The sequence below is a fragment of the Microcoleus sp. A006_D1 genome (genome assembly GCF_036702805.1).
Lineage (GTDB): Bacteria > Cyanobacteriota > Cyanobacteriia > Cyanobacteriales > Microcoleaceae > Microcoleus.
In genome coordinates this window covers 257,389-372,731 of sequence record NZ_JAUBVZ010000004.1, presented here as the reverse complement: position 1 = coordinate 372,731, position 115,343 = coordinate 257,389, and the positions used below count along the sequence as shown (strand labels likewise).

101 protein-coding genes and 1 tRNA gene (1 of these 102 running past the window's edge) are annotated in these 115,343 nt (G+C 45.7%); 56 read left to right on the top strand and 46 right to left on the bottom strand.

The features are described from left to right. Positions 1-2,708 carry the 3' portion of an AAA family ATPase gene (locus QUB68_RS09965; RefSeq protein WP_332991951.1) on the top strand. It extends 2,404 nt beyond the left edge of the window, so 2,708 of the gene's 5,112 nt are visible here — the last part of the coding sequence; its start codon lies off the left edge, out of view; it ends in the stop codon at positions 2,706-2,708. 99 nt (positions 2,709-2,807) lie between these two features. On the opposite strand, the gene QUB68_RS09960 is transcribed toward QUB68_RS09965, so the two are convergent. The 7 genes from QUB68_RS09960 to QUB68_RS09930 all read right to left on the bottom strand — a co-directional run bounded on the left by QUB68_RS09960 (position 2,808) and on the right by QUB68_RS09930 (position 14,076). Next, the gene (locus QUB68_RS09960) at positions 2,808-3,449 is read right to left on the bottom strand and encodes a Uma2 family endonuclease (protein WP_332991756.1); all 642 of its coding nucleotides are present in this window, start codon (positions 3,447-3,449) and stop codon (positions 2,808-2,810) included. A 179-nt stretch (positions 3,450-3,628) separates the two neighbouring features. Continuing rightward, positions 3,629-5,479, bottom strand: coding sequence for a tetratricopeptide repeat protein (locus tag QUB68_RS09955; protein WP_332991754.1), 1,851 nt, complete (start codon positions 5,477-5,479; stop codon positions 3,629-3,631). Beyond that, positions 5,472-9,209: a tetratricopeptide repeat protein gene (locus QUB68_RS09950; protein ID WP_332991752.1), complete on the bottom strand. Its 3,738-nt coding sequence runs from the start codon at positions 9,207-9,209 to the stop codon at positions 5,472-5,474. The genes QUB68_RS09955 and QUB68_RS09950 overlap by 8 nt, the downstream gene beginning before the upstream one ends. 24 nt (positions 9,210-9,233) lie before the next feature. Next, on the bottom strand, positions 9,234-12,062 hold the full coding sequence (locus QUB68_RS09945) for a tetratricopeptide repeat protein (RefSeq protein WP_332991750.1): 2,829 nt from the start codon (positions 12,060-12,062) through the stop codon (positions 9,234-9,236). Positions 12,063-12,500: 438 nt separating this feature from the next. Further along, the gene (locus QUB68_RS09940; protein WP_332991749.1) at positions 12,501-13,358 is read right to left on the bottom strand and encodes a calcium-binding protein; all 858 of its coding nucleotides are present in this window, start codon (positions 13,356-13,358) and stop codon (positions 12,501-12,503) included. Between the two features lie 358 nt (positions 13,359-13,716). Further along, positions 13,717-13,869, bottom strand: a complete 153-nt coding sequence (locus QUB68_RS09935; RefSeq protein WP_332991748.1) for a hypothetical protein — start codon at positions 13,867-13,869, stop codon at positions 13,717-13,719. A gap of 6 nt (positions 13,870-13,875) precedes the next feature. Further along, positions 13,876-14,076: a hypothetical protein gene (locus tag QUB68_RS09930; protein ID WP_332991747.1), complete on the bottom strand. Its 201-nt coding sequence runs from the start codon at positions 14,074-14,076 to the stop codon at positions 13,876-13,878. Between the two features lie 73 nt (positions 14,077-14,149). Here QUB68_RS09930 and QUB68_RS09925 point away from each other — a divergent pair, with 73 nt between their 5' ends. Beyond that, a complete protein-coding gene (locus tag QUB68_RS09925) occupies positions 14,150-14,353 on the top strand; it encodes a hypothetical protein (protein WP_332991745.1) in 204 nt (67 codons plus the stop codon). Between the two features lie 353 nt (positions 14,354-14,706). Here QUB68_RS09925 and QUB68_RS09920 read toward each other — a convergent pair whose 3' ends face one another. Then, entirely contained in the window at positions 14,707-14,895 is a 189-nt protein-coding gene (locus QUB68_RS09920; protein ID WP_332991743.1) for a hypothetical protein, read from the bottom strand. Positions 14,896-15,970: 1,075 nt separating this feature from the next. On the opposite strand from QUB68_RS09920, the gene QUB68_RS09915 reads away from it, so the two are divergent. The 3 genes from QUB68_RS09915 (at position 15,971) to QUB68_RS09905 (ending at position 17,494) form a co-directional block, all read left to right on the top strand. Further along, positions 15,971-16,234, top strand: a complete 264-nt coding sequence (locus QUB68_RS09915; RefSeq protein ID WP_332991741.1) for a hypothetical protein — start codon at positions 15,971-15,973, stop codon at positions 16,232-16,234. Positions 16,235-16,366: 132 nt separating this feature from the next. Beyond that, positions 16,367-16,564 carry a hypothetical protein gene (locus QUB68_RS09910; protein ID WP_332991739.1) on the top strand — a complete coding sequence of 66 codons (198 nt, stop codon included), beginning with the start codon at positions 16,367-16,369 and terminating at the stop codon, positions 16,562-16,564. Between the two features lie 729 nt (positions 16,565-17,293). Then, positions 17,294-17,494 carry a hypothetical protein gene (locus QUB68_RS09905; protein ID WP_332991737.1) on the top strand — a complete coding sequence of 67 codons (201 nt, stop codon included), beginning with the start codon at positions 17,294-17,296 and terminating at the stop codon, positions 17,492-17,494. 149 nt (positions 17,495-17,643) lie between these two features. Here the strand turns inward: QUB68_RS09905 and QUB68_RS09900 are convergent, their stop codons facing one another. Then, positions 17,644-18,393 (bottom strand): pentapeptide repeat-containing protein, encoded by a 750-nt coding sequence (locus tag QUB68_RS09900; RefSeq protein ID WP_332991735.1) that lies wholly within the window; start codon positions 18,391-18,393, stop codon positions 17,644-17,646. A 54-nt stretch (positions 18,394-18,447) separates the two neighbouring features. Between QUB68_RS09900 and QUB68_RS09895 the strand changes: the two genes are divergently transcribed. After that, complete coding sequence (locus QUB68_RS09895; RefSeq protein ID WP_332991733.1) at positions 18,448-18,960, top strand: phosphoribosyltransferase; 513 nt, start codon at positions 18,448-18,450, stop codon at positions 18,958-18,960. Between the two features lie 157 nt (positions 18,961-19,117). On the opposite strand, the gene dxr is transcribed toward QUB68_RS09895, so the two are convergent. Then, positions 19,118-20,308 (bottom strand): 1-deoxy-D-xylulose-5-phosphate reductoisomerase, encoded by a 1,191-nt coding sequence (dxr, locus tag QUB68_RS09890; RefSeq protein ID WP_332991731.1) that lies wholly within the window; start codon positions 20,306-20,308, stop codon positions 19,118-19,120. A 171-nt stretch (positions 20,309-20,479) separates the two neighbouring features. Between dxr and QUB68_RS09885 the strand changes: the two genes are divergently transcribed. The 8 genes from QUB68_RS09885 to QUB68_RS09850 all read left to right on the top strand — a co-directional run bounded on the left by QUB68_RS09885 (position 20,480) and on the right by QUB68_RS09850 (position 30,006). Beyond that, positions 20,480-22,030 carry a DUF2079 domain-containing protein gene (locus tag QUB68_RS09885; protein WP_332991730.1) on the top strand — a complete coding sequence of 517 codons (1,551 nt, stop codon included), beginning with the start codon at positions 20,480-20,482 and terminating at the stop codon, positions 22,028-22,030. Between the two features lie 9 nt (positions 22,031-22,039). Next, the gene (locus tag QUB68_RS09880) at positions 22,040-23,623 is read left to right on the top strand and encodes a DUF2079 domain-containing protein (RefSeq protein ID WP_332991728.1); all 1,584 of its coding nucleotides are present in this window, start codon (positions 22,040-22,042) and stop codon (positions 23,621-23,623) included. After that, positions 23,616-25,088, top strand: coding sequence for a DUF2079 domain-containing protein (locus QUB68_RS09875; RefSeq protein WP_332991727.1), 1,473 nt, complete (start codon positions 23,616-23,618; stop codon positions 25,086-25,088). The genes QUB68_RS09880 and QUB68_RS09875 overlap by 8 nt, the downstream gene beginning before the upstream one ends. A 578-nt stretch (positions 25,089-25,666) precedes the next feature. Further along, positions 25,667-26,029: a ferredoxin thioredoxin reductase catalytic beta subunit gene (locus tag QUB68_RS09870; protein WP_265233595.1), complete on the top strand. Its 363-nt coding sequence runs from the start codon at positions 25,667-25,669 to the stop codon at positions 26,027-26,029. 151 nt (positions 26,030-26,180) lie between these two features. Continuing rightward, positions 26,181-26,588: a DUF309 domain-containing protein gene (locus QUB68_RS09865; RefSeq protein ID WP_332991725.1), complete on the top strand. Its 408-nt coding sequence runs from the start codon at positions 26,181-26,183 to the stop codon at positions 26,586-26,588. Between the two features lie 380 nt (positions 26,589-26,968). Beyond that, entirely contained in the window at positions 26,969-27,481 is a 513-nt protein-coding gene (locus tag QUB68_RS09860; RefSeq protein WP_332991949.1) for an LptA/OstA family protein, read from the top strand. A 448-nt stretch (positions 27,482-27,929) separates the two neighbouring features. Beyond that, on the top strand, positions 27,930-28,658 hold the full coding sequence (gene lptB / locus QUB68_RS09855; protein ID WP_332991947.1) for an LPS export ABC transporter ATP-binding protein: 729 nt from the start codon (positions 27,930-27,932) through the stop codon (positions 28,656-28,658). Positions 28,659-28,839: 181 nt separating this feature from the next. Further along, positions 28,840-30,006, top strand: coding sequence for an LptF/LptG family permease (locus QUB68_RS09850; protein WP_332991723.1), 1,167 nt, complete (start codon positions 28,840-28,842; stop codon positions 30,004-30,006). Between the two features lie 488 nt (positions 30,007-30,494). On the opposite strand, the gene QUB68_RS09845 is transcribed toward QUB68_RS09850, so the two are convergent. Further along, the gene (locus QUB68_RS09845; RefSeq protein WP_332991721.1) at positions 30,495-31,850 is read right to left on the bottom strand and encodes a hypothetical protein; all 1,356 of its coding nucleotides are present in this window, start codon (positions 31,848-31,850) and stop codon (positions 30,495-30,497) included. Positions 31,851-32,274: 424 nt separating this feature from the next. Continuing rightward, positions 32,275-33,435: an IS200/IS605 family element RNA-guided endonuclease TnpB gene (tnpB, locus tag QUB68_RS09840; protein ID WP_332991720.1), complete on the bottom strand. Its 1,161-nt coding sequence runs from the start codon at positions 33,433-33,435 to the stop codon at positions 32,275-32,277. A 98-nt stretch (positions 33,436-33,533) separates the two neighbouring features. Here tnpB and pgl point away from each other — a divergent pair, with 98 nt between their 5' ends. From pgl to QUB68_RS09815, 5 genes are all read left to right on the top strand, one after another. After that, complete coding sequence (gene pgl / locus QUB68_RS09835) at positions 33,534-34,253, top strand: 6-phosphogluconolactonase (protein WP_332991718.1); 720 nt, start codon at positions 33,534-33,536, stop codon at positions 34,251-34,253. Positions 34,254-34,456: 203 nt separating this feature from the next. Beyond that, a complete protein-coding gene (locus tag QUB68_RS09830) occupies positions 34,457-35,248 on the top strand; it encodes an FHA domain-containing protein (RefSeq protein WP_332991716.1) in 792 nt (263 codons plus the stop codon). Positions 35,249-35,330: 82 nt separating this feature from the next. Next, complete coding sequence (locus QUB68_RS09825; RefSeq protein WP_332991714.1) at positions 35,331-35,822, top strand: FHA domain-containing protein; 492 nt, start codon at positions 35,331-35,333, stop codon at positions 35,820-35,822. Positions 35,823-35,878: 56 nt separating this feature from the next. Further along, a complete protein-coding gene (locus QUB68_RS09820) occupies positions 35,879-36,622 on the top strand; it encodes a PRC-barrel domain-containing protein (protein ID WP_332991712.1) in 744 nt (247 codons plus the stop codon). A 389-nt stretch (positions 36,623-37,011) separates the two neighbouring features. Continuing rightward, entirely contained in the window at positions 37,012-37,470 is a 459-nt protein-coding gene (locus QUB68_RS09815) for an FHA domain-containing protein (RefSeq protein WP_332991710.1), read from the top strand. A 141-nt stretch (positions 37,471-37,611) separates the two neighbouring features. Here the strand turns inward: QUB68_RS09815 and QUB68_RS09810 are convergent, their stop codons facing one another. Further along, positions 37,612-38,190, bottom strand: a complete 579-nt coding sequence (locus QUB68_RS09810) for a DUF1997 domain-containing protein (protein ID WP_332991708.1) — start codon at positions 38,188-38,190, stop codon at positions 37,612-37,614. Between the two features lie 212 nt (positions 38,191-38,402). Here QUB68_RS09810 and pheA point away from each other — a divergent pair, with 212 nt between their 5' ends. Further along, a complete protein-coding gene (gene pheA / locus QUB68_RS09805; RefSeq protein ID WP_332991707.1) occupies positions 38,403-39,350 on the top strand; it encodes a prephenate dehydratase in 948 nt (315 codons plus the stop codon). Between the two features lie 29 nt (positions 39,351-39,379). Further along, entirely contained in the window at positions 39,380-40,024 is a 645-nt protein-coding gene (locus tag QUB68_RS09800; protein WP_332991705.1) for a pentapeptide repeat-containing protein, read from the top strand. A gap of 33 nt (positions 40,025-40,057) precedes the next feature. On the opposite strand, the gene QUB68_RS09795 is transcribed toward QUB68_RS09800, so the two are convergent. The 7 genes from QUB68_RS09795 to rpsL all read right to left on the bottom strand — a co-directional run bounded on the left by QUB68_RS09795 (position 40,058) and on the right by rpsL (position 47,699). Next, a complete protein-coding gene (locus tag QUB68_RS09795) occupies positions 40,058-40,996 on the bottom strand; it encodes a PspA/IM30 family protein (RefSeq protein ID WP_332991704.1) in 939 nt (312 codons plus the stop codon). Between the two features lie 217 nt (positions 40,997-41,213). Further along, the gene (locus QUB68_RS09790) at positions 41,214-41,858 is read right to left on the bottom strand and encodes an LON peptidase substrate-binding domain-containing protein (protein ID WP_332991702.1); all 645 of its coding nucleotides are present in this window, start codon (positions 41,856-41,858) and stop codon (positions 41,214-41,216) included. 545 nt (positions 41,859-42,403) lie between these two features. Further along, positions 42,404-42,721, bottom strand: a complete 318-nt coding sequence (rpsJ, locus tag QUB68_RS09785; protein ID WP_442923062.1) for a 30S ribosomal protein S10 — start codon at positions 42,719-42,721, stop codon at positions 42,404-42,406. 266 nt (positions 42,722-42,987) lie between these two features. Beyond that, positions 42,988-44,217 carry an elongation factor Tu gene (gene tuf / locus QUB68_RS09780; RefSeq protein ID WP_332991700.1) on the bottom strand — a complete coding sequence of 410 codons (1,230 nt, stop codon included), beginning with the start codon at positions 44,215-44,217 and terminating at the stop codon, positions 42,988-42,990. A 101-nt stretch (positions 44,218-44,318) separates the two neighbouring features. Then, positions 44,319-46,391, bottom strand: a complete 2,073-nt coding sequence (gene fusA / locus QUB68_RS09775; RefSeq protein ID WP_332991698.1) for an elongation factor G — start codon at positions 46,389-46,391, stop codon at positions 44,319-44,321. 338 nt (positions 46,392-46,729) lie between these two features. Then, positions 46,730-47,200, bottom strand: coding sequence for a 30S ribosomal protein S7 (gene rpsG, locus QUB68_RS09770; protein WP_006632196.1), 471 nt, complete (start codon positions 47,198-47,200; stop codon positions 46,730-46,732). A gap of 118 nt (positions 47,201-47,318) precedes the next feature. Then, positions 47,319-47,699 carry a 30S ribosomal protein S12 gene (gene rpsL, locus QUB68_RS09765; protein WP_006632197.1) on the bottom strand — a complete coding sequence of 127 codons (381 nt, stop codon included), beginning with the start codon at positions 47,697-47,699 and terminating at the stop codon, positions 47,319-47,321. A gap of 443 nt (positions 47,700-48,142) precedes the next feature. On the opposite strand from rpsL, the gene QUB68_RS09760 reads away from it, so the two are divergent. After that, entirely contained in the window at positions 48,143-48,346 is a 204-nt protein-coding gene (locus QUB68_RS09760; RefSeq protein ID WP_332991695.1) for a hypothetical protein, read from the top strand. 162 nt (positions 48,347-48,508) lie between these two features. Next, positions 48,509-49,360 carry an Npun_R2479 family HD domain-containing metalloprotein gene (locus tag QUB68_RS09755; RefSeq protein ID WP_332991693.1) on the top strand — a complete coding sequence of 284 codons (852 nt, stop codon included), beginning with the start codon at positions 48,509-48,511 and terminating at the stop codon, positions 49,358-49,360. 200 nt (positions 49,361-49,560) lie between these two features. On the opposite strand, the gene QUB68_RS09750 is transcribed toward QUB68_RS09755, so the two are convergent. The 7 genes from QUB68_RS09750 to QUB68_RS09720 all read right to left on the bottom strand — a co-directional run bounded on the left by QUB68_RS09750 (position 49,561) and on the right by QUB68_RS09720 (position 55,367). Further along, entirely contained in the window at positions 49,561-50,298 is a 738-nt protein-coding gene (locus QUB68_RS09750; protein WP_332991944.1) for a response regulator transcription factor, read from the bottom strand. 599 nt (positions 50,299-50,897) lie between these two features. Then, the gene (locus tag QUB68_RS09745; RefSeq protein WP_332991943.1) at positions 50,898-51,854 is read right to left on the bottom strand and encodes an FTR1 family iron permease; all 957 of its coding nucleotides are present in this window, start codon (positions 51,852-51,854) and stop codon (positions 50,898-50,900) included. A gap of 153 nt (positions 51,855-52,007) precedes the next feature. Beyond that, the gene (locus QUB68_RS09740) at positions 52,008-52,442 is read right to left on the bottom strand and encodes a ferritin-like domain-containing protein (RefSeq protein WP_332991691.1); all 435 of its coding nucleotides are present in this window, start codon (positions 52,440-52,442) and stop codon (positions 52,008-52,010) included. 220 nt (positions 52,443-52,662) lie between these two features. Next, positions 52,663-53,394, bottom strand: a complete 732-nt coding sequence (locus tag QUB68_RS09735) for a hypothetical protein (RefSeq protein WP_332991690.1) — start codon at positions 53,392-53,394, stop codon at positions 52,663-52,665. A gap of 19 nt (positions 53,395-53,413) precedes the next feature. Further along, positions 53,414-53,887, bottom strand: coding sequence for a hypothetical protein (locus QUB68_RS09730; RefSeq protein ID WP_332991688.1), 474 nt, complete (start codon positions 53,885-53,887; stop codon positions 53,414-53,416). 195 nt (positions 53,888-54,082) lie between these two features. Next, positions 54,083-54,715 carry a hypothetical protein gene (locus QUB68_RS09725; RefSeq protein WP_332991686.1) on the bottom strand — a complete coding sequence of 211 codons (633 nt, stop codon included), beginning with the start codon at positions 54,713-54,715 and terminating at the stop codon, positions 54,083-54,085. 529 nt (positions 54,716-55,244) lie between these two features. Beyond that, the gene (locus QUB68_RS09720; RefSeq protein ID WP_332991685.1) at positions 55,245-55,367 is read right to left on the bottom strand and encodes a hypothetical protein; all 123 of its coding nucleotides are present in this window, start codon (positions 55,365-55,367) and stop codon (positions 55,245-55,247) included. A 2-nt stretch (positions 55,368-55,369) separates the two neighbouring features. Here QUB68_RS09720 and QUB68_RS09715 point away from each other — a divergent pair, with 2 nt between their 5' ends. From QUB68_RS09715 to QUB68_RS09695, 5 genes are all read left to right on the top strand, one after another. Continuing rightward, positions 55,370-56,296, top strand: a complete 927-nt coding sequence (locus QUB68_RS09715) for an energy-coupling factor ABC transporter permease (RefSeq protein ID WP_332991683.1) — start codon at positions 55,370-55,372, stop codon at positions 56,294-56,296. Beyond that, positions 56,289-56,948, top strand: coding sequence for an energy-coupling factor transporter transmembrane component T family protein (locus QUB68_RS09710; protein WP_332991682.1), 660 nt, complete (start codon positions 56,289-56,291; stop codon positions 56,946-56,948). Before QUB68_RS09715 ends, QUB68_RS09710 begins: the two co-directional genes overlap by 8 nt. Before the next feature lie 141 nt (positions 56,949-57,089). Further along, positions 57,090-57,824: an energy-coupling factor ABC transporter ATP-binding protein gene (locus QUB68_RS09705; RefSeq protein WP_332991679.1), complete on the top strand. Its 735-nt coding sequence runs from the start codon at positions 57,090-57,092 to the stop codon at positions 57,822-57,824. A 284-nt stretch (positions 57,825-58,108) separates the two neighbouring features. Further along, positions 58,109-59,116 carry a 2-hydroxyacid dehydrogenase gene (locus QUB68_RS09700; RefSeq protein WP_332991677.1) on the top strand — a complete coding sequence of 336 codons (1,008 nt, stop codon included), beginning with the start codon at positions 58,109-58,111 and terminating at the stop codon, positions 59,114-59,116. 196 nt (positions 59,117-59,312) lie between these two features. Then, positions 59,313-59,750, top strand: a complete 438-nt coding sequence (locus tag QUB68_RS09695; protein ID WP_332991675.1) for a CAAD domain-containing protein — start codon at positions 59,313-59,315, stop codon at positions 59,748-59,750. Between the two features lie 169 nt (positions 59,751-59,919). On the opposite strand, the gene aroA is transcribed toward QUB68_RS09695, so the two are convergent. Next, positions 59,920-61,275, bottom strand: a complete 1,356-nt coding sequence (aroA, locus tag QUB68_RS09690; protein WP_332991673.1) for a 3-phosphoshikimate 1-carboxyvinyltransferase — start codon at positions 61,273-61,275, stop codon at positions 59,920-59,922. A gap of 440 nt (positions 61,276-61,715) precedes the next feature. Here aroA and QUB68_RS09685 point away from each other — a divergent pair, with 440 nt between their 5' ends. Further along, positions 61,716-62,219, top strand: coding sequence for a hypothetical protein (locus tag QUB68_RS09685; protein WP_332991671.1), 504 nt, complete (start codon positions 61,716-61,718; stop codon positions 62,217-62,219). A gap of 153 nt (positions 62,220-62,372) precedes the next feature. Here the strand turns inward: QUB68_RS09685 and QUB68_RS09680 are convergent, their stop codons facing one another. After that, positions 62,373-62,852, bottom strand: coding sequence for a hypothetical protein (locus QUB68_RS09680; protein ID WP_332991669.1), 480 nt, complete (start codon positions 62,850-62,852; stop codon positions 62,373-62,375). 259 nt (positions 62,853-63,111) lie between these two features. Between QUB68_RS09680 and QUB68_RS09675 the strand changes: the two genes are divergently transcribed. From QUB68_RS09675 to QUB68_RS09660, 4 genes are all read left to right on the top strand, one after another. Continuing rightward, complete coding sequence (locus QUB68_RS09675; RefSeq protein WP_332991668.1) at positions 63,112-63,789, top strand: hypothetical protein; 678 nt, start codon at positions 63,112-63,114, stop codon at positions 63,787-63,789. 45 nt (positions 63,790-63,834) lie between these two features. Continuing rightward, the gene (locus QUB68_RS09670; RefSeq protein WP_332991666.1) at positions 63,835-64,056 is read left to right on the top strand and encodes a hypothetical protein; all 222 of its coding nucleotides are present in this window, start codon (positions 63,835-63,837) and stop codon (positions 64,054-64,056) included. A 251-nt stretch (positions 64,057-64,307) separates the two neighbouring features. After that, the gene (locus tag QUB68_RS09665; protein WP_332991664.1) at positions 64,308-64,607 is read left to right on the top strand and encodes a putative quinol monooxygenase; all 300 of its coding nucleotides are present in this window, start codon (positions 64,308-64,310) and stop codon (positions 64,605-64,607) included. A 12-nt stretch (positions 64,608-64,619) separates the two neighbouring features. Continuing rightward, positions 64,620-65,423, top strand: a complete 804-nt coding sequence (locus QUB68_RS09660) for an MOSC domain-containing protein (protein WP_332991662.1) — start codon at positions 64,620-64,622, stop codon at positions 65,421-65,423. Positions 65,424-65,625: 202 nt separating this feature from the next. On the opposite strand, the gene QUB68_RS09655 is transcribed toward QUB68_RS09660, so the two are convergent. Together QUB68_RS09655 and QUB68_RS09650 are read right to left on the bottom strand one after the other, a co-directional pair. Further along, on the bottom strand, positions 65,626-66,498 hold the full coding sequence (locus QUB68_RS09655) for a calcium-binding protein (protein WP_332991660.1): 873 nt from the start codon (positions 66,496-66,498) through the stop codon (positions 65,626-65,628). 230 nt (positions 66,499-66,728) lie between these two features. Then, positions 66,729-68,402: a methyltransferase domain-containing protein gene (locus QUB68_RS09650; protein WP_332991658.1), complete on the bottom strand. Its 1,674-nt coding sequence runs from the start codon at positions 68,400-68,402 to the stop codon at positions 66,729-66,731. A gap of 358 nt (positions 68,403-68,760) precedes the next feature. On the opposite strand from QUB68_RS09650, the gene QUB68_RS09645 reads away from it, so the two are divergent. The 7 genes from QUB68_RS09645 (at position 68,761) to QUB68_RS09615 (ending at position 82,583) form a co-directional block, all read left to right on the top strand. Continuing rightward, positions 68,761-72,684, top strand: a complete 3,924-nt coding sequence (locus QUB68_RS09645; RefSeq protein ID WP_332991656.1) for a glycosyltransferase — start codon at positions 68,761-68,763, stop codon at positions 72,682-72,684. Positions 72,685-72,810: 126 nt separating this feature from the next. Further along, the gene (locus tag QUB68_RS09640) at positions 72,811-73,560 is read left to right on the top strand and encodes a peptidylprolyl isomerase (protein ID WP_332991655.1); all 750 of its coding nucleotides are present in this window, start codon (positions 72,811-72,813) and stop codon (positions 73,558-73,560) included. Beyond that, on the top strand, positions 73,557-76,565 hold the full coding sequence (locus QUB68_RS09635; protein WP_332991652.1) for a peptidase domain-containing ABC transporter: 3,009 nt from the start codon (positions 73,557-73,559) through the stop codon (positions 76,563-76,565). Before QUB68_RS09640 ends, QUB68_RS09635 begins: the two co-directional genes overlap by 4 nt. Before the next feature lie 58 nt (positions 76,566-76,623). Then, complete coding sequence (locus QUB68_RS09630) at positions 76,624-78,624, top strand: chromosome partitioning protein ParA (protein ID WP_332991650.1); 2,001 nt, start codon at positions 76,624-76,626, stop codon at positions 78,622-78,624. 240 nt (positions 78,625-78,864) lie between these two features. Beyond that, on the top strand, positions 78,865-80,661 hold the full coding sequence (locus QUB68_RS09625) for a hypothetical protein (protein ID WP_332991648.1): 1,797 nt from the start codon (positions 78,865-78,867) through the stop codon (positions 80,659-80,661). 3 nt (positions 80,662-80,664) lie between these two features. After that, entirely contained in the window at positions 80,665-81,441 is a 777-nt protein-coding gene (locus tag QUB68_RS09620; protein WP_332991646.1) for a glycosyltransferase family 2 protein, read from the top strand. Positions 81,442-81,518: 77 nt separating this feature from the next. Then, positions 81,519-82,583, top strand: coding sequence for an NAD-dependent epimerase/dehydratase family protein (locus tag QUB68_RS09615; RefSeq protein ID WP_332991644.1), 1,065 nt, complete (start codon positions 81,519-81,521; stop codon positions 82,581-82,583). 101 nt (positions 82,584-82,684) lie between these two features. On the opposite strand, the gene QUB68_RS09610 is transcribed toward QUB68_RS09615, so the two are convergent. Next, complete coding sequence (locus QUB68_RS09610; protein WP_332991642.1) at positions 82,685-83,302, bottom strand: hypothetical protein; 618 nt, start codon at positions 83,300-83,302, stop codon at positions 82,685-82,687. A 26-nt stretch (positions 83,303-83,328) separates the two neighbouring features. Here QUB68_RS09610 and QUB68_RS09605 point away from each other — a divergent pair, with 26 nt between their 5' ends. Continuing rightward, complete coding sequence (locus tag QUB68_RS09605) at positions 83,329-83,469, top strand: hypothetical protein (RefSeq protein WP_332991641.1); 141 nt, start codon at positions 83,329-83,331, stop codon at positions 83,467-83,469. On the opposite strand, the gene QUB68_RS09600 is transcribed toward QUB68_RS09605, so the two are convergent. Then, positions 83,454-83,687: a hypothetical protein gene (locus QUB68_RS09600; protein WP_332991639.1), complete on the bottom strand. Its 234-nt coding sequence runs from the start codon at positions 83,685-83,687 to the stop codon at positions 83,454-83,456. The two genes, QUB68_RS09605 and QUB68_RS09600, sit on opposite strands and share 16 nt — an antisense overlap. Positions 83,688-83,898: 211 nt before the next feature. Between QUB68_RS09600 and QUB68_RS09595 the strand changes: the two genes are divergently transcribed. The 3 genes from QUB68_RS09595 to QUB68_RS09585 all read left to right on the top strand — a co-directional run bounded on the left by QUB68_RS09595 (position 83,899) and on the right by QUB68_RS09585 (position 88,819). Then, on the top strand, positions 83,899-84,051 hold the full coding sequence (locus QUB68_RS09595) for a ribbon-helix-helix domain-containing protein (protein WP_332991637.1): 153 nt from the start codon (positions 83,899-83,901) through the stop codon (positions 84,049-84,051). Positions 84,052-84,362: 311 nt separating this feature from the next. After that, a complete protein-coding gene (locus QUB68_RS09590) occupies positions 84,363-85,610 on the top strand; it encodes a restriction endonuclease (protein ID WP_332991635.1) in 1,248 nt (415 codons plus the stop codon). Further along, positions 85,505-88,819 (top strand): eIF2A-related protein, encoded by a 3,315-nt coding sequence (locus QUB68_RS09585; RefSeq protein WP_442923067.1) that lies wholly within the window; start codon positions 85,505-85,507, stop codon positions 88,817-88,819. Before QUB68_RS09590 ends, QUB68_RS09585 begins: the two co-directional genes overlap by 106 nt. A gap of 323 nt (positions 88,820-89,142) precedes the next feature. Here the strand turns inward: QUB68_RS09585 and QUB68_RS09580 are convergent, their stop codons facing one another. After that, a complete protein-coding gene (locus QUB68_RS09580) occupies positions 89,143-89,760 on the bottom strand; it encodes a hypothetical protein (RefSeq protein ID WP_332991633.1) in 618 nt (205 codons plus the stop codon). A 189-nt stretch (positions 89,761-89,949) separates the two neighbouring features. Between QUB68_RS09580 and QUB68_RS09575 the strand changes: the two genes are divergently transcribed. Together QUB68_RS09575 and QUB68_RS09570 are read left to right on the top strand one after the other, a co-directional pair. Further along, a complete protein-coding gene (locus tag QUB68_RS09575) occupies positions 89,950-90,252 on the top strand; it encodes a DUF433 domain-containing protein (RefSeq protein WP_332991630.1) in 303 nt (100 codons plus the stop codon). Next, on the top strand, positions 90,249-90,617 hold the full coding sequence (locus QUB68_RS09570) for a DUF5615 family PIN-like protein (protein ID WP_332991628.1): 369 nt from the start codon (positions 90,249-90,251) through the stop codon (positions 90,615-90,617). Before QUB68_RS09575 ends, QUB68_RS09570 begins: the two co-directional genes overlap by 4 nt. A 69-nt stretch (positions 90,618-90,686) precedes the next feature. Here the strand turns inward: QUB68_RS09570 and QUB68_RS09565 are convergent, their stop codons facing one another. Then, complete coding sequence (locus QUB68_RS09565; protein ID WP_332991626.1) at positions 90,687-91,355, bottom strand: class I SAM-dependent methyltransferase; 669 nt, start codon at positions 91,353-91,355, stop codon at positions 90,687-90,689. A gap of 49 nt (positions 91,356-91,404) precedes the next feature. On the opposite strand from QUB68_RS09565, the gene rfbC reads away from it, so the two are divergent. From rfbC to QUB68_RS09545, 4 genes are all read left to right on the top strand, one after another. Continuing rightward, positions 91,405-91,950: a dTDP-4-dehydrorhamnose 3,5-epimerase gene (rfbC, locus tag QUB68_RS09560; protein WP_332991625.1), complete on the top strand. Its 546-nt coding sequence runs from the start codon at positions 91,405-91,407 to the stop codon at positions 91,948-91,950. Between the two features lie 2 nt (positions 91,951-91,952). Then, positions 91,953-92,825, top strand: a complete 873-nt coding sequence (gene rfbD / locus QUB68_RS09555; protein WP_332991624.1) for a dTDP-4-dehydrorhamnose reductase — start codon at positions 91,953-91,955, stop codon at positions 92,823-92,825. A gap of 110 nt (positions 92,826-92,935) precedes the next feature. Continuing rightward, the gene (locus QUB68_RS09550) at positions 92,936-94,687 is read left to right on the top strand and encodes a hypothetical protein (protein WP_332991623.1); all 1,752 of its coding nucleotides are present in this window, start codon (positions 92,936-92,938) and stop codon (positions 94,685-94,687) included. 134 nt (positions 94,688-94,821) lie between these two features. Beyond that, positions 94,822-95,796 (top strand): glycosyltransferase family 2 protein, encoded by a 975-nt coding sequence (locus QUB68_RS09545; RefSeq protein ID WP_332991622.1) that lies wholly within the window; start codon positions 94,822-94,824, stop codon positions 95,794-95,796. A gap of 191 nt (positions 95,797-95,987) precedes the next feature. Here the strand turns inward: QUB68_RS09545 and QUB68_RS09540 are convergent, their stop codons facing one another. From QUB68_RS09540 to smc, 7 genes are all read right to left on the bottom strand, one after another. Then, positions 95,988-97,820 carry a DUF6798 domain-containing protein gene (locus QUB68_RS09540; protein WP_332991621.1) on the bottom strand — a complete coding sequence of 611 codons (1,833 nt, stop codon included), beginning with the start codon at positions 97,818-97,820 and terminating at the stop codon, positions 95,988-95,990. Positions 97,821-97,832: 12 nt separating this feature from the next. Then, entirely contained in the window at positions 97,833-100,052 is a 2,220-nt protein-coding gene (locus tag QUB68_RS09535; RefSeq protein WP_332991620.1) for a hypothetical protein, read from the bottom strand. Between the two features lie 139 nt (positions 100,053-100,191). Then, positions 100,192-101,214, bottom strand: coding sequence for an SGNH/GDSL hydrolase family protein (locus QUB68_RS09530; protein ID WP_332991619.1), 1,023 nt, complete (start codon positions 101,212-101,214; stop codon positions 100,192-100,194). 104 nt (positions 101,215-101,318) lie between these two features. Continuing rightward, entirely contained in the window at positions 101,319-101,666 is a 348-nt protein-coding gene (locus QUB68_RS09525) for a DUF5615 family PIN-like protein (protein WP_332991618.1), read from the bottom strand. Further along, complete coding sequence (locus tag QUB68_RS09520; protein WP_293208271.1) at positions 101,663-101,980, bottom strand: DUF433 domain-containing protein; 318 nt, start codon at positions 101,978-101,980, stop codon at positions 101,663-101,665. The genes QUB68_RS09525 and QUB68_RS09520 overlap by 4 nt, the downstream gene beginning before the upstream one ends. Positions 101,981-102,130: 150 nt before the next feature. Further along, positions 102,131-103,147 (bottom strand): PRC-barrel domain-containing protein, encoded by a 1,017-nt coding sequence (locus QUB68_RS09515; protein WP_332991617.1) that lies wholly within the window; start codon positions 103,145-103,147, stop codon positions 102,131-102,133. A gap of 68 nt (positions 103,148-103,215) precedes the next feature. Further along, positions 103,216-107,085: a chromosome segregation protein SMC gene (gene smc, locus QUB68_RS09510; RefSeq protein ID WP_332991616.1), complete on the bottom strand. Its 3,870-nt coding sequence runs from the start codon at positions 107,083-107,085 to the stop codon at positions 103,216-103,218. A 502-nt stretch (positions 107,086-107,587) separates the two neighbouring features. On the opposite strand from smc, the gene murA reads away from it, so the two are divergent. From murA to QUB68_RS09490, 4 genes are all read left to right on the top strand, one after another. Next, positions 107,588-108,979 carry a UDP-N-acetylglucosamine 1-carboxyvinyltransferase gene (gene murA / locus QUB68_RS09505; protein ID WP_332991615.1) on the top strand — a complete coding sequence of 464 codons (1,392 nt, stop codon included), beginning with the start codon at positions 107,588-107,590 and terminating at the stop codon, positions 108,977-108,979. Between the two features lie 152 nt (positions 108,980-109,131). After that, positions 109,132-110,004 carry a M48 family metallopeptidase gene (locus QUB68_RS09500; RefSeq protein WP_332991614.1) on the top strand — a complete coding sequence of 291 codons (873 nt, stop codon included), beginning with the start codon at positions 109,132-109,134 and terminating at the stop codon, positions 110,002-110,004. Next, positions 109,983-110,064: transfer RNA gene (locus QUB68_RS09495), tRNA-Leu, on the top strand. Before QUB68_RS09500 ends, QUB68_RS09495 begins: the two co-directional genes overlap by 22 nt. 410 nt (positions 110,065-110,474) lie before the next feature. After that, positions 110,475-111,350 (top strand): DMT family transporter, encoded by an 876-nt coding sequence (locus tag QUB68_RS09490; RefSeq protein ID WP_332991613.1) that lies wholly within the window; start codon positions 110,475-110,477, stop codon positions 111,348-111,350. A 460-nt stretch (positions 111,351-111,810) separates the two neighbouring features. Here QUB68_RS09490 and QUB68_RS09485 read toward each other — a convergent pair whose 3' ends face one another. The 4 genes from QUB68_RS09485 to QUB68_RS09470 all read right to left on the bottom strand — a co-directional run bounded on the left by QUB68_RS09485 (position 111,811) and on the right by QUB68_RS09470 (position 113,171). Next, on the bottom strand, positions 111,811-112,239 hold the full coding sequence (locus QUB68_RS09485; protein ID WP_332991612.1) for a heavy metal-responsive transcriptional regulator: 429 nt from the start codon (positions 112,237-112,239) through the stop codon (positions 111,811-111,813). A gap of 112 nt (positions 112,240-112,351) precedes the next feature. Continuing rightward, positions 112,352-112,648, bottom strand: coding sequence for a hypothetical protein (locus QUB68_RS09480; protein ID WP_332991611.1), 297 nt, complete (start codon positions 112,646-112,648; stop codon positions 112,352-112,354). Between the two features lie 35 nt (positions 112,649-112,683). Beyond that, positions 112,684-112,848, bottom strand: coding sequence for a hypothetical protein (locus tag QUB68_RS09475; RefSeq protein WP_332991610.1), 165 nt, complete (start codon positions 112,846-112,848; stop codon positions 112,684-112,686). A 152-nt stretch (positions 112,849-113,000) separates the two neighbouring features. Beyond that, positions 113,001-113,171: a hypothetical protein gene (locus QUB68_RS09470; RefSeq protein ID WP_194065476.1), complete on the bottom strand. Its 171-nt coding sequence runs from the start codon at positions 113,169-113,171 to the stop codon at positions 113,001-113,003. 167 nt (positions 113,172-113,338) lie between these two features. Here QUB68_RS09470 and QUB68_RS09465 point away from each other — a divergent pair, with 167 nt between their 5' ends. Both QUB68_RS09465 and QUB68_RS09460 read left to right on the top strand, forming a co-directional pair. Next, positions 113,339-113,932: a DUF3611 family protein gene (locus QUB68_RS09465; RefSeq protein ID WP_332991609.1), complete on the top strand. Its 594-nt coding sequence runs from the start codon at positions 113,339-113,341 to the stop codon at positions 113,930-113,932. 133 nt (positions 113,933-114,065) lie between these two features. Further along, entirely contained in the window at positions 114,066-115,208 is a 1,143-nt protein-coding gene (locus tag QUB68_RS09460; protein WP_332991607.1) for a helix-turn-helix domain-containing protein, read from the top strand. Positions 115,209-115,343: the final 135 nt, after the last annotated feature.

Genomic DNA, 115,343 nt, shown 5'->3' with positions numbered 1-115,343 from the left:
TACTCGGTTTGACAGGGACAAAGTTAGCCTTGTTGAGGAAACGAATTGAGGACTTAATCGACTTACCGGAAATGACTGCACCTGATAAGTTGGCAGCAATTCGTATTCTAGCGATTGTAGGTTCTGCTTCCTATATAGCTGCTCCTAACCTATTACCGCTGGTTATTTTTAAAAGTATCAATATATCGGTCAAATACGGCAATGCTTCCTTCTCAGCAATGATGTATGCAGGTTATGGGTTGATTCTTTGCGGAGTATTAGGAGATATTGAATCCGGCTATAAATTTGGCAACCTAGCCTTAAATCTATTAGAGCAGCTCAATGCTAGGAAAGTAAAAGCGAAAACAGTATCTCTTGTTAATTACTTTATCAGACATTGGAAAGAGCATGGAAGGCAGACATTACAGCCTTTACTGCTTGCATATTCGAGCGGACTAGAAACAGGAGATTTAGAATATGGGACATATTCCATATTGTGGAACTCCTACAATTCCTATTGCACGGGGCAGGAGTTAGCCGTTATTGAGCGGGAGGCAGCCAAATACAGTGATACTATCCAAAAATTAAAGCAAGAGCGAAACTTTCATTACCTTAATCTAAATCGGCAGATGGTTCTGAATTTGATGGGGCAATCGAAAAATCCCTGCCGTTTAATTGGTGATGTTTATGACGAATCGAAAAGACTACCCCTTGATCTTGAGGCGAATGACCAAACCTTACTTTTTCATACATATCTTGCAAAACTGACACTCTGTTACCTATTTGGAGAGTACGAGGAAGCGCTAGATAATGCGGCACTAGCGGAAAAATATATAGATAGTGCAGCAGCGATGCTAACTACTACGTTATTTTACTTTTACGATTCGCTTACAAGAATTGCCGTGTATTCTTCTTTCTCAAAAATCCAGCAAAAACGCCTATCTCGAAAGGTGCAATCTAACCAGAAAAAGTTTAAAAAATGGGCGCATCATGCCCCAATGAATCATTTACATAAATTTTATCTTGTAGAAGCAGAAAGACAGCGAGTTCAAGGCTCAGAGGCTATGGCAATGGACTACTACAAAAAAGCTATTGCTCTTGCTAAAGAACATGAATACATCAATGAAGAAGCACTGGCGCATGAACTAGCTGCCAAGTTTTATCTCGCTTTAGATCAAGATAAAATCGCGCAAGTCTATATGCAAGATGCCCGTTATTGCTATGTCCGCTGGGGTGCAACAGCTAAAGTTAACGATTTAGATAGACGCTACCCGCAATTATTAGCAAAAAAGTCTTCAGATAGGGGAACTCTCAGCACAAGAACATCTACGCCGCCTACCACAACTGGCCATCGCACTTCTTCTGAGCTAGATTTGACCACAGTCATGAAAGCTTCACAAACGCTATCCGAGGAAATTGTGCTAGATAAATTACTGGCGAAATTGATGCGGATTATTATTGAGAATGACGGAGCGCAAAAGGGCTTTTTGATTCTAGAAATTAAGGGCAAATTGCTGATTGAAGCTGAAGGTTCTGTGGATCAAGATGGCGTGACTGTGTTGCAGTCAATCCCCGTCAAGTCGGCGTGGGAACCTGGGGATAAACTTTTAATTTCTCACACAATTGTTAACTATGTGGCTCGCACGCGGGAAAGTGTAGTATTGAGCGATGCTGCAAGTGACCCTAAATTTGCTAATTGCCCCTACATCAAAGCGCATAAGCCTAAATCAATTCTGTGCTTCCCTCTCCAATATCAAGCTAAACTGGTAGGAATTATCTATTTAGAAAATAATCTAACCACAGACGCTTTTACTCCCGATCGCTTGGAAGTTTTAAACCTACTCTCCTCCCAGGCAGCTATTTCTATTGAAAATGCGCGTCTCTACAATAATCTCAGCGAACTTAACCAGGCTTTTGAGCGTTTCGTCCCCCGCCAATTCCTCCAATTCCTGGATAAAGAAAGCATTGTTGATGTTAAATTAGGCGACCAAGTTCAACAGGAAATGTCGGTACTCTTTTCCGATATTCGCGACTTCACAACTTTGTCGGAAAGTATGACTCCGCAAGACAATTTCAACTTTATTAATGCCTATTTGTCACGCCTGGAGCCAGCCATTACTGCAAACGAAGGATTTATTGACAAGTATATTGGCGATGCAATTATGGCCCTCTTTAGCGGCGAGGCAGATAATGCCGTCAAAGCAGGTATTGATATGCTACATCGTCTTGCCGAATATAATCAACATCGCACTGCTTCTGGATACGTGCCGATTAAGATTGGCATTGGCATCAATACAGGTTCTTTAATTCTCGGTACGGTTGGGGGAAAAAACCGGATGGATAGCACGGTGATTAGCGATGCAGTGAATTTGGCCTCGCGGATAGAAAGCTTGACTAAAAAATATGGAGTTTCAATATTAATTAGTCACGAAACTTTTAGATCTTTGCCAGATTCTAACCAGTATGCTATCCGTCTGATCGATCGCGTACAAGTTAAGGGCAAATCAGAAACGGTATCGATTTTTGAAGTTTTCGATGCCGATCCCCCTGAGACTTATGAGGGCAAGGTAGCCACGAGAACAGTGTTTGAAGAAGCTTTGGTACTCTACCATTTGCAAAAGCTTAGAGATGCGGAGCGATTGTTTGCTGAGTGCCTGCGCCGCAATCCCACAGATAAAGCGGCTCAAATTTATCAACAGCGCTGTATTCAACGATCCCGTGAAAAGTAAGATGTATTGGACTCCCGCTCAAGTCCGATCGCCCGACTGATAGGGGTTTGAAACGTTAGTTTCAAAGGGTGTAGGGTAAGTTCCGTTTAAACTTGGTGTTTAGGGCGATCGCAAATTCTGTCTCCATGCCTTTGCTGCGGCTAACGGGTGAGGATTTTTTACACATTCTGTCAACATATCGATATCAATTCCTGGTAGCAATTCGCTGTTTGTGATTAATTCATAACCGCAGTTTGACACAAATTCAACCGGAATCTCTTCTCGCAAACAGTAGATAGAAAATCGGTCATTTCGCCAGAACCAAACCTCTCGCACATTCAACCTTCTATACAGTTCTAGTTTATTGATGCTACCACTCGTAACAATCACTTCAATTACCAAATCGGGAAATTCTTTATCTGTGCCAATACAGTAAGCTTCATCCGGTTCCGTACCGCCACTTTTTTCCTCTTGTCGCAGAGTTGTAGATCCAAAAGGGAAATATTCGATGTCAGCTTCTACAAAGTAAATTTCTAGCAGATTTCCAATGCGAGTTTTGCCATTTTCATGGCGACGAGAAGGTGACATAATTTCTAAAACTCCATCTAAATAAGTAACTCGATATCCGGCAGCATCTCCAATCCGATTTAGCAGTGTTTCGTATTGTTCCCAGTTCGCCCTATCCGTGATGTATCTATCTTCAGGATCTTGGCGTTGGAGTGCTTGTTCTTTAAGTAGCGTATCTAGCTCAGTCGTCAGCATTGGTATTACCTCCTTACAAGTTGTTCTAATTTTAGCAAACGGCGGTTGAAACCGCCAGAAAGTCAAACGATGTCTGCCTCCGCAGACTGAAGAGAATAACCTAATTTTAATTGCCTTTTATTCAACCTGCGGAGGCAGGTTTTGTTTGTATAAACCTGGTTTCAACCGTACGTCCTATCTTATTCCCAATCAAACTTTCTTCCCAAATATTCCTCTAATTCCTGATTGTAAGGTTTAAAATAATCGCTCAATAGTTCACGAATTGACTCATTTACCCGCTGATAAACACCAGGATTAGCATTTTGATACTCAGACAATTGATATTCCGGCAAATCTAAAAATTCTAAAACCTGACTGACAGTCGCCGCCGCACCTGCATACAAATCTTCACTTTTCAAAACTAACAACTGTTCTGGGGGAAAGAAAGCCCGCCAGTTTTTTATAAATTCTATATACCTACCGCGAGCTAAATAATTGCCCGGTTCCTCGCCGATGATGTATTCTGGGTTTTGATTCAACCGTTCAATTTCATCGCTAATTGCCCGATCGATCGATCGCCCTTCCCAATTTAACTCCCTCAAGCGGTAAAAATGAGAAATGGCGCGATCGACCGGATTTCGCAAAAGCACAACCAGTTTCGCCTCTGGACACGCGCTGTAGAGACGTTCCGGCGCTTCCCGAAAGTCAAAATAACTCGGACTTGCTTCACCCGTTACAAACTGCTCTCCCTGCGGTATTGGCGGGAAATGAGCCAAATACCAATCAATCCCCCTCTGAAAGTGCCACGAGAAAAAATCCATTTCCTTTTTAATCGGAGTCAAAATTTGCGGCTGTTGAGCTAAATAAGTGTACAGAGAAGTCGTACCGCACCGCTGAGAACCAATAATTATAAACTTAGGAACTTTGACTGGTTTTAAATTCCAATTTTGTGGAACAGGCATCTTGCCTGTCTCTGTATCTGCTTGTGGAACAGGCATCTTGCCTATTCTCTTACTAAGAATAGATGCCAAAGTTTGTTTGTAACTAACAGTTTGATAACAGCTAATCGCCTCAGCAATTTTGCCTTTTCTCGTCAAAGCTTCCCCCAAATTCAAATAAGGCCAAAAAGCCTCCGGTTGAGCATCAACAACTTTGCGGCAGAAGTTTTCAACTTGATCCAACTTGTTTTGCTCAATCAAAACTTCCCACAAATTGTAATAAAACCACCAAGGAAGATCGGGATTTATTGCTATTGCTTGCAAAAAAGCCGCCGCCGCTTCCTCCCCATATTTTTGGTGGCTCAAAACAGCACCTAAATTGTAATAAGACCAGCAATCATCGGGTTTTTGGGCGACTGTGGCGCGGGCTGAGGCTAATACGCTAACGCACTTTTCCTGCTGTTTCAACAACTGCTCTAATTCCGCTGAGACTACAGCACAATCTGGCAGTCTTGTCAAAATAAAATTGTAAAGAATAATTGCGCTTTTTGGGCGATCGTACTTTGCTAAATTCTTACCTAACTGCAAATAAAACTCTACATTTTTCGGTGTAACTTGCAATTGACATTTTTCTAACACTGACTGTAAATCAGACTCTGTTTGTCCGAGACTATATCCCAACTTATCGTAAATTCCCGGCAAATTTCCATCAATTTCAATAGCTTGTAAATACGCAGCGATAGCTTCACCCGACTTTTTGAGTTTAGTCAAAGCGTCGCCTAAATTGCAGAAAGACCAAGCAAAATCTGAGTTGAGTGCAATCTCGCAGCGGTAAGCAGCGACAGCCTCTTCCCAGCGTTGCAGTTTTAGCAAAGCATCGCCCAAATTATGATAAGACCACGAAAAATCCGGGTTTAACTCAACAGCTTTTTTGTAAGCAGCGACAGCATCCTCCCAGCGTTCGAGTTTCAACAAAACATCGCCCAAACTGTGATGAGACCAAGAAAAATCTGGCTGTAACTCAACAGCTTGTTTGTAAGCAGCAACAGCATCATTAAACTCACCGCTTTCTTGCAGGGAATTCCCCAACTTGTGGTAATCATGACTATTCATGCAAAATACCTGCAATATTCATTAACTTCTCCAGCGAGTTTACATCCACACGCATATCTTTATGTCCCAGGTATTTTTGAGTGGGATTTTCAAACAATTCAGCAATTAAATAATAATGTTCTAAGTCACACAAATTGCTGATAGTCCAAAAGCAACTTGGCACATAAATCGGAGAAAAAATCTCAATTACTTTAGTTCCGGGATTGCAAAAAACTAGATTAGTCAATCCCGCGCCGTGAGGTGCGACAACTACTTTAGCCGCGGCCAAACACAATGCTTGTTCCGCTACCGAAATCGTTTCCAGCTTGACTGTCCGAAACCCAAACTTTTCTAAACAGCCTACAACCTCTTCCTCGTTGACAATTCGCCGATAGGATGCTTTTTGTCGGCTGATATAAATTCGTTCAGAATAATCTGTGTTTAGCGACTGCTGTTCATTTAAAAATATTCGTTTAAGATATTCGCATTTCCATTTCGAGGTTCCCGAACCACCATCGCAAATTGACGGCACTATTAATTTATCGGCTGTAAAGTGCGGCTGGTAGCGACTTTCTAAAAGTTTATCGAGTGGAATTCCTAAAGTATTTAAACTTTCTTTTTCATAAGCCGAATCGCAAGCATTGATAACAAACTTATCAATACTGTCTATCAATCCGCTCCGCTGCAAAAGATGGAACCGCGTAACCACATCAAACATCCAATGAAAATAAGCTGCGCCACCCCAGCGAGCCGACAAAAAAGCCACATTTCCCTCGATATGTTCGGCGGGAGGCAATTTGTCGGAAGTTATTACCAATTCAGGACAACCCATTGAAATATCGACAACAAGTTTATTGTCTGAAGTAATGGCGCAGGTAGTAGCAATATCTGCCCAAGCTCGTCCGTTTGGTAGTACGGCAACAAAAGCTTTTTTTGTATAAAAAATTTCATCTTCCCAACATCTGTTATCGGTGTGGATTGTTTTGGAATCAGATAAATTGATTTGACTTGCAGGATAAATGTCAATGCAAGTAATGCTCGGCTCTGACTCTGCTACAATTGCCAAATTGTCGGTAAATCCACAGTATTTTTTGATAACACTTAACGGCAACATTTTATAGCCAAGTTTTATGATGTCGGCTTCATCTACTTCTCCTTTTTGTTCCAAAGCATCAGCTATATGATAGTAAATTCCCAATAAATCGGGTTTAATTTGCAGTGCTTGAACCAAATTAGTTATTGCCGCTTCCCACTGCTGTTGTGCTATTAAACTCAAACCCAATCCTTCGTAACACCAACAGGATTTTGGATCGACATTTATGCCTTGCTCATAAATTGCGATCGCCCTTTCCAATTCCCCTTGATTCCGCAAAGCATCGCCCAGCCTCTTGTACAACCAACTATGCTGGGGTTCTAGCTCAACAGCACGGCCAAAAGCAACCGCTGCTTCTGGCCAATTTTCTTGTTTTTCCAGAACTTCCGCCAGACTATTGTACAGCCAACAATCGGGATTTAATTCAACAGCTTTGCCGTAAGCCACTGCTGCTTCGTCCCAATTTTCTAGTGCAACCAAAGCCTTACCCAGCCTCTCGTAAGACCAATAAAAATCCGCATTGAGTTCAATAAATTTGCGGTAAGCCGTCGCAGCTTCCTCCCACTCAGAAAGCTCCATCAATACATTGCCTAAACCACTGTAATTCCAGCAAAAATCGGGATTTAACTCAATAGCTTTACGGTAAGCAGCAGCGGCTTCGCCGTATTGCTCGATCTGCTGCAAAGTTTCCCCCAAAAAGTGGTAAGCCCAACTAAAATTAGGATTTAGTGCGATCGCCTGTTGGTAAGCGACCACAGCTTCATTCCACAACTCTTTATCTTGCAGACTTTTACCCAACTTGTGGTAAGTTAAATAATTGCCAGACTTAATTGTAATAGCGGTTTGATAGCAGGCGATCGCCTCATCCAGATAACCCCCATCTGCCGCAATATGCCCCAACTTTTCCCAACCTTGACACAAAACTGCTTGCTCTTCGCCCAAACTTTGATTGCCGATTTTTTTAACAATCAGTTGATAACCTTTGTGGACTACTTCTAACTGACTGCGAAACATCTCCAAGAAAAGATCGATTCCGATTTTAGTATTTTGCTCCGGGTTGTCGGGAAAGGTAAACTCATAATCGTCAAAAATCATCAATCCCCCAACTTTCACCAACCTCCAAGATAAAATCGCATCTTGCAGAGCGCTGGTGGCTTTGTGACACCCGTCAATGTAAGCAACATCGTAAGATTCTGAATCCAAGGTTACTAACACTTTCTGAGAATAACCTTGCAAGGGAATTACTTTGTCGCCCGAGCCAGTTTTAGCAATATTGCCATGAAATTGTTCTTGGAAATACAAATCAATACAAGTAATATTGGCCGTCGGATGAGTTAAAATATTATCCAACAACCAGCAAGCAGACATTCCTTGCAAACTGCCAATTTCCACAACTTGAAAATCCGCAATTCCCGCTAAATGCTGTAAATGCAGTTTCCAAATAGGAATATTGTGAGTAAACCAATCTTGGGTAAATTGATAATTTTTGGCCGCACACTCAGGCCAACCTCTCAATTCACTGGCTTTTTGGTGGAAAACCATCGCTTCTTCCACTTGCCCTAATCGCGGTAACAGATTTCCCAAATCGCTGTAAGGCTTAGAATTCGTCGGATCTATTTCTATTTGGCTACGGTAAGTGGCAACAGCTTCATCCCATAATTTTTGCCGAATTAAGGCAAATCCCAAATTGGAATAAAACACCAGAATATCTGGTTTTAGTTCGAGGGCTTTGCGGTAGCAACTAATAGCTTCTTGCCACATTTGTTTCTGAGCAAAAGATTCCCCTAAATAATTGTGTGCCCAATAGGAATCATTATTGATTTCTAGCACTTGACGGTAACATTGAATAGCCTCATCAAACTCGCGTCTTTGCGCGAAAACATTGCCCAAACCCATAGAAGCACGGGCATAATTCGGATTTATTTCGATGCTTTTCCGGTAACAGGAAATCGCCCGATCGCATTCTCCTCGCTCTGCCCAAGTTTTACCCAAACTGTGGTAAGATTCAAAAGAATCTGGATTGATGGCAATGGCTTGTCGGTAATTGGCGATCGCCTCATCCCACCGCTTCTGGCGAACCAGCATTTCTCCCAAATTGTGATAAGCTGTTGCCAGCTTCGGGTCTAGTTCAATTGCCCGCGAATAACACTCGATCGCGCGATCGAACTTTCCCAATTCAACTAAACTATTTCCCAGAGTGACGTGCTCCTCAGCCGTTGCCCAATTTGGTTCAATCTTGAAAGCTTGATACCAACAGTCTGCCGCCTCTGCTCGCTTTTCCAACTGCGTCCAGATTTTCGCCAACAGCCGATAAGCACCAGCAAAACTCGGTGCTAGGGCGATCGCTTTTTCACAACTTGCGATCGCCTTTTCCCACTGTTTTCCTTGAGAATACAAACTGCCGAGATTAGCATAAACTTCCGGCAAATTGGGATTGCGATCCAGTGCCGCTTCATACCACTGCTTAGCCTGTTCAATTTCACCTCTAACCTGCATCACCTTTCCCAGCGTCTGACAAGCAGCAGCCAAATTCGGTTCAATTTTCAACGCTGACTCGCAAGCAGCAACTGCCTCATTCAACCTGCCTTCAGCTAAACAAACTTCTGCTTGCCGACTCAAATCAACCGCTGCCTTTTCCATCTTCTCAATCAAGGGCATAATTAAACTTACTCCAGACGCTAGTTAACTCAAACCCACCACTTCAAGCATTCTTTTTAGCGAACTCAAGTTCACCAAAATATCCTCAGTCAGCGAATTTTGATACATTAACTGTCTAATAGGATAGCATTCAAAAGCCTCACCCGCTAAAAAGTAATGTTCCAACTTCAAATATTGACTGATTCCCCAGTAATAATGACCGATATAATGAGGCGATACCAACTCAATTACTTGAGTTTCAGACTTACAAAAAATCGTATTTGTCAAGCCGCTGCCGTGGGCTGCAACTATCACCTCAGCATGATAAAAATGAGCAACTTGCTCAGTCAAAGACATCGACTCAGGCATGATAGAAACAAACCCAGATTGCTCCAAAACCTCAACCACATCTTCCTCGTTCAAAACTCGGCGATATCTCGCTTTGCTGCGGCTGATGTAAATGCGTTTTGGATAGTTTGAACCAGGTATAATTACCTTGAGAAACTCCCGCCTCAAAAAATCGATCGCCCACCCGGGCGGCCAGCCCAAATAACCCGCAAAAGAAGGTACAATCAACTCTGTTGCTTGCAGGTGAGGAATGCGATCGCTCTCCAAAACCTTCTCCTCTGGAATGCCCAGAATCCTCAGAGTTTCCCGCTGAAATTCGTGTTGACAACTATTCACCAAAAACCAGTCTATTTCCGCCAAATCCCTACCGCTTTGTCGCAGCAATTCAATCCTCGGCAAAACGTCCACCATCCAGTGAAAATAGACATTTCCCGACAAACCAGAAAGCACCGCCACACTGCCGTCAACTTGCTTTAAAGGTGGAAACGATTCTAAAGTAAAAACGCTGTGTTTTCTCAAATCGTGCTTTTCGCATCCCGGCAACAAACCAGGATAATCTCTCGACACATCAGCCAACAAATAATTATCAGGAGTAATTACAGCAATCGCCTTACAAATCAGCCAATAATTTTGCTGCGGCACAATCCAAACTCGCCCATTCGGAATTGCAGCCACAAAAGTCTTTGGCGAATCCACAGGTAGGGGTTGCGAGTTAGACAAACGGCAAACTCCCCAACCCAAATGCACCGGATCAAACCACTTACCAATTCGGTACAAACACAACCCGCAAGTTAAACCACCACAATCGGAATTTGCCAATTGGGAATGAGCAATTGGCAGTTGAGACTTCGCCAAGTTTTCGATATTGGCTGTCTCGGATTTCCAAACTATTTCCACATAATTGCCAGCATCCAATTTCGCATTAACCAGCCAATCCCAAGTCGATAGATAGATACCTTGAGGAACTTTGGTTGCACTTAGTTCGAGTGAAATATAATTACTTTTCTGGGATAGTTGCGGCTGCGTATAGCCGTGAAATTGCAACTCTAAAACCTTTTGATAATAATCGATCGCCCTTTCCCACCGCCCCTGTTTTTCCAGCAGTTTCGCCAACTCAAAATAAACCTGGGGTAAAGCTGGTTGAATTGCCAAAACCATGTGGTAAACAGCAATTGCCGCATTTAGCTGCTTTTGGTGTACCAAGCAATTTCCCAGCCGCCAATAAAGCTCTGTATTTTTCGGCTGGATTTGCAAAGCTTTTTGATAATAAGCTGCTGCTGATTCATATCCGCCGTACTCTGTTAAAGTATTCCCCAGATGCAGGTAAATTTCTGTTAAATAATCGCATATTTCAGCAATCGGTAATTCCCGATCTGCACTTGACAAATATCTAGCCGCACCATCTTTTTTCTTTACTTTTAAATCCGTTAAATCTGTTAAATCCGTGACATCCGTGACATCCGTTAAATCCCGCACATTGCTCGTTGCCGAACTTCGAGTTAGTGCTGTGAGAAATCGATCGCACGCCGCGATCGCCCTTGACAATTCATCATCATCTACAGCAGCAACTTGCCGCATTTCTCCCAAACGGCAGTAAGCCTCAACAAAATCGGGCCGTACAGCTATCGCCTGCTGAAAATAAGGCATGGCTTCCGCAATTTTGCCCAAAACCATCAAAGAAAATCCGGCATCCGTATAGCCCGAAATATGCGAGGGTTCCAGTTCGAGTACCCGATCGAAACAAGCAACCGCCACCGAATGTTCCCCCTGCAATTGCCAAGCTTTGCCCAAATTGTAATGAGCCAAAACCATCTCCGGCTCCAACTCAATAGCTGTGAGGTAAGATGCGATCGCCCTTTCCGGGCTTTTATCCAGCAACGCTTGCCCCAAATTATTGTGCAGCGTCGCCCAATCCGGTTTAATCTCGATCGCCCGCTGGTAAACTTCGATCGCCTCAGCAGCCCGATCGTCCTTCAGCAGCATCGCCCCCAAATTGCTGTAAGCTTTCACATAATCCGGCTGGAGAGCAATCACCTGTCGGTAGGTATCAATGGCGGCTGCTAGCTGATTATTTTCATCTAAAATCACAGCCAGATTGTAGAAAGCAAGTAGATAATTGGGTTTAAGGGCGATCGCATTTCCGTAACACTCGATCGCCCCCAACAAATTACCCTGCTTGTGAAAAACATTTCCCAAGTTATAATGAATTTCTGGCCAATCTGGCTTCAAATCCAGAGCTTGCTGGTAGTGAAAAACCGCCTCATCCAGCCACGAATACTCGCTGTAAAGTTGACCCAAATAAGCATGAGCCAGCACAAACTTGGGCGAAATCTCCAAAGCTTGCACAAAAGCATCTCTTGCCGCCGTCGGATCTCCGCTCGCTTCGAGGATTTCGCCTAAAGTGGTGTAAGCTAGCGCAGAAAATGGCTGTAGTTCGATCGCCTGATGGCAAAACTCGATCGCCTCTGTTAACTTCCCCTGGTTCAAATAAACTTGGGCTTGCCGGATATATTCTTCAGTGCTCATTGCTCGCGGTGCAGTTGCGGTTGCTTTACCGCTTCAGAAAAACCTAGAAATTCTGATTTTAAAATTTTGTATTTTCCGACTATTTATATTTCAATACAGTTCCTTTAAGCCCGATCCCCCCTAGCCCCCCTTAAAAAGGGGGGGACAATAAATTCCTCAAAGTCCCCCTTGCTTTCGGGGGATTTAGGGGGATCTCCGGGCGATACAAACCGTTAACCCAAGGGTATTGATTTATATTTTGTGCGATCGGGCGATCGACTAATTTTATCAATAACTGTCGAGCGATTTTTTTTTAATTGTTCCTGCTTCAGTTCCTGCCTTGAATATTTCAACCTCACCCCGCTTGTGGCAGAGTGAGGTTGAAATCCTTTAAAACTACCAGCCTTTGTGAGAACAGCCCCAGATAAAATCCGGTGCCGCCCACAAATTCCAGTTGTTTTAGAACAACTCGAAGTTGCTCGGGGCAATCGTCAAGTTAGGCTGCAACTGAGCAACAGTTACCACTCCCCCGACGGCGTTGAAGTACAACACACCGTTTGTTGGGTCGTAGACCAACTTGTTGCTGTTTGCTGCGGTGGTACCAGATCCGGTGAAATTAGAAACAACGATAAACTCGCTAGCTTCAAAGCTCGTGCCCAAACCAGCCAACGCACCGCCTTGCTTCAAGACAATCTTATCTTGGCCTGGGGTAAAGTCAGTGATCGTGTCTACGCCGAAATCGCCGCCAAAACCACTGAAGTAGAACGTATCGCTGCCAGCACCGCCGGTCAGGACATCGCTGCCTCTGTCGCCAAAGATCGAGTCATTGCCAGCGCCGCCATCGACAGTATCATTGCCTTTACCGCCGTACAGCAGGTCGTTGCCGTCGCCGCCGCCGACAAAATCGTTACCTTCGCCGCCAAAGACTGTATCGTTGCCAGCTCCGCCGAGTACGGTGTCGTTGCCTTTGTCTCCAGAAACCAAGTCATTGCCATCACCGCCGTCGATCAGGTCATTGCCTTTACCGCCAAAGATCCTGTCGTCACCGCTGCCGCCAGCGACCACATCGTTGCCCGAACCAGCAAAGACAAGATCATTACCAGCGCCGCCGCCGATACTGTCATTGCCGCCGCCGGAAATAATCAGGTCGTCGCCACCGTTGCCGGCGATGACATCATTGCCCCCAAAAGTCAGGATGACATCGTTTTGAGCGCCTGAACTCAATCTGTTATCGCCTTGAGTACCGATAATGTTAGAGCCACCGCCACTTAAAGTGACTGAAGATACTGGGGTTGTTGGATTAGTTACCTGGGTCATTTACACTCCTCCTAAAAGATGAATCATTTTTCTACAATACACTTTTCCCTCCAAAGGGATTCAATAAATGGAACCGGACATCGGTTGAGACCCTAATTGACCCGGCTGCTATAAGCTGTCATGTAATTTAATTTGTCCGCAGGGAGTCCCAGATCGCGAGTTGAATCCTGTATTCGTTGAGCAGCAAATATCGGTTGTTTCCTGCTTTGGACTCTCGACTCCACCACTCCCTCCTCTAACACGAAAATATTCCAGTTAAACGTTTGCGAGTTTACCATACCGAGCTTGGGTGCGGCTAGTCATTTTTAAAACAATAGCCGGCAAATACACATAAACCATTTTTAATCGGAGTATGCTCTCAAGATTGAGAAATCGCACCGGGGGCTGTTGGCACTGTCGATCGCCGGATAGTTCGATCGCCCGCAATCGGGCTGTAACTGAGTTGGCGATTTTTTATTTGACTCTGGTTTACCAGACTTTTGAGTTCCGCCAAGAGTTCCCAAGAAATCAAAATTTTTTAGCTGTTAACAAAATCTGGCGCACAATCTGGGCCGCATTCAATCAAACCTAGCCCTCGAAAGAGATTCAAGCACCGCTCGCTGCCCTGAGTTTTTTCCTCGCCAGTTACTTTGCCGATCATCGGCAACACACTCCCGGACACAATCTTGAGGCCAAGAGCCTGAATTTTTCCACCAATATCCCTCGCTTTCTTTGGCATGATTTTCGCGCACCCACTTGGTCGATCGACCCAAAATAACTGATTTCTGCAATCAACTGCATCTATCCAGAGAATGCAGTGCTTGTGTTGTGAAGTTGGGATTTGGGTAGTAGGGTCAAGTTCTGACGGTACTCTCAAAGCTGAGAATAAGCTGCTGCGCATCTTCTACCAGTCGATCGACAGAATGCCACAGCAGGCCCGAGATCCCAACCCCGATCGCCATCAATCATCCCCCATCTCAAATCCCCAATCGAAAATCGGATTAATTGTCTGTTAGTTCCAGACACTCCAATCAAACACAGAAATCTTTTAGCAGCCAGGGACTCCCTGAGAGTGACACGCCACCCCGAACCTTCATTCAGTTGACAGTTGACTGCTTGAGTGCGACCTCTACCTAGAAGTCCGAGGATTGGAGTAATGAATAGTCTGATTTTAATTTCTCGCCTTTAAGGGTGGAGGCTTTAAACGAATTCTTTCTGGTAACTTTTGATATAATTAGATTTGACAATTTAATTTAACAAACTTAACTTTTATTTAGTCAAACTTTATTGCTAATTGTTAACTTCTAGCGGCAGATCGACAATTAGCAATTTCCCGGAAATTTGGTTGGGCATTCATAGACAAGCTGTACTATTTAGCCGAGGGGTGTACTTCTAGTTGCGATCTTAACCCGTTAGAATTGCTTTGGCTGTCGTAGCTGTAAATGTGAGCGTCGCTCTGAAAAATGTAATTGATAGAAGTAGCTGCATAGTAACTCAGCGCTAGCAGCGACACTAGATTAAGAATTCGATAAATTGGCTTCTCAGACATTTCGTTCATTTTTTCTCCTACTTTTTGTGTAAATAGCAAAGTTGGATACAGTGACTGCACTTTTATTGAGAAGTTCCCGAACCAGCAGTACAGCTAAAACATCCCAGAGATCGCACTATCGCCTCCTGATGCCCCCTCGCCTCAAACAAGTCCTGCTTGAGATTTGAAAGATTTTTTGTTGCTATTTCATATTGCAGCCTCTACCTTTTATTGTCTATCTAACTGCGGTAAGAGTTAGGCAATTTTGGCCATATCGAACTCTACAATTGCCTGACCAGTAGCGGCTACAGTTTGAACATATTGAGCCGCAATTGCTTACAGGCTAAAGATTGTAGCTGTTTGCAAACAGTAGGCAAGGGTTCTCCCGAATTCCATTAATGGTGCGCAGTGGCCGGAAGCCATAAAAATATTAAGTTGGTCAGCGGAACGCTGAAATATGTCTGAAGTTATACTTGTGCCAGCAACAGACCATGTTATATTGGTTATTGAGTTTGAGATTGGTTCATCTGGCAAATAACTTTTGACTTAAAAAATATTGCGGTTGGTCTCCGACAATCAGGGTATGACAATTTTGACAGCGTGGCAGCGTTAAATCACAATATGACAGCATAAAAGTAGGTGTCAAAAAGCAGAAGGCAGAATTTGACAGTGGTTAAAAAATACTGTTTTGGGATTCCAGATTTTTTATTTGATTCTACCTTTTACCTGCACTTTGTTGTTGCCATAAAAGCAAGATGATTTACTCGCTGCGCTCGGCGATTCACAAGGGATAATTCATGACCAGCTAACCGACTGCGTTTGAGTCAGTTACTTTCCCAGATTATAATTCTTGCTCGTATTTAGCTGTTTGTGCAACCGACTTTTTGCTGGAAATTTGCAAAAGGGATAGGGGCAGAACAACAGGCCAAACCAGAGGGCCAATTACTAAGGCTATCCAAGAGATTAAATCTTTTTTCGAGGTCGCAGTATCGTTCCAAAAACTTTTGAACCAAACAAAAAAAACGATTAAAGCAATCGAAAAGTAGCCAATAATTATCATTTTTTACCTGCCGGCCTGTAGATTGGATAAAAGTATTTATGATTATTGTATCTCAATGTGCGGCTCGCCGATCGCAACTTTCTCCCCTCCGCTGCAAGTGTCCTCAAGCGTAGCTATCCAGTAGGGAATCGCCCAAGCTTTCACAAGTCTCCGAGTCCAGATGCTGCGGTGTCGCCGATCGCACGCACTCAATCACGCAGCAGCGGCGCGCTCAACGTCTTGCGCTCAGGACTTTTCAACCTGCGGTCAAACTTTGAGGCATCGCCCTGCAAAGCAGCAAATGCGATCGAGATCTCTCGTTCTCTGTGATGTTACTCACGTATACTCCCAGACTTCGATCGCAAGTCGAGCTCAGAAAGATCACACAGCTTAGCCGACGGCAATCACCCTACTCTGTTCTCAAATGCTCGATATTAGAGTAGTTGAGTTCAAAGAGATTTCATGGCAGCTCTGACTTTAAAATCCGATCGCGCGATCGCTGAACTGTTCTATCAAGTCAGCCATTCAGGCAATCTGACTCGCACTGAAAGCCACGGACTGCGAGCACTCTGCGAAAACGCTCTGGGCGAAGACGACCGAGATGCCGTCAATCGCCTGCTTCACGCCATCCGTCGCGGATGGGTCAGGATTTCCGATTAGTCCCCTCAAACAAGAAGTTGAGATCGGTATTTCTACTTTCCCTCCTCTAAAGCTGTGCCAGTATTTCGCTCCATTAACCCTCTCAAATAAAATTGCGCTGCGATCCTCGAAACGCTCGAACCCGATTTCTTGAAGAAGTCGGGATTTTTGATCTAAAGCAGTCCGTAGCCTGTAGTCAGCCTTTAGCACTAATTAAGTAGATTCACGGACAAAATTCCCTACTAAGACACCAAATAAATGCAGGCAAAAGCGGATTTCTGAACACCTTCATTCAGTTGACAGTTGACCGCTTGACAGTTGACAGCACTTGACAAAAGAAGGAAGAGGATTTGAGTAATGAATAGTCTGATTTTAATTTCTCGCCTTTAAGGGTGGAGGCTTTAAACCAATTCTTTGGAGTAAAAGTTTGAGGTTTAATTAAGGCGATCGCTTCAGTTAGCAGTCATTAGCGAGCAGTCAGCAAGTAATCTATTATGAGATAAATATTAATTTATTTGTCATATTTTCTTAACAAAGACTACAGATATCGAAGTTGCCAAAAGCGAGGAATCGGGACGGAGTTTGTATTTAGAGTTACTCTCTCGATCGACGAAACCTGCGATCCCCAAATCCGGTTGATACAAATCACGAATCTCGACCGAATCGATCACATTGATTAGCGTATTTGAATCACATAAATATGCAGAAAATCAGTCAATACTGTCAAAAGTGAGTTCAATAAAAAACATCATGATGACCCAAACGTTTTTATCTCAATTTACTATTGCAGAGTTAGTCTTTCAGGTATATCACTCCGGTCTCCTGACCCCCACTCACCGACAACAGCTCAAGACAGCCCTGTTAAATGACTGTCTTACCGAAGAAGATCAAACAGCCATCAACCGCTTGCTCCACGCCGTTCGCCGAGGCTGGCTGAAAATTGCAGATTAAATCGTGACCAATTTTTTTTTGACACTCCTCTTGAAATGCACTGTCACCTGAAGGCAAAATTAAATCTCCTTCATAAATTCAGGAATTAAGCTAAATGTAGGGTGCACCACCAGCACCCTGCGGTTTTAACTTATGTTTTGCCAGCTTATTTACTCAGAAATTTTGCCATCTGGCATCATCGCCTCTCTCAGATTCGCCTCCTTCAAATTTGTCCCGCGCAAATTTGCTTGATGCAAGTTTGCTCCCCGAAGATTTGCTCCCTTAAGGGAAACTCCACTCAAATCTGCTAAATGAAGATTTGCACAGCTCAAGTTAACTCCGCTCAAATCGGCTCCCTTCAAATCCGCTTTTTCGAGATTGGCTTCCGTCAAATTTGCCCAACTCAGATTTGCTTGAGTTAAGTTAGCATGGCTGAGGTCTGCTTGTGTTAAGTTGGCATCGGTTAAATTTGCTTTGCTGAGATTGATTCCGCAAAGTTTTACCTCTGTCAAGTTGGCACCTTGCAAGTTAGCGTTAACTGCATAAACTTGCATCAAAATTGCCCGCTGAAGGTTGGCATCTCTGATGTCTGCACCCCTGAGACTCGCCCCGGTTAAATCGGCCCCGCTGAGCACCGCACTCCGCAAGATGGCTCCACTAAAGTTCGCTCCCATCGCCTCGCATTCGCCGAAATTAGCCGACATGAGGTTGGCTTGAGAGAGGTTGGCTTGGCGGATATCTGCTTGATACAGATTGGCTCTGTAGAGCGTGATGCCGATCGAATTTGCACCTGTTAAATTAGCCCCAGTCAGGTCAATATCGCGCAAATTTATCCTTGACATATTGACACCGGCCAAGTCTACTTTGTGAAAAACCCGTTCTCCGGCTGCATACCGCGTGAGAAGTTCCTCTGCATTCATGTCATTTTCCCCAAAATATTGAATAATGTCTTTGATATTTCAATAATATTAGGCATGAGCGACCTTTACATTTCTTGGTCTGAGTACCATCGCAAAATTGAGGATTTGGCTGTAAAAATTGACGAATCTCAATGGAAATTCGATCGCATTGTCTGTCTGGCGAGGGGAGGGCTGCGCGTCGGCGATACTCTGTCGCGGATTTTCGACAAGCCTCTGGCGATTTTAGCGGCCTCGTCCTATGGTGGGGCTGAGGGAAAAGTCCGGCGGGCGATCGAGTTTGCGCCTAATTTGACAATGGTGGGCGATAATTTGGGCAGCCAGATTCTGCTAGTTGACGATTTGGTAGATTCGGGAATTAGTTTGGAGCAAGGTATCGATTGGCTGAAGAGTCGTTACGGCGAGGATATTCAGGAAATTCGGAGTGCTGTGCTTTGGTACAAGGCTTGTTCTGTTGCGAAACCGGATTATTATGTAGATTATTTGGCGGATAATCCTTGGATTCATCAACCTTTTGAAGTGTACGAAAAGTTGAGTGCGGCTGATTTGGCGGTGCCCATCAAGAATTAGTATTGAATACAAAGTGAAATAGGGCGGGAACCCTCGCCCAAAACTTTGATTTGTCTCTTCCCCATATTTTGTACTTATATCAATCATGAAAAGTAGGGACACGGCAATGCCGTGTCCGGCTTTGGTTCGCTTGCATTCCTCACTACGAACCAAAGAATTAGCGAACCGAAAGAATACGATCGCCCAATTCGACACTTCCAGCCAAAACTTCCTGCCGCGCCCACTGATCCGCCGCCAAAATATCCTCTAAACCAGGACTGGCACAGTTATCAATTTGATGTTTGTCGCAGGCTTTCTCAATCAACTTCGGAATATCCAAAAACGTAATCTTTTCCTCCAAAAATAGCGCTACCGCTTGTTCGTTTGCCGCATTCAGCACCGCAGGCATCGAGCCGCCCGCACGTCCCGCCGCATAAGCCAACTGCATACAAGGATACTTTTCGTGGTCTGGTTCTCGGAAAGTCAAATCCCCAGCTTTTACCAAATCCAGCCGCGGCCAATCTGTATGAATTCGCTCCGGCCAAGACAAAGCGTAAAGCAGCGGCAACCGCATATCTGGCCAGCCCAATTGCGCCAAAATAGACGTATCTTGCAGCTCAATTAACGAGTGAATTATGCTCTGGGGATGGATGACAATATCAATGTCGTCATAATCCATCCCGAACAAGTAATGAGCCTCAATTACTTCTAATCCTTTATTCATCAAAGTAGCAGAATCAATGGTAATTTTCTGCCCCATCGACCAATTCGGATGTTTCAAGGCATCTGCGACTGTTACTCCGGCTAATTGGTCGATCGGCAAATCTCGAAAAGAACCGCCGGAAGCTGTAAGAATAATTCGCCGCAATCCGCCCGCTGGTATGCCTTGCAGGCACTGAAAAATTGCCGAATGTTCCGAATCTGCCGGCAATATTTTAACGCCGTATTTTTCGATTAAGGGGTTGACAACGGGGCCGCCGGCTATTAATGTTTCTTTATTGGCTAAGGCGATATCTTTGCCTGCCTCAATAGCTGCAATTGTTGGCAGCAAACCGGCACAGCCAACTATACCCGTGACGACGGCTTCAGCATCGCCGTATTTGGCAACTTCGACAACGCCTGACTCGCCAGCAAGTAAAATAGGTTGAGGCTCGATATCTGCGATCGCCTCCTGCAATTCCTGTAATTTATCTTCGTCGCAAATCGCAACAATTTCCGGCCGAAACTGTCGAATTTGCTGGGCCAGCAAGGTTACATTTCGTCCTGCGGTTAACCCGACAATCCGAAACTGTTCCGGGTATTGAGCTACAATATCCAGAGTCTGAGTGCCGATGGAGCCTGTGGAGCCGAGAAGAGTTATCGCTTTCACAATTTTTTAAGGTTTTATGGATTATTCTAATATTACGATTACTGGAACTCAAATTAGTAAAAGTTTGCCTGAATAAATTCTAGTCAGCACCTCAAAGCGCACAAACTTTCGTTCGCCTGCGCGGAGTATTGAGTAAATAATATTTAGAATAGTCAGTTACTGTCAGCTTTTATGCAAAACTCCTCTGAAAATCTTACAATCTCCGGCGAGGAAAGTCGCAGCGCACTTGCGGAAAAATTACCCGCTCAATTATTCCCGCCGCCGAGTGTAGTTTGGATGGCGGGGGCGGCGGCTGTGATTTTCTTTTTGTGCAGCAGTTTGCGGCACGCTTTGTTTCAATCAACCGCTTGGGATTTAGGAATTTTTGACCAAGTTATCTATTTAATTAGTCAGGGGAAAGCGCCAATTTCCTCATTTTTAGGCTTTCACATTATGGGCGATCACGCGAGTTTGATTTTCTATATTTTATCATTATTTTATAAAATTTATCCCGATGTTCACTGGCTTTTTGCAGTGCAAGCTGTGGCTTTAGCTGTGGGTGCTTTGCCTGTTTGGAGTTTGGCAAATTTGGCTGGTTTGAATCGAGAAAAATCGGCTGCTATGGCAGCGGTTTACTTACTTTATCCGGTAGTTTTTAACATTAATTTGTTTGATTTTCACCCAGAAATTATTGCTTTACCCGCTATTTTGTGGGCAATTTTGGCGGCGCGTTTGAGTCAGCCTTGGCGGTTTTGTACGGCGGTGATTGTGATTTTGGGCTGCAAGGGTGTTTTGGCTTTGACTGTGGCGGCGATGGGTTTGTGGCTGCTGCTATTTGAGCGGGAAAGTCTATCGGGGCGGGAAAAAAGGGTGAAAAGGGCGATTGCACTTTTTGCTATTATTTCGGGTACAGCTTGGTTTTTGATTGTGACTCAAGCAATTATCCCAGGTTTTAGGGGAACTGAATCCGGCAGCATCGGGCGCTATGCTTATCTGGGAAATTCGGTATTAGAAATTGCGGGAAATTTGCTATTAAAGCCTGGGTTAGTTTTAGGAAAAATCTTGTCATTCGACACTTTTAAATATCTATTCTTATTGATTTTACCTGTAATTTGGGGGCTGTCACCTCGATATTTAACGCCTCTGGTTGGCGCGCTACCGACTTTAGTTTTGAATGTCCTTTCCCAAGAGCCGTTTCAGCGCAGTTTGGCTTATCAGTATTCACTCCCGGTAATTCCATTTTTATTGTTAGCAGTTATATCGAAGGAAGAAGGAAGAAGGAAGAAGGAAGAAGGAGAAGAAGGAGAAAAAACACCGATTACCAATTACCGATTGCCAATTCCCAATTTGAATGCTCCAAAAACAGTTATTATTTGGTCGTTAATAATGTTCTTGTTGTTGGGCGAATCTAAAGATTTCTGGCTGTATCTCAATCGCGCCGACACTGCGCCAGCGTCGCGGGAAGCTGTGAGTCAAATTCAGCCGCAAGCTAGCGTTTTAACCGACAACCGACTGGCTGCTCACTTGGCTCACCGGCCAAAAATTAAGGCACTTTCGCAGATTTCCTCCGAGGCGGATGCGGTGAATTTTGACTCTGTACTGTTGAATTTGCGCCATCCGTGGCCCGATACGAAGCAAATGGGCGATCGCACGGCAAATTACCTCAAACAATCTCCCAACTTTAAATTACAATATCAAAAAGATGATGTTTGGCTATTTCAAAAAATTGGTGAAAATCGATAACAAGTTAAAATGCTCGACTTAAAACAGAAAACAATTCACCCTGTAGCATGGATGGTAGGTGCAGCAACCCTAATCCTGTTTGCCGCCAGCAGCGCGCGCCACGCCTTGTTTCATTCCACTGCATACGACTTAGCCATTTTTGACCAAGCAATTTACTTGATATCTCAAAATCAAACGCCATTTTCATCATTAATGGCTATCAATATTTTAGGCGATCATGCGGCGTTCATTTTCTATCCGCTAGCTTTACTTTACAAAATATATCCCGATGTGCACTGGCTGTTATTCGTGCAAGCTTTTGCCCTAGCTTTAGGTGCTTGGCCTAGCTGGAGTTTAGCACGTCAAGCGGGATTAAATGAACCAAGGGCGATCGCACTTGCGGCCGTATATCTGCTTTATCCCGCAGTATTTAACGTCAATCTGTTCGACTTCCACCCCGAAGTAATTGCCTTACCCGCCATCTTAGCAGCAATTTTAGCCGCCAGACTTGATAAAATCTGGTGGTTTTGTGCCGCCATCCTCTTAATTTTAAGCTGCAAAGCCGTGCTATCTTTGACAGTTGTGATGATGGGTGTTTGGCTATTATTCTTTGAGAAAAACCGCAAGTGCGGACTCATCGCTATATTTCTCGGTGCAGCTTGGTTTTTGATAGCTACTCAAGCAATCGTACCATATTTCAATCAAGGCAAACAACACGCAGGTATCGGGCGATATCAATATTTGGGAAACTCCGTTTTTGAAATTGTGATTAATTTAATTCTGAAACCGCATCTAGTAGCAAGCCGGATTTTTTCGACTGATACTTTGGGATATTTGATTTTGTTATTTTTGCCTGTAATCTGGTGGCTTTCCCCGCGTCACTTATCACCGTTAATTGGGGCTTTTCCCATGCTATTGATGAATATCCTTTCGGATATTGAGGCTCAGCGAGATTTGATTCACCAATATTCCGTGCCGATATTTCCGTTTTTATTAACTGCTGTAATTTCTACCCTAGCAGACAGACAGAAAAGAGGCCAGAATTTTTGGAAAAATGCCCGGAATTATCTATGGAATCACCGCCACTTGATGCCGCGAATTTGGAAGCCAGTATCGCAACGCATTTCTATTAAATCTGTTAAACATATCTGGATTCGCCGCCTTTGGATTCGCCGCAGTTGGAGGTGGGGAAGATTGCTGTTTGCCAATTTGTCAAAAACGTTGATTTTGTGGTCGCTTTTAAGTTTTTTTATTTTGGCAAAGTATGGGTACTTTGGGACTATTTATTTAGAGTCTCTTGATACTTGGCAAGCGACGCAGCAGGCAATTAACAGAGTGCAAACTAAACGTAATGTTTTAACAGATAATTCTCTAGCAACTCATCTCGCTCACCGTTCAACAATTAAATTGCTGCATCAAGTTGCCAACGGACAAAGTTTGAATGAATTTGAGTACGTACTATTAAATATGCGCCATCCTTGGCACGATACTGCTGATACTGCTGTGAGTGTCGCAGCTCAACTTAAAAAATCTCCCGAGTTTAAGATAAGCTATCAGCAAGACGATGTTTTGTTATTTCAGAAGATCCGCCCAAAAATAGGTAGCAATGAATAAATTAAACTATTTTAAACATCTAAAATATTATCCTATAATTTGGTCGTTAGCGAAGCCCTCGAAGAGGATCGCCCTTGTCGCCCTAATATTTTTTCTATGCAGCAGTGCACGCCATACCCTGTTTGAATCCAACGCCTTTGAACTAGGAATTTACGACCAAGTAGCGTACTTAATCAGTCAAGGACAAACGCCGTTTTCCTCATTTCTCGAAATTCACCACATGGGAAATCACGCTGCTGGGGTGATGTATCCTGTGGCTTTGCTTTACAAAATATATCCCGATGTTCATTGGCTGTTGTTAGTGCAAGCAGTAGCCCTAGCATCGGGTGCTTTGCCAGTTTGGAGTTTAGCCAGTCAAGCCGGATTAAATAATAGCATATCTCGGGCGATCGCCTGTATCTACCTTTTCTATCCATTAGTCTTCAATGTCAACCTCTTCGACTTCCACCCAGAAGTAATTGCTTTACCCGCACTGCTAGCCGCAATCCTCGCCGCCAGACTAAATAAAACCCTATGGTTTTGTGCTGCCATCGTCTTAGTTTTGAGCTGCAAAGCCGTGCTATCTTTAACTGTGGCGGCGATGGGATTGTGGCTGTTGTGTTTTGACAAAAAGCGCAATTGTGGGCTGATAGCTCTATTTCTCGGCGTGGGTTGGTTCCTGGTAGTTACTCAAGCTGTGATCCCGTATTTCAATCAAGGAAGAGAACACGCAGGAATCGGGCGTTACGGATATTTAGGTCATTCAGTTTTAGAAATTGCTGCTAATTTAATATTGAAACCAAATCTAATTTTAGGGCGTTTGTTTTCTGCTGATACTTTTGAATATTTAGCGTTACTGGTATTGCCTGTAATTTGGTGGCTTTCACCACGGCATCTGACACCTTTAATTAGTGCGGTACCGATGTTAGCAATGAATATCCTTTCGGATATCCCCGCTCAGCGAGATTTGATTCATCAATATTCTATTCCGATATTGCCGTTTTTGTTGGTTGCCGTAATTTCCAGTTTAGCAGATAGCAACCAGCCCAAGGGAAAGACAATATTTGAGAGATTGCCAATTCCTAAATATCCATTGCCGAGAGTGATTGTAATTTGGTCGTTGATTGGTTTCCTAGCTTTAGCGAAATACGGCTATTTTTGGACTATTTATTTGGATTCCCTCGACACTTTGCCCGCTACCAGAGAAGCAATTGCTCTCGTCAAGACAAAAGGCAGTCTTTTAACAACTTCTCACATTGCTCCGCACTTAACGCACCGCCCTGTCGTACAATTAACTCAGGCTCACGCGCCACCTGCAAATCTCGCAGCATTTGAGTATGTCTTGCTGAATTTGCGCTATCCTGGCTGGATGAGCGATCGAGCTTTTGTGCAAAACCTAGTAACTAAACTCGCCAACAATCCCCAATTTACACTCAAATATCAGCGGGATGACATTTATCTATTTACCCAAAAGGCAAACAAATAAATCATCTTCTGTTCCTTCGCGCCCTTTGCGCCTAAGCGGTTCGTAACATAAATCTCATTCACAAATCAATTTGACATCAATCCTCCGCTTTCAAAACTCTTATTGCAAACTTCACCTAAGTTTTCAGCGTGCAAACCAATAGTTTACTGCGCCTAGAGGTAGCTAGCAGCGTGGGAGGTGGATTTTAACATTAATCTGACCAAAGTACAGTCAGCGAGCAAAATCAGCCGGGAGGGAGGAGATTTTGGTGGCCGGTGGGCTCCGGGGAAATTGCCATCAGATGCTGGTAACAAGGACAGGGCTGTGCTATATTATCTCATTTATATCCGCTTTGGGGGATGATTGATGAGGGCGATCGATCGCCCCAATCTATGGGGCCGACTCCAAAAACCGGGTAACCCGCCAGTTTCCCCAACCGTCCGGGATACAGAAAAATCACTAAAAAACCGACAACCTAAAACTCAATTTTTGTCAAGGTTTTACTCTTTGTAAGTAAAGAGAAATAACAAGTGTTTAAAATCACATTTTGCGGTACAATTGTCAAAAGCTCGTAGCATCCTCAACTCCGATCCTAAACTATGAACACAACAGAAAAATCTAAACTCTCCAACGAAAAAACTTTGGAGGCGATGAAGAATTTCTCCGAAACCTACGCCAAGCGCACCGGAACTTATTTTTGCTCCGAGCCTTCAGTCACTGCTGTTGTTATTGAAGGGCTAGCAAAGCACAAAGACGAACTAGGCGCTCCCCTATGCCCTTGTCGCCATTACGAAGATAAAGAAGCCGAAGTAAAAGCCGCCTACTGGAACTGTCCCTGCATTCCCATGCGCGAGCGCAAAGAGTGTCATTGTATGTTATTTCTGACACCAGATAACGATTTCGCTGGAACTAATCAGGAAATTGGCATGGATCAGCTTCAAGCTGTCAGAGAGACTATGTAATATGTAATCGCTTAAGTAGGCGGTTGTGAACTGGCAGCAGTTTTGAAAAAAGGTCGTTATTTTTCCTGTTTTTAAGACTTAGCTATTTAAAAAAAATATCGCCGCCTACTCAAACACACATCCCATCAAAAAATCCCTAATCTCCAATTGCATGACAGAGGAAATGCCGATCGAGTTTTGGCAAGGTATCGAACAGTTTAACAGCCAAGATTTTTACGCTTGTCACGATACTTTAGAGGCTTTGTGGATGGAATCTGGCGAGCCGAAAAAAAAGTTTTATCAGGGAATCTTGCAAATTGCCGTCGCGCTTTATCACTTAGGAAATGAAAACTGGCGCGGTGCAGCAATTTTGCTGGGAGAAGGCATAAATAAGCTCAGTTATTATCAGCCGAGTTATGCCGGAATTGCCGTTGAAGATTTACTGAGAGAAAGTGCTAAACTATTGAGCGCTTTGCAGCAAGCCGGGCCGGCAAAAGTAGCAGAATTTCTGCCGTTGTTCGCGGGTACAGAAGTTGCAGGCTTGCAATTGCCGCACATTATAAAATTAGAACAAACTTAAACAGCATAAAACTTGATCATAAATTATTGGACACGGTTTTATTTGATTATTTGGTTTGATCGTTCGGACGAAGAGTCCTGATTGACTAAAAGTCACGCCAGAGAGGACTCTTCGTCCTCACGATCAAACGGCAGGCAGAGGACTGAAGTCCTCACTATAAACTGTAAATCAGCCAAACAGGTCGTGAAAATGGCTGTTGTCTTGCTAGGATAAGTGGTTGACGCTCTCGGCCAGGTCGATCGACCTCACGGGACTTTTTCACGGCCGTTAAGATATAATACCTAACCGATCGGGTGTGGTGGAGCTAATCTCCTTAGAGAAAAATCAGGGGTGAGATAATGCCCTTCAGCAATTTCAAAAATTTTGAGGCTTGCCAAGCTATGATGCCCTCCGCTAAACTACTCAACTCCCGCATATTCAAAGGATTATCGCTGCTGTTGTCCCTGACTCTGGCCGGCGCGATCGCGAAACCCACCTACCCGCAAGCCGCGCCGCCCCGCACTCTTTCCGTGCGATCGGACATTCAAGAAGCCGACTCCAAAACCGGCATCGTGACAGCCCGCGGCAACGTCCAAATCAACTATCCAGCCCGCCAAATCCAAGCAACCGCAGCTCAAGCTCAATACTTCAGCCGCGAGCGCCGGATCATTCTCAGCGGCGACGTTTACGTATTGCAGCAGGGCAACAGCCTGCGCGGCGAAACCATCACATACTTGATCGATGAAGGGCGGTTTATTGCCCTGCCAGACAACCCAGGACAGGTAGAATCCGTTTATCTGGTGGCCCCGGAACAAGATTCAGCAGCCCAAAATGCGATCGGCCCCAAACCTGCCCCGGTTAATCCCAATCCTGCTGCTAAACCGCCCACACGTCCCCGAACAGCTCCCAAATAACAACCGCTGGTATCAGCAAAATTTCGCATCGGCAAAAACATACTACTTGGGATAGATGCGAAATTTCGTTGTCTTAAGATTAAAAAGTTTTAGTATGTAGAAGATCGACTTGAGACGCGATCGCACAAGCCTGAATTCTGGAATTTAACTGGCAAGTAAATCCACCTAATTAAACGTAAAATACGGATCGCTCAAAGGCTTGCTGTGTATTTCCTTCTTCCTTCTTCCTGATGACTAATGACTTATGACTCATGACTGATGACTAAGGAATTTTTATGTCTTCTTCCTTCTTCCTGATGACTGATGACTGATGACTAGCCTTCGACTTCGCGAGCGGCTAAAATGACTGATGACTAATGACTGATGTTCGATCGCGGGGACAGCACTAATGACTAATGACTAATGACTAATGACTAATGACTTCTACTTAAAAGTTGCCTTGGCGAGCATGAAAATTGTCCTAGAAAATATTCACAAATCCTACGGAAAACGTAATGTAGTCAGTCGCGTCAACCTTTCGGTAGCCCAAGGAGAAATCGTAGGACTCCTCGGCCCCAACGGTGCCGGCAAAACCACAACATTTTACATAGCCACCGGATTAGAAAAACCCAATCAAGGAACAGTTTGGCTCAACGATTTAGACATCACTAAATTACCGATGCACAAACGAGCCGAGTTGGGAATAGGCTATCTCGCTCAAGAAGCCAGCATTTTCCGCAACATGAGCGTGCGCGACAACATTTTGTTAGTCCTAGAACAAACTCAAGTACCACGCTGGGAATGGAAGGAACGAGTCGATTTCCTGTTGAAAGAATTTCGCTTAGAAAAAATAGCATCCAGTTTGGGAATTCAAATTTCGGGGGGAGAAAGGCGGCGGACTGAGCTAGCGAGAGCCTTAGCCGCTGGGCGAGACGGCCCGATGTTCCTATTTTTAGACGAACCGTTTGCAGGCGTCGATCCGATCGCCGTTGACGAAATTCAAACGATAATTGCCAAACTGCGCGATCGCCAAATCGGCATCCTGATCACCGATCACAACGTCCGAGAAACCCTCGAAATTACCGATCGAGCCTACATCATGCGAGACGGTCAAATTTTAGCATCCGGCGCTGAAGAAGAACTCTACAGCAACCCTTTAGTGAGACAGTATTACTTGGGCGACAACTTCGTGCGATAGTTTTTCTAGCCACCGCCAAAGGAGTTAAGACAGATGCCGTAGGGGCGGGTTCGCCTAAATATAAATATCCCAGCCCAAATATCTATAAACCCGCCCCCCCCACTATAAAAACACAACCCAGAATTTTAGAATTGAAAATTTAAATTTCAGATTAAGGAGCAAACCGCAAAAACGCCAAACTATGAAAATAGCAATCTCCAAATCTTTCAATCCCCTCAACTGGCTGCCGAGAATTTCAGTAATGGACTGGTACATTACCAAAGAACTCATCGGCCCATTTCTGTTTGGCGTCGGACTATTTACCTCAGTCGCCGTCACCGTTGGAGCCTTATTTGAATTAGTCCGCAGAGTAGCAGAATCAGGCCTCTCCTACGGCGCCGCCCTCGAAATTTTTCTACTGCAAATTCCGTACTTCGTAGTATTGGCTTTCCCCATGTCAATGCTGCTAGCAACCTTAATGACATACAGCCGAATGTCCAGCGACAGCGAACTCATCGCCCTCCGCAGTTGCGGAGTTAGCGTTTACCGATTGATCATGCCAGCAGTAATTATGAGCTTAATCGTTGCCGGCTTCACCTTTGGTTTGCAAGAGTTAGTCGTACCCGCCGCCAGCTACAGAGCTACATTAACTTTAGACAGAGCCCTGAAGCGAGAAAAACCCACATTTCAAGATCGAAATATTATCTACACAGAATTTCGCAAACCAGAAAAAGGCGGTGAAGAAACCCTGTCCCGCTTTTTTTATGCAGAACAATTTGACGGCCAGCAAATGAAAGGTTTAACAATTATCGATCGCTCCACCCCAGGCCTCAATCAAATCATTTCTTCAGAATCAGCTACTTGGAATCCCTCAGAAAACACCTGGGATTTTTTCAACGGTACCGCTTATCTAGTAGCTCCAGACGGCTCTTACCGCAATATAGTTAGATTTCAACACCAGCAGTTGCAACTCCCCCGCACGCCCTTAGATTTAGCTGCAAGAGTCCGAGATTTCAAGGAAATGAACATTGCCCAAGCTTTAGAGCGTTTGGAAATCATTAAAAACAGCGGCGACGCACCGCAAATTCGCAAACTCAAGGTGCGAATTCAAGAAAAATATGCTTTTCCTTTCGTGTGCCTAGTATTTGGTTTAGTGGGAGCAGCTTTGGGAACTCAACCGCGCCGCTCCGGCAAAGGCACGAGTTTTGGTATTAGCGTGGTGGTGATTTTCACTTACTATGTATTCTCTTTCATCACCAGTTCGATGGGCGTGAAAGCTGTTTTAACACCGATACTGTCGGCTTGGCTGCCGATCGCATTTGGCTTAGGAATCGGAGGATTGTTGTTGGGACGGGCAGCGTCTAGATAAGTTTAACCAATAAGATTGGGGAATTGTTAATTGGGAATTAACACAACTCAGTCGTAGGGTGCGACGAAGAGCGATAAATCCCTAACTCAATATCGACAATCGAGCTCTTCGTCGCACCTGATACCATTTCTAAAAAGTCTGGCATTGCTGATTTACGGTATGACAGGCTAAATATGCAATTCATAAAAACCAGCGTCTACAAAGCTTCTAGATTTTAAAATTATTTATTTCATACCCTGATTAAGCAATGCCAATATAAAAAGTCTTACCACAAAAAAGTATTAGGTTTGTTTCCTCAACTATAGCGGTTCTCAAGCGTGGTGAGGAGAGCCTCATGCCCTATGCCCATAGCCCTATGCCCTATGCCCACGGAGGCCTATGCCCTATGCCGTTCGCGTACCTCATCTTTCTGAGAAAGGCTATATTTTATCAGGTGCGGATCTGTGAGATTGTCTGTCAAATTTAGGGATTCTCAAAGGTGACGCACCCTACGGATTACCAAAAGTATTGATTTCGCCGCCGCCAAGGTAGCGTCCCGGAGTCAGGGAGCGCGGAGTAGAATAAGGTTCCGGTTGAATTTGTCCAACGCCCTGATTATTTGTGTTTTGAGGAACAACTCCAAAGTTAGGCTGGGCCGGCAAATTAAGCCGACTCGGTTGAGCTTGTTGAAATTGAGAATTCGCTGAATTGGGAGAGAATTGAGGGCTAATTATCTTGCTTTCCCCCGCACTAGGAAAAGAAGATTGACTGACATTGGGCACTAGCAGTATTGGCGCAGGTGTGGCGACGGTGAGTGCAGCCGGTTGAACTACAGGGGCCAACCCCGAGCCGGATAAATTAGTTTGGTAGGGGTTTTTGGGCACAGCCACAGTTGCAGGCGCTGCATTAATTTCCGGCAGGCTCGGTACTCGGGAATTTAACCCGGAAAATGATTCAGGGGCTGTAGCTGCCGGGTTTAAAAATTGTTGAGATTCGTTGATAATTGTATTTGTTTGAGCTGGAAGTTGGGGAAGTGCTGCGGGAACATTCACAGGATTTGCTCTGCCTTGAGCTGTAGCCGTCGTTGGTAGCAAATTTACCGAATTTGCCCCAGTTGCACTCGAAGCCGGTCGATCGAGCAATTTAGCCGAGTTAGCAGTTTTCACAGCCGTCGTTGCCGAAGTGGTAGCAGCGACGTATTTTTTCATTGCTGCTTGCAGCGGACTCAAAGTCAGAGCATTGTCGTTTTGTTTGCCTGAACTCGCACCGCTCGATGCCTGCGGTAATGTTGCTGTCTGCATACCGCCAGACTCGCCGAGCGTTTTGCTGTCGGAAATCAAGCCGCCGTCGCTAGGTGGACTTAAAACTGCTGTCGGGTTTGAACTTGGCAAGCTGGAATTTTCCAAGTTGTTGTTGGCTGTCCCCACCGCAGGATTTTGTAACTTTGCTAAGGACACAAATGTGTTGGTTTTCCCCTGCTGGGGTGTTGAAGAGGCTCTGGGAATTTCACTCCCGCGACGATTTTCCTCGAATAAACCTTTGGCTGTGACGGATGGTGAATTTAATAAGTTCAGTTCAGAATTAGAGCGATTGAACTGACTCACTAGCACCGGCAAGCTGTCGATTTCTGCTGCAATGGCGCTATCTTCAGCAGACAGCCCGGGGATCGTCGCAGCCCGATTGTTTGAGGCTGCTGCTTCTTCGCCATCTATGCTCAACCTTTCGGGATGTACTGAGACTTCCCAGATAAAGAATCCCCCCGCACACAGCACGGCTAGCGGAGCCAAAACCGCCGGTTGCGTCCAGTGGCGCAACCGCGCTATTAGATAGCGGACAGATGTAGGGAATCTCTGAAAATTTGACATAGTTTTGCTTTCATCCGAGCCTGCGGATTTAAAACTATTTTCCTTAGTTTACCACATCAATGTTGATTATTTTTGCGCTCCCGGGGTCAGTGCGATCCTCTTCGTTGATGAGCCTCCCGTAGGGGCGGGCTTTCATAAGAGATCGCTTCGCTAACGCTAACGGACGAGTCGATCGCAACTTGCTACAGATATATCCAACAAGTGAAGCTCTCTCAAGCACTGACAGAAATATGTGTTGCCTAAAAAAAAGCCGGCATAAAAATGATAAAATCTGACGACACGGGGTGTTGAGCGTGCAAGAGTGTAAGCCGATCGACCAAACAACAAAATTTCCCAGCAAAATTGGCAATTGCTGAGAACAACACCCAAGAAAAGTTGAGAGGAATTTGACAACTCCCCAGCCTGAAGGCGTGGGATTCTTCCTTCACCCAACATCGCCTCTAAAAGCAGTGCCTTTAGATGGTCTTACACGTTGTCCAGAAGCAGTAGCGAGATGCCCTCCCGCCAAAATTCGTAAACCTTCATCTCTGATGTTGATAGCCGCGTTGATATCCCTGTCATGCCTCATCTGGCATTTAGGACATTGCCAACTACGGATATCTAAACTCAGAATATCTATTTGATGCAAGCAGTTATTACAAGTTTTTGAACTCGGGAAAAATCGATCTACTTCAATATATATTTTCCCTGACCATTGGGCCTTGTATTTTAACATGGTGCAAAATTTACTCCAGCCAGCGTCAGTAATTGACTTGGCTAGCTTGTGGTTTTTCACCATGTTTTTTACGGCGAGATTCTCTACTACGATGACTTGGTTTTCGTCAACTAATTTACGACTTAGTTTGTGTAAAAAATCTTCTCGGCATCTAGTAATTTTGATGTGGACTATAGCAACTTTAATTCGTGCTTTGTTCCTATTAGCAGAACCCTGATGCTTGCGGCTGAGTTGCTTTTGCTTTTTAGCAAGTCTTACCTCATATTTGCGATTATATTTGGGATTGCCGTGCTTGGTTCCATCTGAAGTAATGGCATAGTGAGTTAATCCCATATCTATGCCTAAAGCTTTACCTTCTGATGTTGACTCTGGCTGGTTTTTACCGTCATCATAGAGACCAGCTCCATAGTATTCCCCAGATGGCGTCAGAGATACAGTCACAGACTTTAATTTCCCGACTGGAAATCGAGATATTTTGCCGTAAACTTTACCTAATTTTGGCAAAGTTAAGTAGCTACCATCTATTTTTATTTTTTGACGGAAACGAATAGATTGCTTTTGTTCCTTCTTCTTAAAATTTGGGTATTTAGCCCTCTTTTCAAAGAAATTTAAGAAGGCAGTAGACAGGTCTAACGCTGCTTGCTGCAAACATTGTGATGGAGGTTCTGTTAACCATTCATGTTCTTTTTTTAAAGATGGTAGTAGGTTAATTATCTGATTACGACTTAAACCTTTACCTGTTGCTTTGTAGGTTTCGTTAGTAAGGTTGAGAGCAAAATTGTAAAACCATCGCGCACAGCCAAACGACTTAGCCAGCAATACCGCTTGCTCGTCGGTTGGATAGATTCTGTACTTATAGGCTTTTAACACATTGCTTACCAAACAACTGATGCTATGGTAAACTGAAACGCAGCTCAATGTAAAGTCCCCCTACAAGGGGGAGGTTTTAAACCCAATTTTTCTGATAAATGCAAAAAATAGTAGAAGTATTAGTAAATCGGGAAGAACTAATAGAGCGATCGCTCCGGGTTGTCCTGTCGAAAATCACCGCAGCCATCTCCGAACGCGGACTTTGTACGATCGCCTTAGCCGGTGGAAGCACACCAGAACCGCTCTACAGAGCGATCGCCACCCAAGACCTACCTTGGGACAAAATTCACGTTTTCTGGGGCGACGAACGGTACGTTTCCCCAGAACACCCGGACAGCAATCAAAAAATGGCGCGCCTGGCTTGGCTCGATCGAGCAAACATCCCCGCCAGCAACATCCACCCCGTGCCCACAGGCTCCGGTGCCCCCGCAGCCGACGCCAAGGCCTACCAAACCGAATTGCAGCAGTTCTTCAAAATATCCGACGGCGAGTTTCCCGCGATCGACATCATTCTATTGGGCATAGGAGACGACGCCCACACAGCCTCTCTATTTCCCGGCACCGCAGCCTTGCAAGTGCGCGACGCCCTAGTAACTGTCGGCAACAAAGACGGTCAACCCCGCATCACCTTTACAGTCCCCTTAATCAACCACGCCCGGTGCGTCATCTTCATGGTGGCCGGAGCCAGCAAACAACCAGCCCTGGCTCAAATTTTTGCCCCCGCAGCCGACCCCATGACCTATCCGGCCAGACTCGTTCAACCTGAGGGCGAACTTTGGTGGCTGCTCGATGCGGCCGCTGGCGAATCAGTAAAATAGCCGACAGAGCGCTTGGGCAAACACATTCAGCACTATCACTAACTCAATCTTTCCCTTCAACCCGAATGTCACGGCGCAAGCTCAGTTGCTAGTATTAGCGAATCAATATGAGAATTGTGGCGGTTAAAGTTAAAATTTGACCATATACACGACTATTTTTATGAGGCTGATTTGAAAAGAAGGCCTTCTTCAAGGAGAAATCGATGATTGTCTGTCCCAATTGCAATCACCAGAACCCCGACGGGGCCAGCCAGTGCGAGGCTTGCTACACGCCTTTACCCGTTACCGCAAGTTGCTCAAACTGCGGTGCTGCGGTTCAGACAGATGCAGCATTTTGCGGTCAGTGCGGCTTTAACTTGCGTCCGGGTTCCACAGTTCCAGAAGTTGAGTTAACTGTACCGTCCGCCTCCACGGTCGGCCCCACAGTGGTATCGCCACCGGTGCAGCAACCCGCACCAACCGAACCCCTGATTGCACTGGAAACTGTAGTTACCCCAACTATCGGGCCGAACTTGGAAAAAACTCCCGACACCATTCCTCCGATTCCAGAACCCCCGCCGTTGCCCTCGGTTCCTGTTACAACTGAATCGGTGACAACAGCAGTAAATACCTCTCCCCCAGTTCCAGACTTACAGCCAGCGGGTGTGGCGAAAACTCAACTGCAACAGCAGTCGGCGCGCCTGATACACGTTCAGACAAATACGCCGATCGAATTGCCTCACAGTCTGTCTGTGGTTCACATCGGCAAGCCCAATGACTTGGTGCCGCCGGATATTGATGTTTCGGGATTTGCTAATTCTGAGATAGTTTCTCGGGTGCACGCAAATCTCCGGGTGGAGGGAGATGCTTGCTACCTAGAAGATGTAGGCAGTTCCAACGGCACTTATGTCAACAATACTCCCCTGCCCAAGGGCAACCGACACCGGTTGCGACCGGGAGACCGCATCTCTCTGGGCAAAGGAGACCTGGTTACATTTCTATTTCAAATCTCTTAGATCGAGTTTGGATTGGGCGATCGAAAGTCTAACATCTAAAATCGCATCTTGAGGCGCTCTACCAAAACTCAATGCTGCCAATGTGATTAAGCTGACCTTGCTACATCCACTCCAGTCTATACCCGTCCGCAGTTGGATCTTTGAAGACGAGCAGGTCGTCCGCATCGGGCGATCGACCGAAAACCACGTCGTTCTTTTTAGCGCTGTGGTTTCTCGTCGCCATATCGAATTGCGGCGCAGCGGCATAACTTGGGAACTGATCAATTTAGGTACCAACGGCACTTACCTCGATGGTAAGCCGATCGCTAAGGTTCCCATTGTGGACGGTCTGATCGTTCACTTAGCTCGCTCTGGGCCGAAAATTCAAATCAACGTCGGCCCGGATCAGTCCTCAGTCCAGTTAGGGCTTCTTAGCGTCAAGCCAAGGGATGAATTGGCAATTAACGCTCCCTCGGGGGGCGCCTCCCTTAGGACGATTCCTATTCGCGACCAAAAAGAAGTTGGCACTTCCAGGGATGAGGAAGAGTTAACTGAGGCAGAAAATACTCGCCATTATTCGGAAGAAGAATATTAAATCGGCATCTTTGAACGATCGACATTTTTCTATCGGCGGCACTCAGGAGTTTATTTATGAGCACATCACAACCACAGATTGTTAAGCGCAGCGAATTGCAAGGCCGCCGCACGATCGACCGCAGAACCGCGGAAGAGGTCGGCAGGGTCGATCGGCTGTGGCTCGATTCTCACTCTCAGCGGGCGATCGGCTTTACTTGCAAGTCGGGACTTTTGGGCAGCAAAAAAACCTGGTTCGCTTGGGCGCAAGTTGATACGGTGGGCGAAAATGTTTTTGTCACCATTAACCCGGAACTGCCCCCATTGGATCAGCCGGAACAAGCTGTCTGTCCGATCGGGCTGGAAGTTCTCACCGACGCCGGAAATAAAGCAGGTACGGTGGTTGACTACCTATTTGATGCCCGCACCGGTTCAGTGCTCAGCTACCTGTTTTCTTCGAGCGGCTGGCGCGGTGTTTTAGACGGGATTTACTTGCTGCCGGTGGCCGCTATTTCGACCCTCGGCAGCAAGCGGGCGATCGTCTCTGAGGCTGCTGTATCGGAACCCGTGCAGTACGCAGAGGGACTTCACAAAAAAGTCGGTCAGGTAGCAGAGTTTTTGCACGAGGATTTCGACAGAACTTTCAAAAATGCGGCCGGCGTCAAGCGCAACGCTCAAAGTCTGGCCCAAAAACTCCAAGATAAAGCTCTAGAAGTCAGGGATGTAGCTCAAGAAAAAGTTGCAGAGTTGAAGCAGCGACAAAGGCATGACTCTGCACCGCCCTCGGCGGCCCCGGAGCCGCCAGAGTCGGATTTGTTCTGAAGTGGGGCCTTGGGAATCGAGAAAGCGACTACTTGCCGATCGCGTTTTTGGGGCGGCACGCTCCTGCAAGGTCGATCGGCGGTATTTTCGGTGCATGAGATTGAGGTTTCTGTGCCAGGCATTCCAGTGCTGCTCAAAGCATTGTATTTTAAAGGTATCGCATCAATAAGGAAAATGTTAGCAACTCAAAAATACCTATGCTGTTTGATACTACCAACTCGTATTTTATCTAGAAACTCCGGCATTAATAATTGGTTAACTTCTGTAGCGCGAGGGAGTAGCGGCGCACTGACAACGCCTTTAATCATCAAATTTTTTGCGGTTTTATCCCCAAAATTTGCTCTTGAATCATCCCTGTTTCTGTATTGCGGGGGAGTGTCAAAATATTCGTGATTACCTTAACTCTGCTACATCCTATCCAGTCTGTCCCGGTTCAAAGTTGGTGTTTTGAATCGGAATCTGTGGTGCGGATCGGTCGATCGAACGACAATGATGTAATTATTTACAGCGCTGTAGTTTCCCGCCACCACGTAGAACTGTGGAATCATGCTTCTGGGTGGGAAATTATTAATTTTGGTGCTAACGGCACTTATGTAGATGATAGACCGATCGCTCAGGTGTCAGTGGCGGACGGGATGACCATTCGCTTGGGCAATTCCGGGCCAAAAATCCGAATTCGGGTGGGCGCGACGAATGTGCAAACGGGCAAAATAACCAGGTCGCCGCAGCGCGAACTCGCCGACCAAAAGGACGAAGTTTCAAAAGACAAATCAACTGCTTGGTCTCTGGCTGGGGGAATCATCGAAGACGACGAAGAGGGAGCGCTGACTCACATCGATCTTGACTGACCGACCCCTATCTAAGCCGGCAGGCTAACTCCAACACAGTTCAGGGTGTACTATTCGATGGCGTGACCGATCGCTGGGCAATTGAGCTGATTTTTGCCCGCATAGGTCTCTAAATTAATTAACAGCTTCTATACTACCAATTTAGCCTTCTAGAGATAAGATTTGGGGGATATCGCTCGATATTACCTCTGTTTCGCTGCTTGCCCAGTGGCGGTAATCTAAAAGCAACTGGTACATCAACCGCTGTTTGACGCTCAGCAGCACGCTTTTGAGCAAACCGTTGCCCGTTGCTTCTAAAATTGGTTTGGGCGTCAGCCAAAACGGCGGCGGTAACTCTACTTGCACTTCCAAATCGGCTTTTCCCTTCAAGTACGTTACCCCGCTGGTTTGGTGTGCCGCAAGCTGTCCTTTGAGATTGAGAGCAAAGCGATCGTTTATATAACCCACACCGAGAATTTCGCAAGCAACAGACTCCAAATTGATCGTGCCGTCCGACTCCGCCCACACCCTCATGTCTACTGTGGGTTGAATGCTCAGCATCATAAATTGTAGCGGGCGCATTTTGAGGCGGAAACAGTCATCGCTTAGCTGAACAGTACGAGTGCGATCGACTAGGGCATTTACCAGTCGCCTCGGCTGGCGCAGATAATGTTGAATGGGAACCCGTTCATCTGGTACGGCGATCTCAACGGATTGGGAAGAATTAAAGCTGATATACATGAGAGGATATCAATATATAGGATTTGTAAGCATATCTTAATAAACTATAACTTTTTTAAGGCGATATCAGTCGCGCCTTAACTCACGCACTCCCGCAATGTCATCCGAGAAATAACGGATAAAACCTTTCTGGACTGAGGCTAATTTTTTCATCATACTTGCTGCCCGATTAGAGTAAAGCAAACATTTGTAACGCAAAATTGCCGATTATTATGAAAATTTCGTTAGCGAAGCCCTCGAAGAGGATCGCACATCTCGGCCCTAGAGGTACTAATGCAGAAACAGCCGCTCTGTCTTATGTCAAGTGGTTAAGCCAAGAAACTAACTCGGAATGCACCCTGTGTCCTTATTCCACCATTTCTCAGGCACTAGAGGCATCTGCCTCTGGGCTGGTTGACTTTTCAATTGTGCCGGTGGAAAATTCGATCGAAGGTAGCGTCACCGTAACGCTCGATACCCTGTGGCGGCTGGATGCACTGCGAATTAAACACGCCTTGGTGTTGCCGATTTCCCACGCGCTGCTGTCAAATGCTCAAAGTTTTAATGAGATTCAAAAAGTTTACTCTCACCCGCAAGCCCTCGCTCAGTGTCAGTTGTGGTTGAGCAAGTTTATCCCAGCGGCTCAATTGATCCCGGCGAATTCAACCACGGAAGCCTTGCAGTACCTGGAAGATAGCAGTATAGCGGCAATCTCTTCCCCCAGAGCCGCCGAACTCTACAAATTGCCGGTGCTAGCGAGCCCGATTAATGATTATCCCGACAATTACACTCGATTTTGGATACTTGGCCCGGATGCAGGAAAACTGGGAAACTCCCCAGAAGCCCACGACTCATCCATTACATCCGCCACTACACCACCTGCTAACTCGTACTCCGACGCAACGCCCGCGAATTGCACTCACACGTCACTGGCTTTTAGCGTACCTGCCAATATGCCGGGAACACTGGTAAAACCTTTACAAGTATTTGCCAGTCGCGGTATTAATTTAAGTCGGATTGAATCTCGACCGACTAAGCGATCGCTCGGAGAATATATTTTCTTTATGGACGTTGAAGCGGATGCTTGTTCTACATTAGTGCGATCGGCACTAGAAGAGTTAAAAAACCACACGGAAACTTTAAAAATCTTTGGTTGCTACAGTGTACTATCAGTAGTATAATTTTAAGTACAACTTAGGAGGCTAGCCAGATGAATGCTGATGAACTTCTGAAGCGATATGCAGCCGGAGAAAGAAATTTTCATGAAATCAATTTGAAACAGGCTTCTTTGCGAGAAGCTTTCCTGATTCATATTAATTTAGCCTGTGCTAATTTGACAGAAATCAATTTAGTTTTGGCAGATTTAAGTTGGGCAAAACTAAATTTTGCAGACCTTAAGAATGCTTGCCTGGTAATGGCAAAACTAAATGCTGCCGATTTGACTGGAGCCAATCTAACTTTTGCCAGATTGACAGGAGCTGACATGGTTGAGGCTAACCTGAAAAACGCCAATTTGAGCGACACAAAAATGATAGGTGTTGATTTTACCGGCGCCTGCTTGTACGGTGCCAACTTAATGGAAGCCAACCTCATTGATGCTTGCTTGGACAAAACAGACCTCAGAGAAGCCAATTTAAGTGAGGCAAAACTCCGGGGAGCGAGTCTCCAACAGGCTAACCTGACAGGAGCATTTTTGTATGAAGCCAATCTTCAGGGCGCCGATTTGAGAGGAGCTGACTTGCGCGGTGCTAATTTAAGCGGAGCCTTTTTATGCGGTGCTAACCTCGAAGGCGCTAAGCGTGATGACGAAACAAATTTAAGTGGGGCGATTCACTTTTGCATTAGACAACTCTGAAATCACGCAATATATACGCGCAGAATTCGACAACTAAGGACGGAAAAATATATTATTCATTTGGCTGAAAGTGCAGTTAATTTGCTCCTGTACCTTAGCAAAGTGAACCTGCATCTTGAGGATCTCTTTCTTAGAATTAGCTTCAGCAATCTTACTTTCCAAAGCTAACAAGTTGCGGTTGAGAGTTTCTACTCGTACAGTTTGTCCGTCTAAATCAATTTTTACTTCTGCCACTTTATCTAACTCGATCTGCTTGCGAACCCAGGCGTGTCGCACCGAGTTTTCATCTCCTTTTTCAAGAGCTAGCAAAGCTCGCTGCTGCCACTGATTGGCTTGAGATTCAGCTTGATTGTACTGCCACTGAATCCGCAGTTGGGCGGAAATCGCGCTGCTAACAGCCTGACGCAGTTGCTTGAGAGGTTCCTGAATTTCTAAGATTAACAAATCCCAAAAATTCATCAGTTCCCTGGTAAATTCTTCCCGTTCTACAGAGGCTACCAATGCTTCTAACAGCAACAAATTTGGCTGCATCTGCTGCATAGTTGTCTCAAATATTAACTGTGCTTCTGACAACTGTCGATCGCTAGTTTTGGCTGAGACTGCACCGGGTGAGTTCTCTAATATTTTTTGAGTTTTGTCTGCCCCAGTTTCGGAATCTAAACTTGCAGGTACAAAGGCCTGTAATCTTTCGCGGGCGATCGCACTCAGCCTGTCTCGCAGCAAATCGCAGGCCGCGCGCTGCACTGGCCCTGTTTCGCTTTGACAAATCTTGATGACTATTTTTATGCCTGCATCGCCGTAATTCAAGGACTCCTTGAGGGCTGCAATTCGATGTTCGCTGACAGAACTAGACAGTCGGTGTTTCACTCCGGCTAGTCCGCCGAGCACGACACCGCCCACAGGAGGTGGCACTTGACCGCCTCTAACTGCATCGTATGGTTTCGGTTGGTCGATATTTTCTAACACAAGCATCTAATTTTGGAACGGGCAAGATGCCCGTTCCACAGAAAAATTTATTTTTGTGGAACGGGCATCTTGCCCGTTCCTAGATATTTTTGTAAAAGGTCTATTAATTCTCAATTATTTAATCTCCAATGCGAAAATCTAAAATCGAAAATAGTATGATTTGTGTGTAAATTTGGCTTCAGTGCAGGCAAAACCGATCGTACTTTTTGCCTGCACCAATTCGCTACTGGAGCGTATCTTTCAATACAGTCCTTGCTGCCAAGTGATTGCGAGTAGAAGTTAAAATTTCGGTTTCGCGTTCCAATCTCGCTGCTGTATCTTGCAATTCTAAAAGAGTTTGCTGTTCAGTCGCTGCACCGTAAAGGTAGCTGGCTACCCAGTAGGACAGTTCTGTGGGCAAACTGGGAATGTCATCCGGTAGGTCGATCGGCTGATCCATCAATTTGCTAGAGAGGCGAACTACATCTCTTAGCAGTTGTTCGACTTCTTTGCCCAAAGATCGGAGGTCTTTTTGGGGCGGTTCGTCTTCAATCCATTCTACTAAACCGACTAAATAGGGTTTTTCCCGAACGGCATCGAGGACTCGGAACCGTTGCTGTCCGAGAGTCATGATTTTCATGCGATCGTCCGGGAGGCGCTGGCAATGAATTACTTCGGCGCAACAGCCAACGGCTGAGACTTTGTTTTGGTTGGGGTCCCACATGAGCACACCGAAACGGCGATCGCCCTCCAGAATCGTATTCATCATAATTCGATAGCGAAACTCGAAGATTTGCAGCGGCAGCGGTCTACCTGGAAATAGAACCACTTCCGGCAACGGAAATAAGGGGAGTTCGCGAACTGCGGAGGAGGAGGAGGAGGATGCCATTGTCGCTCAAAGGTGACGGTACTTGCGCTTCTTTTTCTTACTTTAACTGATTTGAGTAATTCTGGGACGGGGACGATCGGGCTTTTGCGACGCAGATTCGATCTATCGATCGCGATCGCCCATGCTCCCAGCAACCGCTGCCAGCTCTAACAAGCCGTCATGCCTTCAAAATGATAAAAATTATGTTTTTGCTTAAATAACTATTTCAAACGCTATGATACCCACTTTAAAATCAGCGTTTGTTTGATTATCCCTAATTTATAAAAATTTACCTTTAATTGGAGCGATTTACTTACAAACCAATGACTACTGACGAATGACTACTGACTACTGACGAATGACTGCTGACTAATGACTGAGGGCGGGTTTTGCCCTTTTTTTAGTCATTTGTATCATATATCCTTAGCTAAACCCGCCCCTACAAAATGCTAATGACTAATGACTGCTGACTAATGACTAACGACTGCTGTCGATCGCACTTTTAGCAAAAAAGGAACAATGTATTTTTCCATTGTTCCTTCTTTCTGCGTTTGAGATGCGTCAATCTACAGCTTGACTTCGATATCTACGCCGGCTGGCAAATCCAGTTTCATCAAAGCATCAATTGTTTTGGCTGACGGCTGGTGAATGTCGATAATGCGACGGTGCGTGCGGGTTTCAAAGTGTTCGCGAGAATCTTTGTCTACGTGGGGCGATCGCAGCAAGCAATAAATCCGTCGTTTTGTCGGTAGGGGAATCGGGCCGATCGCGGTGGCTGCTGTCCGATTTGCTGTCTCTACAATCTTTTCGCAAGATGCGTCTAAAATTCGGCGATCGAAAGCTTTGAGGCGAATCCGAATTTTTTGCTGTTGAATTGTTGCCATTTTTTTTGTTGAATTTTCTAGGTTCAGTTTATTTTTTGTTGTCTGTTATTTGTTATTTGTTATTTGTTATTTGTTATTTGTTATTTGTTATTTGTTATTTGTTATCGAACATTTTATCAATAACCAATAACCAATAACTACTAACTACTAACCACTAACCAATAACCACTAACCAATAACCACTAACCACTAACTAATGACTAAATAGCAGAAAAGCCACTAAATTTGATTAGGCTTTTCTGCTATTTAAAGCGGAGCGCGGATTCCTACTTGAGGATTTTGGAAACAACGCCGGCGCCGACGGTGCGGCCGCCTTCGCGGATGGCGAAGCGCATTCCTTGTTCGATCGCGATCGGGTGAATCAGCTCCACAGTCATTTTGATCCGGTCACCAGGCATCACCATTTCAGCCTCCGAGCCGTCATCAGCAGTAAACTGCTTGATTGTACCGGTTACGTCAGTTGTGCGGACGTAGAATTGAGGGCGGTAGCCAGAGAAAAAGGGCGTGTGACGGCCGCCTTCTTCCTTTTTGAGGATGTACACTTCAGATTCAAACTGAGTGTGAGGCAAGATGCTCTTCGGCTTGGCAATTACCATGCCTCTTTCAATATCAGCCTTCAAAATACCCCGGAGAAGTAGACCCACGTTGTCGCCGGCCAAGCCTTCTTCCAAGGACTTGGTGAACATTTCCACACCAGTCACCGTAGTGCTGCGAGTGTCCTTAAGACCAATCACTTCGACGGTTTCGCCGACTTTGACTGTGCCGCGCTCAATCCGACCAGTGGCGACAGTACCCCGACCAGTAATCGAGAATACGTCTTCTACAGCCATCAAGAAAGGCTTGTCAATTTCGCGTTCTGGAGTAGGGATGTAAGAATCTACTGCTTGCATCAGCTTGTAAATCTTGTCAACCCACTCATTTTCGCCTTCTTTGGTTTTGGGATTAGCAAGCATCGCTTCGAGAGCTTTCAATCCCGAACCGGTCACGATGGGGATGTCATCGCCAGGAAAATCGTAAGAACTCAAAAGTTCACGAACTTCCAGTTCTACCAATTCCAACAGTTCAGCGTCATCCACCATGTCTTCCTTGTTCAAGAAGACAACCAGGCTGGGAACGCCAACTTGCTTAGCTAGCAGGATGTGTTCGCGAGTTTGAGGCATGGGGCCATCTGCCGCTGACACTACTAGAATGCCACCGTCCATTTGAGCAGCACCGGTGATCATGTTTTTCACATAGTCAGCGTGTCCGGGGCAATCCACGTGGGCGTAGTGACGACCTGTGGTTTCGTATTCTACGTGAGCAGTATTAATCGTAATACCGCGTGCTTTTTCTTCTGGCGCAGCGTCGATGTCGGCGTAGTTCTTACCCTTAGCCTGACCCAATGCTGAAAGAGTCATCGTAATCGCCGCGGTCAAAGTTGTTTTGCCGTGGTCAACGTGACCGATTGTGCCGATGTTTACGTGGGGTTTAGTCCGTTCAAATTTTGCGCGTGCCATTCTCGATCTGTTCCTTGTTTTTTTTAGCGATTTTAGACTTGAGATTTGAAATTTTAGATTTTGGATTCAATCCAAAATCCAAAATCTAAAACCTCAAATCATTAGTTCCCTTTGTTCTTGGCGATAATGGCTTCAGCCACATTTCGCGGCACTTCTTCGTAATGGCTGAATTCCATTGTGAAGATGCCTCGACCTTGGGTTTTCGAGCGGATGTCAGTAGCGTAACCAAACATTTCTGCTAGTGGAACCTTTACAGAAACTTTGGCAATTCCCTGATCCGTCTCTTGACCTTCGATCTGACCCCGACGCGAGTTGAGGTCTCCGATGACGTTCCCGATGTAATCTTCGGGAACTTCAACCTCTACTTTCATCATAGGCTCTAGCAGCACTGGCGACGCCTTCATCACGGCTTCTTTGATCGCCATTGAACCGGCGATCTTAAATGCCATTTCTGAGGAGTCTACGTCGTGGAAAGACCCATCTACCATAGTAGCTTTAAGGTCAATCACGGGATATCCTGCTACAATACCTGATTCGCAGGCTTCTTTCATCCCTTGTCCTGCCGGGCCGATGTACTCTTTCGGTACAGTGCCGCCGACAATTTTGGAGACAAATTCAAAGCCAGTTCCGACTTCGGTGGGTTCTAGTTCGATCACGACGTGACCGTACTGACCTTTACCGCCACTTTGGCGGATAAATTTACCTTCGGCGCGGACTGCTTTGCGAATGGTTTCGCGGTAGGCTACTTGTGGCTGACCCACGTTGGCTTCTACTTTGAATTCCCGCAACATCCTGTCTACCAATATTTCCAGGTGTAGTTCGCCCATGCCGGCGATGACTGTCTGGTTGGTTTCTGGGTCAACGTTGACTCGGAAGGTGGGGTCTTCTTCCGACAGCGACTGGAGGGCTTTGGAGAGCTTCTCCATGTCTTGTTTGGTTTTGGGTTCGACAGCCACGGAGATGACTGGCTCTGGAATAAACAGGGATTCCAGAATCACTGGCGCTGCTTCATCGCAGATGGTATCGCCGGTGAAGGTGTCTTTCAAACCCAAGGCTGCTCCCAAGTCTCCGGCCCGCAGTTCCTCAACTTCTATCCGATCGTCCGCTTTGAGTACAATTAGGCGAGAAACCCGCTCTTTTTTGTCTTTGGTGGAGTTGAGGACGTAGGTTCCTTTTTTGAGGATACCGGAGTATACCCGAACAAAGGTCAGGCGGCCGTAAGGGTCTGCCATAATCTTGAATGCCAGGGCTGACAGGGGAGCGTTGTCGTCTGCTGCTCGCTCTGCTGTGTCGCCGTTGGGCAGTAGTCCTTGAATTGCAGGAACTTCCAAGGGCGACGGCAGGTAGTCTATCACTCCATCCAACAAAAGCTGAACGCCTTTGTTTTTGAAGGCAGAACCGCACAGCACGGGGACTATTGCCCCGGAGATTGTGCCTCGGCGCAGGGCATGGCGGATTTCGGCTTCCGTTAGTTCTTCGCCTTCGAGGTATTTTGCCGTGAGGGCGTCGCTGGTTTCTGCTACGGATTCGATCAGCTTGGTGCGATATTCTGCTGCGAGTTCTTTTACTTCATCGGGGATTTCTATTTCCTCGATATCGGTGCCGGTGTTGTTGTTGTAGATGTAGGCTTTCATTTGCACTAAATCTACAATTCCCCGGAAGTTTTCTTCGCTGCCGATCGGGATTTGGACTGGTACGGCATTCGCTCTCATGCGATCGCGAATTTGGGCGTGGACTTTATAGAAGTTTGCACCCATCCGATCCATTTTGTTGACAAACACAATCCGAGGTACATGATACCTATCGGCTTGTCGCCAAACTGTTTCCGATTGCGGCTGCACTCCGCCTACCGAGCAGAACACTGCGATCACTCCGTCGAGCACTCGCATCGATCGTTCGACTTCGATCGTGAAGTCTACGTGTCCGGGAGTGTCGATGATGTTGATTTTGTAATCTTTCCAACTGGTGGTGATAGCGGCAGCAGTAATCGTAATTCCCCGCTCCCGCTCTTGCTCCATCCAGTCAGTGACTGCTGTCCCCTCGTGCACTTCACCCATTTTGTGAACCATGCCAGAATAGAACAGAATCCTTTCTGTTGTCGTTGTTTTGCCCGCATCTATGTGGGCTGCGATGCCGATGTTGCGAGTTTTTTCTAGCGGGACGATACGTGCCACAGCTATCTCCTTTGATTTTGTGTTGCTGTTATAATACTATTATACTACACAGAACCTTATTTTGCACTCCCAATCGACTTACAAGATAAGTATATTGAGCTTATTGTTACATTTTAATATTTTTTGCAACATTTGTTTACAAAAATATTAAGGATGCGACATGGAGGATTCAGAGACAGGTGAATTTTTACTTTGGGAGTTTTGAGTTTGCTTCACTAATGGCCGGCAGCATTGCCCCAGGAAAAGCAATCTCAATACTCAAAATTTACACTTTTCAATTGATCGTCCGAGGCTTTTATGCCGCACGATCGATCTCTGCTCCATGCCCTAGTTGGCAATTAGTACCGGTAGTGAGCAAAAGCCTTGTTAGCTTCGGCCATACGGTGTGTTTCTTCGCGCTTGCGAATGGCACTGCCTGTTTCGTTCGCTGCATCCATCAGTTCGTTAGCCAGCTTGGCGGCCATTGAGCGGCCTGTGCGGGCGCGGGCGAATCTGATCAGCCAGCGGAGGGCGAGGGTGGTTCCGCGATCGGAACGTACTTCCATTGGCACTTGGTAGGTGGCGCCACCAACTCGGCGGGCTTTGACTTCTACCAGGGGTGTAGCGTTTTTGACTGCTTTTTCAAACAAGTCTAACGGTTCGGCTCCTGTGCGTTCTTGGATGGTCTTTAGCGCGTCGTAGACGATGCTGGAGGCAACGGATTTTTTGCCGTGCTGCATGATCCGTCTCACCATCATGCTTACCAACCGGCTGTTGTAAGTTGGATCTGGCGGAACTGGACGTTTTTGAATAACTGTGCGGCGAGACATAGTTCTATTTTGCGATTTTTGATTTTGATTGATTGAATTTGGGGTTTTGGCTCAAATCTTGATCGACAGATCAGACTTATTTTTGCTTTTCCACCCCGGCGATCGGGCGATCGCCGTGTTATTTTTTCTCTTTAGGACGCTTGGCCCCGTACTTGGAACGACCTTGCTTGCGGTCTTTCACTCCGGCGGTGTCTAATGTACCGCGAATGATGTGGTATCTAACTCCGGGTAAATCTTTTACCCGACCGCCACGGATCATTACTACTGAGTGTTCTTGCAAGTTGTGACCGATGCCGGGAATGTAGGCGGTCACTTCAAAACCAGAAGTCAGCCGTACCCGAGCCACCTTCCGCAGCGCCGAGTTAGGTTTTTTCGGGGTGGTCGTGTAGACTCTGGTGCAAACTCCGCGGCGCTGGGGGCAACTCTTGAGAGCTGGCGATTTGGTTTTTTTCTGCGTTTGTTCCCGTGCTGAACGGATGAGTTGCTGAATAGTGGGCATGAGTTACGGCATTTCTAGCTTTTTGCTGAATATAGTGATTTGGCGGCATCCGCACTGAAAGTCCCTTCCCCTCTGGGGGGACGGGATAAATGAAAATAATTATGGGTAAGTGAGGATACCAGACTCTATATATTACACCACTAGACTTTTTTTGGCAAGGAATTTGCCGCAGCACGCGATCTTTCCTTGCAGCAAGTGCAAGTTGCGACTTACCAGTGTCTGGGGCGAAGGGTAGTGGCTGAGTATAATTTAAGCGCAACTGTGATGCGGGTTACAGCGGCCAGCAAAATCTAGAACGGTCGATATTGGGATCGAACTACTATTTTTGCCAGACGCGCATCAACTCCAGCCTGCGAGATCATCACAGTCAAAGGCGGATCGATATCACATAAAGTTATCTAAAATTGCCCGAGAATAAGAAATATACATGGAGTTGACCGCAGATGACAACCAAAACTTATATTCCTGAATATACAATCTCGGAAGTTTACTTGAACATTTGGAAATCAGGTAAGATCGATCGGACAGTGTTCCACCAGATTCAATACGAAATTAATTCTCAGAGTTTAAGAAGCTCAGACGATCGCAAAATTGTCAGCAGGCTGCTCTATGCAGTGCGGCGGGGATGGGTGTCAGTCATGGACTGAGTTGCTTGCAAGTTTTGAACTTACTGCGATCGGGCAAGGGCAAACAGCGGTTCCCCGTGAATGAGATTTAAGTTTTTACTGAAAATCTCCTTCCTAAATTTATAAAAATTCAAGATAGATTCACTGCTGTTGAAAGGCAATATTCAGGTAAAAGGACAGGGTATGTTTAATTCTACAGAACTGCTGATCGAGGCTTTCATTAAACAACTGGAGAACGGGTACAGCCGCACTTATGGAGGCTACAAATCAGACTATGCCGACATTATTGCCTGGGTAGGAGCAATGGCGTTAGAAAACATCGCCAGCAGCGACGCCCTTTATCACAATGTAGAACACGCCATTTGCATTACCTTAGTCGGTCAAGAAATATTGCGGGGAAAACACATTCGCAAAGGCGGAGTCTCCTGCGAAAATTGGCTGCACTACATCATTTCTTTGCTGTGCCAAGATATCGGATATGTCAAAGGAGTTTGCCGGCAAGACCAAGCATCAGCAGGATTGTATGCTACGGGAAAAGATGGCATGAGAATTGCACTGGCAAACGGTGCAACAGCCGCCAGCCTAGCTCCTTACCGAGTTGACAGAGCTAAACTGTTCATTGACGAGCGCTTCGGCAACCACAAGCTAATTAATGCTGAAATAATTAAGCAGAACATAGAACAGACTCGTTTCTCGGTGCTTGACGGCAACACTGACGAAGATGCAGTTAATTATTCTAATTTAGTTCGCGGTGCTGACTTGATAGGTCAGCTCAGCAACCCACAATATTTGCAGAAAATTGGCGCGCTGTTTTACGAGTTGGAAGAAAGCGGTGCTACTAAAGTTTTGGGCTACCGACATCCGGGCGACTTGCTGCAAAGCTACTCTAAGTTTTACTGGAGCGGCATTTATCCACACATCAGCGAATCTCTGGGTTACTTGCAGTTGACTCAAGAAGGCAAACAGATTGTGGCTAGTTTGTACGCTAACGTATTTCGCATGGAACACGAACGTTCCGATTCTGAGGTGGCTTGAGGGAAGGGGAAGATCGAAGACAAGTTTTGAGTTTGTAATTGCGACGGTTGCGTTAAAGCTGAAGGCTTTTCGATCTAGTATTTTATTAAATTCAATACAAATACAGCACTTTCCATGTAGACGTTAAAAAGCCTGAGAGCATTTGGTCTCAGGCTTTTCTAGCTAGATTGTTAACTGCTTGTAGCCTGTGGCGCGCTAGCTCAAGCAGAGGATTTGGTTTCCTCGGCGACTTGCTCGTTGCTGGGCAATTCCAGACAGTAACCGGCTCCGTATACGGTTTTGATGTACCGAGGATGGCGCGGATCTGGTTCCATCTTGGTTCTCAGATGTCTGATGTGTACGCGAATAGTTTCGATGTCGTCGTCGGGGTCGTAACCCCACACTTCTTTGAGAATTTCGCTGGGAGAGACTGTCTGACCGTGGCGCTGGAGCAAGCAGTGCAGCAACTCGAACTCTAGGTGAGTCAGTTTGACGGTATTCACGTACCAAACAGCTTCAAATCTTTCGGGGACAAGGGTCAGCGGGCCGTAATTCAGGATTTCGGAGTGTTTCGCTGCTTGGGGGATGCGGTCTGTGCGTCTCAGCAAGGCTCGCACTCGCGCCAGCATCTCTTCTAGTTCAAAGGGTTTGGTCAGGTAATCGTCGGCGCCGGAGTTGAAGCCTTCTACTTTGTCTTGAGTTTGACTTAAGGCTGTCAACATCAAGACGGGAATGTCGGATGTGCGATCGTCCCGCCGCAACCGCTGACACACTGTGAATCCGTCTACTCTAGGTAGCATCAGGTCTAGCATGATCAGGTCAGGCAGCATTTGTATTGCCAGTGCCTGACCTTTGATGCCGTCTTCTGCCTGGGTGACTTCGTAACCAGCCATTTCGAGGTTGACGGCTACGAGTTCGGCGATCGCCGCGTCATCATCAATAACAAGTATCCGAGGCATCATCATTTATCTCACCGCTAACCAGATGGCGGACGATACAGCCTTCTGGGGGTTCCAGGTAACTTTAAGGAGCAATTTTTTAATTTTAAGCTTCATTAAGGATTATAAAGTTCATTAAGAACTTTCCGCTGTTTGTGAATATTCTTGTACTAATCATAAGCCCTCTTGAGCACTTATCAGAAAAATGTTCGCCAAAAGCATTGTGTCGGCCGATTTTTGGTCGATCGCCAGCCTTAACTTTCTTCTAGGTGCGCCTGCTTCACAGAATGACGCTAACGGTAGTCCGCTGCTTGGATACCCACCTTAATCGTTAACTGTTAATTGTTAAAGTTTGTTAAGTTTAGTTGAAAAAAACATTTTTTTTTTCGAGGCCTAGGGCTTGCTTTTGAAGTCTATTGAAGGTATAATTCAATAATCGGAGTACGACTTATTATAAAAAAATAGATTACATTCCCATTATTAAATGGTATCATAAAAAAGTCTAGTAGTCAATCCCCCAACCTGGAAAAATTAGGCCGATTTTTTGGAAGTGGGGCTATTTTTTTAATCGCCCTCATCATTAGTTAAACAAGGGATAAAAACCGCGTAACTACCGATAACTAGCTAGTTGGCTCTTGCGGAGACGGAGTATTTTTGCTCGGAACAGTCGGCTTAGAGTCTAATTTTTGGAAGTAAAGACCGCCGATCGCAGCTAAGAATATTGTATAACCAACGGCTTGCAAAAGATAGATTTGATCTCTGTATCCAAACAGTGCTTTGAGAATGACTCCCGGAAATTGCCGATCGGGCAAAACTCCCGCTGCATTCCACACCATTGGGCCTAAAATACAAGAGTGAAGGAGTGCGGTGCGATCGTAAAAAACACAAATCGCTGCATACTTGCTATCCGTCTGCGACAAAATAGCAGCAGAGGCGTCAAAATGCTTGAGTGCAGATACTACCAAACCGGCGACAATTAACAGCAACAAAATCCCCATAAACTTGAAAAACAAGCGGATATCAATTTTTACGCCCCACTTAAACAGCAGCGCGCCAATGATTGCCGCCCCAGTCAAACCGCCCAAAGCGCCCAAAGCGGGACTCAAACCCTGTTGAAATTGAGCGCTGACAAATAAAACTGTTTCAAAACCTTCGCGCAGTACCGCAATAAAGATTAAGCCAAATACGCCCCAGCCGGCCTGAGTATTTTCTGTCAAAGCTGCTGTAACTGCCCCTTCAACTTCGGCTTTGAGAAACCGTGCTTGCTGAGTCATCCAAATTAGCATCCAGCTTAGCATGGCGATCGCCACAATCCCCAACACGCCCTCTAATAGCTGTTTAATTGCTGGTGCATAGGGCTGATTAGATGTCGATAGTGCTGCGAGCAATCCATTAAATAATACACCCACAAAAGCACTGGCAGTAATTCCCGATCCGACACCTGCATAAACCCAGGAATTAAGGTTACTTTGGTCGGCTTTTTTCAAGCAAGCGAGCACAATTCCCACAACTAGGGCTGCTTCGACACCTTCGCGCAGAGTAATGACAAAAGTCGGTATGGCTTCACTAAAAGTCAGTTCCATAAAGTTCGTAGTGAGGACTTCAGTCCTCCATAAAGTTTGTAGTGAGGACTTCAGTCCTCCTTTGCGAGACTTTTAGTTAATAAGGACTAAAGTCCTTACTACAAACTAATTCGATTAATAATTAAGGACTGCGGGCTATTACTTCCCTTAACTGAAATCCCTAAGCATTTTTTTCAGTTCTACTTGGTGCAGTTCTTCTTGACCAATTAGGGTGCGGGCATATTCTTCCAAGTAAACGCTGGCGTCTGTCACGACTTCAAGTAAATATTTATACTTTTCCAGAGCTTTTTTCTCGTGATTTAGACTTTCTTCTAAAAGGTCTTTCACTGAGTGTTTGTAGGTTTCTTCAATCGTAGCAATTTTTTGGCTGGGATGCCCTTCTAAACCTGTGAGAATTTCTCCTGCTTGTTGCGCGTGGAGTAGGGATTCAGTTGCTTGTGCTTTAAAAAATTGCACGATGGGGATACGGTTTGGGCCTGTCACCATCAGTGAATAGTGAGTGTAGCGCACAACTCCTGCTAGTTCCCATTCCATGATGGTGGCTAGCAGTTCTTGGGTTTTTTTATCGTCAAGTTCTTTCATTTGTGGTTTTTGATGTAGAGTGCAATAAAGCGCAATGTTTAGGATATCATATTTTTTGATTGAATGGAATTTAGGCAAACAGTGTGTTTTTTAAGACCTAAAGCGGTAAGGCGCGGACTCCGCACCCTACTGCATAGATATTGCGTCTTTTTCCTGATTTCAGAAAAAATGAAAAGCAAGGCGCGCGTCACGCACCTTGCCGGATAGTTTGTGGCCTCAGTTAGGGGTTAACTTCCAAGATTCCATTAGGAGCAAACACTACGGTAAACTTGGCTGCGGGTACTTCACCACTGTTACTTTCAGTCTGGGAAGACTTCTGCAAGTTTGGCAGGGGAGTTTCTTGGGTGAAATCCTTGGCTGGTTGATTGAGCGGCTCGAAATTTGCGATCGCCCCGTCAAGACTCGCACTCACGCGATACACTAGATTTTGTGTAAAGGTAGGGCTAGTTTGCCAACCTTGATTAATGCGATCGTACAATTTCAGAGTTAATTCCTCTAGTTTGGCGCGATCGGTAATTTCTGCTGTCTGATTAGTCCTATTGACCGCCTGAGCTTCCTGCTGGCCTGCTGATACAGGAACAGCTTGCACAGTCTTGTCTGTACCGCTACTCGCAATAGCCGGTTCAGTAGACTTATTAGTGAAAGGTACAACATCAGGAGACTTTTCAGGCAGCTTTTTTTGACTGTCAGCAACTACAGCCGGAAGCGCACCGCTACTGGCAATAGCTGTTTGGGCCGGCTTATCAGCAACCTTAACATCTGCTGCTGTACCATCAGGCTTTTTCAACTCCATTGTCAAAGACTTGACATAAATACCGCGAAACTTTTCTTTTTGCGTAACTCGAAGCATCGCAATTGGATAAGTCACAAAACAAAGAGTCAAAACTCCCACACAAGCCCAAACTATTTTGTGCATCTCCTTCGCAGGGAGTGGCTTATTTTTTGGTTCCATCAATCAAACCTCAGATTATTTAAGTTAACGGCAAATAGGGAAATAGAGGATGCCAGCACATAGCTGTAGATGCAACCAATAAACTAATCATCCATACAAATATGGTGCGGCTTTTAATGTTCTTGTTTTTCCAGAGAGTGTGGAGAATCGGCCAACTAATCAGCCAGCCTACAAGCAACATGGTTTCCTTGCCCGTATAACTGCCGATGTTTCCCCACAATTCATCACCAGTCTTGCTTCCCGGAATCCAAGTACCAAGATTCCAAACAATTTTCTCTATGTCTTTGGATGTGTCTGAAAAGTGGTGAGTCACCATCATTGTGAAACAGCCGATTGCTGCACTAATTAATGCCGCTGCCGCCGGGCCAGTGACGCTAGGTGCAGTTTCTGAGCCTTCAGATAAACCTCTGGGAAACTGTTTTAATTTGCTCCAGAATTTACCGTAAGCAGGTTCACTGTCACCAGAATTTTGTCGATATAACTGTCTTGTCATTTCAAAATTCTCCTAAATTTAGTCATTACTCGTTTGTCTTTAGTTACGCAACTAAAGACGACTACAAACCGATATAATTCAGTTAAGCAACTGATTTGTCCGAGTGCATTTTAGTTAATTGAGAAGCGTCATAGTCTTGGGGATTGCTGCGCTAAGAACTCGCAATGACATGAGCGTTAACCCAAGCGTATTGGACTATAAAGCTCGAATTTTAGCAACACCAAGTCCGCTCACCATACCGCCCATTGCAAAAAACATGATTGCTGCCAAAGCGACGCAGGTTGCTGTGAGAACCGGGCGATTTTTCTTGTCTAGGATTGAGTCGCCGTAGTTCCACAAAATCCACGCGCAAGCTACTGTCAAAGGCAAGGTAAATAGCACGCTAAATTCGTGATATTCCATCAAAACGTACTGCCCTAAAGGCGAGTTTTCTTTCAGCCAAGCGCGAGCTCCGCCAAACTCTGCGCTGGCGCGATAACGCATATAAGCCCAGTTGCCGGTAGAAATGGCTAAAAAACTCAAAAGAGTTGACCAAAAGGCTAAAGTACGCATTTGTGGCAAGATTTTACCGGCACCACGCATTAAGGGAAATGCGAGATGTCCTGTATAAACCATGACGACTAATGCCAGCATTGCACCGGTGCCGTGAATTGCTCCCATCCACCGCTGCCAAGGACTCGGATGCAATAGGTTAACTAAGGGTAAAAACAGAAATAAGCCGGCGGATAAAAAGCTGAGTCCGTAGATAGTAACTTGAGCGATATCTAATTGTTTGGGAAATTCTGAGGGAACTAAATCTGTAGTTGAGTCTGGTGTTGAGTGTTGCACTGCTGGCAAACCTCCTGTAGGTTGTTTGCGGAATTACTTGAGAATAGTTGCATTAGAAGTTTGATGTTCTTGAGAATACACCCGTGCGAAAAGAGCCGTGAAGCGTAGCTATCCCGTAGGGAATCGCACTTTCACGCGGCAGACATCGCAAAAACACTGCTTTAGACAGATTGACAGCAATAATATCTGGGTTTTTAGTTTCTAAAACACCACAAACTCTTGCCTTTACTAGCTCACAGCTAATTGTGGTGCTTTTGTTATCGAGCAACTAATGCTACTAATTCTCAAGAGTTGAGAATAAAACTAATTTTTGGCTTTCATTTATAATTTTATAATTTCTTAATATTTCTGTCATAGCTTTGATATTGATACATTTCGCAGTTAAGATTTACAAAATTATTGATAATACTTATCAAAAAGCTTGAAAGTGCGGGCTGTAGGTATAAAATTCGATTAATTTTTAATAATTATTTAATCTCCGATCGCAAATCATGAAAATTCAGGCTTCACAGCCTGAATCCTCGTCAAATCAGCGATCGCCCGCCACGAATTGCCCCCAGAGGCGATCGCACCAATACCCCCAGAGGGGATGGTAAACTTTTGTAAAAAACAGTTGACTAAAAGGTTGGGATTTCTCGCGTTTAGGATACATCGATGCACATACCTGATGGTTTTCTTTCACCGCCAGTAGCCATTGCCACTGGCCTAGCAAGCGCAGCAGTAATTGCCGTTGCCCTAAATCGAACCCGCGCCAGTCTTGGACTGCGGCAAGCACCAATCATGGGCTTAACCACAGCTTTCGTGTTTGCTGCTCAGATGATCAACTTTCCCGTAGCCGGCGGTACCAGCGGACATTTGTTGGGAGGGGCGCTGGCATCCGTCGTTTTGGGGAACCCTTGGGCGGCAACTTTGGCCATGAGTACAGTGTTTATCATTCAAAGCATCTTGTTTGCTGACGGGGGCATCACCGCCCTGGGTGCGAATATTTTCAACATGGGGCTAGTTGGCATTTGGGTGGGCTGGTGGCTGTTAAAGCCGTTGCAGCAACTCTTGGGAGGTTCCCGAAATCGCTTGCCCCTAGCCGCAGGCATCGCCGCCGCCCTTAGCGTGGTGGCGGCTTCTATCTGTTGCGCGATCGAACTGGCAATTTCTGGTACAGTACCGCTGAATATCGCACTGCCAGCAATGGTAGGCGTACATATTTTAATTGGCATTGGCGAAGGGGTAATTACAGGTGGCGTTTTAACTTATCTCGTCAAAGTGCGGCCGGATTTACTGCCGGGAGAACAACCGCAATTGCAGAAATGGGTAGTGCCAGTAATCGGAGTTTTATTAATTTCCGGGGTGCTTTCACTGTTTGCTTCAAGTTGGCCTGACGGGTTAGAAGCGGTAGCGGAAAAATACGGTTTTAAAGATAAAGAAGCTGTGGCGATCGAAAATCCTACTCCTTTAGCAGATTACACAGTTAAAGGATTAGAAGAACAGCCAATAGGTACTAGCATTGCTGGAGTTGTGGGATCTGCCATCTGCTTCGGCGCGGCCTTTGGTGTTACTAAGTTGGTGAAACCTAAAGATGCTTAAACTTTCCATACCTTTTCGATTGCGCCTGTCTTTGATAATTGTGATCGGCATTGGTTTTATGAAGACTGGCGCTTGGCTGTGGTTGGGGATTTATGGGGCGATCGCACTTTTTTGGTCGTTTTGGCTCAGGGCCCCGCTGCGGACGCTAGCGCAACTGTTAGGAGCAGAATTGCTGTTTCTCTCCTTATTAGTGCTGCCCCAAGGTTGGGAACGCGCCAGTTTTTTGTTGCTGCGTTCCCTAATTTGTCTGCTAGTTATGAACAGTTTTCTGTTAACTTTGCCACCTCATAGTTTCGGCATCGCCCTCAAAGGATTGCCGTTACCAGCAGGCTTACAAGAGATTGTTCTGTTAGCAGGACAATACTTAGAAATCTTGCTGGCAGAAGTCAACCGCATGAAAAGATCCGCCCAACTCCGAGGCTTATCTGGTACGGGAGGATGGTTGCGTTATGCCAGTGCTTCGATGATCGGAGCGCTTTATTTGCGAAGTCTCGATCGCGCGGAAAGAGTACACGCAGCCATGATGATTCGCGGCTATCAAGGAAGTTTGCCCACCGATTCAAAATCGACACCAAAACAACGACTCTGGCTGACACTCGCGATTTTAACCGCAGCGGGATTAACAATAGCTTCTTATGGTAATTGGGCATAGGGCATAGGGCATAGGCCTCCGTGGGCATAGGAAATTGATTAATTCATGCCTCTATCTTTTTCCTTCTCCCCTCCCCTCTCTGCGCTATCTGCGCCCTCTGCGGTTAAAAACTCTTAATCTAAAAATTGAGGCAAATAAAAATTGACTAATCTTAAAGTGACGCCAACAATTGAAGTGCAGGACTTAGTATTCGGATACCCGCAGCAAAAACCTGTGTTGCAAGGAATTTCGTTTACTTTGCAGCCGGGAGAAAGAGTTGCTCTACTAGGTCTGACAGGTGCTGGAAAAAGCACTTTGCTAGAAAATTTGATTGGCTTAAAAATGCCTCAATCCGGTGAGGTGAGAGTGCAGGGGACGAAGTTGGAACAGGCGACTTTATCGCAAGCGCGGAGGCAAATTGGATTTTGCTTTCAAGACGCTAATGACCAGCTATTTATGCCGACTATTTTGGAGGATGTGATGTTCGGGCCACGCAATTATGGAGTACCGCTGGGTGTGGCGCGCGATCGAGCTTTAGCCTTATTAGACGAATTTGGTTTGGTAGAATTTGCCAACCGTTCCGCCCACGAACTTTCGGGCGGTCAAAGAAGGCTAGCAGCATTAGCCGCAATTTTAGCATTAGAGCCTACCATTTTAATCTTAGACGAGCCGACCAATGGACTCGACCCTTCGTGGCGCCGGCATTTGGCTAAGGTTTTGTCGCAATTGCCGATCGAGGTAATTTTGATCGCGTCTCACGATTTGAATTGGATTGGGAAAACGACTCAAAGGGCGTTAATTTTGGCGGATGGTGAGATTCGGGTGGATGAACAAACTCAAGATTTGCTCAAAGACAAATCGACTCTTGAAAATTATAATTTGCCGCCAGATTGGTAATCGTTCATTAGTTTGTAGGGTGCTACAACCTCAGACTGTAAGTTGCGAGATAAAAGGAGGCAGAGCCTCCGGATCTGCATTACCAGGCAGAGCGAAAGTAACGAGCAATTGCTTAAGTTATTAAATTTTCATTCCTCATGCCAAAAATTAGGTTTATAGAGGCTTTCGTTGGGAAAGCCCAAATTTATCAGGGAAATTGTTTTTTTTGCAAGGGAGTTTTGGTAAGGAAAGAGAGTTAATCTGGAAAGAATTGCTAACTATTACTGAATTTGCAGGCAAAAATCATGAAGGTAGCCGTATTCAGCGCCAAATCGTACGATCGCACTTTTCTCGAAGCAGCCAATGTCGAAAGTCAACACGAGTTGGTGTTTTTTGAACCGCGTCTGAACCTGGAAACCAGCATTTTAACTGCTGGTTTTCCGGCGGTCTGCGCGTTCGTTAACGACTGCTTGGACGCAAAAACGCTCCGGGCGATCGCCCAAAATGGTGTCCGCTTGCTGGCGCTGCGATCGGCCGGATTCAATCACGTCGATTTAGCAGCAGCCCGCGATTTAGACTTAACTCTGCTGCGAGTTCCCGCTTATTCTCCCTACGCCGTCGCCGAACACGCAGTCGCTTTGATTTTGTCCCTCAACCGCAAAATCCACCGCGCCTACAACCGCGTCCGCGAAGGCAATTTTGCCCTAGACGGCTTGTTGGGTTTTGACCTCCACGGTAAAACGGTGGGCATCGTCGGGACTGGCAGAATAGGCGCCATTACTGCCAAAATTCTGCACGGATTCGGCTGCCGCCTGCTGGGATACGATGTTTCCCAAAACCCGGATTGTCAAGCCCTGGGGATGGAATACGTGGCGCTCCCGGAACTGTTCGCCACCTCTGATATTGTCAGCCTCCACTGTCCGCTGATACCAGAAACTTATCATTTAATCGGTGCAGAGGCGATCGGGCAAATGAAACCGGGGATGATGTTGATCAATACCAGCCGCGGTCAGTTGATTGACACTAAAGCTGTTATCAAAGGACTGAAGTCTGGTAAAATTGGTTACCTCGGCTTAGATGTGTACGAACAAGAGACGGATCTGTTTTTTGAGGATTTGTCAAATCAGGTGATTCAAGACGACGTTTTTCAGCGCTTGCTGACTTTCCCCAACGTCCTGATTACCGGACATCAAGCTTTCTTCACCGAGGAAGCTTTGAAAAATATCGCCGAAACCACGATCGGCAATATCACCGATTTTGAACGAGGACGTACTTGTCCCAATAAAATCGACCTCGGCGAATTGAAAAAATGAGTCAAAAGAGCGATTTGGCAGCGAGGGCAATTGTTTAATATCTAGTCATATCCTTATTTTTGCTTGCAATTAGTGAAGCTCTGCCTTAATCTCATCAATTAGCCCCAGCAGCGCGAATGCTGTGCTAATTGCCAGACAACTACACTGGCAGCAACTCAAATCCTGCAATATTACTTGACAACGGAGGAAGTATCCAATGACACAAGCTAACTTTTCTGACGACACGCAAACGATCGCTGAAGTCGTCACAGTAGACCTGGTGACTGACCACGCCGGGGTCATGACTACAATGACAACCGCAGAAACACCCGCGAGCCAGTTCCAAAATATTAAAGACCAAGTTCTCACAATTTTGTCGGAACTTCCCGCCTATGTGTCCAATTTTTTTGCTGACTACCAAAAGCCTCTGGTAACTCTAGGTTTAATCCTGGCAGGCGGTATTAGTATTAAGGTAATGCTGGGAGTTTTAGATGCTCTTAACGATGTCCCTTTAGTAGCTCCAGTTTTTGAGTTGATTGGCATGGGATATACGGGTTGGTTTGTTTACCGCTATCTGCTCAAGGCTTCTAACCGCCAAGAGCTGTTAACGGAAGTTGATTCTTTTAAAGAACAAGTTGTCGGTAAAAATTCTTAAATGAAGCAAGTTCGGCAGCGGATTTTGTAGCGGATGTAACGGATGTTTAGAGTATTGGGAATTGGGAGTTGGGAATTGGGAATAGGGAATTGGGAATAGGGCAATTCTCCCCCACTCCCACTCCCCCTCTCCCACTCTCCCCCTCTCCTTATCTCCCATTCTCCCACTCTCAATTTGGATGGCAAACTTGTTGCAAAGTGGCGGTAAAATCCGGGTAAGAAATGGCAGCAGCTTCGGCCCGGTGAACGTTAGTAACACCTGTGGCGTTGAGGGCTGCGATCGCCAAACTCATCGCTATTCTGTGATCGGTGTAGCTGTCAACATCCGCGCCAGTTAGCCCAGTTCCCCCGGTAATTTCTAAACCGTCGGGTAACTCGGTAATTTTGGCTCCCATGCGGTTGAGTTCCGCCGCAGTCACGGCCAGCCGATCGCTCTCTTTGACTCGCAACTCGGCCGCATCTCGAACGATCGTAGTACCGGATGCAAAAGCCGCCGCTACTGCTAAAATCGGGATTTCGTCAATCAGTCGGGGAATTAAGTCGCCAGCAATGGTGCATCCCCGCAACTCACTAGAATAGCGAACCAAAATATCCGCTACCGGTTCCCCCGCCGCCTCTCGCAGATTTTGCAGTTCAATGTCAGCCCCCATCATCTCCAAAGCTTCCAAAATCCCTGTACGAGTTGGGTTGACGCCGACATTTTCGACTACGAGCTCGGAACCGGGGACGATCGCCCCAGCAACTAACCAAAATGCCGCCGAACTAATATCTCCCGGTACAATCACATTCTGCCCTTGCAGTTGTGTCGGCCCAGTGACTGTCACGCTACAAGTTTCTGGATCGACGCTCAACTTGGCTCCAAACGCCCGCAGCATCCGCTCGCTGTGATCCCGCGACAGAGAGGGCTCAGTGACTGTTGTTTCTCCATCGGCCATCAAACCGGCTAGCAAAATGCAGGATTTAACTTGAGCTGAGGCGATCGGCGAATGGTAGTGAATCGCTTTTAACTGCTGTCCGAGTATTGCTAAAGGAGCTAGAGAATTGCCCTTGCGGCCCCAAATTTGCGCTCCCATTTCTTGCAGCGGTTTAATGACGCGCGACATGGGACGCGATCGCAGAGAACTATCACCCGTTACCGCATAAAAACGCCCCGGATGAGAGGCTAAAATTCCCAACATCAACCGCATCGTCGTGCCGGAATTACCCGCGTCCAAGACGGACACAGGCTCCTGTAACTCGCCAATTCCGACGCCTCTGACAGTCACCCGTTCCGCGTTGAGTTCTGAAACGGAGGCTCCCAGCAGCGAGAAACATTTAGCAGTGCTGCGCGGGTCTTCTCCCAGCAGCAGTCCTTCAATTGTAGTTTCACCGCGGGCGATCGCGCCCAACATCAAAGCTCGGTGAGAAATCGACTTATCGCCCGGAACTCGAATCCTGCCCCGCAGCGACAAGCCCGAGGCAGGTTTTTGAATGCTTAAAGTTTGACTTTCGCCCTGAAGCGAAGTAGTTATAATCGGAGGTTGCATTGAGATAAACTAGGATGGGACGGCGTTAGCTATCCTACCCTTTTCCCAGTGCTAAGTCATACCATTTTAGATTTGAGATTAAAGATTTTAGAATTGGGAATGACAGACTGTATAAGCGTTTGGAGCAGGGGCTGGCAATTCCATTATTTTGTCAAAAGGGTATCAGCGACAGGGGAGGGCGGACGCAACGGCAAGGATTTCACCTGAATTTCACAAATGCGAACAGTAGATCTACTTAGATTTCATGTCACGCTCAGTTATCGACCAGATTATTGAGTGTTGAACGAACAATTTTATATTTCTGACTGCGAGTTGTAGATTTTGCATTTTAACCAAAAGCTCCGGAATTAGAAGCCCAGATCATCTAAAATCTAAAATCTCAAGTATAAAATCTCAAATCTCAAACCCCCCGATCCACAATAACTCCTACACTTTTATTTATGCTGACGCACCACCGCAAGCCTGTAAGTCTATCGCTGGTATCCACAGATTTACCTTTGTGGTCATTCGTTGAAACTGCTGGTACGCTTTATCAAAAAGACCGCGATCGCTTTCACTTGTTGTTGCACGAACCAGCAATACTCGATCGCCAATTTGTAGACGAATCCGACGAATCTGGCGAGCAAGTTACTATCTTACCAACAACCACAAAACCCCGGTTGCTCTGGCTAGAAGTGTCGCCCTATCGAGTCGTTATGACCATGCAGGGAAACGGCAAATACAGTTACCGCCACTGCTGGGAGCGCGGAATGTACGGACTGAGCCGTTATTGGCTTCAGGGCGAATCCCTGGCGACTCCCGAACAGTTGCGCCTCCGCAACTTCACGCGCAACTTGACTCTGACCGGAAAGCCAGAACCGGAACACCTGCGGTTAGAATACGAGTTGTGGTCGGAGAAAGTGCAACTCGGTCGCTATATTTTGAATCTAGAAATTCATCATTAGTCATTAGTCCTTAGTCATTAGTCAGAAGTGCTGTCCCCGCTCGCGAACAGCAGTCCTTAGTCCTTAGTCATTAGTTATTAAGTAGGCAATAGCCAAAAATAATAACATCTTGCAGGGTGTTGTAGATACTATTGTTTTTTTGCAATGACCTACTTAGCGATCGCTCTTACAATAATTAATCAGTTTGGTAATCAAAGCATCTTGATTTTTGGCTCCTTGATTTGCCTGCTGTCCGGCTCGGACAATATCTGCTTGAGCTGTTTTGATTTGCTCTCGACCTTCTATACTTGTAGAAGCCCGGTTTCCTACCTCAAGGGCTTTGCTTATGTCGCCGAGTGCTTCACCCATTTCCCGGAAGGATTTAACTGATGGGGTTTGAATTTCTTTGAGGGTGGGATCGGTGATTCCCAGAGCTTCAAGTTGTTTGGATGTCTGGTTTAAGTCTTTAGCTAAATTCTTGGTCGTTGCAGCATCGTAGGTGCCGTTCTTAAAATCGATGAGAGCGTTACCTTTGGTGACTATTTCAGTAAATTTAGTACACTGGACAGCTCGGCTATCGCTGCAACTAACCGTCAGCGTACAGCAAGCAATAACTATGAACAGGATGGCAATTTGTTTGCGAAAAAAGTACATGAATCCTCGGTTGCAAAAAAAGTAGATTCTGGGATGGGGATTTTGTAGTAGAGTGTGTCAGCGATTAGCCGATCGATATATCGACTGTCGAAACACTCCTGCGGCTTTCAGACACGCTCTGCTAAACTAAACTACAGCGGTTCTCAAGCGTGGTGAGGATAGCCCTATGCCCTATGCCCTATGCCCTATGCCCTATGCCCTATGCCGGATAGTACCTCATATGATAGCTTGAAAGGCTATACGTACCTGTTTAGGAACTATGGTCAAAAACAGCAATAACCTACAGAAGGGCAGCATTTGGGGATATCTTACCCTGCTTTTGCCTATTTGCTTGACGGCGGTTGCCAGTTTCGAGTCGGGAACGATGTTTTGGGCGATCGCCACCACAGCGGGCATTGCTTGGGCTTACAAACTCTACCAGCAGCAGCAAAAACATAAACTCGCTCATTTAGACTCGGTTTTCTACAAGTTGATCAAGGAAAATCAAGGGCGAGTTACGGCTTTGGATTTGGCGATGAATGCAAAACTCCCCGGATCGAAGGTTCAAGAGTATCTCGACGAACGGGCTCTTGAGTTTGCAGCGGATTTTCAAGTAACGGAAGAAGGCGGAATTTTGTATTATTTTCAAATAGCTCCAACTGTCAATCAAATTGCAACACCTAACGCCGCAGTAGCTGTTCAAGAGCCTCCCACAAATCGGGAAAAAACACAAGATAAAACGCCAAACTTATTCCCGATCGCTCAAACCAAGACTCCCCAAAATCCCAAAATCTCTTTTACCCAAACGGAACTTTCGCGCAGGTTCAAAGTTCACGCAACTACGATCGGCAAATGGAAAGTTAAGCCCGAGTTTGCTGAGTGGAGCCGCGAAAAAGACCCGGAGGCGATCGCCTGGGAATATTCTACAGCAAACAAGCGATTTTATCCCAAAGATTGACAGTTGACAGTTGACAGTTGACAGTTGACAGTTGATAGTTGACAGTTGGAAGAGGGAAGTTCGGCAACGGATTCGCTCGACGGATTTAACGGATGGGAGGAAGAAGGAGGGGGGAAGAAGGAAGAAGGAAGAGGGAAGAGGGAAGAAGGTAGAATATACCAAGAAACCCGGTTTCTACGACTTTCTGCGGTTGGCAACGAAAAATCTGGAAAGAAACCGGGTTTCAGAGAATTGAGCGCGTCCTGGAAAGATTATGCTTGCTGTTGACCGATCGACCTCTTTCGGTTATTTTAAGTAAAATCCTGTTTAATTGAGTTTTCCCGATAAAAATCAATACGGTTCCGTTAAGACAGATCCCCCTAAATCCCCCGAAAGCAAGGGGGACTTTGAGAATATTCTTGTCCCCCCCTTTTTAAGGGGGGTTAGGGGGGATCTCCGGGCAATAAACATTGCTAACTAAACCGTATTGCGATAAAAATCGGTAAATTCGATCGCCATATCTGTTGATTTTTGATCCTATGTCCACACCAACCTTGCGAGTAGTCGCCCGCCTCACAGCCTTTCCCGACAAAGTAGCAGAACTTAAATCTCTGCTGCTGAGCATTATCGAACCCAGTCGCCAAGACGAAGGCTGCCTCAAATACGAACTCCTGCAAAATCAAGCCGATCCCACAGATTTTACCTTTGTTGAAGAGTGGGAAAGTGCAGCTTTACTCGAAGTACATCTCGCTTCAACTCACATTCAAGCTGCCGTGCAGAAATTAGACGGTTTAGCAGTTGCACCTCCAGATATTCGCCGCTATGAATTGCTAGCTTAATCGGAAATTTTTATGGCATTAGCAACAATAAAACAGTTATTCACTTATCCAATTAAAGGGCTGACACCGCAAGAAATGTCGGAGTTTGCTTTAACAGCAGGACATGGCATTAAGGGTGATCGCGCTTTTGCACTCATGTTTGCAGATAATCTGGAAGCGGCAAAGATACCCGCCGAAAACGCGCCTTGGATGAGCAAAAAATATTTGGCGGTGCAAAACGATTGGCCTTTGTTAGCAGCTTTGGAGTGCCATTATCAACCGGAAACGGCCGTTTTAACAGTCAAGCGTCAAGGAGTTGCAGTATTATCGGCAGAAACAAACACAGCAGCGGGGCGCGATCGCATCAGCAGCTTTTTTACCGAATATCTGGCGGAAATTGAACCGACAAAAGAAGCCAGACACCCGCAGCTTGCACCTTTGCGCTTAGTCGGCGACAGCAGCGGCGAAACTCGTTATCCCGATCGATCGCCAGTACATATTTCTCTCCTCAGTCAAGCCACACTCGACCAATTAACAGCCCTCGCCGGCCAAAACACAGACGTGCGCCGATTTCGCCCGAACATTGTCCTAGAGGGCATTTCAGCTTGGTCGGAATTTGAGTTAATCGGAAAACAGTTTCAATTGGGTACAGCGCGCATCGAAGTCACAGCACCAATCGGTCGCTGTGTCAACATAGAAGTAAATCCACAAACGGGCGATCGGGATATTCCGTTACTCAGTTTACTACAACAAGAATTCGGTCACGCACAAACCGGAGTTTTAGCCAAAATCATCAACAGCGGCACAGTTAAAATCGGCGATAGTTTGAAGCCATAGAATTGTGCATAATTCCCAGAAACCGGGTTTCTTGCCAGATATTTTGCCACCCAACCCAGATTTTGTAAGAAACCCGGTTTCTTAGACTTTGCAGTTAAGAGAAACCGGGTTTCTTGCCAGATATTTTGCCACCCAACCCAGATTTTGTAAGAAACCCGGTTTCTTAGACTTTGCATAGGGGGGATTTCAACCGCAGTCTTATCTACAAACCTTCCTCAGAAATCCGCACCTTATTACCGATCAACTTCAGAAAACTCGACCCAAAATGCTGAATTTCCAAAAAATTAGCATAAGCAGGAGTGGACTTGTAAACCCTAAAAGTCCGCATAATTCCCAAAGTCGCCGCACTTTCCAGCGGGCCGATAAAGCTAGTATCCCTGTCCAAAAAATGAGACTGCTTTGCCCAGTGCGCCATCTGTTCCGCATTCAAAAAATAGCAGCCAGAATGAGGATTCAAAGCTCTATCAAAAGAGATACGCTGTTCCATAATTTTCCCCAATAACTGCGGCTGCTCCTCCACATTTTGAAATTTAGCAGTAGCTGTTCCATTTAAATCACCATCAATATATGCTTTAAAAACAGCACCTTGAGGCGATATTTCATAGCGATTTGGTTGCAGCAAATTTCCATGCCCCCCATGATGCGTAAACCAATTTAATTTACTAAAAAACCACGGATCGTGTAAAATCAAATCATCTTCCAAGTAACAAAAATAATCGTATTTGTCAAGACACGCTCGCAAAACTGCTTGACACTCAAACCCCAACAGCAGCGGTTCGCATTTGGTAGCGTGGTGCATAAAAGACCTCGGCTGTATCGGCAATTCAGGCAACAGATGATAGCCTTGGGTAGTGCAAACCACAATATCAATTTCGTGGCTTTGAGATTGATTTGCCGGCATAGTTGCACATTCACCAATGTGAATCATTGACTGAGATTTGCCATACAAAGCTTGCAGCGATGTCACGCAAGCAGTTAAAGCATTTAATCGCGGTTGCGGATCGTTTCGCTGGGAAGCGTGTTTCCCGTCGCCGCTGGGATTGTAGAAGTGAGCAATAGTGAATAGGATTCGCATTGGTGTGTATCAACAATTAAAAATTAAACAATAAAACGGAAGATTGGGCGGTTAAAACCGCGTCTATACAGACAAAACCTGCCGACGCCGGTTGAAGACCGGGTAGTTAAAATTACGTTATTCTCTTCAGTCCGCGGAGGCGGACATCGTTTGTATAGCAGCGGTTTCAACCGTACGTCCTATCCGACCCCAAGCGTATTGCACAATAAGCCCTATAAATTTTACCGCAGTTAGTCGCTAAACAACTCTGGCAGCCGATCGCGCAACTCAGCATTTAAACGCGGCAACTCATCCCGCATTTGCAAGTACCAATCTCGCCGCTGGCGGTAGTGCCCGCACAGCAAGCGGTTATCGCGCACCCATTCGTAAGCATTCGCGGCTATTTCCTGGCGCATAGAAGTGTCAGAAATCAGCGAATTTAGCTTAATTTCAAACTCTTTTTCATGTCTGTAAATTAATCCGGTTTCACCTTCGACAATCGAATGTTCGTACACAGTGGGACTTGCTAGCACCGCGACTCCCCGCGCCGCACATTCAATAAATTTTAAGTCAGATTTCATTTCGTTAACCGGGTTGGAAACGAGCGGCAGCAAAGCGATATCGCAACTGTACATGATTTCTTGATAGCGTTCGTAACTGCAAAATGATTCAAATTCTTTTTGCAGTATTTCCAAGGCTTCAAAAAATCGGCGGTCGTGAATTACTTTAACTCTAATCCGGTGTTTGTGTGCGACTAAAACTCGATTGAGCGCTGCCATAATTGGCTGCCAATCTTGTTCGCGATTGAGCGCACCAAAAAATATCGTGACAGTAGATTCTGGTGGATAGATTCGCGGCGGAGGTAGATAAGCTAATTGATTGGGAAATACGGCAACATGGGGATTGTAGTGCCGCAAAATTTTGGCTAGCGGTTCTGTTGTCGTTTGAACGCAGTGACAGCCGCGATAGCTGAGGTAATTGTTGTCTGCGTATTCGCGGCGGCGGATGGGATTGTCGTCAATTTCGGCTACTATTAAATAGTCTTGTTGCAGCAGTTCTTTGAGTTTGGGAATGTAGGCGGGATATTGCATGATTGTCCGCTGCCAGATGAAGACTTTTTCTTCTCCCGGTAGCGGGGTAATTATGCCTGCTGTTTTGACTGCGGATACGGTGCGGACACCGGGAATTGTGGCGCTAAATTTGTCCGGTTCCAAAACTCGCACGCGATCGCACCCTGTAGGAGCCATAATAATGGTTTGGATCAGCAATCTGCGCGGTGGTACGGTCGATTTGGTCGATCGCACGATATAATGTTCAGCACCCGTTTCCGTCGCAAAATCGCTCGATGTCAGCTCTAAAGCCTTGACCATGGGATGCAGCAATTGCTGGAATTGAGCAAAATTTTCAGTTTTGTGTCCCTTCCCTTGCAGTTCGTAAACTTGCAATCCGGCCGCGGCAAATAATGATTTAATACTTTCTAGGGTAAACCAGTGCTGCATCTTGCTGTCTGGATTGTCCCAATGTCCCCGCAACAGATTGACAATGCGCCGCCAATATTGAAGGTTGGGAATTCTCGCGAAAATTTGCCCTTCTGGATTCAGCAAAGCACTGTACTGCTTAAGGACATCCCAAGGGTTTTTGAGATAGGGTAGCAAGTCGCCAAAAACCAAACAATCGACGGTTCCTGGGGCGATATCGAGACTTTCGACGGCAAGTTCTTCAATATCGGCTACCGTCACCCAGTTTAGCCGATCGACCGCAATTTTAGCTTTTTCTCGATCGCATTCAATGCCAATATACTGACAGTGGGGATTGATCAGCTTGTACTGTTCGCCCCTAGAACCCGTACCGCAGCCAATTTCCACAATGACTTTAGCATCCGGCGGTAGCAGTTTGAGGAGGTCGTGGTTGGGGCGATCGATCACTTTACCTAAAATTCCTAATTAATTTATCGTAAAATCAAACAGAGCAACCATGCCGACCCACAACCAGCCGAAGGTTAGCATAGCGATGCCAGTATACAATGGCGATCGGCACAATTGTCAAGCACAAAATTCTGGCGTTGCCAACTCTTTCTCTGCCCTCTTTTCTCTTCCTCTGCCTTCTCTGCGCCCTATAAGAGTTCATTTAAATCTGGTTCGCCAATCGCTATATGTTAGCAAATATTCAGCAAAATCATCTACTCTCAACCCCTATCTCCCTTAGCTGAATTAACGCAATCGATTAATTCAGCTTTTTTTGCCAAAAAATAAACACAACAATTTGCTGTATCCATAAAAAACTATGAACCCAAATCTAGGAATTAACATCGCCGGCTACATCAACGGCGAATTTGGCATAGGAGAAGGTGTCCGAGCCAACATCAGAGCTGTAGAAGCCGCCGGCATTCCCTTTGTTATCAACAATTTCACCCGCAGTCCCCACCGCAAGCAAGACACCACCTATCAAAATTTTAGCCCCGACAATCCCCACCCGATCAACTTAATTCAAGTCAACGCCGATGAAGTTGCAACCTTTATCAAACATACAGGTGCCAGCTATTTTGAAAACAAATACAATATCGGCTTTTGGGCCTGGGAACTTCCCGCATTTCCCCCCGCATGGCAGCCAGCATTTAATCACTTTCACGAAATCTGGACTTACAGTAATTCTTGTGCCGAAGCAATTGCCCAATTCTCGCCAATTCCCGTCATCAAAATTATGCCCAGTATTTCTTTGCCTGCACCTTCCCTGAGCAGAGAAGCACTAAATATACCTAAAAATAAATTTATTTTCCTGTTTGTCTTTGACTTTTGCAGCCGCATCGAGCGCAAAAATCCTTTAGCGGCAATTCAAGCATTTAAACAAGCTTTCGGCGGAGATGACAGCGTATTGTTGCTGCTCAAATCTTCCAACTCAGACAAAAATATCAAAGACTTAGAATTGTTAAATTCTGCCCTAGCCAATTCTTCAAATATCAAACATCTAGACGGGTATTTATCCAAAGATAAAATTAACGGTTTGCTCTACAATTGCGACTGTTACGTATCGCTGCACCGCTGCGAAGGGTTCGGCTTAACAATGGCTGAGGCGATGTTTTACGGCAAACCCGTAATTGCCACCGGTTATTCGTCAAATACAGAATTCATGAATGTCGGGAATAGCTTTTTAGTCAAGTATAAGTTAATTCCCATCGAGCAAGATTGCGGGCCTTACAAAGCAGGCAATGTTTGGGCCCAACCGGATGTCGGACACGCTGCTGATTTAATGCGGTTCGTTTTCAATAATTCCCAGGAAGCTCAACAAATTGGAGCGATAGGTGCTGAGGAAATCAAGACTTTACTCAACCCGCAAGTTACAGGTAGTAAAATTAGAAAACGTCTTGAATATATTGCCGAGATTACCGATAACTTTCACAACTTGCCTCTGTCAGCAACAGCAAAAGCAAATCCTGCCAAAATTAGCCCAGACTTGCATAAAGATTCCTTGTCATTGCGAGGAACGAAGGAATCTCATCCCCAAGTTGACTTGCAATCATCACACCCCAAAACTCAATCAAAACTAAAATTGCAAAACTGGCAGCCTTTGGTAAGCATTTGCATTCCGACATACAACGGAGAGGCATTTATTGAGGAAACAATCAAAAGCGCGATCGCCCAAACCTACTCTAACATAGAACTGATTATATCCGACGACGGCTCCACAGACCGCACAATTGCGATCGCCCAAACCTTCCAATCCCAAACATCCGCCGACTTCAGCATCATCCTCCACCGCAACTACGGCTTATCACAAAACTGGAACTTCTGCATCGAGCAAGCCAAAGGTGAATACATCAAATTTCTATTTCAAGACGACTTGCTTGAACCAGAATGTATCGAAAAAATGGTCGCCGTCGCCCAACAAAACCCAGAAATAGGCATGGTTTTCTCCCCGCGCGGCATCACCATCGCTGAAGATGAATCTCACCCTGTTTTGCGGAAAGCTTCCAAATCAATTAAAGATTTGCACAAAAGTTGGTCAAATCTAAAATCAATTCAGCCCGGAAAAGAATTGCTGGCAGATATTAACTGCTTGAGCAACCCCATCAACAAAATTGGCGAACCGAGTACCGTCTTAATTGCCGCCCGAGTTTTTGCAGAAATAGGATTATTTGATTCAGGATTATCTCAGTATGTAGACTTAGATATGTGGTGGCGCATCATGGGGAATTATCACATCGGATTTGTAGACGAAACACTGTCGTCACTGCGGATTCATCCCGAACAACAAACTTGGAAAAACTTCGCGGCTGGGGAAAATCATAAAGATGTGGTTAGATTTTACAAAAAACTACTAAACCATCCTGAATACAGTTTCTTGAATCCCGAAATTAAACATAAAATTCGCCAAAAGTTGGCATCAAGAACCCAGCCGAGTTTATCTGATTTGTCAGCACTGGTTGCACAGTACAAAAAATCGCCATCAAACCAGTCGATTCTCGCGCAACTGCGCCAATACCGCCTACAAATAGCTGAACACTGGCTGAATTTGCCAGCGGAAAAATTAGAAATTGCTTACTCGCAAGAGGCGGGGAAAGCTCATAAATTGCTACTGGATAGCCACCTCAAACATGAAACTTTAACCGAGTCAGAACAAAGTTTTGTGCAGCAGTTGTCCTCGCAACTTGCAGAAGCAGGAGAAATTGCCGATAACATTCAATATTCTCTGGCAGCGATGCTGTACTGCGATGCTTATCAGTTATCGCTAGAATATAAAAATGCAGCGATTCCCCAGTGGTTTTTTGACGACTTTCTGAAATTCCTATTTCAGTCTCCCAGATATTTTCAAGAAACGGGAGAAGTTGAAAGGTACTCGGAATATTTCCAGCAGCTAATCCAGTACGTCGCTGCGAATATCGCCAGTTTCCCCGATGCGGAAGTTTGGCGTTATTTGGCGACTTTTATTGCGAAGAGTGTTAGCTTCAAAGCTTTGTATTTGAGTGAGGCAAATCTGCTCAATGTATTGAATCACCGAGCTGATATTCTGGAATTTCATTTGCAAAATATCGGCTGTCAAATAGACTGGGATTTTGCTCATAGACAATCTGAGCCAACTAAAATTCGAGTGGGATTCTTGCTTGACAAAATTAGTGCCGAATTAGAGACTTTTACGGCAATTCCCAGTTTTGAATATTTAGACGGAGACAAATTTGAAATTATCGTGTATCATTTCCAGGTACAAGATGATAAACTGGCGCAATATTGCGAAAGTTGCGCCGACAAATTGGTGCAACTATCGGAAGATTTGCCACAGCAAGTACAGGAAATTCGATCGCACGATTTAGATATTCTGCTAATTAGCACCAATATCGCCGACACATCCCAACGGGGCGCGCTGCTGTGCTTGCACCGACTGGCGCGGGTGCAAATGGCTACCGCCGCATCAAACCCCGCCACCACCGCAGCCCGCAATATCGATTATTTGATTGCTGGAGATTTGACATTACCCGCAGATGCAGCAGAGTATCGCGAAAAATTAATTACTTTAGAAGGCTCGGGAGTTTGTTTCAGCTATCCAGTAGCATCAGCAACTGCCACAGTTGAACCGACTCGCAGCAGTTGGGGAGCCACCGATGAATCTGTAGTGTTCATGTCCTGTACTCCAGCTTTTCAAATTATCCCAGAATTGCGAGAAACTTGGGCAAAAATTATTGCCGCCGTACCGAATTCTATTTTAGTTTTGTATCCCTTTGGTTCTCGCACCGAAAACTATCCGACGGTGCCTTTTTATCACCAAATTCGATCGACCTTCGGGGAATTTGGGATTGACAAACAGCGGGTAGTTGTGATACGGGGGCTACCAAATCAGGCAGATTGCATAAAATGTCTGGAATTGGCTGATATATATTTAGACTCCTATCCATACAGCAGTGCCTGCTCCTTAGCAGAACCGCTGTTAGTCGGGTTGCCTGTAGTGGCAAGAACAGGGCAAAAAACTCGATCGCGCCAATCAGCAGCAGTCCTCGCAGAACTGTTACTTCCGGAACTGGTAGCAAACAGCGAGAACTCTTATCTAGAGATAAGTACAGCACTGGGAACTAGCCCAGAACTGCGCCGGCACTATCGGGATCGAGTTCAGCACGCAATGACGGCTAACCCCAAAATTCTCGACAGCCGCGCTTACTCCCATCAGATAGGCAAACTATTTGAAAGGAACCCCGTCAGGATGCAAAGCGTCAAGAAATAGACAGCAATAGCGCTAGCTTTCTTGACGCTCTGCTATCATCGGGAGATTGAGGGGTTAGTGGTTGTCGCTCTTTTCCTGCCACAGCTAAATTAAAAGGGGAAGCGCAAGTCAGTTGGAGATAAAAAAATGACAGGACTTTTTCAAATAGGCGATAAATTACTTCAAGCTCAGGATATGCCATCGCTCCTGAAGCGGTACCAGTTGATGCCGCAATTCTTGCGGGGTGTAATCATCGACCAAGCGATCGCATCCTTTAGTTGCAGCGACGAAGAACGCCAATCCGCCGTCGAGAACTTTCTGGCACAGCACCAACTGACCGCCCCGGATGCCAAAGAAGCTTGGCTGCGAAGTCAAAATATGACGGCAGAAGAACTTCAAGAGATGGCCGTCAGGCCCTTGCTGATCGAAAAATTTAAGCAAGAGACTTGGAGACCTAAAGTAGATAATTATTTTTTAACCCGCAAAGCCAGCCTAGACCACGTAGTCTATTCCCTGGTACGCACCAAAAATCCAGCACTGGCAAACGAACTTTACTTTCGCATCCTGGAAGGGGAACAAAGCTTTGCCGAAGTGGCCCGCGACTTTTCCGAAGGCCCCGAGTCCAAGTCCGGCGGCTTGTTGGGCCCAGTACCCCTCTCGCAGCCACACCCGGCAATCAGCAAACTTTTGTCCGTCAGCCAGCCAAATCAACTCTGGACGCCGCGTCCTCTGGCAGAATGGATGGTAATTATTCGACTAGAAAAGTTCATGCCAGCGCAGCTTGACGAATCGATGCGGCTGCACTTGATTAACGAACTCTTTGAAACCTGGCTCGCCGAACAAATATCGCAAATAGGCCCGCTACAGCCCCTCTCTTCTGTGTCTTCAATATCATGACTTCTTCCGCTGTTTCCCTCTCCCAGATTCAGGATTTCTTAGCTGAAACACCTCCCTTTGACCGACTCTCCGAGACGGCTCTCACGTCCTTGGTGGCTAAATGCCAGCTCCTTGGCTACCGGACGGGGCAACCCCTGTTTGAACGGGAAAAAATGCCGACTCAGGTGGCAATTATCTATCAAGGTCAGGCCCGGTTGCTGGGTTTTGACCAAAGATCGCAGCGCCACGTCAGTTTGCGCTTGGTGCAGCCAAAGGAAATTCTCGGCTGGGCTGGCTTGCTCAGGGGGGTTCCCTGCGAAACGGCGATCGCCTCTATAGATGTAATTGCGATCGTCCTACCTGCCGAAGATTTCCTGAGTGTACTGGAAAAACAGCCGACATTCGGAGAAGCGTTTCGCGCTCACAGTTCCTTGAGCGAAGTATTTGAACTGTTGAGTCTGGAATTGCAGCGCCAAGCCGACGGCACATCGAATCTCAAGGAACTTACCCTGCAAGCTTGGCAAGACGCGACAGTTGTCAACGTGCCAAACGGTAACAAAAAAACTCAAGACCTCGCTAAAGAACTAGATGCCGATCGAGTTTGGCTCGTCAGCAGCGGCGTCTTGGGCGAGTTTCCCACCGGCAGCCGCTTCTCTGTGGAAAATGCAGCCAAATCATTAAAAGTAGAAGGCCGCGCCGGCGCTCGCTTAATTGGCTTCCGCGAACCCCCAGAACCCCAAACCGAGCCAGCAGATCCCCTAATTGGCGATATAGAGACAGGAGGCTTGGGCCAGAAGCCGCCCGGTGGAAAATTCAAGGTGATTGAGCCCGCCCCCCCTGTCCCACCAGACCCCCGCATCGAATCACCAGATACGGCGAAATACCCTGTTTTCCGCGCCAAAGGGCAAATAGATGCCCCGCTAGCTTGCTTCCAAATGTTGAGCAAGTATTTCAACATCAAATTTCGTCGAGATATCATCCGCAAAGTTCTAGAAAATCAGTTAAAAACCGCTGGTGTTATCAATCTGCAAGCCTGTGGGGCGATCGCCCAAAGCATCGGCCTGACACCCCAATTAGCGCAAGTGCCAGCAGAAGCGATCAACCGCATCAAAGCTCCCGTCATGATTAAATGGGAAGACAGCTTTGCCATTATTTACAGCATTACCGAGCAAGAATTGGTGATAGCGACAGCCGAAAAAGGGCTGATGCGGAAGCGAGTACCTCAGTTTAAAGAAATCTGGGGAGAATCAGGAGAAGTCCTGCTGCTACAAGCACCGCAAGTCGAACAAAAAGAGCAGTTCAGCTTCTGGTGGTTTGTGCCGGCGCTGATGGAACACAAAACAGTGTTTTTTGAGGTATTGCTCGCCTCGTTTTTTGTGCAGCTATTCGGTTTGGCAAACCCTTTAATCAGCCAAGTAATTATTGATAAAGTATTAGGTCAGCGCAGCATTGACACCCTGGATATTTTAGGGGCGTTTCTGTTAGGTGTTGCCCTGTTTGAAGGACTGCTGAACGGTTTACGCACATTTTTGTTTATAGATACCTCAAACCGCATCGATGTCAAATTGAGTGCGGAGGTAATCGACCACTTGCTCCGGCTGCCCCAGAATTACTTTGACAATCGGCGCGTCGGAGACATGGTTTACAAATTCAGCATGATGGGCCAGATTCGGGAATTCATGACGAGTACAGCTTTGACAGTTGTTCTCGATGCAGTATTCTCTGTGGTTTATGTCGCCGTTATGCTCTCCTACAGCGTGAAGCTAACCTTCGTATCTTTGGCAGTGGTACCGATACTGGCGCTGATGATTATTCTGATTAATCCGCTGGTACTGCGCTTGATTAAACAGAGAAATATGCGTTTTGCTGACTCTCAATCTTATCTAGTAGAAGTCGTCAGCGGGATTCAAACTGTTAAAGCTCAAAATATTGAATTGAAATCCCGCTGGGAATGGTCTAGCCGCTACGCCAAGTACATTACAGCTAGTTTTAAAACAATTATCACGGGGACTACGGCAGGTACGATTAGTGGCTTTTTAAACCAGGTGGGTAACTTAGCTCAGTTGTGGGTGGGAGCTTATTTGGTACTGAGCAATGACATGACTTTGGGTCAATTAATTGCTTTCCGAATTATTTCGGGGAACGTCACTGGTTCGCTGCTGCGTTTTGTGAGCGTGTGGCAGAGTTTCCAAGAGGTCTCGATGTCGATCGATATGCTCAAGGATATCGTAGATACGCCTACGGAAACCAGCGATGAAGACCGCAGCAATATTCCGTTGCCGGCAATTCAAGGGCAGGTAACATATGAGGAGGTTTCCTTCCGATTCCTAGAGAGCGGCCCGCTGCAATTGGCGAATGTGAACTTGGAATTTCCCGCTGGTTGTTTTGTGGGAATTGTGGGGGGAAGCGGTTCCGGTAAAAGTACGGCGATGAAGCTGTTGCAGCGTCTTTATGCCCCGCTTTCGGGCCGGATTTTTATTGACGGTTACGACATTGCCAAGGTGGAGTTATATTCGCTCCGCAGCCAACTTGGGGTAGTGCTGCAAGATACTTTGTTGTTTAACTGTACTGTCCAAGAAAATATTGCTCTGAGCAATCCCGATGCGAGTACGGATGAGATTGTGCGAGCTGCGAAATTAGCAGTAGCTCACGATTTTATTATGGGTTTGCCGGCTGGCTACAATACGGTGGTGGGAGAACGGGGTGCGTCGCTTTCTGGGGGTCAAAGGCAGCGTTTGGCGATCGCCCGCACGATTTTGCAAAACCCGAAACTGCTAATCTTGGACGAAGCTACAAGCGCCCTCGACTACCATTCCGAACGCCAAGTTTGCAATAACTTAGCAGAATCTTTCGCCGGTCGCACGGTGTTTTTCATTACTCACCGCCTGACTACAATCCAAAACGCCGACGTAATTATTATGATGGATCAAGGCTCTGTAGTTGAACAGGGAAGTCATAAAGAATTAATGGCTCTTAAAGGACGTTATTATTGCCTCTTCCAACAACAAGAGTCATCGAATACTTGATATTTCAAAACTCACAACTGATCGCTAACAATTAGTAATGGAGAAGTAACATATGGCTATGAAATCGATCACACTTTCTGAGCAACCAATCATTCTCGAAAAACCAGCGATTTGGTCGCACTTGTTTTTGTGGATGATCATGCTGATGACCACTTCTGCGGTGGTTTGGGCTTATTTTGCTAGCGTAGAGCAAGCTGTCCCCGCTGTCGGCCAATTGGAACTAAAAGATGGTGCTAGAGACATCCAAGCGCCTGCTACGGGCGCTGTGGTGAGACTTCACGTCGAAAATGGCGATCGCGTGGAAAAAAACCAGCCCCTGCTTACTTTCAACACCCTCGCACCCGCTGCTGATTTAACATCGATTAAGAAAACTAAAGAAGCGCTGGAAAAAGAAAATAAATTTTACGAAGATGTCGTGAGCGGCAAAGTTCAAGGCGCTATTCCTTCCAACCTAGAATCCACAATTAAGGACAGACAGAGCCTCGGGGCACAAAATCAAGTGCTGCAAGCTTTGATTGATGAGCTGTACCTCAACAGGGGAGCCAGCGGAAATTTTGATGCAGCCCAGCAGGGACTGTACGTGAATTATCGATCGGAATTTCTGTCTCGCGTAGCCGCCGCCCAAGGTCAAGTTCAAGAGTTAGATAAACAACTGAAACAAGCTGAGGATTCTCAGAAATCAGCCGAGGCTCAAATGACCGTAGCAGTGCAACAATTGGGTTTTGCTGAGAACCAATTAAATTATGCGAGGCAGCAGTTAGAATCTTCAAAAGAGCAAATAAAATCTTCCGAGGCCCAGAAACAACTGGCTGACGAACAGCTAGCGAAGTCGCAACAAGTATTGAAGTCCAATCAAGGCATTTTGGGCAGACTGACGCCGCTGGTAGAGCAAGGAGCGATCGCTGAACTGCAAAAAGAAAAGCAGGAACAAGACGTTTTCAGAGGCCAAAGCGAAGTTCTCAAACAGCAAGATCAAATCAAGCAGCGCGAAGGAGAAATCAACGCCCGCAAAGGCGAAATTAACACGCGCCTCGGTGAAATCAACACGCGCAAAGGCGAAATGAACGCGCGTCAAGGTGACATCCAAAAAATTACCGCTGAAGTACAGCGCCAGCAAGGAGAACAAGCGCGCATTCAGGAGTCGATCAGCCGCGCCCAAGAACAATTGAAAAACACCAAAGATTCCTGGGCCAAAGAACTTTATACCAAAATTGCTGAAAACCAGAAACAAATTGCTAGCAGCGATTCTCAACTCAGCCGCTTCAAAGTGGAAAACCTGAAAAAGCTGTCCGAGGTGAACGCCCAGCTAGAAAAAGCGCAGCAAACCCGCGATACTCAAGTGCTGAAGGCTCCGGTATCCGGCGTTATCTTCGATTTGAAACCTTCTAAAAAGGAGAAAGCTAAGTTGGATCTAGCCAAAGATCCGATCTGCCAATCGATTATTAACTCAGTGCTCAAGCCTGGCGAGCCCCGCCCTGCACGCTGCGAAGAAGCTTATTATGAAGCGCAGCAAACCGAGAAGCTGCTCAAGGTTTTGGACGACGAAAACGGTCTGCAAGCAGTTGTTTACCTGGAAAATAGCAACGTGGCTCTGATATTGGATGGTATGAAAAACAAGCGTGAAAAATTGGAACAATATCACGGCAAACAATTAGATGGAGAAAAGATTGACTGCGAAAAAGGTAAAAGCTGCGTGTGTCCTGAGAAGGAAGTTAATAGAGAGAAATTGGGTCTGACGAAATACGAATGCGTGCCTGTGGAGGTCAACGTTGAGGCTTTCCCGGCGATGGAGTTCGGTACTGCTGAGGGTGAAGTGAAAGAGATTAGCAAGGATGCTGAACCTCCTACTGAACTGCGGAAATACTACGCTTTCAAAACCAAAATCAAGCTCAAGAATCAAAAGTTTGTTTTGAACAAGGGCAAGTCAAATCAACAGGAAGTTAACTTGCAGTCTGGCATGGCCGTAAGTTCTAATATCAATATCGGCAAGCGGACTGTTTTGCAGATGTTTATTAACCGATTTACTGGCAAACTGGATACGTTCAAGACTGTTAAGTAATGATTTAGGGGTAGCACCAGAAACCGGGTTTTTTCCCCAGATACGCGCCCCAAATCATCAATTTCAATAAAAACCCGGTTTCTTTAGTCTCAGAGGAGAACCAGAAACCGGGTTTTTCACCCAGATACGCGCCTAAACCGTCAATTTCAATAAAAACCCGGTTTCTTGAGTCTCATAGCAAAGAGTATGTAACCGGGTTTGATATAAAATGGTGATGGCAATTGGTGCGATCGCACATTCATGAAAAAAAGTATTTTATTTACGCTTTATCTGATTCCTGTTGTCCTGTTAATCGGATTTGTAGCCAATTTTAGCATTAACGTTCCCATTGATGACGAGTGGAGGTTAGCCAGCCTATTTGAGAAAATATCTGCGGGAAGTGTAACGTTTAACGATTTTTGGGCTTTGCACAGCAACCATCGCATACTTTTCCCCAAGTTAATTATTTCGGTGCTGGTTTTTGCCTCCCAATGGAATATTAATTATCAGTTGTGTCTCAGCATAGGTTTGGCGGCGATAACTTTTATCGCCATGTACAAGTTATCCTCAATGCAAGTTAAGAATGTTGGGGATAATTTGTGGCATTTAGCTAATATTTTAACTTGTATTTTGGTGTTCTCCCTAGTTCAGCACGAAAACTGGCTTTGGGGATTTCAATTGGCATGGTTTTTCGTCAATTTGTGTTTTGTAGCTGCGGTTTATACGCTGGTTTCAACTCAAAAATTATTGCCTAATCTTAGAATCTCTATTGCTGCTGCATTCTGCTTTATTGCTAGTTTTTCCCTGGCTCAAGGCTTGCTGTCTTGGTTGGCGGTGATTCCGGCTTTGGTGGCTGTGGAGGGAAATTGGGCGCAAAAACGCAAAAGGGCGATCGTTTGGCTCTTGCTGTTCGTGGGAACTTGTGCTATTTACTCAATTGATTATCATCCCAGCCGTAAAACAAGTATTATTTGGTTGTTAAATAAGCCGCTTGTGGTGATTGATTATTTTTTGAGTTTGTTGGGTTCGCCAATTGTTAGATTACCTGTATTTGCTGCATTTGTGGGATTGGTAATATTTGCAAGTTTTGTATTTTTTGTATGGCATTTTGGGAAGAAGATTTTATCAACAGATTTGGGATTGGGTTGGGACGGGCAAGATGCCCATCCCACAACTGATTTAGGATTGGGTTGGGACGGGCAAGATGCCCATCCCACAACTGATTTGGGATGGGGATATCAGGGTTTACCTTGGCTGTCAATAGGTTTGTTTTCGGTTTTGTCGGCTCTGTTTATTACGGCTGGTAGGGCTGAATTTGGGGCGATTCAGGCGCTGGAATCTTCGAGATATACGACTAATTCGATTTTGCTGTTAATTGCTTTGGTTCAGCTAGGACAGTTGTTTGTCCGAGAAACAAAAGAGCTGTCGAAACGCAACTATAAATTTATTTATCGGGGATTTGCAGGGCTATTAATTGGGATAATTATTGTTAACTCTCAGCAGGCGATCGCCCAAACTAGCTCTGCACTTCTTTACAAACAAGGCGCTCAAGATTGTTTGCAGTTAATTAACTATCTGGAAACGTCGGAGTTTTTCAAGAATGCGCCGGAAAGCTGTTTGAGGGTGCTGAGCAAAAAAACTTGGCTGGTGAGAGAAGGCGCTGCAATTATCGATAAACTAGGTTGGAGAAAGTTCGCAAAAAATGTAGAGTTTATTTCTAATAGCGAGAAAGTTTACGGCTATTTAGACAAACCTCAAACGGGCGATAAATCCTTGAATGTTAAGAAAAAGGCTGCTGGTTGGGCGGTTTTGCCAGAAAACAGGAAACAGCCTAATATTGTATTGCTATCTGTCGGCGACAAACAATCCTTTTTTGCTAACGCTTATGTAAATTTGGATAGTCCCGATATTGCTAAGAGTTTAAAATCACAGTTGTACAATAATGCGAGGTGGGCGGTTGATTTTTCTGGTAATGATTTGCCGATCGCCCAAACCGAGATCAAAGCTTGGGTGTATAATCCTGTTGACAACCAGTTTGTCCAGTTGCGCGGAGGATGAGGAGTGAAAATTTCGGTGATAATACCAGCCCACAACGAGGAGGGCTGTTTGTATGGTACTGTGCGGGCGATCGCCCAGACGCTCGATTTAGAAGGGATTCCGCACGAAATTTTGATTGTGAATGACAATAGCACCGATAAAACCCTGGACATTTGCCAGGAATTGTCAGAGACTTTTGGCACAGTTAGATACATCAACAATCAACCTCCCAACGGTTTCGGATTTGCCGTGCGCCGGGGTTTAGCGGAATTTGACGGCGATGCTGCGGCAATTGTGATGGCGGATGCTTCCGACGATCCGATCGATTTAGTAGCAGGATACCGCAAATTGCAAGAAGGATATGATTGCGTTTTCGGTTCGCGATTTATCAAAGGCGGCTTTGTAGTTGATTATCCAATTCACAAGTTAGCAATTAACCGCTTAGCAAACTGGTTTGTCAAAAGTATTTTCGGCTTGCGGTACAGCGATGTTACCAATGCTTTTAAACTCTACCGCAGAGAAGTAATTGAAGGCGTGCAGCCGATTTTGAGCCATCATTTTAATTTGACTGTGGAACTGCCTTTGAAAGCAATTATCCGGGGTTTTTCTTATGCGGTGATTCCTCTGAGGTGGTACAATCGGACTGCTGGTATTTCTAAGCTGAAAATTAAAGAAATGGGAAGCCGGTATTTATTTATTGTCTTGTATGTCTGGCTCGAAAAACATCTCTCTCGCGGCGACTACCACCGGACTAGAAATATGAATGAGTTAAAATTAGATTTGTTGCAAAAGTCAAGATGACAGCGGTTGAAACCTATCCTACACATACGAAGTCCGCCTCTGCGGACTAAGAGATAATTTGAGAAGAAATTTAGTTAATGATTGAAAAAATTTTAATTGTGGGCGGTGCGGGTTTCATCGGCAGTTGTTTGGCAATTGGCCTGAAGAAACTACACCCGGAATGGCAAATAATTTGTTTGGATAACCTGCGCCGCCGGGGCTCAGAATTGAATATTCCGAGGCTTAAAAGTTGCGGGATTCAGTTTGTTTACGGGGATATTCGCACAGCGGCTGATTTAGATCCAGTTGCACTCAATGCTGATTGCATTATAGATTGCGCTGCGGAGCCTTCTGTGCTGGCTGGTTTTAGTTCGCCTCAGTACGTTTTGCAGACCAATTTATTGGGTACTGTGAATGTTTTGGAGTTGGCGAGACAGACTGGTGCGAGTTTGCTGTTTTTGTCTACGAGTCGGGTTTATCCGATCGCCAGTGTCAAATCTGTTAAGCTGTTGGAGTTGGATGAGAGATTTGCGATCGGCCCAGAGCAAACATTACCCGGTATATCCGAGTTGGGCATATCAGAAGACTTCCCGTTAAAAGGACACCGTTCGCTTTACGGAGCCACTAAATTAGCTTCCGAATTACTGATTGAAGAATACAGGGAAGCATACAACGTGCAGGCAATTATTAACCGCTGCGGGTTAATTACAGGTGCTTGGCAAATGGGTAAAGTCGATCAGGGAGTTTGCGGTTTGTGGGTGGCGGCTCACTATTTTGAAAAGCCGCTAAGTTATATCGGTTTTGGCGGCAGCGGGAAGCAAGTTAGGGATTTGCTGCACGTTGAAGATTTGCTGACATTAGTTAATTATCAGTTAGAACATTTTGCTGAATTTGACGGCGAAGTTTTCAATGTCGGTGGCGGTTTGAAAAACAGTCTTTCTTTAGTTGAAACAACTGATTTGTGCCGCAAGATTGTGGGTAAATCTATTCCGATTCATCCGGTTTTAGAGGAACGGGCGGGGGATATTCCGATTTTTATTACTGATTCTTCTAGGGTGATGGAGAAAACAGGATGGCGGCCTATGATTGGGCCGGAGGCGGCTTTGCAGGATATTTATGATTGGATTGCGGCTAATGAGGTGGTGTTGAGTTCGATTTTGTAGGAATTTTTTGCACCGCAGATGTTTTGTGCAATTTGGTAATAAAACCATTTATTCTGCGGTAGGGACACGGCACTGCCGTTTCCTTTTTGAAATTAATATCATTATATTTCCACACCGTCTAAAATTCCCACCATTACCTTAATTAAATCTTCTAAATCGTCAGGCACTCTAAACAAATTGACATCTTGAAAAATCGTCTGCTGACTTCGATCTAACTTGCCAAATCGCCATACATCTCCCATTGTCACCGCACCGTAAAGTATATTTTGCTCTTCAACGTGTGACATAGCAATTAACTCTACAGCTAGTTGAGTAAATCCTCTAGTCATATCGTCGTTTTTGGCTTCAATGACTAGCAAATCTTGATTTGATTGCACGAGATAGTCTAATTTTCCTTTTAGCCAGCTACTAACGTTGAGAGTATATTCAAATTTGAGTTGACATTGGCAGTATCGAATGATGTCTAGCAAAACTGGCGATACTAATGATTCTCTTCTAGCCATTTCGCTGCTGAGGCTAACCAGAGGAAGGATATCTTCTATTGTTTCTTTAAGCTGTATTAGTCTATTTAAGTGTTTAGTTGTTGTTGGCAAAGATAGCCGTTGCTTGATGAATGAGTAATCAAATTCTGCCAAAATTTCATCTGTTTCGTAAGGTAATTCAAAGTATGAACGAAAGCTGTATTCTCGACCTTCTTCTAAAATCTTTCGCTTGACCATAATGTTAAAACTTCCAATATGTATCTATGTTTATTATAGCAATTTTAGAAGGCTTAGAAGATGAAAATTTGCAGACAGCCGATCGCACTTATCGACAAAATTTCAACAAAAGTGCGATCCTCTGCGAGGGCTTTGCTAACGACCTCAACGTCTACTCAGCAAAATAGCGAGTCAAAATCCGCATAATTTCACCGCTAATCGGCGAGGGAAGAGGCGGACTCCACTCATCAATCTTGGCGAAACCCAAGATGTGCAGGATGTCTACGATCCAGTTAACGCCTTTGGGAGTGCCGCACAGCAGCAAGCGGACGGGTTTTTTGTCGGCGGGCGCGTCTGGAATTTCTTCCCGCAGTAGTTCGGGAACGGACTTTGGTGTTGGTATCATAGAGTTATCTCCTGATTGTGGGAGCCCAAACCCCTGCCGCGTCTTGATTGGAGTCTGAAACGGCGGGGGTTTGGTTTTTGTTAACATTGCTATATTAGCATACGATAGCAAACTATAGCAAATAGCATAAGAAAATATAGAAGGTAAAATGTGAATAGATGTAAAAGAGAAAAACCTAATGGGCGGGAAGCGCAAGCTTGAGTTGATAGCTGTGTACGTAACAAAGGAAAAAAAGGAGGCTCTTGAGGAGTGGGCTACTTCTGAAGAACGTTCTGTTTCATGGATTGTTGGGAAGGCGATCGACAAAGCTTTGCAAGAACATCAACAGCAGCAAACCGAGGCAAAACAGAATACACAGCAGTGAAGTGCGTTAGCAAAGCCCTCGCAGAGGATCGCACTTCGCTTGAACAGGAGTTGCGGAAACTAATGTGAGGATGCTGATGTTATTAGAATACCGGGCGGTTGAAACCGCGTCTATACAGGCAAAACCCGGATGGTGCGCGGGTTAAAGAGCGATCGGTGAAAATTATCTTATTTTCTTCAGTCCGCAGAGGCGGACATTGTTTGTGTAGGCGCGGTTTCAACCGCCGTCTTCGTTTGTGTCAACGCGGTTTCAACCGCCGTCTCATCTCTTCTCATCTCTTCTCATCCCACCAACCACCTCAAAATCCCAGCATGATTATACCAAATCTCGACGTAATTATCGGCGCAATTACCAGCATCGCCCAGCCTTTAATTAAAGATAAGCTCGATCGCAGCGAAACAGTCATCAAACTACTCAAAAAATTCAACCTCAACCCCGAACACCCGCTACCAGACTTCAGCAGCGTTTACGTTTATACATTAGTAGAATACGGCGTTGGCAAACCCAAGCCAATATTACAACTGTTCCGGGAAGAAGAAATTAAACAAGCATTTCGCCAAGCATTCGATCGCAATTCTCCCGCTATTTTGATCGAAGGAGGAGAAAGATTTCTTGATACCTATGCTTTTGGAGATGAAATAAAAGATTTAGGGATTGACATTCGGCGCGAGTTTGCTGCTTTTTCAGCAGTTTTTCTCGCAGTCACTAAGCGTACCCGCAATCCCAAAGAAGCTTATACCAATCATCAGATTGATTCAGTACACAAACAAATTATAGCAGTTCAAGAAAGACTCGATCGACTCCCAACTTTAGAAGGAATTCGCACCGAAATGGCGCGGCTGGCTGTTGAAAATAATCCGGCTTTACCAGCAGCAACCGAAACCGCAGCGAAATCCCAAGGGTTTGCCTTGGCGCAGCAAATGCGCGGTTGGTTTGAAATATTGGGCTACGATTTTGAGCCATACCAGGTTTGGGAAGATAATTATTTTGAATGGATTATTCAAATTCCGGTGAGGCGGGGCAGATTCGATCGCATTTTGATTCGCGGCATCGCCGGAGAAGCGGGAATTCAAGACGTTGCAGCGCTGCGACAGTCGGTAGCAACGCAAAAAACCGATGAGGGTTGGCTGGTGACGGCGCGGCGGATTGCCAAAGCAGCCCGAAATGAGGTTGACAAACCAGAAAATCGGCATCTCGATTGTTATACGTTTGACGAACTGATTGATGTTGATGCTGATTTTAGCAGTTATATCCAATGGTTAAAAAACGAAGTTAATCGCAGGCAAATTGATGGCAAATACGTGCCTCTCGGTTGTACAAAAGCTGAGTTAGACTCCGTTAATAAGCGACAAATTGATGCTAGTTATTACGGCGAAGAAGATGGCTGGATTGACGGTTATATCGACTTGTGGATGGACGATCCGGTGAAGGAACATATTTCAGTTTTGGGCGAATTCGGGACGGGAAAACTTGGTTTGCTTTTCACTACGCTTGGACGGCTTTGCAGCGATATCAACAGGCAAAGGACAGAGGAACTCAACGGCCTCGGTTGCCTTTGATTATTACTTTGCGCGACTATGCGAAGGCGCTGAATGTGGAGAATGTTTTGGCGGGTTTCTTTTTTACTCAGCACAATATTCGTCTGAATAGTGAGGTGTTCGATCAACTGAATCGGATGGGTAAGTTGCTGTTGATTTTTGACGGATTTGATGAAATGGCCGCGAAGTGCGATCGGCAACAAATGATTAACAACTTCTGGGAACTAGCAAAAGTGATTGCCCCCGGTGCGAAAGTCATCTTAACCTGTCGCACAGAACACTTTCCCGAAGCCAAGGAAGGACGGGCTTTATTGAATGCGGAATTAAAAGCCTCGACTGCCAATCTCAGCGGAGAAACGCCACAGTTTGAAGTATTAGAATTGGCAGCATTTAACGATGACCAAATCCGTCAGGTATTGTCTCACCAAGCCGATGCCGAAACTGTGACTCAGGTGATGAACAATCCGCAGTTGTTGGATTTGGCGCGCAGGCCAGTGATGGCGGAATTGATATTAGAAGCATTGCCGGATATTCAAGCTGGTAAACCTGTGGATATGTCGCGGGTGTATCTGTATGCGGTGCGCCGGAAGATGGAACGGGATATTAAGGCAGAAAGGACGTTTACATCGCTGGCAGATAAACTATTTTTCCTGTGCGAACTGTCCTGGGAAATGCTCTCAAATGACCAGATGAGTTTGAATTATCGGCTGTTTCCCGACAGGATTCGCCGCTTGTTCGGTGCTGTGGTTCAAGAAGAAAAGAATTTAGACCACTGGCATTATGACATGATGGGTCAAACGATGCTAATTCGCAATGCTGAGGGCGATTATTCTCCGGCACATCGCTCGCTTTTGGAGTTTTTTGTAGCGTATAAGTTGGCGGCTGAGTTGGGGGTTTTGCCTGCTGATTTTACGGAGTTGTCCCAGGCACAATTGTATTTGGATAGTTCTGTTGAGTCTGTGGATTATACTTGGTCTGGGTATTTTCGCCGTCAGGTGGATAATGCAGGTGAACTTGTGCCGATTCCTGCTTTGAAGGGTTTTGTTGGTGAAAGTTTAGCGCGGATTCGTAACAGTTTTGGGCGGGAAGTTTTGACGAAAGCGGTGATGGATTTGCTAGTGCCGATGCTTTCAAAAACCGGGTTTGTTGGTGAGGTAAAATCTCGACTATTGGAAATTCTGGAAGCGACTAAAGGCACAAATGAGGAGGAAGTTGGTTATATCGGTGGAAATGCCGCGACGGTATTGGTGAAGGTTGATAATGCTGCTTTGGAAGGAAGAGATTTATCGCGGGCTGTGATTAAAGGTGCTGATTTTTCTGATGCTAGTTTGCGCCGTGTGAATTTTGCTGAGGCGAATTTAAATGATTCTGCTTTTACTAAAGTTTTGGGTAAAGTTTCGTCAGTAGCATTTAGTCCTAATGATAATCTTTTAGTTACAGGCGATAGCGATGGCATGGTTCGTTTCTGGGAAACTCCAAGCGGAAGAGAAGTTCTAACACTTCAAGGACATACAAGTTGGGTGTATTCAGTTGCTTTCAGTCCAGATGGGAAGATGCTTGCCAGTGGTAGTTACGATAAAACAGTAAGGGTATGGGATTTGCAAAATTATAAATGCCTCATCTTTCAGGGATATACTGACTGGGTGCGTTCAGTCACATTTAGTCCAGATGGAAAAATGCTTGCCACTGGTAGTTCTGAAATAAAGCTATGGAATATCCATACTGGTGAATGCTTCAAAATTTTTCAAGGTCACAACAGTTGGGTATATTCAGTTGCTTTCAGTCCAGACGGAAACATACTTGCTAGTGGTAGTTATGACTCAACTGTGAAACTCTGGGATGTCAATACAGGTAAATGTCTCTTAACTTTACAGGAACACAGCAATTCGGTACTTACAGTCGCCTTTAGTCCAGATGGAAAAATCCTTGCCAGTGGTAGCTACGACTCAACAGTGAAACTCTGGGATATCAAAACGGGTGAATGCCTCAAAACATTACATGGGCATACAAATGCGGTATGGTCAGTCGTTTTTAGTTTAGACGGAAACATACTTGCTAGCTGTGGTAGTGACACGATAATTAGAATCTGGAATATCCACAGTGATGAACCCTGCAAAGCATTGCCAGGACATAGTAATCGAGTTTATTCAGTTAGATTTAGTCCAGATAGTAAAATACTTGCTAGTGGTAGCCATGACGGAACAATTAAAATCTGGGATGTCATCACCAACGAATGCCTTAATACAGTACAAGGGTGTACAAATAGGGTATGTTCAATAGCTTTGAATTCTTCTGGTCGTGTAGTTGCCAGTGGTGGTGGTGATAAAATGGTAAAGTTGTGGGATATCGAAGCTGGTGAACGCATCAAAGTTTTACAAGGGCATACAAATTGGGTTCACTCAGTTGCCTTGAGTCCAGATGGTGAAAAACTTGCCAGTGTGAGTTTTGAACTGAGGCTGTGGAATATTCGTACTGGCAAGTTTCTTAATACTTTGCAAGGACATACCGATGAGGTAATTTCAGTTACTTTTAGTCCGGATGGAAAGATACTTGCTAGTGGCAGTGACGATGAAACAGTTAAGCTATGGGATATTAATACAGGTAAGTGCTTGAAAACCTTACGAGGACACACCAATAGAATATGGTTTGTTGCTTTCTCTCCTGATGGAAAGATAGTTGCAAGTAGCAGTGCCGATCAAACAGTGAGAATATGGAATGTTAATACAGGTGAATGCTTAAAAACTTTGCAAGGGCATAAAAATCGAGTATATTCAGTTGCTTTTTCCTCCCAAGGAAAAACTATTGCTAGCGCTGGTGATGACAAAACAGTAAGGATTTGGGATGTTGACACAGGCAAATGCTTGAAAATCTTGCAAGGGCATACTGATGCAATATTAGCAGTTGCTTTTAGTCCTGAAGGTAATACAATCGCCAGCGGTGGTGATGACAAAATTGTAAGACTATGGGATGCCCACACAGGAGAATGTCTGAAAGTTTTACAGGGTCATACTAATGCTGTGAGTTCAGTTGTCTTTAGTAAAGAAAATTATATCCTCAGTAGCAGCCATGATGAGACAATTAAGCTTTGGAATACCAATACGGGCGAGTGCTTAAAAACTTTGATAGACAGACCTTATGAGGGCATGAATATCACGGGTGTTATGGGTTTGACGGAGGCTGAGAAAGCTACGCTGAAAGCTTTAGGGGCGGTGTGCGACGACGATTTGTAGAGATGCGATATCATACTAAAGAAACCGGGTTTTTCACAGATTTAAGACTTCGGCGGATATTGTGGGAAAAAACCCGGTTTCTGCCTAAGTTTCTACCTAATTTCGGTAGGGGCGGGTTCACCAACAATCTATGAAACCTACAAATAATCTCATAAACCCGCCCCATCCCCACCACGATATACATCAACATTTTACCAATCAATTTACCGTACATTTTGATTGTCTGTTGGGTGGGGGCGGGTTTTATAGATTGATGGTTTTCATTAGAGATTGTTGGTGAACCCGCCCCTACAAATTTGGTTGATTAGATGCGGGCGATCGACCTAAATTTCCACACCCTCTAAAATTCCCACCATTACCTTAATTAAATCTTCTAAATCGTCAGGCACTCTAAACAAATTAACATCTTGAAAAATCGTCTGCTGACTTCGATCTAACCTACCAAATTGCCAGACATTTCCCATTGTCACCGCCCCGTAAAATGTATTGGGCTCTTCAACGTGGGACATCGCAATTAATTCTACAGCAAGTTGAGTAAATCCTCTAGTCATATCGTCATTCTTGGCTTCAATAACCAGCAATTCTTGATTTGATTGCACGAGATAACCTAAATTTCCTTTTAACCAGCTATTAACGTTGAGAGTATATTCAAATCGGAGTTGACATTGGCAATATCGAACGATGTCCAGCAAAACAGGCGCTACCAAAGATTCTCTTCTAGCTGTTTCGCTGCTGAGACTGAGAAAAGGCAAAGTTGCTCTAATTCTTTGTTTAAGAGAGTCTATTTCTCCTAGTTCTCTAGACGTATGCGGCAGAGATAACTCAGCTTTAACTAGCGAGTAATCAAATTCTGCTAAAATTTCGTCGGTTTCATAAGGTAATTCAAAGTACGAAGGAAAGCTGTATTCTCGACCTTCTTGTAAAATTTTTCGCTTGACCATGATGTTTAAATTGGTAGTAGTTTTATGATAACACTTGGAAGTGACAGGTACAAGGGCGATCGACCTTTTTCTATCTACTAAGTTAGGACAAAAATTTTAAATAAAGGATCGGTTGCACTTGGCTGTGATATAATTAACTACGAGAGCATCTTTCCTGCCAAGAGTTCACAATTAATACTACCATAAATCATGTCAACTACTGCTATTGATATCAGTACCTTAATTGCTCGTACACCGGGTTTGCACGGCGGAACTCCTCACATTGCCGGTAAAGGTGTTACTGTCAGACGCATTGTATTTTTGTACAAACGAGGACAGAATGCAGAGGAAATTGCCGATCGCATTCCACATCTGAGTTTGGCCGAAGTTTATACCGCATTAGCATACTACCATGCCAACAAACCAGAGATAGAAGCCGACTTAGCAGCCCAAGCTGCTGAGGCAAAACGCCTAGAAATGTTATCAGAACAAAATATTCAAAATCAACCATGAGCACGATTCGTTTGTATATCGATGAAGACTCGATGGATCGAGGTTTAATCCAGTCATTGCGAGCGAGAAATGTTGATTTAATTACCGTTCAGGAAACGAAAACAGAAGGGCGACTCGATGAAGAGCAACTGAATTTAGCAGCATCCCAAAATCGAGTAATATACAGTCATAATATTTCTGATTTCTGTCAGTTACATACAGATTTTTTGATGGAGGGTAAAAACCACGCAGGAATCGCTTTGCTATCCCAAGATTGTTCAATTGGCGAGCAGCTACGAGCTATTTTAGGATTGGTTTCTACCAAAACTGCTGAGGAGATGCAAAACCAGTTAGAATTCTTGAGCAAGTATCTGAGAAACAGTTAATCGATCGCCTTTTATCTATTGTTGTTACCAAACAGAACTTGAAAAAGCCGACAATATCTGCCTCAAGTCTTATAACTTCGATCCCTTAACAAACATTTGCCCGCCCAAAAACCGCCACAAAAAAGGCAACTTCAAGTAAACCTTTAACAGCAAGGGCGAGGCAGGTCTACCTTTGGTCGAAAACGGTAAAAATCTCGGTATCATTACATCAATTTTAAACCCCACAGTTTGTAAAAGCTCTTGCAGCGATAAGTGCGTAATCGGTAATTGATGGTCGATAAAATCGTAGTATTCCTTGTAAGAGTATTTAAAATTAGGCTGAATTACCAAAAGGGAACCGCTAGGTTTCAGCGCATCAAAGCAAAACGAGATAATTTCTACAAGTTCCTCTTTGTTGCGGAGATGTTCAAAAAAGTTTGAGATAAAAATGCGATCGAACTGTTCGGTGAAAGATGTGTGACTCTCCAAGTTAAGCACATCAAGATTCAGTACCTTGACATCAGCATTAGCAAATAACTTTGAATCGGGATTTAGGTCAATCAAACATTTTTTTTTCGCCAGAATTTGATTGATAAACTCGCAGTAGCCGCCGCCAATATCTAAAACCGCTGATTCTGGAGGAACATAATCTTGTAAAAACTCGTCTATCAAAACTTTCCAGAGTGCCACCTTGGCTTGCATTTGTCGGGAATCAAAGCGGTTGGCGTACAACTTTTTGAGATATGTGTCAGTTTTCATAGTAAAATAGCCTTGACTAAGTATGAGTCTATCACTGTCACAGTAAGCTATGAACGTTATATCTACCGAAATACCCGAAGTTCTGATAATTGAGCCGAAAATTTTTGGAGACGATCGCGGTTTCTTTTTTGAGAGTTTCAATCACCAAGCTTTTGTTGAAAAAACAGGCGTGACGGCAGAATTTGTTCAAGACAATCATTCCAAGTCGTCTAAAAATGTGCTGCGCGGTTTGCACTACCAAATGCAGCAGCCTCAAGGCAAATTGCTGCGGGTAGTTGCGGGCGAAATATTTGACGTAGCGGTGGATATTAGAAAAAGTTCGCCGACTTTTGGACAGTGGGTGGGCTGTTTGCTGAGTGCAGAAAATAAGCGGCAATTTTGGGTGCCGGCGGGATTTGCTCACGGTTTTTTAGTAGTATCAGAGATTGCTGAGGTTTTGTACAAAACTACAGAATACTATGCACCGGCACACGAGCGGTGTATCCTGTGGAATGACCCCGATTTGGCGATCGCCTGGCCGCTAGATGGTGCCGAACCAATTTTATCACCCAAAGACCAAGCCGGACAAACGTTGAAAACAGCTCAAGTGTTTTAATAATGAAAATTTTACTCGCAGGCGGCAGCGGACAGCTAGCTCAAGAATTGCAGCCCATCTTATTATCTGTGGGAGAGGTCATTTCAGTCGATCGCACTCGCGTCGATTTATCCCAACCCGAAACCATCCGTCAAGCAATGGCTGACATTCAACCGGATTTAGTCATCAATTCCGGTGCTTACACTGCGGTAGACAAAGCCGAAAGCGATGCAGAATTAGCACACGCAGTCAACGGCATTGCACCGGGAATTATAGCAGAAGAATGCGAAAAACTGGGAGCGAGTTTGATTCACTTTTCCACGGATTATGTATTTGACGGCAGCAAAAGTTCTGCTTATCTGGAAACAGATTCTACGAATCCGCTGGGAACTTACGGCAAGTCGAAATTAGCAGGCGAGGAAGCAATTCGGCAAGCTGGAAATCGGCACATTATTATTAGAACTGCCTGGGTTTACGGCAACGGTGGCAAAGGTAACTTTGTCAAAACTATGCTGAGGTTGGGCAAGGAAAGGGAAGAAATTCGGGTAGTAGCAGATCAGATCGGAAGTCCTACGTGGACGGGCGATTTGGCTACGGCGACTGCCCAAATCATTCCTCTGCTTGACCTAGAAAGTTTTGGGACTTACCAGTATACTAACAGCGGTGTTTGTAGTTGGTACGATTTTGCGATCGCCATTTTTGAAGAAGCAGCACAACTCGGCTTTCCCCTGAAAGTTCAGCGCGTAATTCCTATCACGACTGCTGAATATCCAACACCCGCAAAACGTCCCGCTTTTTCTGTCCTCTCTACTGTGAAAATATCAGCACTTCTGGGCACGTATCCTCCCCACTGGCGGCAAGGGCTCAGACAAATGCTGGTGAGAGAATTGAAATGAAAAATTGAGGAAATATGAGGGCGGGTTTTGTTCAGAAATTGTCTGTTATATGCAAGGTTTATCGGCTAAACCCGCCCCTACGAATAAAAATTATTTGTGTTTACTAATTCATGAAAGTCAAACAACAATATGTTTTAATTGCCGCATCAGTGCTCGGCATTCTCATACCAGCCTCCTATATCTTGTACCTGATATCGCAAGCGGGAGACTTATCTAATTTTGATTATTGGTGGATGACCTGGAATTTTTATTCTGTAGATGGTTTCTCAACCAATCCTTTTAATTGGATATTTCGGGCGAACGAGCATTTTGTCTTTATTCCGGCGATTATCTATGCCTTGAATATTGTTGTCACCCAAGGTTCAAATATTGGTTTGTGCTTAGTTGCCTGGTTTTTGGCTTGGATTCAGTGCCAGGTATTAATTGCTTTGCTACCGTTGACTTTGAGGCGTTTTCCGCTGCAATTTATCTCAGTAATCCTGTGCATTTCTATTTTTAATTTTACTCCGGCGGCGGCGCATAACTGGATGCGGGGATTCAGTGGTGTTCACTGGATAATTGCTAATTTATTTGTGATTTGTTCGATATTTTGTTTGCAATCTTATGTGACTTTTCTGGGTACATCTGGGGCGGGCATGGGGGCACCGCCCCTACGCAATGGTTGGGTAATTGGTAGTATTGTGTTTGGTATTTTAGGCTGTATTAGTTACAGCACTCCTTTGGCTTTGTGGCCGATTTTGTGTGCTGCTGCGGTTGTGCTGCGGTTTCCTCGGCGGATAACTTATTTGTATTTCGCTGCTTCGGTTGCGGTGATTGGTATTTATTTTGTGACTTATAAAACTCCATCCAATCACCCTTCTTTAACAAAAATTAATCCGCTGAAAACTCTGGAATATATTCCCATTTATCTCGGTGGGATTTTTAGCGAAAATATTATCATTGCGTCAATTATTGGGATAATTGGTTTGATGGCTGTAACGGGTTTTGTCGGTTATTGGCTATTTGTAAAAAAAGTAGATCGCCCAAATTGGCTGCCTTGGCTGTCCATCCAATTGTACACCCTGCAAACGGCGTTAATGGCCGCTGTGAGTCGATCGGGATTTGGAGTCGAACAGGCCACCGCTTCCCGTTACGCCACACTCCCAGCGTTGTTTTGGATGAGTACAATTATCCTCACAGTGCTGGCGGTAGGGGAGTTGCAGCCGACCCCGAGAATCCAAGGGCGTTGGCTGACACCGCTGTTTGCAGTCGTGACAGCGGCCGTGATTTTAATGTACGGGGTGGGTGGCGAAACTGCAATGGCGATCGCCCGCAGAGCCACCTATCAACCGCTAGTCGCCCTATCGCTGCAATTAGGCATCACCGACATCACCCTAATTAAAGAGAGAGTAGGCAACAAACCGGCCGCATTTATCGGGTTAATCGATGCCTTAAAAACCAACAACTTAGTACCATTCAATCGAGACATCAAACAACACAATTTCTGTGCAGCATTAGACACAAAAATCGATCCCAACTTACTCTCAGCACCCAAAGACGGAGTACCAGGATATTTTGATACTGTTACCAAACTCGCACCTCAAGCAGCGAGAGTAATTGGCTGGGTAGGAGACCCAGAAAATAATGTAAAATGTATTGCTATTCTCAACCAAGAAAATGTAGTGCGAGGTTTTGCCATGTCAGGATTTCCGCGCCCAGACTTAGTTAACTTGTTTGGCGCTGCCTACGAATTCGCAGCTTGGAGAGGATACATTCAAACATCACCAACAGACAAGTTATTGACAGCCTATGCCTCATTTAAAAACCGCGAAGGTTGGGTAGCCTTGCGAAACTCCCAAGCAATAGACATCTTGCAAAAATAATTGGGACGCTGCTCAGAGCAACGTCCCACAAATTTTTGTTTTCTTGTGGGATGGGCTTTGAGCATCGTCCCCAAAAAATGATTAAAAGAACTTTTGCAATTTTTTCTAATCAATAACACTTACAAAAATTAGCTATGCCAAAAGACCTCAGTTTCGTAATTCCCGTTCACAACGAAGAAGCAACGCTCAAATTGCTGTTTGAAAAAATTAGCATTGTCATGTCTCAAACAGGAATTGACAATTACGAAGTAATTTTCATAGATGACGGCAGCCGCGATGCTTCTTGGCGAGAAATCGCAGATTTAGCTCGCCAATATCCCAAACTAATTAAGGCGATAAAAATGCGCCGCAACTTTGGAAAATCCTCCGCACTTTCAGCAGGATTTCGCAATGCAGCAGGGAGAATTATCTTTACCTTGGATGCCGATTTGCAAGATGACCCCGCTGAAATTCCCAAATTTTTAGATCATTTAGAATTGGGATTCGATTTAGTTTCCGGTTGGCGAAAACAGCGCAACGACCCGCTTTCTAAAACCTTACCTTCCAGGCTGTTTAATGCCGTTGCGTGTTTGCTGACTGGGGTGAAAATGCACGACATGAATTGCGGTTTCAAAGCTTATCGCCGGGAAGTTTTGCAGTCGATTAAATTGTACGGGGAATTGCACCGCTACATTCCAGCTTTAGCAAACAATTTAGGGTTTAAAATTGGGGAAGTAGTTGTTGAACACCATCCGCGCAAACATGGCAAATCCAATTATGGCTGGGAACGCTACGCGCGGGGATTTATTGATTTGTTGACGGTGTTGGCGACGACGCAGTATTTGCACAAACCGGGTCATTTGTTTGGAGGTTTGGGGTTGTGTTTTGGCTTGGTGGGAACTGTTTCGCTGAGTTATTTGATTGTGATTTGGTTTCTGAATTTGGCGGGGATGAATTTTGGGCCAATTGGTAATCGACCTTTGTTATTTTTTGGTATTTTGTGTACAATTCTGTCGGTACAGTTGATTTCTTTGGGGATTTTAGCTGAGTTGATGGCGCGGAATGTGGATGCTGATTATGTGGACAAGCAAATTTGCGAAATTATTGATGATTCGGGTTTTGATGTTTAACCTCAGATAAGATTCGGCGGTTGAAACCGCTTCTATACAAACAAAGTCGGCGCAACGCCCGACTCAATAAACTGGTAACGAGTAAAATGCTCTCTCTTTTTATTCACTCCGCGAAGGCGGACTTTGTTTGTGTGCCCGTAAACTCCGCGAATTCTATTCGCCGGGAAATTGCGGTTGAAACACGTTTGATATTATCGGATTTTATAGATGATCCATTTGCCTTCTCTATCTACTATTTCTCCGTCTATATTTGGATGCCAATCGCTGCGAGTCAGGATATAATCGGCATGATAGTTTCGGGCTACCTTGACTAAATCCGCACTGCTGCGACGGCTGAATAAGTCGCTTCCTCCCCAAATCATTTGCGGGTTTAAGGGGACTCCTAAAATAGCTTCCATGCGATTTTTCCATTCTTTGATGCCTGTTTCTGTAAAGGGAAAGTTCTTGAAGTTGACTACAATCGCTCTTTCGGAGAAAAATTGGAAGCTGGTAACTGATGGTGGAACTAATACGAGTGCGTCGCGGCTGCTAATTTGCGAAAAGCGCACTGCTAATCTGCTTAAGTCGTCCCTGGGAACGGCATTGATATTGACTCTTGTTTGAAATACATTTAATACAGGTTTGGGTAGAATTCCTGCTACTCCCAACACTAAGGTTGCCGTAGTTAGCAAAGCTAAGATATGAGTTATAGTCTGTTTTATAGATGTAGCAAATGATGTTTTTTCTAGGATCAATGGGAAGGCGAGGATTGAGAAAAGGACGGGGATGCCCAGGATGCGATCGCCAATTATTTCCCATGAATCAGTCAGCGGATATGCTAAGCTAAAAATAGACGTTCCTACGGCTAAAATCCACAACAGTATATTGTAGCGTTTGGGAAAGGCATAATTTTTCGTTTGCCAAACCGCAAATCCCAAGAAAATGATACCTCGAAAAGGCAAAGTTAGTACAGATAGCACCAACAAGCTAACAGGTATTTGTTTTTCTCGGTCAACCTCATCTAGCGTCAAACAAACAGCAATAAAGATAATTAATTGAGCAAAAGGTACGGTTCTCGCTAATTGGAGTTTGGCGATAAAAGCTAGCGGGTAAACTTCGACAAATATGTAGTTTAGCAGCAGTGCAAAAATTGACGCAGCAATAATTATGTAAAAGTTAACTTTGTCGGCTTTTCGCAATAAATTTGTATTTTTGATGCACAATAAGCCGCCAATTATCAAACAGATAAAGTTGAACCAATTCCCCATATCCCAATTTGAGGGCAGGATGTGGTGGGGATTGCGGACTTTAGCGTGAATGAAGACAAACTCGGCATTGTCGATAGTGTGGGTGCTGGTAGTACCTGTCAATAACATGGGTACGTATACTATACTTGCCATTGCTGCTAAAAGTGCGATCGCCCAAATCAATGTTTTGAACTTCCGCTGTCTTAGCGATTCCACCGCCAAAACCGGAACCATCATCAATCCCGGCAACAAACCCACCAACAATTGTAGCAGACAACCCAGCCCAAAACAGAAATATCCCGTCAGCCATTTCTGGCGCAAACTAAAGTAAATTCCCCAGATTGCGAAGGCCATCGCGAAGGTACTGGGTACTGATTTGGTGGAAAATATCAGCGTGTTACCGACATCTGTAAATGAAGCGGCTATACATAAAAAAGTCATCGCTGCGGCGGGCAGTTTGGAATTAGTATAAATATTGATAATTGCGTAGCAAGCTAGGATGAATGAACCGAAGGCTAGGAATTGATAAATAAAATGCGCTAGGGGAATGCTTGTTCCTAGGTTTGCCAGAAAATAGATGATATAGTAATAGTAGTATCTCGGATTAAATTTCACCATTTCCTGAACATAATAGTCGTTTTTGTAGAGTTCAGGATTTAGCATAAATTGAATTGGTGGCACTTCGGGGAAATTGCCTCCAATGGGGAAAATGTAGCCGGTTGCCATCAAGGAACCGATCATGACGAAAGTATAGAGAGATAGATTAAAATACCTATGGGATTTTTGATGTTTCTGCATTGATGGTTAAACTTACCTACTGACAGCTAAATTTTGAATCTCCAGTTGGCATTGGTTTGTTAAATCCTGTTTGCTGCTACTCAATACCTCAAGCAGCAAATAAATTGGATTTTTACCCCCAACAGATAGATTTAAATCGATCGCACTTTTTCCACCATCAGCCATCTCCCCTGAATTTATCAAATTACCTTGTTTGTCCCACAAAGTCAAGCGCAGGGCGACTCCCGGACATTGTTTATTGGGTAAATTGAGTTTGCCGGTAACTTGCACTTTGTCTGAAAGGGAACCTAAATACAGAAAAGATGTAGCGAGTTTATTGCTCTTTTTTATTGGATGAGTTACGATTTTATATAAGTTATCCGATTTTCGACTGACTGAATACTTGGCACTTGTGTAGACTGACTGCTGCAAACTAATCCAATCTAATTGTGTACCAGGTCGATCGACTATTTGCCGCTGTATCGCCTCCAGAGTCCTAACTGCTGTCGGTATAGAAGTCGGCCGCACTCTCCGGTAAACGCTGACAGTCACGTCGTTTTCCAGCTTAAACTGTTCCGGTAGCAACTCGAAATCTCGGGAAATCTCCCAGTTTTCAGTAAAAGCATCATAGACAACTTTAACAACATCTTGCTCGTGCGATCGCAAAACTTGCTCGTCACCCAGCAATACCTGCTGAAAAGGCACAGCAACCGCCGCATATTGCGCCTGCAACAACTCCGGTAGCGGGTAAGTATCGCGGGAGTCAATTTGCGGCCTCCCGATGGTATTTAACTTCCACCAATCCTCGGGCGGATTGACTTTTCGGTTGGCTTGTCTGAGTATATTAGCATTAAAACTGTTAGAAGCACCGACAATATAAATCGGTTCCTCATTCGGTGCTAACTTTCGCAGAAACTCAACTAATTGTACAACTTCGCGGTAGTCCGATCGCACTAACGGCCCAAAATTACTCACAAACAGTCTAGACAAATCAACTTTCACAGGAATTAACCCGACTGTAGCATTCACAATCAAGTACAAACCAGCCGCGCCCAGCATCAAATAGCGGATTTTCCCCTTGAGTGTCAGCCAAGTTGTCCAGAAAAACGCGGACAATCCCAAAAGTGCGATCGGTGTAATATGAATTGTATAGTGCAAGTAGCCGTAACGCAACATCAACAGCCACTCAACCAGCGACAAAACCCCAAACAAACAAACAAAAATAGCCGCCCCAGGAACCAGCATTCGGGTGAAAATCCCCGCCGAAAAACCAATCACTACCAGCAGCCAAGTTCCCAAACCATAAAAAGACGCATAACGAGTTAAAATATCATTTACAGGCAAACTCCAAGCCGCATACAAATTGCGGTAATTAACTGTCAGAGCACTGCGAGTAAAATCTCCCGCAACCAGCATTAAAACAGTCAAGCTAGTTGCAGCTATCAAACCCAATTTTACACCAGATTCAAACAAACCTCGGTAGGGAAACGGCACTGCCGTGTCCTGATTTTTGTCCCCATCAAGGTAGGGAAACGGCACTGCCGTGTCCTGATTTTTTGGAGACGGCAATGCCGTGTCCCTACGGTATATTAGTACAATAAACTCCACAAAAGCCTGTAAAGTCGCCGCACCCAAAAATGCGATCGCACTATAAGCAAAATGTCGCCGCAATATAATCGCCGCCGCCAGCAAAAACCCAATTAACGGCATCTTCCACCAAGATTTCAGCTTAACATCCTGCAAATAAACCCAAATTGCCAGCGCTACAAAAACACAGCCACCAGTATCCAGATATCCCCGCAGAGTCGGTATCCAACTCATCGGAATCAATAAACTCAGCAGCACAGTTGACCAAAACACCCGACGCGGATCAACTGGAATTAGCTGTGCAGAAATTGCCCCCAACAACAAGCGAAACGGTAGCACATAAATCAGCGAAACGCTGAGAATGTAACTCATCCGAGATTCGCCAAACAACAGAATAAACGGCACTAACGGCAGCGTAATTAACAGGTTTTTTTCTTTAGATAGCGATGCTATAACTTCCCGCCATGCTAGATCCGGCGAGTCTCGAAATAAATTAGCCGTATTGACTGTAGCAGTGTTGTATCCCGCGTAATCCCACCAATAAAAAGTACGTTCGCTAGATACATAAATTGACGTTAATCCAACCGTTACCAGAACAAGTAAAAACAGAAAAGAAACATCAATCAGAAACTTGCGACGCAACTTAAAATCAAATAATCCTATCACTCTAGCAACCCTAAATCACTTGTATAGCCCTGGACGCACGGGTGGTCAGAAACCGGGTTTTTTTGCAAAAATTCTGCATCAAAGCCTTTAATCCCGGTAAAAACCCGGTTTCTTTGGTATTAATGCGCCTCCCAGACTGTTACTTCAAAACAGTACCTTCCAAAAAACCATCCAACTTTTCCGCATATTGCCGATTCGCCGCCGCACTGGGATGAATATCATGAGGCAAATTATTATTTCCCGGCATTTTCAAATCAACCGAAATATCAGCCGTAGCAATTCCCTCCTGACTCAACTCATCCAACATCTTAGCAGAACCCGCATTAATTCCCGCCACAACCAACTTAACACCATTAGCCTCAGCCACACGGTTAAACTCTTCAATAATTGCCTTAGAAACATCGTGACTTTTGTACAATCCCTCCTCAAATTGATTGTAATTAACCTCCAAAAAATTGACCAAAGCCGAAACCCGCATCAGCGGCCATTCGTGATATTCCAGTTTTGCCATGCTGTAGGTAAAATGATTTTTAGCATTCAGCCTAGCATCGGGCTGGAAAAGAACACCGAGTTTATTCCAAGCAGCCATTTGCTTTCTTCTCGCCCTCAATAAAGTATTGCGGCGGTCATGAAATCCCGCATAGGCAATTACCGCAATTTTGGGTTTTTTTCCTTGTTTCAGTGCTTCTTTGAATTGAATAAACGAGTGCAGCGTGCCGTAGCCGTTAACCCCAAAATTCACTATTTCATACTTGGGCAATTTCTCTTGCAGCAACCAAGCATAAGTTTCGCTGTCATTCAATGACCAACCGTAGGTAAAAGAACAGCCAAATATCCAAATCTCTGGTTTCTTTGACGATTGATTGTAAGTATTGAGCGGATGTGTTATTCTTAAACTATTATTGAGGTGAGTGGCATTAAACGAGTAATTGCCGTTAAGTGTGACCTTGAACTTTCCAGGTAAATGTTTGTATCCGAGTTCCGAGTCTTTGGTGAAAAAGTTTCCTTTCGGTTCTACGGCAACATCGACATTTTCGATTTGCCAGGGTTTGTATCCCGCAACTCGCAAGACAATTTCCGCACTGCCGACAGATATCAATATTGGGACAATTAAATAAGTTATTAATTTGAAAGCAAAATTTTTAGCTATACCTTTTTTCATATTTTAGATGTCGGTGAAAGCGATCGCCCAAAACAGCAAACAATCGCAAATCAAATCACCGCACATGATATCACAGACTGGGGCGATCGCTATTTCTGGTTTTGCTACAAAGGCAGGTACTGCACGCAGTTAGCTAAATCTTCAGGCTCGTTAACCTTAGCGATGATTTCCAAGTCACGAATCGAATCGCCAACAGTTACACTTTGTTGGTGAGCGTAGATGACGCCAGCAAAATTTACTTCCTCTTGCTGACGGCGGTTGGCGATGGCTAAAAAATCCTCGTCTTGGGTAAAAACAACGCGCTGAAGCTCGGCTGCGCGATCGAGTATAATAGGGTCGGGCATACCTTTTCTACCGTCGTCTTGAACTCTCAGAACATCTACATCCCGTCGCCGCAATCCCTCTGTAACAGGTAGAGGCACATTCTCATCCATGTACAGATTTATACTCATTTAATTAGTCCCTGGGCTCGGAGTTTTTTAGCCAAAGCAGATTCGCCAGCTTCTAGGCGCAACTTTTCGGCATACTCAAACCTGCGCTGCATATCTGCATCCAGCTCTTGTTTGTGATCCCAGTAGTATGATAAGGCAGAGTAAATTTTGCTCAAAGTCAGGTGAGGATAGGATTGGAATAATTCTTCAGGAGTCCAGCCGTAAGCTTTTACCGAAGTTATTAATTCAACGACTTTCATTGTGGTTCCGGCGATGAGAGGAACGTTCTTCTCGTCTAATTCCACATATTTGTATTCGGTTGCAGTTAGAGTCACGGTTTTTACCTTGTCGATCGCAATTCTATTATTATATCGATTAGATCGATCGCCCCAATCAAAACAAAACCCGCAACAGCGGGCTTTCCAACAGTATCTTACAGAGGGACTTCCTATGTGAAACCACTGGTTTCAACCAGTGGATTAGTCCTAATAACCAGGCTCTTCCTCGTACTCAGGAGTCTTAGTCTTCTCAGGGATATTCACCCGAGGAGCCTTGTAAGGCTTCGGCGCCTCATCGTCAGCCCAAGCATCCGCCTCCACATCATCCTCGTACTCGTACTCAACCACCGACTCCTTCGGGCGAGAAACCTCAGGGCTGTACTGCTTCTCTTCGTACTCGTCCTCCTCGTAATCGTCCTCCTCGCCGCCCCAATTATCCTCTTCGTACTCATCATAATCGTCGATCGGCTGAGGCTGCGGCACCCGCATCTGCTGTGGCTGACGTACCGGCGGCCGGTTCCACTGCGAATCCTCATCCCAAGGAACTTCCTCAACCACAGGCTGCGCTACCCGGCTACGCATTTCCGGTGCCGGAATCCGCACGCCCGGGCCCAATTGATATTCCGTAGCCACCGGTTTCGGATAATAACCTTGCTCGTCCTCTTCGCGTTCCCAAGGTGCTTGGCCCAAACCGACGCGCTCCAGCAAACCCACACTAAGCTGTCTGAGCCTTTCCTCGGAACCTTCAAACACAATCAAGCGATTCGGGCCACTGCTGACAATTTCCTCAATTCCCAACTCGTAAGTGCTGAGAACTTGGTCGGGGATTTGGGGGATTCCCAGGGAAGCGATGATGATAGAAACTAACTTACCGTCTTCCGGGTCGAACCTAAAGCCGCGCACCCTACCCAGAGGTTCGCCGGTTTCGGTAATAACTTCGCTGTTAATCAAAATGCTGTAGACATCCACATCAACATCATCTTCGATCGCGCTTTCATCTTCCACCAACAGCACGTCGCCGATTTCGCTGACATTGCTGAGGAACATAAACCTCGGCATTCCAGCAACCGCGAATATATTATCACGTAGACCGATCGCCACCACCTCCCGGCGATCGATATCCACCCACAATTGACTGACTACACCCAAGCGTTTGCCTCTGTCGCGGGTGATGACCTGAGTGCCTAGAATGTCGGAGCGTTGGCAGATTTGTTCGGATGTCATTCTAACTTTAATCCTGATTTATCAAGTACATATATCATTGAACACCGTCATCAACAGAGACTCCCGGACTACAATTTCAGTCCGATGACTTGAGTATAAGCTCCCCGCGCTTGAGTAACACCAATTGTACGCTGGGCCGATTGAATCATCGGTCGCCGCAAACTCACAACAATAAACTGGGCTTGTTCAGACTGTCGTTTTATCATTCTAGCTAATCGCTCCACATTTGCCCCATCCAGAAACATATCCACCTCATCAAAAGCGTAGAACGTAGACGGGCGGTAGCGTTGCAGCGCAAAAATAAAACTCAGCGCCGTCAGCGACTTTTCGCCTCCCGACATAGAAGCCAGCCGCTGAACGGGTTTGCCCTTCGGGTGAGCCACCAAATTCAAACCGCTGCTGAAAGGGTCTTCCTGGTCATCTAGCTGGAGATAGCCGTCGCCTTCGGAAAGTTCCGCAAAGATAGTCTGAAAGTTCTCGTTAACCGCATCAAAAGCTTCTTTAAAAGCGCGCCGCCTGAGTGTCGTAAAGTTTTCGATTCTCAACAATAGTTCAGTACGTTCTCCTGCCAATGTCGTCAACTTTTGACTCAATTCTTGCAGGCGTTCTTGAGTGCGGTTGTACTCTTCCAAGGCTAGCATATTGACTGGTTCTAAAGCTTGAATGCGTTTGGCGATCGCCTTTACTTCCTGCTGCAACTCCGTCAAATTAGCTTTCTCAACATCTTCGGGAATCGACGGCACCGGATCGGGCATTTCCGCCCGCTGTGTTTCCATGAGAGTGCGGATTGCGGCTAATTGTTCGCGGCGTTCTTGCTGAGTTTCGTGCAGTTTTTGCAACTGCCACTGTAACTGTTGTTTAGCCAAATGCTGCTCTCGCACTTGAGATTCCGCGCGATCGCGCGATCCCTTCTCCACCCCCAAACTTTCCTCAATTTCCGTCAAAGCCGCCTGAGCTGCCGCAATTTGTGCGTCCAGTTCCAACTGCTGCGAAACAATGTTCGCGATCGCACCTGCACCCGCATTTTGCTGAACTTGCCATTCCTGCAATCTCTCGCTGCCCTCCTTAATTTTCTCCTCCAAACGCCCGAATTGATTTTCCAAGTCTCCTCGGCGCTGCTGGACGTTTCTGTGAGCCAATTCTCGCTCTTGCAACTGCGCTTCCAAAGCGCGCAAACCCGACTGCATTTGCTGCCATTCGCTGTGACTGTTCGACTCTTCCAACTGCGCCAAAGTTTGGCGGTACTGCTGCAATTGAGTTTCCTGTGCGGGCAATTCTCTCTCCAGCAACTGCAATCTGGTTTGCGAATCAGTCAATTCCTGAGTATTTTTCGCAATTTGCGATCGCACCTGTGACTGCTGCGCCTGCAAATTCTTAATTTCCGACTCCAACTGTTCCAAGCGCAACTGATGTTCGCGCAAATTCTGCTTCGCCTCCATCAATTCTTGACTGCGAGTTTTGACAGCAACAGACGCGCGATCGATCGCAATTTTGCACCGTTCCAAAATCCGCTCAATTTCCTCAAGACGTTCTTGCAGAGAAGCAATTGTCCGCGCTTCATCCGCCGCCTCGCTAGCATCAACCGTGCCAAAATGCAAAGTTGACCTATTAGCAGAACTTCCCCCAGTCATCGCGCCGCTAGTTTCCAGAATTTCCCCATCCAAAGTGACAATCCGGTACTGTCCCAAATAGCGGCGCGCGTCGGTGAGATTGCTAAACACTACCGTACTGCCAAAAACGTAAGCAAAAATCTCCTGATACCGCGCATCGCAGTCAATCAAATTAACCGCCGCATCCACAAACCCAGCCGCGCGCCGCAAATTTTCATTTACCGAAAACCTGCCACCTCTTATCTTATTCAAAGGCAAAAACGTCATCCTTCCAGCCCGTTTTTGCTTCAACAATTCGATCGCAGCAGCCCCCACACTGTCATTTTCGACAACCATATTACCCATGCGGCCGCCCGCCGCAATTTCCAGCGCCAACTGAAAGCGCGGCTCCACCCTACCCAGTTGAGCCACCAAGCCACAAACTCCGCCAATTCCACTTTGCGCGACAATTTTTGCAGTAAACGTGCCAGTCGCTTCTTGGAGTGCTTGAAACTGCACTTCTAGCTTATCTAACTTGCGCTGTCTTTCCCGTTGTTCTTCCAACAAACGAGTTTGAGTTTCCTGTTGCAGTTGCAATTCTTGTTCGGATTCAACTAAAATCTGATTCAGCGATTCTACTTGCAGAGATGCCATGTTTTTGGTTTCCCCAAGGCGGGATTGCTGAACTTTTTTGCCTTCTATTTCCTCTTCCAATACTTGCAGCGATTGGTTTTGTTCTTGAATTTGACTTTGCAGGCGATCGGCTCTTTCGCCAATGGTAGCTTGTTCTGTACGCTGCGGTTCCAAAGTTTGTTGAATTGTTTCGATTTGGCGGTGCAGTTCCGTTTGCTGCTGTACCCAAACTTCGGCCGTCGAGGCGATCGCATTTGCAACTTCCCGACTCTTATCTAAATTTTCCCGCGCTTCATCCCGCTGTTCCTGAAAAGTTCCTATTTGAGACATCACATAGGATATTTCAATCTCAATTTGCTCCAAACTTTGCCGGAACTGCCGAACTTCTTGCTCAGTTTGTGCTATGTTAGCCGCCATTTGTCCAGCGGTTGTTTCCAAATCCTGCTTGCGGTTTTGGAGTTGTCGCCGTTCCGCTTCCTGAGTCGCAATCCTCGCTTGCAAAGCCAACAGTTCCGACTCGCCCAAAGCTTTAACGCGGGCATTCAGCGCGTCAAGTTCGGCGGTTGCTGCTTGAATTTGAGTGCTAATTGCTTGCAGTTGTTCGGAGAGAGTTGTAGAATTGCGATCGCCCGTTTCGATTTGTTCGCGCAGTTTCCACTCTTGCTTTTGCAACTGGCGGAACTTTAGCACAATTTCCCACTGCGACTTTTCTTGAAATTCCGCCCGCAATTTTTGATATTTTTCCGCTTTTGTGCGATCGTTCGCCAGCCTGTCGCGCTGAGAAATCAGCTCTTTTTCCACAATGCTGCTGCGTTCTTCAACTTCCTTAACTTCATCCAACTTCTGCCTTGCGAGAGAGATTTTGCGATCGAATTGAGCCACTCCCGCCAATTCATCAATAATTTCGCGGCGTTCCTTAGCATTCATCGAAATAATGCTAGTAACATCACCTTGCAAAACCACGTTATAACCTTCGGGATAAATGCGCAAACGGTTAAGTTGTTCGTGCAGTTGAGTCAGCGTACAAGGTGCGCCATTAATGTAATAAGTTGACGTATAAGTTCCTTGACGAGTTACTCGGAGTTTGCGTGTCACACTCCACTCAGGCGATTTTGGATTTTGGATTTTAGATTTTAGATTGGTAGCGAGTAGTTGTCCGTTGTTGTCTTGAGTTGTGGCAATTTCTATTTCTTCTACATCTTCAACAGATAAGTCTTCCGATTTGGGATTTGGGATTTGGGATTTTAGATTAGATGATTGTCCGTTATTGTCTTCAGTTTCGGCGATTTCTATTGCTTCGACTTCCTCTGCTTCAATAGATAACTCAGTCGATTCTGGATTTGGGATTTGGGATTTTAGATTGACATCAGATAGTTGTTCGTTATTCTCTTGAGTTTCTGTTTCAGGGATTTCGTCCTCATCTTCATCCTGGGCGAACCATTCATCGCCCACATCTTCCAGCGCAAAGGTAGCAGTCACGCTAGCTTCAATCGTACCGCGCTTGTTTTGGGCGCTGTTCACCAAATCCGGCAAACGTTCGGCGCGCATTCCCTTAGAAGTCGAAAGCCCGAGACAAAACAGCAAACCGTCGAGGATGTTGGATTTCCCAGAACCGTTGGGCCCGGAAACCACAGTAAAACCTGGCAGCACGGGAATGGACGTTGTGCCGCCAAAAGATTTAAAGTTAGTTAGTTCGATCCGCTTAATGTGAACCATATGCTAGGACTAGCTTTGGCTCTAGGGTGTTGTCACAGGGTAGCACAGGCAATGGGGCGATCGACAATTATGTGTACTTTGGGCCATGGTCGATCGAACAGATATATTACACCTTCGTCAACCAGCCAGGATACCCGTACTTACCCGACTTACCCAAAGAAACCGGGCTTCTATCGGAAATCAGAGGGTTTGACAGCAAATAATCGAGGAATAAACCGGGTTTCTCGCCTCCGGTGCGTCCAGGACTGACTCAACCAGCTTATTGACAGGGCTGACATCTGGGTGCCGACCCGCAGCCCGAAACAAATAGTAAATTTTGATACCGATGACTTAATTAAGAGCGCTGGACAATATTTGTGCGCTCCTAGCTGAAATCCTCACCCAGCAAGAATTTAGCCAATATCGAGTCGGAAATTCCTCACATTCCCCCCTAGACATATCAAAACTTTCCGGTAAAATCGAAACCAAAATTAATAATGTATAAAGTAACGAAGCGCATATTATGGAGGGCAAAATCATTACACCAGCTCAAAACTCGTCTAACCTGTCAGCTTCATCTGAAAGCGACCAACAAGTATTACAAATCTGGGGTCGCCAGCCCCTTCAAGGACACGTCAAAATCAGCGGCGCGAAAAACTCGGCCCTAGTCGTGATGGCAGGAGCTCTGCTATGCCCAGACGATTGCCACATCCGCAACGTTCCCGCCCTAGTCGATGTCGCCCGCATGGGGCAAATTCTCTCGGCTGTAGGAGTCAAAATACAGCAGAACGGCGACGTATTAGACATCAACGCCAGCGACCTCATAGACGCGCAAGCCCCCTACGAATTAGTCAGCCAACTGCGGGCGAGCTTCTTCATCATCGGGCCACTGCTAGCGCGTTTGGGATTTGCCAAAGTACCCTTACCCGGTGGGTGTGCCATCGGCGCTAGGCCCGTTGAACTCCACGTTCGCGGCCTGCAAGCCCTCGGCGCAGAAGTCCACATCGACCACGGTACAGTTCACGCTTACGTCAAAGGGCCGAACCGCCGCCTCAAAGGAGCCAAAATTTATTTGGACTACCCCAGCGTTGGCGCCACTGAAACTTTGATGATGGCGGCGACTCTGGCCCAAGGAGAAACCGTGATTGAAAATGCGGCTCAAGAGCCGGAAGTCGTCGATTTAGCGAATTTCTGTCGCGCTATGGGAGCAAAAATTCAAGGCGCAGGCACAAATACGATCGTCATTTCGGGAGTTGAGAGACTGCACGCGGTAGACTATTCGATTATTCCCGATCGCATCGAAGCCGGAACATTTTTATTAGCAGGAGCCATCACTCACTCAGAAATCAGTTTGTCGTCGGTAATTCCCGACCACCTGACGGCAGTGATTGCCAAATTGCAGACAATGGGAGCGAAAATAATTGTAGAATCCGACCTCGTGCGGATAGTTCCCGGCAAAATTCACACCGCCACAGACATCGAAACTCTGCCTTACCCCGGTTTCTCCACAGATATGCAAGCTCCGTTTATGGCTTTGCTAACCCTGAGCGACGGAGACAGCATAATTAAGGAAACCGTATTTGAGAACCGCTTGCGCCACGTAGCAGAACTCAACCGCATGGGCGCCGACATTCGCGTTAAAGGCAATGTCGCCGTAGTGCGCGGAGTGCCCCTGCTGTCGGGTGCGCCCGTAGTCGCAACAGATTTGCGGGCTTCGGCAGCTTTGGTGCTGGCGGGACTTGCAGCAGATGGTGTCACTACAATCAGCAGCTTGCAGCATTTAGACCGCGGCTACGAGCAGTTGGAGGTAAAACTTCAAAAATTGGGAGCTAAGTTGCGGCGCGTCAAAGAGGGTACAGACCCGGCGACGGCTGAGGCTCCTGTTAATCTCGTGCGATCGAGTTTAAACTGTTAGTTAGTTAGTAGTTAGTGGTTATTTGTTATTTGCGGTGCCCTGAGCGTAGTCGAAGGGTTATTGGTTATTGGTTATGAAAACTAACAAATAACAAATAACAAATAACAAATAACCACTGTCAACTGCCAACTGCCAACTGACTAATAACTAAGATGTCAAACATACCGCTCATCGGTTTGAAAGCAGACCAGTTTCGCCACCCGCTAGACTTGGAAGCTACCAACACCCTCAAACAACTGCCGGGCCTGGATTTGATGGTGCGGCAATTGCTGGGACAACTTGGCGAACAATTTTTCATGCTCGAAAATCTAGCTTCCAGCGTCCAAGTCGGCGAAAATCAATTGCCGCACCTGCATCAATTGCTGGTGGATGCCTGCAAAACTCTGGATTTGGAGGTGCCGCAGCTTTATGTCCGCCAGCATCCGATGCCGAATGCTTACACGTTTGCGATGCGCGGAAAACAGCCTTTTGTGGTGATGCACACTTCGCTGATTGACTTGCTCACAGATGAGGAAGTTAAGGCCGTAATTGGTCACGAGTTGGGGCATTTGAAGTGCGAGCACGGAGTTTACCTGACTCTGGCTAATTTAATTGTGTTGGCCGCCGGTCAAATTTCGCCTGTGGGAACCATACTCGCCCAGGGTTTGCAGGCGCAAATGTTGGAATGGTTGCGATGTGCCGAATTTACGTGCGATCGCGCCGCCTTACTTGCCACCCAAGACCCCAGAGTGGTAGCATCGGTGCTGATGAAACTGGCCGGAGGTTCGCCGACGTTAGCACCGAAACTGAATCTCGATGCGTTTTTAACCCAGGCGCGGGCCTACGACGACCTCAGCAGCACGGAACTTGGGGAAATGCTCAAACAAGCTCAAACGGCTCAGTTATCCCATCCTGTACCAGTATTGCGCGCCAGAGAGATCGATCGCTGGGCAAGTTCAAAAAATTATGAATCTTTGCTTGCAGGAAGTCGATCGGTGTGTTATGATGGTAAAACAGACAAAAAGGGCGGGTGGCGAAATTGGTAGACGCATCAGACTCAAAATCTGACACCGAAAGGTATGAGAGTTCGATTCTCTCTTCGCCCACTACTATAAAAGCTTAATAAATTAGGGTTCCAGATGATAAGTCTGGAACCCTAATTTATATAGGCATAGGGCATAGGGCATAGGGCATAGGGCATAGGGCATAGGGCATAGGGCATAGGGCATAGGGCATAGGGCATAGGGCATCGGGCATAGGGCATAGGGCATAGGGCATAGGGCATAGGGCATCGGGCATAGGGCATAGGGCATAGGGCATAGGGCATCGGGCATAGGGCATAGGGCATAGGGCATAGGGCATAGGGCATAGGGCTCCTCACAAATAACAAATAACAAATAACAAATAACAACTAACAAATAACAAATAACAAATAACAACTAACAAATAACAACTAACAAATAACAACTAACAACTAACAACTAACAACTAACAAATAACAACTAACAAATAATTTATGGGTGAAATCGCCGCTTTAGGTGCTGCATTTGTCTGGGCTTTATCTTCCACAATCTGGCAGCGAGTAGGACAGCAAATCCCCGCAGTCGTACTAAACTTGCTCAAAGGCGCGATCGCCCTGTTGATGCTTCTTGCCACTATACTAATTTTAGGCAAATCCTTACCAGCAGTCAACCCCAATATTTTAGCAATGCTGCTCATCAGCGGCGCCCTAGGAATTGGCATCGGAGACACCGCTTGGTTTATTGTATTAAAATATTTAGGCGCAAGACGAGCGCTGCTTTTAGAAACCCTATCTCCCCCTTTAACAGCGTTATTTGGCTTCATATTTTTGCAAGAAAAGTTATCGCCTATTGCTTGTACAGGCATTCTGTTAACAATCTGCGGCGTAGCTTGGGTAATTGCAGAACAAACAGCCGAAACAACATTACCATCAAAACATCTTTGGCAGGGATTAGGGATTAGTTTATTAGGACAAACAGCCCACGCCGCCGGAGCAGTTTTATCCCGCGCCGCCTTCACTCAAATAGATATTGATCCCTTGTGGACAGCGGCCTTGCGTTTGAGCGGCGGTATGGCAGTCATGCTGTGCTTTCTCAACCCCAGAAACCTTGACACTTGCAAACAATTAAAAGCCCCTAAAATATTAGGTTCAATAATTTTAGCAGCTTTTTTAGGAACCTATCTCGGAATTTTCCTGCAACAGACTTCCCTGAAATATGCGCCCGCAGCCATAGCTCAAGCACTCAGTTCTACCAGTCCCCTGTTTATACTGCCTTTAGCCGTGCTGGCGGGTGAAAAGGTTAGTCTCCGGGCTGTTTTGGGCGTGGTTGGTGCGATCGCAGGAATCGCGCTATTATTGGGTTTAAGGTGATTCGATTTAAGACTTTAGAGCTATAGCAGTGGACAGTTGACAGTGGACAGTTGACAGTTGCAGAATCAGGAAATCAAACCGTTTAGGCTATGGGTTAGGAGGCTCTATTCATGAGGTTATTTATGTCCTCACCGCTGTGGCGATTGCTATAATTGCAAATCCTAATCAGTCAATAATTTATACTAGGAAAAATAGATCTCAAAAATACTTGACATTAAAATTGTGTCCGTCTAAAATAGAAGTGGTATCAAAAAATAAAAATATGAGACTAAAAAGTTGGGAATCTCCCCGCAGCGAGGGCAGAAACTCCAAAGGCAAAGGCGGCTCGGCCAGAGCTCGACAGCTAAAAAAGCAACAGCAAACTCTACGGAAAAAGTTAAAAGCTCAAAATCACCAACCAAACAACCAAGGGAAGGAAACCGATAATTCCTTCCCTTTTTTTGTATCTTTCTGCGGTTGCTCAATCCCGCTGAATGTTCGGACAAATCGTGCGAGAAATGCTCGCGGGCGAGGGCTGCTCTTGCCAGCGGTTGAGAATACCTTGCAACTCCCTCTTTAAAGTTTCTAACGCTGCAATTTGCCCGGAAATTTCCTCTACCTTCAAAGTTAGATGCTGCTTCGCTTCCGAGCAAGGCAACTCTCCCCGATCGCGAACCTGTAAAATATCCTTAATTTCCTGAAGGCTCAAACCGAGAGCCTGAGATCGTTTAATAAACGCCAATCGGTTGAATACCGCTTCCCCAAACAGCCGATAACCAGCGGGCGAGCGCTCCACCGCCGGAGACAGCAAGCCCATCTCGTCATAGTAGCGAACAGTTTTCACCGACAAAGCGCTACAGGCAGCTACAGAGCCAATTTTGTGCAGTTTCTCGGACACAGCAATATTCATAAACCCAGCCTCTAAGATCGAGGAGCGAAAGACTTTTCTGGCCCTATCTTTAAATATTGCCTCAGATGCAGGCAAGTGCGATCGCCACCTCCCCAGTCATTGCCCGGTAATCTTAATAAGGAGGATTTTTCTTAGACACGTTGTTGAGCAGGGGCAACTGAGGGCGAGAAGACTGAGGAGGAAGATAGTATTCGGCAGCAGGTGCGGGTTGTTCGGTTGCAGAGCGGTAAATTTGCCACCAGCGGAGGGCGATCGCCACCCCAGCAGTACCCAGCCCAAAAGCCAATAGAGAGCCACTTGCACCGATGCTGCCAATGGCTGCATCGACAACGCCCACTGTCACCACAAAGCTGGTAATCGGCTCTCTACGGTAAGCAGACCTCAAAAGTCGCGTCCACGAAGCATTCATTTGGTTTTACTCTGTTCTATATTTATTTGCAAGCTCTAAAACTTAGAGTTGGCGGAACGATCGGGATTTCTAGCTTTGAGACTAGCTTCACCTAAATTAATCTTCTCGCCTGTGGGGAATTGTACGGGAGCGAGGCAAAAATGCCAAGCCGATCGCCTCAAAATTTGATTGCAGATCTCTCCAAAAGCCAGCTCTTGCATTCTGTGAACCGCTTTCTCTCGACAGAGAAGTCGCTGGACTTGTTTCTAATTAATATTCTAATCAATTCCCAAATTTGTCGCGGTCAGCAGCGTGACACCCGCGGCGCGGAAATTCAACACCAAGTGTGAAGCCGACCGCGCCATTGTTAAAATTAGTTGAGACCTAACCAGGCCAGCAACCCCTGGCCTGTGACATACTCGATAATTAAAGTTAGCGAAAAACCGATCATCGCGGCTCGACCGTTCAGGCGTTCCGCGTAGCTGTTGAAGCCAAACTTTGGTTGTTCCAGTTTGGGAGTGACAGTGGGTTGTAGTTGTGTCATTGCTTGATTACCTTGCGATCGACGCTATTGAGATCTGAAATAGAATGTTAGTTACAAATCTTAAACATTTCTGCTTCCATTATAAAGAGGGTTAACCGCCGTCAACCGTCCGCGCTCAAAAAAAAACTGCTGCCAAATAAAGCCACTCAATTATATCCGCTCAAAATATGACTAATCAGTTAGATACCGATAAGCTTCCCGCAGCCGTACAGCGAGTTGCCTTTGCCCTTCGTACAGTAGGCTGGGTTAGCTTCTGGGTGCAGTCAGTGCTAGCGGTGGTAGCGGCGATCATTTTGCTCTTTGCCATCCCCTTTGCCATCCCCAGTGCTACTGCCACTGCGAATTCAACCAGTGCCGGCACCGGCGGTGGCGTATTTTTTGCCATTTGCGGGCTGCTCGTGCTCGGTTACAGCGTATATCGGGCTTTCCGCTTCACCCGTTTGTCGAGACAACTTCGATCGCGCGCCGCCAACGCTGTCCGCCCTAAAAAAGCAGACACCATCAAACAGGTGCAGTTAACACTGGTCAGCAACTTGGTAGGAATGCTGTTGACGCTCGTCGGCGCAGAAGCTATTAGCGGAACGCTTTTAGCAAAATCTCTAGCTCAGCCGCAAGCCTTGTTTGGTGCCGCAGTCGATGTCGGCCGATTTATTCAGCCTTTAGACATATTTGTGGTACTCGCCAATACTCACGCCACTGTTGCTCACTTTGTCGGAATTGTCGGGGCTCTTTGGTTGCTCGATCGCATTCACAAGCAATAGAAAATGGGAATTGGTAATTGAGAATCGGTAATCGGGAATTCCCACTCTCCCACTCTCCCCCAACCGACATCCGGAATCAATGCCAAGCTGTCGAAGAACGTACTCAGATACCTTCTAGCAAGACATAAACATCATGGCACTGAAACCCGAGGCTTATTTTGGGGTGACAGATCACGCAACTATTGAAATTTCTCAAGAAAGTTTTCGTTCTGTCCTAGGTCAAATAGAAGCTGAACTCCTCTGTAGCGAAACCTACAGCCAAGCTCTAGCTAGCTTGCAAACCATGTTGGGCTCGGCCGCCTCCGCTGCCGAAATTTTAATTAGAGCAGTTAGCAGAGAAGCCGTCAAGCTCGCATTTGACAGGTTTGGCAAACCAAACAAAACAGAAATTCAAGTCGCTCCAGAGAATTTGGCTGCGGCAATTCCCGCTGCACCCTATGTTAGAGAATTAGACCCGCCATTCGCTGCTCCTGTTTTCTATTGGCGCAACGCTAGTTTGGAAGCTCCACCCAAAACCGAGCCCGAGACAGAAAAGTTCGATCGAGAAACCAACACTTTAGAAGAAAGCCCACAAGCCCCCAAAGACGAAATTCAAGTCGAGTCGGCCGCACCCGCAACTGTCATCGCCCCCCCCCAATCCCTCCCAGGCTTCGGTTTTTCCAAGAAACCGAAAAAACTCACCCAGGAAGAAGAAGCAGCAATAGCAGTTCAGCAGCGAGAAGAATGCTTGCAGGAGTTGGGTAGAGAATTGCGTAAGGGAAGGCAAATTCGATCGCTATCCCTCCAGCAACTTCACAGCCAAACTCTCGTACCGCTGCACCACATCGAAGCGATCGAAAATGGAGAAATCGAGAAACTGCCCCAAGATATTTACGTTAGAGGTTTTATCCGCAGGCTGGGCGACGCCTTGGGACTAGACGGCAGCGCCATGGCGAATGCTCTGCCCAAACCCGCCCCCAGTCCAATTCCAGGCACGTATATGTCTGTTTCCAACTCCGACTCATCCGAAGGCTTTCAAATGCGTCCGGTGCATTTGTACCTCGGCTACACCGCTTTGATGGCTGGGGCTATAGGGGGTGTGGGTTGGCTGTCGCAGCAACCTGTGGTGCCCGGAGCAAATGCAGTACCTCAGCCGCAGGTGAAACCGCCAGCTTCGGTTGCACCGGCTCAGAAAAGCCAAGAAAAAGCACCTCAACCTGGTTTGAAAAAGTCTAACAGTCACGGTGGAATGATTATGGGGGCTGACATGGCACCGCCGGAGGTGATTTTTGGTTAGAGTGCAATACGCTTGGATTAGCGGTTGTCCGAAGAGAGGAACGAAGCAATCGCAGTATCTTTTTTTCACAGGGTTTTGTCGATCGGACTGTCTTATCCCAACTGTATTGTGTGAGAGTGTTGTCGGGCGATCGAT

What these genes read in the sequence shown, in the direction of transcription:
- QUB68_RS09710 (WP_332991682.1), top strand. Translation starts at nt 56,289, where the DNA reads ATGCTTAAACTTTCCATACCTTTTCGATTGCGCCTGTCTTTGATAATT.
- QUB68_RS09845 (WP_332991721.1), bottom strand. Translation starts at nt 31,850, where the DNA reads ATGTCAAATTTTCAGAGATTCCCTACATCTGTCCGCTATCTAATAGCG.
- QUB68_RS09635 (WP_332991652.1), top strand. Translation starts at nt 73,557, where the DNA reads ATGACTTCTTCCGCTGTTTCCCTCTCCCAGATTCAGGATTTCTTAGCT.
- QUB68_RS09905 (WP_332991737.1), top strand. Translation starts at nt 17,294, where the DNA reads ATGATGACCCAAACGTTTTTATCTCAATTTACTATTGCAGAGTTAGTC.
- tuf (WP_332991700.1), bottom strand. Translation starts at nt 44,217, where the DNA reads ATGGCACGCGCAAAATTTGAACGGACTAAACCCCACGTAAACATCGGC.
- QUB68_RS09615 (WP_332991644.1), top strand. Translation starts at nt 81,519, where the DNA reads ATGATTGAAAAAATTTTAATTGTGGGCGGTGCGGGTTTCATCGGCAGT.
- QUB68_RS09910 (WP_332991739.1), top strand. Translation starts at nt 16,367, where the DNA reads ATGGCAGCTCTGACTTTAAAATCCGATCGCGCGATCGCTGAACTGTTC.
- rpsG (WP_006632196.1), bottom strand. Translation starts at nt 47,200, where the DNA reads ATGTCTCGCCGCACAGTTATTCAAAAACGTCCAGTTCCGCCAGATCCA.
- aroA (WP_332991673.1), bottom strand. Translation starts at nt 61,275, where the DNA reads ATGCAACCTCCGATTATAACTACTTCGCTTCAGGGCGAAAGTCAAACT.
- QUB68_RS09735 (WP_332991690.1), bottom strand. Translation starts at nt 53,394, where the DNA reads ATGGAACCAAAAAATAAGCCACTCCCTGCGAAGGAGATGCACAAAATA.
- QUB68_RS09940 (WP_332991749.1), bottom strand. Translation starts at nt 13,358, where the DNA reads ATGACCCAGGTAACTAATCCAACAACCCCAGTATCTTCAGTCACTTTA.
- rpsJ (WP_442923062.1), bottom strand. Translation starts at nt 42,721, where the DNA reads ATGGCAACAATTCAACAGCAAAAAATTCGGATTCGCCTCAAAGCTTTC.
- QUB68_RS09675 (WP_332991668.1), top strand. Translation starts at nt 63,112, where the DNA reads ATGGTCAAAAACAGCAATAACCTACAGAAGGGCAGCATTTGGGGATAT.
- QUB68_RS09470 (WP_194065476.1), bottom strand. Translation starts at nt 113,171, where the DNA reads ATGACACAACTACAACCCACTGTCACTCCCAAACTGGAACAACCAAAG.
- QUB68_RS09565 (WP_332991626.1), bottom strand. Translation starts at nt 91,355, where the DNA reads ATGAAAACTGACACATATCTCAAAAAGTTGTACGCCAACCGCTTTGAT.
- QUB68_RS09865 (WP_332991725.1), top strand. Translation starts at nt 26,181, where the DNA reads ATGACAGAGGAAATGCCGATCGAGTTTTGGCAAGGTATCGAACAGTTT.
- pheA (WP_332991707.1), top strand. Translation starts at nt 38,403, where the DNA reads ATGAAAATTTCGTTAGCGAAGCCCTCGAAGAGGATCGCACATCTCGGC.
- rfbD (WP_332991624.1), top strand. Translation starts at nt 91,953, where the DNA reads ATGAAAATTTTACTCGCAGGCGGCAGCGGACAGCTAGCTCAAGAATTG.
- QUB68_RS09500 (WP_332991614.1), top strand. Translation starts at nt 109,132, where the DNA reads ATGTCAAACATACCGCTCATCGGTTTGAAAGCAGACCAGTTTCGCCAC.
- QUB68_RS09660 (WP_332991662.1), top strand. Translation starts at nt 64,620, where the DNA reads ATGGCATTAGCAACAATAAAACAGTTATTCACTTATCCAATTAAAGGG.
- QUB68_RS09490 (WP_332991613.1), top strand. Translation starts at nt 110,475, where the DNA reads ATGGGTGAAATCGCCGCTTTAGGTGCTGCATTTGTCTGGGCTTTATCT.
- QUB68_RS09920 (WP_332991743.1), bottom strand. Translation starts at nt 14,895, where the DNA reads ATGAACGAAATGTCTGAGAAGCCAATTTATCGAATTCTTAATCTAGTG.
- QUB68_RS09950 (WP_332991752.1), bottom strand. Translation starts at nt 9,209, where the DNA reads ATGCCCTTGATTGAGAAGATGGAAAAGGCAGCGGTTGATTTGAGTCGG.
- QUB68_RS09720 (WP_332991685.1), bottom strand. Translation starts at nt 55,367, where the DNA reads ATGTATCCTAAACGCGAGAAATCCCAACCTTTTAGTCAACTGTTTTTT.
- QUB68_RS09645 (WP_332991656.1), top strand. Translation starts at nt 68,761, where the DNA reads ATGAACCCAAATCTAGGAATTAACATCGCCGGCTACATCAACGGCGAA.
- QUB68_RS09685 (WP_332991671.1), top strand. Translation starts at nt 61,716, where the DNA reads ATGCTGACGCACCACCGCAAGCCTGTAAGTCTATCGCTGGTATCCACA.
- QUB68_RS09550 (WP_332991623.1), top strand. Translation starts at nt 92,936, where the DNA reads ATGAAAGTCAAACAACAATATGTTTTAATTGCCGCATCAGTGCTCGGC.
- QUB68_RS09625 (WP_332991648.1), top strand. Translation starts at nt 78,865, where the DNA reads ATGAAAAAAAGTATTTTATTTACGCTTTATCTGATTCCTGTTGTCCTG.
- QUB68_RS09655 (WP_332991660.1), bottom strand. Translation starts at nt 66,498, where the DNA reads ATGCGAATCCTATTCACTATTGCTCACTTCTACAATCCCAGCGGCGAC.
- QUB68_RS09695 (WP_332991675.1), top strand. Translation starts at nt 59,313, where the DNA reads ATGACACAAGCTAACTTTTCTGACGACACGCAAACGATCGCTGAAGTC.
- QUB68_RS09800 (WP_332991705.1), top strand. Translation starts at nt 39,380, where the DNA reads ATGAATGCTGATGAACTTCTGAAGCGATATGCAGCCGGAGAAAGAAAT.
- QUB68_RS09465 (WP_332991609.1), top strand. Translation starts at nt 113,339, where the DNA reads ATGACTAATCAGTTAGATACCGATAAGCTTCCCGCAGCCGTACAGCGA.
- QUB68_RS09730 (WP_332991688.1), bottom strand. Translation starts at nt 53,887, where the DNA reads ATGACAAGACAGTTATATCGACAAAATTCTGGTGACAGTGAACCTGCT.
- QUB68_RS09755 (WP_332991693.1), top strand. Translation starts at nt 48,509, where the DNA reads ATGTTTAATTCTACAGAACTGCTGATCGAGGCTTTCATTAAACAACTG.
- murA (WP_332991615.1), top strand. Translation starts at nt 107,588, where the DNA reads ATGGAGGGCAAAATCATTACACCAGCTCAAAACTCGTCTAACCTGTCA.
- QUB68_RS09830 (WP_332991716.1), top strand. Translation starts at nt 34,457, where the DNA reads ATGATTGTCTGTCCCAATTGCAATCACCAGAACCCCGACGGGGCCAGC.
- QUB68_RS09610 (WP_332991642.1), bottom strand. Translation starts at nt 83,302, where the DNA reads ATGGTCAAGCGAAAGATTTTAGAAGAAGGTCGAGAATACAGCTTTCGT.
- rpsL (WP_006632197.1), bottom strand. Translation starts at nt 47,699, where the DNA reads ATGCCCACTATTCAGCAACTCATCCGTTCAGCACGGGAACAAACGCAG.
- QUB68_RS09600 (WP_332991639.1), bottom strand. Translation starts at nt 83,687, where the DNA reads ATGATACCAACACCAAAGTCCGTTCCCGAACTACTGCGGGAAGAAATT.
- smc (WP_332991616.1), bottom strand. Translation starts at nt 107,085, where the DNA reads ATGGTTCACATTAAGCGGATCGAACTAACTAACTTTAAATCTTTTGGC.
- QUB68_RS09795 (WP_332991704.1), bottom strand. Translation starts at nt 40,996, where the DNA reads ATGCTTGTGTTAGAAAATATCGACCAACCGAAACCATACGATGCAGTT.
- QUB68_RS09480 (WP_332991611.1), bottom strand. Translation starts at nt 112,648, where the DNA reads ATGAATGCTTCGTGGACGCGACTTTTGAGGTCTGCTTACCGTAGAGAG.
- QUB68_RS09860 (WP_332991949.1), top strand. Translation starts at nt 26,969, where the DNA reads ATGATGCCCTCCGCTAAACTACTCAACTCCCGCATATTCAAAGGATTA.
- QUB68_RS09760 (WP_332991695.1), top strand. Translation starts at nt 48,143, where the DNA reads ATGACAACCAAAACTTATATTCCTGAATATACAATCTCGGAAGTTTAC.
- QUB68_RS09590 (WP_332991635.1), top strand. Translation starts at nt 84,363, where the DNA reads ATGATTATACCAAATCTCGACGTAATTATCGGCGCAATTACCAGCATC.
- QUB68_RS09575 (WP_332991630.1), top strand. Translation starts at nt 89,950, where the DNA reads ATGTCAACTACTGCTATTGATATCAGTACCTTAATTGCTCGTACACCG.
- QUB68_RS09630 (WP_332991650.1), top strand. Translation starts at nt 76,624, where the DNA reads ATGAAATCGATCACACTTTCTGAGCAACCAATCATTCTCGAAAAACCA.
- QUB68_RS09740 (WP_332991691.1), bottom strand. Translation starts at nt 52,442, where the DNA reads ATGAAAGAACTTGACGATAAAAAAACCCAAGAACTGCTAGCCACCATC.
- rfbC (WP_332991625.1), top strand. Translation starts at nt 91,405, where the DNA reads ATGAACGTTATATCTACCGAAATACCCGAAGTTCTGATAATTGAGCCG.
- QUB68_RS09810 (WP_332991708.1), bottom strand. Translation starts at nt 38,190, where the DNA reads ATGTATATCAGCTTTAATTCTTCCCAATCCGTTGAGATCGCCGTACCA.
- QUB68_RS09570 (WP_332991628.1), top strand. Translation starts at nt 90,249, where the DNA reads ATGAGCACGATTCGTTTGTATATCGATGAAGACTCGATGGATCGAGGT.
- QUB68_RS09460 (WP_332991607.1), top strand. Translation starts at nt 114,066, where the DNA reads ATGGCACTGAAACCCGAGGCTTATTTTGGGGTGACAGATCACGCAACT.
- QUB68_RS09880 (WP_332991728.1), top strand. Translation starts at nt 22,040, where the DNA reads ATGCTCGACTTAAAACAGAAAACAATTCACCCTGTAGCATGGATGGTA.
- QUB68_RS09715 (WP_332991683.1), top strand. Translation starts at nt 55,370, where the DNA reads ATGCACATACCTGATGGTTTTCTTTCACCGCCAGTAGCCATTGCCACT.
- QUB68_RS09885 (WP_332991730.1), top strand. Translation starts at nt 20,480, where the DNA reads ATGCAAAACTCCTCTGAAAATCTTACAATCTCCGGCGAGGAAAGTCGC.
- QUB68_RS09605 (WP_332991641.1), top strand. Translation starts at nt 83,329, where the DNA reads ATGTTTATTATAGCAATTTTAGAAGGCTTAGAAGATGAAAATTTGCAG.
- QUB68_RS09945 (WP_332991750.1), bottom strand. Translation starts at nt 12,062, where the DNA reads ATGAGCACTGAAGAATATATCCGGCAAGCCCAAGTTTATTTGAACCAG.
- QUB68_RS09925 (WP_332991745.1), top strand. Translation starts at nt 14,150, where the DNA reads ATGCAGTGCTTGTGTTGTGAAGTTGGGATTTGGGTAGTAGGGTCAAGT.
- QUB68_RS09665 (WP_332991664.1), top strand. Translation starts at nt 64,308, where the DNA reads ATGTCCACACCAACCTTGCGAGTAGTCGCCCGCCTCACAGCCTTTCCC.
- QUB68_RS09875 (WP_332991727.1), top strand. Translation starts at nt 23,616, where the DNA reads ATGAATAAATTAAACTATTTTAAACATCTAAAATATTATCCTATAATT.
- QUB68_RS09790 (WP_332991702.1), bottom strand. Translation starts at nt 41,858, where the DNA reads ATGGCATCCTCCTCCTCCTCCTCCGCAGTTCGCGAACTCCCCTTATTT.
- QUB68_RS09580 (WP_332991633.1), bottom strand. Translation starts at nt 89,760, where the DNA reads ATGGTCAAGCGAAAAATTTTACAAGAAGGTCGAGAATACAGCTTTCCT.
- QUB68_RS09485 (WP_332991612.1), bottom strand. Translation starts at nt 112,239, where the DNA reads ATGAATATTGCTGTGTCCGAGAAACTGCACAAAATTGGCTCTGTAGCT.
- QUB68_RS09850 (WP_332991723.1), top strand. Translation starts at nt 28,840, where the DNA reads ATGAAAATAGCAATCTCCAAATCTTTCAATCCCCTCAACTGGCTGCCG.
- QUB68_RS09700 (WP_332991677.1), top strand. Translation starts at nt 58,109, where the DNA reads ATGAAGGTAGCCGTATTCAGCGCCAAATCGTACGATCGCACTTTTCTC.
- QUB68_RS09540 (WP_332991621.1), bottom strand. Translation starts at nt 97,820, where the DNA reads ATGCAGAAACATCAAAAATCCCATAGGTATTTTAATCTATCTCTCTAT.
- QUB68_RS09820 (WP_332991712.1), top strand. Translation starts at nt 35,879, where the DNA reads ATGAGCACATCACAACCACAGATTGTTAAGCGCAGCGAATTGCAAGGC.
- QUB68_RS09750 (WP_332991944.1), bottom strand. Translation starts at nt 50,298, where the DNA reads ATGCCTCGGATACTTGTTATTGATGATGACGCGGCGATCGCCGAACTC.
- pgl (WP_332991718.1), top strand. Translation starts at nt 33,534, where the DNA reads ATGCAAAAAATAGTAGAAGTATTAGTAAATCGGGAAGAACTAATAGAG.
- QUB68_RS09640 (WP_332991655.1), top strand. Translation starts at nt 72,811, where the DNA reads ATGACAGGACTTTTTCAAATAGGCGATAAATTACTTCAAGCTCAGGAT.
- QUB68_RS09895 (WP_332991733.1), top strand. Translation starts at nt 18,448, where the DNA reads ATGAGCGACCTTTACATTTCTTGGTCTGAGTACCATCGCAAAATTGAG.
- QUB68_RS09960 (WP_332991756.1), bottom strand. Translation starts at nt 3,449, where the DNA reads ATGCTGACGACTGAGCTAGATACGCTACTTAAAGAACAAGCACTCCAA.
- lptB (WP_332991947.1), top strand. Translation starts at nt 27,930, where the DNA reads ATGAAAATTGTCCTAGAAAATATTCACAAATCCTACGGAAAACGTAAT.
- QUB68_RS09525 (WP_332991618.1), bottom strand. Translation starts at nt 101,666, where the DNA reads ATGAGTATAAATCTGTACATGGATGAGAATGTGCCTCTACCTGTTACA.
- QUB68_RS09515 (WP_332991617.1), bottom strand. Translation starts at nt 103,147, where the DNA reads ATGACATCCGAACAAATCTGCCAACGCTCCGACATTCTAGGCACTCAG.
- QUB68_RS09680 (WP_332991669.1), bottom strand. Translation starts at nt 62,852, where the DNA reads ATGTACTTTTTTCGCAAACAAATTGCCATCCTGTTCATAGTTATTGCT.
- QUB68_RS09955 (WP_332991754.1), bottom strand. Translation starts at nt 5,479, where the DNA reads ATGAATAGTCATGATTACCACAAGTTGGGGAATTCCCTGCAAGAAAGC.
- QUB68_RS09930 (WP_332991747.1), bottom strand. Translation starts at nt 14,076, where the DNA reads ATGCCAAAGAAAGCGAGGGATATTGGTGGAAAAATTCAGGCTCTTGGC.
- QUB68_RS09475 (WP_332991610.1), bottom strand. Translation starts at nt 112,848, where the DNA reads ATGCAAGAGCTGGCTTTTGGAGAGATCTGCAATCAAATTTTGAGGCGA.
- QUB68_RS09900 (WP_332991735.1), bottom strand. Translation starts at nt 18,393, where the DNA reads ATGAATGCAGAGGAACTTCTCACGCGGTATGCAGCCGGAGAACGGGTT.
- QUB68_RS09530 (WP_332991619.1), bottom strand. Translation starts at nt 101,214, where the DNA reads ATGAAAAAAGGTATAGCTAAAAATTTTGCTTTCAAATTAATAACTTAT.
- QUB68_RS09870 (WP_265233595.1), top strand. Translation starts at nt 25,667, where the DNA reads ATGAACACAACAGAAAAATCTAAACTCTCCAACGAAAAAACTTTGGAG.
- QUB68_RS09545 (WP_332991622.1), top strand. Translation starts at nt 94,822, where the DNA reads ATGCCAAAAGACCTCAGTTTCGTAATTCCCGTTCACAACGAAGAAGCA.